Origin of the sequence: Mucilaginibacter sp. OAE612 (assembly GCF_041806395.1) — a bacterium.
Taxonomy (GTDB): Bacteria; Bacteroidota; Bacteroidia; order Sphingobacteriales; family Sphingobacteriaceae; genus Mucilaginibacter; species Mucilaginibacter rubeus.
This window is the reverse complement of sequence record NZ_JBGMUW010000001.1, coordinates 2,306,278-2,421,620: the sequence shown is the minus strand read 5'-3', so window position 1 is coordinate 2,421,620 and position 115,343 is coordinate 2,306,278. Positions and strand designations below refer to the sequence as shown.

At 41.2% G+C, this 115,343-nt stretch carries 92 protein-coding genes, 1 other RNA gene and 1 pseudogene (2 of these 94 only partly in view); 38 read left to right on the top strand and 56 right to left on the bottom strand.

Features of this window, described 5'->3' with window-relative positions; genetic code table 11:
• Window positions 1-111 carry the 3' portion of an acyl-CoA thioesterase gene (locus ABID99_RS10135; protein ID WP_373613618.1) on the top strand. Its footprint begins 336 nt before the window's first position, so 111 of the gene's 447 nt are visible here — the last part of the coding sequence; the start codon falls outside the window, past its left edge; it ends in the stop codon at window positions 109-111.
• Between the two features lie 150 nt (window positions 112-261).
• Here ABID99_RS10135 and ABID99_RS10130 read toward each other — a convergent pair whose 3' ends face one another.
• On the bottom strand, window positions 262-1,659 hold the full coding sequence (locus ABID99_RS10130) for an FAD-binding oxidoreductase (RefSeq protein ID WP_176627003.1): 1,398 nt from the start codon (window positions 1,657-1,659) through the stop codon (window positions 262-264).
• Between the two features lie 2 nt (window positions 1,660-1,661).
• Window positions 1,662-2,057: a dihydroneopterin aldolase gene (folB, locus tag ABID99_RS10125; protein WP_255485356.1), complete on the bottom strand. Its 396-nt coding sequence runs from the start codon at window positions 2,055-2,057 to the stop codon at window positions 1,662-1,664.
• Between the two features lie 201 nt (window positions 2,058-2,258).
• Here folB and ABID99_RS10120 point away from each other — a divergent pair, with 201 nt between their 5' ends.
• The 3 genes from ABID99_RS10120 to ABID99_RS10110 all read left to right on the top strand — a co-directional run bounded on the left by ABID99_RS10120 (window position 2,259) and on the right by ABID99_RS10110 (window position 7,866).
• Window positions 2,259-3,440 carry an acyl-CoA dehydrogenase family protein gene (locus ABID99_RS10120; RefSeq protein ID WP_373613617.1) on the top strand — a complete coding sequence of 394 codons (1,182 nt, stop codon included), beginning with the start codon at window positions 2,259-2,261 and terminating at the stop codon, window positions 3,438-3,440.
• A gap of 104 nt (window positions 3,441-3,544) precedes the next feature.
• Window positions 3,545-5,641, top strand: coding sequence for an ATP-binding protein (locus ABID99_RS10115; RefSeq protein ID WP_373613616.1), 2,097 nt, complete (start codon window positions 3,545-3,547; stop codon window positions 5,639-5,641).
• A 143-nt stretch (window positions 5,642-5,784) separates the two neighbouring features.
• Entirely contained in the window at window positions 5,785-7,866 is a 2,082-nt protein-coding gene (locus ABID99_RS10110) for an ATP-binding protein (RefSeq protein WP_373613615.1), read from the top strand.
• A gap of 4 nt (window positions 7,867-7,870) precedes the next feature.
• On the opposite strand, the gene ABID99_RS10105 is transcribed toward ABID99_RS10110, so the two are convergent.
• Entirely contained in the window at window positions 7,871-9,229 is a 1,359-nt protein-coding gene (locus ABID99_RS10105) for a GH1 family beta-glucosidase (protein WP_373613614.1), read from the bottom strand.
• A 299-nt stretch (window positions 9,230-9,528) separates the two neighbouring features.
• On the opposite strand from ABID99_RS10105, the gene ABID99_RS10100 reads away from it, so the two are divergent.
• From ABID99_RS10100 to ABID99_RS10065, 8 genes and pseudogenes are all read left to right on the top strand, one after another.
• Entirely contained in the window at window positions 9,529-9,996 is a 468-nt protein-coding gene (locus ABID99_RS10100) for a DinB family protein (protein ID WP_373613613.1), read from the top strand.
• 42 nt (window positions 9,997-10,038) lie between these two features.
• Complete coding sequence (locus ABID99_RS10095) at window positions 10,039-10,452, top strand: hypothetical protein (protein ID WP_090525977.1); 414 nt, start codon at window positions 10,039-10,041, stop codon at window positions 10,450-10,452.
• Entirely contained in the window at window positions 10,449-11,096 is a 648-nt protein-coding gene (locus ABID99_RS10090; protein WP_373613612.1) for an SCO family protein, read from the top strand. The genes ABID99_RS10095 and ABID99_RS10090 overlap by 4 nt, the downstream gene beginning before the upstream one ends.
• Complete coding sequence (locus ABID99_RS10085) at window positions 11,093-11,509, top strand: cytochrome c (protein WP_373613611.1); 417 nt, start codon at window positions 11,093-11,095, stop codon at window positions 11,507-11,509. The genes ABID99_RS10090 and ABID99_RS10085 overlap by 4 nt, the downstream gene beginning before the upstream one ends.
• 134 nt (window positions 11,510-11,643) lie before the next feature.
• Window positions 11,644-12,031, top strand: an RNA gene (gene rnpB / locus ABID99_RS10080) — RNase P RNA component class A.
• Between the two features lie 182 nt (window positions 12,032-12,213).
• Window positions 12,214-13,600 (top strand): annotated as a pseudogene (locus ABID99_RS10075) (sigma-54-dependent transcriptional regulator).
• Between the two features lie 97 nt (window positions 13,601-13,697).
• On the top strand, window positions 13,698-14,165 hold the full coding sequence (locus tag ABID99_RS10070) for a hypothetical protein (protein ID WP_354483347.1): 468 nt from the start codon (window positions 13,698-13,700) through the stop codon (window positions 14,163-14,165).
• A gap of 447 nt (window positions 14,166-14,612) precedes the next feature.
• Window positions 14,613-16,073, top strand: a complete 1,461-nt coding sequence (locus ABID99_RS10065; protein ID WP_188832333.1) for a hypothetical protein — start codon at window positions 14,613-14,615, stop codon at window positions 16,071-16,073.
• On the opposite strand, the gene ABID99_RS10060 is transcribed toward ABID99_RS10065, so the two are convergent.
• Complete coding sequence (locus ABID99_RS10060) at window positions 16,070-16,945, bottom strand: fructosamine kinase family protein (protein WP_373613610.1); 876 nt, start codon at window positions 16,943-16,945, stop codon at window positions 16,070-16,072. The genes ABID99_RS10065 and ABID99_RS10060 overlap by 4 nt on opposite strands.
• A 113-nt stretch (window positions 16,946-17,058) precedes the next feature.
• Between ABID99_RS10060 and ABID99_RS10055 the strand changes: the two genes are divergently transcribed.
• From ABID99_RS10055 to ABID99_RS10040, 4 genes are all read left to right on the top strand, one after another.
• A complete protein-coding gene (locus tag ABID99_RS10055; RefSeq protein WP_090525984.1) occupies window positions 17,059-17,601 on the top strand; it encodes a zinc ribbon domain-containing protein in 543 nt (180 codons plus the stop codon).
• 4 nt (window positions 17,602-17,605) lie between these two features.
• Complete coding sequence (locus tag ABID99_RS10050) at window positions 17,606-18,364, top strand: CPBP family intramembrane glutamic endopeptidase (RefSeq protein ID WP_188832335.1); 759 nt, start codon at window positions 17,606-17,608, stop codon at window positions 18,362-18,364.
• A 73-nt stretch (window positions 18,365-18,437) separates the two neighbouring features.
• Complete coding sequence (lepA, locus tag ABID99_RS10045; RefSeq protein ID WP_090526250.1) at window positions 18,438-20,225, top strand: translation elongation factor 4; 1,788 nt, start codon at window positions 18,438-18,440, stop codon at window positions 20,223-20,225.
• 386 nt (window positions 20,226-20,611) lie between these two features.
• Complete coding sequence (locus ABID99_RS10040) at window positions 20,612-21,493, top strand: tetrahydrofolate dehydrogenase/cyclohydrolase catalytic domain-containing protein (RefSeq protein WP_373613609.1); 882 nt, start codon at window positions 20,612-20,614, stop codon at window positions 21,491-21,493.
• 71 nt (window positions 21,494-21,564) lie between these two features.
• Here the strand turns inward: ABID99_RS10040 and ABID99_RS10035 are convergent, their stop codons facing one another.
• The 3 genes from ABID99_RS10035 to ABID99_RS10025 form a co-directional block, all read right to left on the bottom strand.
• Entirely contained in the window at window positions 21,565-21,903 is a 339-nt protein-coding gene (locus ABID99_RS10035; RefSeq protein ID WP_188832337.1) for a Rieske 2Fe-2S domain-containing protein, read from the bottom strand.
• Between the two features lie 169 nt (window positions 21,904-22,072).
• Window positions 22,073-22,636, bottom strand: coding sequence for a hypothetical protein (locus ABID99_RS10030; protein ID WP_373613607.1), 564 nt, complete (start codon window positions 22,634-22,636; stop codon window positions 22,073-22,075).
• A 78-nt stretch (window positions 22,637-22,714) separates the two neighbouring features.
• Window positions 22,715-23,479 (bottom strand): hypothetical protein, encoded by a 765-nt coding sequence (locus ABID99_RS10025; RefSeq protein ID WP_090525990.1) that lies wholly within the window; start codon window positions 23,477-23,479, stop codon window positions 22,715-22,717.
• A 321-nt stretch (window positions 23,480-23,800) separates the two neighbouring features.
• Between ABID99_RS10025 and ABID99_RS10020 the strand changes: the two genes are divergently transcribed.
• Window positions 23,801-24,424 (top strand): 7-carboxy-7-deazaguanine synthase QueE, encoded by a 624-nt coding sequence (locus ABID99_RS10020; RefSeq protein WP_090525991.1) that lies wholly within the window; start codon window positions 23,801-23,803, stop codon window positions 24,422-24,424.
• A gap of 38 nt (window positions 24,425-24,462) precedes the next feature.
• Window positions 24,463-26,367: an OmpA family protein gene (locus ABID99_RS10015; protein ID WP_188832340.1), complete on the top strand. Its 1,905-nt coding sequence runs from the start codon at window positions 24,463-24,465 to the stop codon at window positions 26,365-26,367.
• An 88-nt stretch (window positions 26,368-26,455) separates the two neighbouring features.
• Here ABID99_RS10015 and recQ read toward each other — a convergent pair whose 3' ends face one another.
• A complete protein-coding gene (gene recQ, locus ABID99_RS10010; protein ID WP_112659158.1) occupies window positions 26,456-28,648 on the bottom strand; it encodes a DNA helicase RecQ in 2,193 nt (730 codons plus the stop codon).
• A gap of 260 nt (window positions 28,649-28,908) precedes the next feature.
• Between recQ and ABID99_RS10005 the strand changes: the two genes are divergently transcribed.
• Window positions 28,909-29,994 (top strand): mannose-1-phosphate guanylyltransferase, encoded by a 1,086-nt coding sequence (locus ABID99_RS10005; protein WP_090525993.1) that lies wholly within the window; start codon window positions 28,909-28,911, stop codon window positions 29,992-29,994.
• A gap of 153 nt (window positions 29,995-30,147) precedes the next feature.
• Here ABID99_RS10005 and rlmB read toward each other — a convergent pair whose 3' ends face one another.
• The gene (rlmB, locus tag ABID99_RS10000; protein WP_373613606.1) at window positions 30,148-30,918 is read right to left on the bottom strand and encodes a 23S rRNA (guanosine(2251)-2'-O)-methyltransferase RlmB; all 771 of its coding nucleotides are present in this window, start codon (window positions 30,916-30,918) and stop codon (window positions 30,148-30,150) included.
• A gap of 305 nt (window positions 30,919-31,223) precedes the next feature.
• Between rlmB and dnaB the strand changes: the two genes are divergently transcribed.
• Window positions 31,224-32,789, top strand: coding sequence for a replicative DNA helicase (gene dnaB, locus ABID99_RS09995; RefSeq protein ID WP_373613605.1), 1,566 nt, complete (start codon window positions 31,224-31,226; stop codon window positions 32,787-32,789).
• A 254-nt stretch (window positions 32,790-33,043) separates the two neighbouring features.
• On the opposite strand, the gene ABID99_RS09990 is transcribed toward dnaB, so the two are convergent.
• Window positions 33,044-34,897, bottom strand: coding sequence for a right-handed parallel beta-helix repeat-containing protein (locus ABID99_RS09990; protein WP_373613604.1), 1,854 nt, complete (start codon window positions 34,895-34,897; stop codon window positions 33,044-33,046).
• Window positions 34,898-35,253: 356 nt separating this feature from the next.
• Here ABID99_RS09990 and ABID99_RS09985 point away from each other — a divergent pair, with 356 nt between their 5' ends.
• The gene (locus tag ABID99_RS09985) at window positions 35,254-36,945 is read left to right on the top strand and encodes a HAMP domain-containing sensor histidine kinase (protein ID WP_188832344.1); all 1,692 of its coding nucleotides are present in this window, start codon (window positions 35,254-35,256) and stop codon (window positions 36,943-36,945) included.
• A gap of 68 nt (window positions 36,946-37,013) precedes the next feature.
• On the opposite strand, the gene ABID99_RS09980 is transcribed toward ABID99_RS09985, so the two are convergent.
• The 3 genes from ABID99_RS09980 to ABID99_RS09970 all read right to left on the bottom strand — a co-directional run bounded on the left by ABID99_RS09980 (window position 37,014) and on the right by ABID99_RS09970 (window position 42,099).
• Window positions 37,014-39,209, bottom strand: coding sequence for a DUF5916 domain-containing protein (locus tag ABID99_RS09980; protein WP_373613602.1), 2,196 nt, complete (start codon window positions 39,207-39,209; stop codon window positions 37,014-37,016).
• A 353-nt stretch (window positions 39,210-39,562) separates the two neighbouring features.
• Entirely contained in the window at window positions 39,563-40,627 is a 1,065-nt protein-coding gene (locus tag ABID99_RS09975) for a M20 family metallo-hydrolase (protein WP_373613600.1), read from the bottom strand.
• A 161-nt stretch (window positions 40,628-40,788) separates the two neighbouring features.
• Window positions 40,789-42,099 carry an MFS transporter gene (locus ABID99_RS09970; protein WP_373613599.1) on the bottom strand — a complete coding sequence of 437 codons (1,311 nt, stop codon included), beginning with the start codon at window positions 42,097-42,099 and terminating at the stop codon, window positions 40,789-40,791.
• Between the two features lie 145 nt (window positions 42,100-42,244).
• Between ABID99_RS09970 and ABID99_RS09965 the strand changes: the two genes are divergently transcribed.
• Window positions 42,245-43,531, top strand: a complete 1,287-nt coding sequence (locus ABID99_RS09965; RefSeq protein ID WP_373613598.1) for a DUF2851 family protein — start codon at window positions 42,245-42,247, stop codon at window positions 43,529-43,531.
• Window positions 43,532-43,535: 4 nt separating this feature from the next.
• Window positions 43,536-43,757, top strand: a complete 222-nt coding sequence (locus ABID99_RS09960; protein WP_090526003.1) for a PspC domain-containing protein — start codon at window positions 43,536-43,538, stop codon at window positions 43,755-43,757.
• A 106-nt stretch (window positions 43,758-43,863) separates the two neighbouring features.
• On the opposite strand, the gene ABID99_RS09955 is transcribed toward ABID99_RS09960, so the two are convergent.
• Window positions 43,864-44,223 carry a DUF1493 family protein gene (locus ABID99_RS09955; protein WP_112656909.1) on the bottom strand — a complete coding sequence of 120 codons (360 nt, stop codon included), beginning with the start codon at window positions 44,221-44,223 and terminating at the stop codon, window positions 43,864-43,866.
• Window positions 44,224-44,428: 205 nt separating this feature from the next.
• On the opposite strand from ABID99_RS09955, the gene ABID99_RS09950 reads away from it, so the two are divergent.
• Complete coding sequence (locus tag ABID99_RS09950; protein ID WP_090526005.1) at window positions 44,429-45,118, top strand: HAD family hydrolase; 690 nt, start codon at window positions 44,429-44,431, stop codon at window positions 45,116-45,118.
• 62 nt (window positions 45,119-45,180) lie between these two features.
• On the opposite strand, the gene ABID99_RS09945 is transcribed toward ABID99_RS09950, so the two are convergent.
• Both ABID99_RS09945 and ABID99_RS09940 read right to left on the bottom strand, forming a co-directional pair.
• On the bottom strand, window positions 45,181-45,693 hold the full coding sequence (locus tag ABID99_RS09945) for a GNAT family N-acetyltransferase (RefSeq protein WP_188832349.1): 513 nt from the start codon (window positions 45,691-45,693) through the stop codon (window positions 45,181-45,183).
• 100 nt (window positions 45,694-45,793) lie between these two features.
• Window positions 45,794-46,390: a hypothetical protein gene (locus ABID99_RS09940; RefSeq protein WP_090526007.1), complete on the bottom strand. Its 597-nt coding sequence runs from the start codon at window positions 46,388-46,390 to the stop codon at window positions 45,794-45,796.
• Between the two features lie 143 nt (window positions 46,391-46,533).
• Here ABID99_RS09940 and ABID99_RS09935 point away from each other — a divergent pair, with 143 nt between their 5' ends.
• Together ABID99_RS09935 and ABID99_RS09930 are read left to right on the top strand one after the other, a co-directional pair.
• The gene (locus tag ABID99_RS09935) at window positions 46,534-47,457 is read left to right on the top strand and encodes a DnaJ C-terminal domain-containing protein (RefSeq protein ID WP_090526008.1); all 924 of its coding nucleotides are present in this window, start codon (window positions 46,534-46,536) and stop codon (window positions 47,455-47,457) included.
• A gap of 12 nt (window positions 47,458-47,469) precedes the next feature.
• Window positions 47,470-47,757 carry a chaperone modulator CbpM gene (locus tag ABID99_RS09930; RefSeq protein WP_188832350.1) on the top strand — a complete coding sequence of 96 codons (288 nt, stop codon included), beginning with the start codon at window positions 47,470-47,472 and terminating at the stop codon, window positions 47,755-47,757.
• 23 nt (window positions 47,758-47,780) lie between these two features.
• Here the strand turns inward: ABID99_RS09930 and ABID99_RS09925 are convergent, their stop codons facing one another.
• The gene (locus ABID99_RS09925; RefSeq protein WP_188832351.1) at window positions 47,781-49,466 is read right to left on the bottom strand and encodes a hypothetical protein; all 1,686 of its coding nucleotides are present in this window, start codon (window positions 49,464-49,466) and stop codon (window positions 47,781-47,783) included.
• A 92-nt stretch (window positions 49,467-49,558) separates the two neighbouring features.
• On the opposite strand from ABID99_RS09925, the gene ABID99_RS09920 reads away from it, so the two are divergent.
• On the top strand, window positions 49,559-49,840 hold the full coding sequence (locus ABID99_RS09920) for a hypothetical protein (protein WP_139159947.1): 282 nt from the start codon (window positions 49,559-49,561) through the stop codon (window positions 49,838-49,840).
• A gap of 171 nt (window positions 49,841-50,011) precedes the next feature.
• Here the strand turns inward: ABID99_RS09920 and ABID99_RS09915 are convergent, their stop codons facing one another.
• The 5 genes from ABID99_RS09915 to kaiC all read right to left on the bottom strand — a co-directional run bounded on the left by ABID99_RS09915 (window position 50,012) and on the right by kaiC (window position 54,910).
• Window positions 50,012-50,788, bottom strand: coding sequence for an enoyl-CoA hydratase/isomerase family protein (locus tag ABID99_RS09915; RefSeq protein WP_188832352.1), 777 nt, complete (start codon window positions 50,786-50,788; stop codon window positions 50,012-50,014).
• An 85-nt stretch (window positions 50,789-50,873) separates the two neighbouring features.
• Complete coding sequence (locus tag ABID99_RS09910) at window positions 50,874-52,541, bottom strand: ATP-binding protein (RefSeq protein ID WP_090526012.1); 1,668 nt, start codon at window positions 52,539-52,541, stop codon at window positions 50,874-50,876.
• 2 nt (window positions 52,542-52,543) lie between these two features.
• A complete protein-coding gene (locus ABID99_RS09905; protein ID WP_090526013.1) occupies window positions 52,544-52,861 on the bottom strand; it encodes a circadian clock KaiB family protein in 318 nt (105 codons plus the stop codon).
• 4 nt (window positions 52,862-52,865) lie between these two features.
• On the bottom strand, window positions 52,866-53,162 hold the full coding sequence (locus ABID99_RS09900; RefSeq protein ID WP_373613597.1) for a circadian clock KaiB family protein: 297 nt from the start codon (window positions 53,160-53,162) through the stop codon (window positions 52,866-52,868).
• Entirely contained in the window at window positions 53,162-54,910 is a 1,749-nt protein-coding gene (gene kaiC / locus ABID99_RS09895; RefSeq protein WP_090526015.1) for a circadian clock protein KaiC, read from the bottom strand. Before kaiC ends, ABID99_RS09900 begins: the two co-directional genes overlap by 1 nt.
• Before the next feature lie 402 nt (window positions 54,911-55,312).
• Between kaiC and ABID99_RS09890 the strand changes: the two genes are divergently transcribed.
• From ABID99_RS09890 to ABID99_RS09875, 4 genes are all read left to right on the top strand, one after another.
• Window positions 55,313-58,312: a PAS domain S-box protein gene (locus ABID99_RS09890; protein ID WP_373613596.1), complete on the top strand. Its 3,000-nt coding sequence runs from the start codon at window positions 55,313-55,315 to the stop codon at window positions 58,310-58,312.
• Window positions 58,296-58,763, top strand: coding sequence for a PleD family two-component system response regulator (locus ABID99_RS09885; protein WP_308421683.1), 468 nt, complete (start codon window positions 58,296-58,298; stop codon window positions 58,761-58,763). The genes ABID99_RS09890 and ABID99_RS09885 overlap by 17 nt, the downstream gene beginning before the upstream one ends.
• Before the next feature lie 283 nt (window positions 58,764-59,046).
• Entirely contained in the window at window positions 59,047-59,553 is a 507-nt protein-coding gene (locus tag ABID99_RS09880; RefSeq protein ID WP_090526017.1) for a PA2169 family four-helix-bundle protein, read from the top strand.
• Window positions 59,554-59,578: 25 nt separating this feature from the next.
• A complete protein-coding gene (locus ABID99_RS09875; RefSeq protein ID WP_139159948.1) occupies window positions 59,579-59,857 on the top strand; it encodes a hypothetical protein in 279 nt (92 codons plus the stop codon).
• A 25-nt stretch (window positions 59,858-59,882) separates the two neighbouring features.
• Here ABID99_RS09875 and ABID99_RS09870 read toward each other — a convergent pair whose 3' ends face one another.
• The 22 genes from ABID99_RS09870 to ABID99_RS09765 form a co-directional block, all read right to left on the bottom strand.
• Window positions 59,883-60,272, bottom strand: a complete 390-nt coding sequence (locus tag ABID99_RS09870; protein WP_090526019.1) for a hypothetical protein — start codon at window positions 60,270-60,272, stop codon at window positions 59,883-59,885.
• A gap of 75 nt (window positions 60,273-60,347) precedes the next feature.
• Window positions 60,348-61,142, bottom strand: a complete 795-nt coding sequence (locus tag ABID99_RS09865) for a DUF6438 domain-containing protein (protein WP_176627070.1) — start codon at window positions 61,140-61,142, stop codon at window positions 60,348-60,350.
• 11 nt (window positions 61,143-61,153) lie between these two features.
• Window positions 61,154-61,786 (bottom strand): HAD family hydrolase, encoded by a 633-nt coding sequence (locus tag ABID99_RS09860; protein WP_176627072.1) that lies wholly within the window; start codon window positions 61,784-61,786, stop codon window positions 61,154-61,156.
• 273 nt (window positions 61,787-62,059) lie between these two features.
• Window positions 62,060-62,719, bottom strand: coding sequence for an MBL fold metallo-hydrolase (locus ABID99_RS09855; protein ID WP_090526022.1), 660 nt, complete (start codon window positions 62,717-62,719; stop codon window positions 62,060-62,062).
• Window positions 62,720-62,889: 170 nt separating this feature from the next.
• A complete protein-coding gene (locus ABID99_RS09850) occupies window positions 62,890-64,230 on the bottom strand; it encodes a PhoH family protein (RefSeq protein WP_090526023.1) in 1,341 nt (446 codons plus the stop codon).
• 652 nt (window positions 64,231-64,882) lie between these two features.
• Window positions 64,883-65,641: a TIGR03915 family putative DNA repair protein gene (locus ABID99_RS09845; RefSeq protein ID WP_176627078.1), complete on the bottom strand. Its 759-nt coding sequence runs from the start codon at window positions 65,639-65,641 to the stop codon at window positions 64,883-64,885.
• Window position 65,642: 1 nt separating this feature from the next.
• On the bottom strand, window positions 65,643-66,899 hold the full coding sequence (locus ABID99_RS09840; protein ID WP_373613594.1) for a putative DNA modification/repair radical SAM protein: 1,257 nt from the start codon (window positions 66,897-66,899) through the stop codon (window positions 65,643-65,645).
• Window positions 66,900-66,934: 35 nt separating this feature from the next.
• Window positions 66,935-67,174, bottom strand: coding sequence for a hypothetical protein (locus ABID99_RS09835; RefSeq protein WP_373613593.1), 240 nt, complete (start codon window positions 67,172-67,174; stop codon window positions 66,935-66,937).
• Window positions 67,175-67,750: 576 nt separating this feature from the next.
• The gene (locus ABID99_RS09830; protein ID WP_188832355.1) at window positions 67,751-68,302 is read right to left on the bottom strand and encodes a hypothetical protein; all 552 of its coding nucleotides are present in this window, start codon (window positions 68,300-68,302) and stop codon (window positions 67,751-67,753) included.
• A 127-nt stretch (window positions 68,303-68,429) separates the two neighbouring features.
• Window positions 68,430-69,974, bottom strand: a complete 1,545-nt coding sequence (locus ABID99_RS09825) for an FG-GAP repeat domain-containing protein (RefSeq protein WP_373613592.1) — start codon at window positions 69,972-69,974, stop codon at window positions 68,430-68,432.
• A gap of 93 nt (window positions 69,975-70,067) precedes the next feature.
• On the bottom strand, window positions 70,068-71,849 hold the full coding sequence (locus tag ABID99_RS09820) for a RagB/SusD family nutrient uptake outer membrane protein (RefSeq protein WP_373613591.1): 1,782 nt from the start codon (window positions 71,847-71,849) through the stop codon (window positions 70,068-70,070).
• Window positions 71,850-71,863: 14 nt separating this feature from the next.
• Complete coding sequence (locus ABID99_RS09815) at window positions 71,864-75,124, bottom strand: TonB-dependent receptor (RefSeq protein WP_090526030.1); 3,261 nt, start codon at window positions 75,122-75,124, stop codon at window positions 71,864-71,866.
• A gap of 1,173 nt (window positions 75,125-76,297) precedes the next feature.
• Window positions 76,298-77,836 (bottom strand): trypsin-like peptidase domain-containing protein, encoded by a 1,539-nt coding sequence (locus ABID99_RS09810; protein WP_373615903.1) that lies wholly within the window; start codon window positions 77,834-77,836, stop codon window positions 76,298-76,300.
• A 366-nt stretch (window positions 77,837-78,202) separates the two neighbouring features.
• Window positions 78,203-78,760 (bottom strand): TlpA family protein disulfide reductase, encoded by a 558-nt coding sequence (locus ABID99_RS09805; RefSeq protein ID WP_373613590.1) that lies wholly within the window; start codon window positions 78,758-78,760, stop codon window positions 78,203-78,205.
• A 9-nt stretch (window positions 78,761-78,769) separates the two neighbouring features.
• The gene (locus ABID99_RS09800) at window positions 78,770-80,650 is read right to left on the bottom strand and encodes a protein-disulfide reductase DsbD domain-containing protein (RefSeq protein WP_373613589.1); all 1,881 of its coding nucleotides are present in this window, start codon (window positions 80,648-80,650) and stop codon (window positions 78,770-78,772) included.
• A gap of 6 nt (window positions 80,651-80,656) precedes the next feature.
• A complete protein-coding gene (locus ABID99_RS09795; protein ID WP_373613588.1) occupies window positions 80,657-81,781 on the bottom strand; it encodes a redoxin domain-containing protein in 1,125 nt (374 codons plus the stop codon).
• Between the two features lie 148 nt (window positions 81,782-81,929).
• Entirely contained in the window at window positions 81,930-83,366 is a 1,437-nt protein-coding gene (locus ABID99_RS09790; protein WP_373613587.1) for a PKD-like family lipoprotein, read from the bottom strand.
• Between the two features lie 11 nt (window positions 83,367-83,377).
• Complete coding sequence (locus ABID99_RS09785; protein WP_373613586.1) at window positions 83,378-84,232, bottom strand: DUF4843 domain-containing protein; 855 nt, start codon at window positions 84,230-84,232, stop codon at window positions 83,378-83,380.
• A 19-nt stretch (window positions 84,233-84,251) separates the two neighbouring features.
• Window positions 84,252-85,745 carry a RagB/SusD family nutrient uptake outer membrane protein gene (locus ABID99_RS09780; RefSeq protein ID WP_373613585.1) on the bottom strand — a complete coding sequence of 498 codons (1,494 nt, stop codon included), beginning with the start codon at window positions 85,743-85,745 and terminating at the stop codon, window positions 84,252-84,254.
• A 9-nt stretch (window positions 85,746-85,754) separates the two neighbouring features.
• Window positions 85,755-89,189 carry a SusC/RagA family TonB-linked outer membrane protein gene (locus ABID99_RS09775; protein WP_090526039.1) on the bottom strand — a complete coding sequence of 1,145 codons (3,435 nt, stop codon included), beginning with the start codon at window positions 89,187-89,189 and terminating at the stop codon, window positions 85,755-85,757.
• A 222-nt stretch (window positions 89,190-89,411) separates the two neighbouring features.
• Complete coding sequence (locus tag ABID99_RS09770) at window positions 89,412-90,578, bottom strand: FecR family protein (RefSeq protein WP_373613584.1); 1,167 nt, start codon at window positions 90,576-90,578, stop codon at window positions 89,412-89,414.
• A gap of 177 nt (window positions 90,579-90,755) precedes the next feature.
• Entirely contained in the window at window positions 90,756-91,334 is a 579-nt protein-coding gene (locus tag ABID99_RS09765) for an RNA polymerase sigma factor (protein WP_373613583.1), read from the bottom strand.
• Between the two features lie 456 nt (window positions 91,335-91,790).
• Between ABID99_RS09765 and ABID99_RS09760 the strand changes: the two genes are divergently transcribed.
• A complete protein-coding gene (locus ABID99_RS09760; RefSeq protein ID WP_373613582.1) occupies window positions 91,791-92,150 on the top strand; it encodes a DUF1304 domain-containing protein in 360 nt (119 codons plus the stop codon).
• A 232-nt stretch (window positions 92,151-92,382) separates the two neighbouring features.
• Here the strand turns inward: ABID99_RS09760 and glgP are convergent, their stop codons facing one another.
• A complete protein-coding gene (gene glgP / locus ABID99_RS09755; protein WP_373613581.1) occupies window positions 92,383-93,993 on the bottom strand; it encodes an alpha-glucan family phosphorylase in 1,611 nt (536 codons plus the stop codon).
• Between the two features lie 556 nt (window positions 93,994-94,549).
• Here glgP and ABID99_RS09750 point away from each other — a divergent pair.
• From ABID99_RS09750 to ABID99_RS09735, 4 genes are all read left to right on the top strand, one after another.
• Entirely contained in the window at window positions 94,550-94,933 is a 384-nt protein-coding gene (locus ABID99_RS09750; RefSeq protein WP_129570069.1) for a hypothetical protein, read from the top strand.
• Window positions 94,934-95,026: 93 nt separating this feature from the next.
• Window positions 95,027-99,379 carry a CusA/CzcA family heavy metal efflux RND transporter gene (locus tag ABID99_RS09745; protein WP_373613580.1) on the top strand — a complete coding sequence of 1,451 codons (4,353 nt, stop codon included), beginning with the start codon at window positions 95,027-95,029 and terminating at the stop codon, window positions 99,377-99,379.
• 10 nt (window positions 99,380-99,389) lie between these two features.
• On the top strand, window positions 99,390-100,523 hold the full coding sequence (locus ABID99_RS09740) for an efflux RND transporter periplasmic adaptor subunit (RefSeq protein ID WP_373613579.1): 1,134 nt from the start codon (window positions 99,390-99,392) through the stop codon (window positions 100,521-100,523).
• A 34-nt stretch (window positions 100,524-100,557) separates the two neighbouring features.
• A complete protein-coding gene (locus ABID99_RS09735; RefSeq protein ID WP_373613578.1) occupies window positions 100,558-100,941 on the top strand; it encodes a hypothetical protein in 384 nt (127 codons plus the stop codon).
• A 243-nt stretch (window positions 100,942-101,184) separates the two neighbouring features.
• Here the strand turns inward: ABID99_RS09735 and ABID99_RS09730 are convergent, their stop codons facing one another.
• The 3 genes from ABID99_RS09730 to ABID99_RS09720 all read right to left on the bottom strand — a co-directional run bounded on the left by ABID99_RS09730 (window position 101,185) and on the right by ABID99_RS09720 (window position 104,901).
• Window positions 101,185-103,572, bottom strand: coding sequence for a phosphoketolase (locus tag ABID99_RS09730; protein ID WP_373613577.1), 2,388 nt, complete (start codon window positions 103,570-103,572; stop codon window positions 101,185-101,187).
• A gap of 234 nt (window positions 103,573-103,806) precedes the next feature.
• Window positions 103,807-104,391 (bottom strand): HdeD family acid-resistance protein, encoded by a 585-nt coding sequence (locus ABID99_RS09725; RefSeq protein WP_373613576.1) that lies wholly within the window; start codon window positions 104,389-104,391, stop codon window positions 103,807-103,809.
• Window positions 104,392-104,469: 78 nt separating this feature from the next.
• Entirely contained in the window at window positions 104,470-104,901 is a 432-nt protein-coding gene (locus tag ABID99_RS09720) for an Hsp20/alpha crystallin family protein (RefSeq protein WP_373613575.1), read from the bottom strand.
• Between the two features lie 223 nt (window positions 104,902-105,124).
• Here ABID99_RS09720 and ABID99_RS09715 point away from each other — a divergent pair, with 223 nt between their 5' ends.
• Window positions 105,125-105,985: a universal stress protein gene (locus tag ABID99_RS09715; RefSeq protein WP_373613574.1), complete on the top strand. Its 861-nt coding sequence runs from the start codon at window positions 105,125-105,127 to the stop codon at window positions 105,983-105,985.
• 94 nt (window positions 105,986-106,079) lie between these two features.
• Here ABID99_RS09715 and ABID99_RS09710 read toward each other — a convergent pair whose 3' ends face one another.
• From ABID99_RS09710 to ABID99_RS09675, 8 genes are all read right to left on the bottom strand, one after another.
• The gene (locus ABID99_RS09710) at window positions 106,080-106,205 is read right to left on the bottom strand and encodes a PAS domain-containing protein (protein WP_373613573.1); all 126 of its coding nucleotides are present in this window, start codon (window positions 106,203-106,205) and stop codon (window positions 106,080-106,082) included.
• Window positions 106,206-106,266: 61 nt separating this feature from the next.
• Entirely contained in the window at window positions 106,267-106,998 is a 732-nt protein-coding gene (locus ABID99_RS09705) for a TIGR00730 family Rossman fold protein (RefSeq protein WP_373613572.1), read from the bottom strand.
• Window positions 106,999-107,004: 6 nt separating this feature from the next.
• Window positions 107,005-108,351, bottom strand: coding sequence for a hypothetical protein (locus ABID99_RS09700; protein ID WP_373613571.1), 1,347 nt, complete (start codon window positions 108,349-108,351; stop codon window positions 107,005-107,007).
• 109 nt (window positions 108,352-108,460) lie between these two features.
• Window positions 108,461-109,279 (bottom strand): hypothetical protein, encoded by an 819-nt coding sequence (locus ABID99_RS09695; RefSeq protein WP_373613570.1) that lies wholly within the window; start codon window positions 109,277-109,279, stop codon window positions 108,461-108,463.
• Between the two features lie 299 nt (window positions 109,280-109,578).
• On the bottom strand, window positions 109,579-112,113 hold the full coding sequence (gene mgtA, locus ABID99_RS09690; protein ID WP_373613569.1) for a magnesium-translocating P-type ATPase: 2,535 nt from the start codon (window positions 112,111-112,113) through the stop codon (window positions 109,579-109,581).
• A gap of 129 nt (window positions 112,114-112,242) precedes the next feature.
• Window positions 112,243-113,001, bottom strand: a complete 759-nt coding sequence (locus tag ABID99_RS09685; RefSeq protein WP_090526056.1) for a hypothetical protein — start codon at window positions 112,999-113,001, stop codon at window positions 112,243-112,245.
• A gap of 109 nt (window positions 113,002-113,110) precedes the next feature.
• A complete protein-coding gene (locus ABID99_RS09680; RefSeq protein WP_354483433.1) occupies window positions 113,111-114,361 on the bottom strand; it encodes a HAMP domain-containing sensor histidine kinase in 1,251 nt (416 codons plus the stop codon).
• Entirely contained in the window at window positions 114,361-115,035 is a 675-nt protein-coding gene (locus tag ABID99_RS09675) for a response regulator transcription factor (RefSeq protein ID WP_091164237.1), read from the bottom strand. Before ABID99_RS09675 ends, ABID99_RS09680 begins: the two co-directional genes overlap by 1 nt.
• Window positions 115,036-115,176: 141 nt before the next feature.
• On the opposite strand from ABID99_RS09675, the gene ABID99_RS09670 reads away from it, so the two are divergent.
• Window positions 115,177-115,343: the start of a cytochrome b/b6 domain-containing protein gene (locus ABID99_RS09670; RefSeq protein ID WP_373613568.1), read on the top strand. It continues 496 nt past the right edge of the window; the window shows 167 of its 663 coding nt (coding positions 1-167); the start codon lies at window positions 115,177-115,179; its stop codon lies beyond the right edge, outside the window.

The window sequence follows — 115,343 nt, the reverse complement described above, 5'->3', positions numbered from 1 at the left end:
GTTTGTATCAGCTACGATTACTCGGCCAATAAATCTGTTTCTATCCCATCACCTGAAAGGCACAGGATGATCAATTATGACGAACCGAGGTTAATTCTGAATACGAATTGATGTATTGATGTGCAAATTTCAAGTGTGCAGATGAAACGTGTATTGTACAAGATTTCAAATGTACAAATATGCATATGTAGCTTATCTACGCTTACATATCTAATTCAAGCATATGCACATTTGAAATCTGCATATTTACACATCTGAAATCTAAAATATCTTTCCCGGGTTCAAAATTCCTTTTGGATCAAACACGTGCTTTATTCCTTTCCACAACGCAAAATGCATTTCCGAATATTTTATCGGCATAAACTCTTTTTGCACCAGGCCAATTCCGTGCTCACCCGACAAGGTGCCGCCAAGCAATACGGTTAATTCAAATATCTCCTGGATACCGGATTTGAGCTTATTATTCCAATCTTCATCGCTCATGTTAGCTTTAATGATATTTACATGTAGGTTCCCATCGCCTGCATGGCCATAACAAACTGATTCAAAGCCGTATTTAGCACCCGTTTCTTTTATTCCTTTAATTAATTGTGGCAGTGCGGCACGCGGCACAACGGTATCTTCCTCTTTATAAACCGAGTTTGATTTCACCGATACGGCCATGGTACGCCTTAAACGCCAGAGTTCTTCTTTTTGAGCAGTCGAATCGGCAAACAACACGTCGCGGCAGTCAAACTCTTCAAGCACTGCATTTATTTTTTCACAATCGGTAAAAATCACGTCCTGGTTGGTACCATCTACTTCAATCAATAAAAACGCTTCAATACCATCCTGCAAATCAAAAGCAATATCATCATGCTCCTTAACCCACTCCACTCCTCTTCGTTCCATAAATTCCAGTGCAGACGGGATGATCCCTGCCCTGAATATAGCCGAAACAGCTGCGCAAGCCATTTCATTGGTTGGGAATGAGGCCAGCATCAAAGCATCTAAAGTTGGAGCAGGAATAAGCTTTACCACAATTTTGGTAACAATGCCAAGAGTGCCCTCCGAACCAATCATCAATTGGGTTAAATTATAACCCGATGCATATTTAAGGGTGTTTGCACCCGTCCATATGATCTCGCCCGATGTTAAAACAACCTGTAAGTTCAACACATACTCCCTGATGGTACCATATTTAACAACGCGCGGCCCGCCTGAACCATGGGATACGTTGCCTCCAATAAAGCAACTGCCTTTACTGGCCGGGTCAACAGGGTATAACAAGCCTTTTGCAGCCACTGCGTTCATGAACTCTTCGGTTATAACGCCGGGCTCGACAGTGGCCTGCAGGTTTTGTTCATCAATTTCAAGGATTTTATTAAAACGTTCCATGGCTATCAGCAAACCGCCATTAACCGGCAGGGCGCCACCGCTTAAACCAGTACCTGCTCCACGCGGTGTTACCGGAATCAGGTTTTCGTTACAGATTTTCAACAATGCAGCAACCTCTTCGGGACTTTGCGGGCGGGCTACTACTTCCGGATAATAAACAAGGTCTTCGGTTTCGTCATGGCTGTACTTTTCGAGGCTTTCATGGCCGGTTAAAACATTACCGGTGCCAACAATTGTGGTTATGGCCTCTAATAGTTGAGCCGATATCTTATTGAATTCCATGATCAGGATTTCTTGTAATTTATAATAACAGCCGAATGCGCTACCTTACCGCTTAAGGGCGGAGTAAGTTTTTTAATGGTAACCTCAATACTTTCAACAAACGGGTATTTCTTTTTTATACGATCGATAATTGCCTGTCCAACGGTTTCAATCAATTTACGTGGATGTTTCATCTCTTCGCATGTTATAATATACACACGTTCATAATCAACAGTTTTACTTAGATTATCTTCCAGCAAATCGCCTGGAGGCACAAAACCAACATTCACATCAACTAAAAAACGGCAACCTATTTTTTGTTCTTCGGGATAAAATCCATGGTACGCGAAAAACTCCGCGCCCTGCAAGGCTATATTGATCATGGCCAAAAATAAAAAAAAGCCCTCTCTAAATCTCATTCTCTATAGAAAGACTTTTCAAAATATTTTTATTTCAGCTGATTTCCAGCACCTCAAAAAATATTTTGCAATCAAAAACATGCTTTAAACCGTTTAAACCTGCTTTTTACCATAAAGTGGCTTCACACATCAAAAAACGGCCTTTTTGACTTGCTTTTACCGGCGATAAATGCTTTATATTTGCCCACCAACTATAATATTATGGCCAAAACAGATCTGTACGAAGCCCCCGATTATTATTTATTAGATGAGTTACTAACCGATGAGCATAAGTTGATCCGCTCATCAGTTCGTGATTGGGTAAAGAAGGAATTGAGCCCTATTATTGAAGAGTACGCTCAAAAAGCTGAATTCCCTTCACTGCTGTTAAAGGGCCTTGCCGAAATAGGCGCTTTTGGGCCTACCATACCGGTAGAATATGGCGGAGCGGGCTTAGATTATACTGCTTACGGCATTATCATGCAGGAATTAGAGCGGGGCGATTCGGGCATCCGTTCAACAGCATCGGTTCAGGGTTCGCTGGTGATGTATCCTATTTATGCCTACGGCAGTGAAGAACAGCGCAAAAAATATCTGCCTAAGCTGGCAAGCGGCGAATTAATGGGATGCTTTGGCCTTACAGAACCCGATCATGGCTCGAACCCTGGCGGTATGACCACCAACATTAAAGATGCTGGCGACCATTATATCCTTAATGGCGCTAAAATGTGGATCTCCAATTCGCCTTTTGCTGATATTGCAGTTGTTTGGGCTAAGGATGAAGCTGGTAAAATTCGCGGGCTGATAGTTGAGCGCGGCATGGAAGGTTTCACCACACCTACAACTCATAATAAATGGTCGTTAAGGGCATCGGCAACAGGTGAGCTTGTTTTTGATCATGTTAAAGTCCCCAAAGAGAACCTGCTGCCCAACGTAGCTGGTATAAAAGGCCCCTTGGGTTGTTTAAACCAGGCACGTTATGGCATTGCCTGGGGTGCATTAGGCGCCGCGATGGATTGTTACGACACAGCCCTCCGTTACACTAAAGAACGTGAGCAGTTTGGCCGGCCGATAGCCGGGTTTCAGCTTCAGCAAAAAAAACTGGCCGAAATGATAACTGAAATTACCAAAGGACAATTGTTAGTTTGGCGCCTTGGGGTACTTAAAAACGAAAACAGGGCTACTCCTGCCCAAATATCAATGGCTAAGCGAAACAGCGTTGAAACGGCCATTACTATAGCCCGTGAAGCCCGGCAAATGCTCGGCGGTATGGGCATTACCGGCGAGTATCCTATTATGCGGCACATGATGAACCTTGAATCGGTAATAACTTATGAAGGTACGCATGATATCCACCTCCTTATTACCGGTATGGATGTTACCGGACTCGATGCTTTTAAGTAATGGATAATCAATATACCTTGACTTTTAGCAGCGCCGGTGTTATTCATGCGCATAAATATTGCTCATTATAATTATGAGCGTTATATTTGTTGTGTAACCACTTAATGTTGTCAACCCCTGATAGCCCAGTTAGTTTAAACAAACTGCTGGTCAACCATTTAATTTGGCTGGCCCTGGCTTTTTTATTGGTATTTAATTCCTGCCAAAATAGCATCAATGATACGGGTGGTTACTCCAGGCAGTTTAAAACACTATTTGATACGGTAAACCTGTATAATGGCGAAAGGTCTCAACCACATAAGGGCATTCGGTACCTTGATTCAGCTTACCGTACTATAAAAAACCCGTTTGTAAGCGACAGGTTCCGTTTTTATGCCTTCCATTTTCTTTACAATTTAAAAGGGCTGCATGACCCTAAAAAAGCCATGCTTTATGCAGATACGATGCGGGCTGTGGCTACCGAAAGTGTTACCCCGGATCAGCATATTAAATTAACTGCCGAAGCTGATTTCGCTACCGGGGACGCCTATTCAGCCCTGGTAAGGTATGATCAGGCTTACAGGTATTTTTACAAGGGTTACTCTATCGGCAAAGACGCCATTGACGATGCCATCCTGGCCGAATACACCTACCGGATGGGGATGATCATGTTTAAACAGGGGCATTTTAGAGAAGCGGCCAATTATTTCAAGATCAGCCACAGGCAAAGCTATGCCTATGCTGATGATTTTCGTGCCTTTTATCAGCGGCAGGAGCTTTTGGATAATATTGGCGAGAGCTATAAAAACAGCGGCGATATTGACAGCTCAAGCTTTTATTTAAATAAAGCGCTTGTTTATATCAATGAAAATAGTTCGAGGTTTGCCGAAAGAGCAAACCTGCTTGAAGTTGCAAGAGGTGTGGTATACGGCAACCAGGGCGATCTGGCTTTATTAACCCATAATTATAACCAGGCACACGAATTACTGAAAAAAAGTATCGCCATTAATTTAAAACAAGGTTATGACAACCGCGATGCCGAATTAACCGAAATAAAACTTGCCCGGCTATATTTAATAACCAATAAACCAAACGACCTTTTTGAACTGCTGAAAAGACTCCGCGCCCAGCTCGATGCTATCAAAAATGATGACGCTGAAACCAACTGGAATGGGTTAATGAGTACTTATTACCTGCAAAAAAAAGATTACCAGAATAGCTTGTTGTATTTAAAAAACTATTCATCATTAAAAGATTCGGCAACAAAAAGGACTTCATCGTTAAAACGGACGGATATTAATCAACAACAGGCCAATTTTGATAAAGAAAATCAGATAGAAGACCTTAAAAGCCACAATAAGCTGCAATTGATATACATTTACCTTGCTGTGCTTTTTTCAGTGATGGCAGTGATCATTATCTTCCTTGTTTTTCGTAACCTTAAAAGGTCAAAAAGAGATATCGTAGCTATAAAAACACTAAATGACCAAATTAAGCTGCAAAAAACGGAATTAGAAAACACACTTGAAGAAGTAAACCGGGGGAGCCGGGAAAAAGACCGAATTCTACGGGCTGTAGCACATGACCTCCGCAATCCGCTCGGAGGAATAGCATCGTTATCGGCCTCAATGGTTGATGATGCACGTGATGAAGAACAAACAGACCTGATCAACCTTATAAAAGAAACTTCCTATAATTCCCTCGAACTCATTAATGAAATTTTAGAGGCGACAAATACTGCCAATATGACTTTTAATAAAGAATGGGTTGAAATTAACAGCCTCATTAATAAAAGTGTTGATCTGCTGCGGTTTAAGGCAGCCGAAAAAGACCAGGATATCATGCTTAGCTTATTGGATACACCTACTGAAATATTGATAAACAGGGAAAAAATATGGCGGGTTATCAGCAACCTTATCAGTAATGCCATAAAGTTTAGTCCCAAAGGTGCCGTTATTTATGTAATTGTAAACCAAAAACATCAAGGCGTTGAAATATGTGTTAAAGATTACGGTATAGGTATCCCTGATAAATTACAGCAACAGGTGTTTAATATGTTTACCGAAGCTAAACGGCCTGGCACCGACGGCGAAAAATCATTTGGCCTCGGGCTTTCCATCTGCCGTCAAATAGTTGAAAAACATAGCGGCAGGATCTGGCTAAAAAGTGAATCAAATAATGGTTCAAGTTTTTATGTCTATCTTCCGGCCCAGGCATCTTAATATATCAGTTATTCCAAACCAATTTACTTTGAACGGATGATAAATAGATAAAAAAATTGGTAAAACGGCCTGGTCATTTTTATTTTTTTTATAGATTACCCTTGTTTTACAACTAACTCTAAACCTCGCATAATTTAATATTGATGTTTATATACAAAAGCTTCAGGCAAATATGGCTAACCGGTAATATACAGGGTTGTTTGCTTTTTGTTTGCTTTTTGCTGATAACCACTTCATGCGGGCAACAGTCAAAGGGCTTTCTTTCGTCTTCAGCATATAATAAAGCCGTTGACACTGCAACTATAATGTATGATAATGGGCATCATAAAGCAGCAGTAAATTATCTTGATTCAGCTTTCCGTCATTCAAGCAACCTTAGCTTCAAACAAGTTTATAATTACTATTATTTTATCTACAATTATGCTTCGCATATAAAGGCCGATCGAAAAATGGCTTTGCTGTACGCCGACAGTATGCTCAATGTTTTCGATACGCCGGAGAAGAAGCTAAAATTTACCAGTGAATATGGACAGGCTCATCTTGCCAAAGGAGACGTGTTATTTGACGAACATCGTTACAACGAAGCTTACGGTTATTTTTACGAAGGGAAAGTAATTGCCAATAATAACCTTGATGAATGTACCATGGGTGATTATAGCTATCGCATGGGCATGATACTATATAAGCAGGAACATTACAGTCGGGCCGCAGAATATTTTAAGGAAAGCTTTGATGAAACCAGGTCATGCGAAGGGAACTTCAATTATTTTTATCGCAGACAGGAATTATTGAATAATATAGGTTTAAGCTACAGTAAAATGTTGATGAATGATAGTGCCATGTATTTTTACAACAAGGCCCTTGATTACATTAATGATAACACAGCAAGGTTTAAAGACAGGCCCCAAATGGGGGAAGTATCCAAGGGCGTTGTATATGGCAATATGGCTGATATAAGTATCAGGCAAAAAGATTATAACAAGGCTAAAAGCCTGCTTAGAAAAAGTATAGCTATCAATCTGCGCAAAGGAAACGATAATAATGACGCTCAACACTCCGAATTAAAACTTGCATCTATATACGATCGGCAAAACTTAAATGACTCTTTATTAAACCTCCTCAATATTATCAGCCTCCAGTTTGATAGTGTTCAAAGTCGGGAAACCAAACAAAACTGGCACTTATTGATGTCAAATTATTTCGAGAAGCAGAATAATCATCAGCAGGCAATGACGCACTATAAGCAATACGATGAGCTTAAGAACATCATAGTAAATGAAAACAAAAAACTAAAAGAAGCCGACGTTGCAGAACAGGTTAAAAGCCTTGAAAAAGATAACGAGTTTAATAACCTTAAAAAAAACAATGAATTGCAGCATATTTATCTGAGAGTAACTGTTGTTTTTGCCCTGATGCTCATTATTATCATTTCCCTGGTATTTTTAAACTGGCAAAAATCAAAAAAGAACATTAAAACACTTGGAAGCCTTAATAACCAGATAAACCATCAAAACCACCACCTTGAAAGCGCCCTCCGTGATTTAAAACTCAATAACCAGGAAAAGGACCGGATTTTACGCACTGTTGCACATGATCTGCGCAACCCTATAGGCGGAATAGCCTCGCTTACCAGCGTAATGACAGAGGAAAATTACAGCGACGAACAAAAAGAGCTGCTAAATATTATCCGGGAAACTTCATTTAACTCCATTGAACTAATCAATGAAATTCTGGAAGCCACTGAATCCGCTTCGGCTATATTACATAAAGAAGCGGTTGAAGTTAATTCCTTATTGAGCAATAGTGTTGAGTTGATGCGTTTTAAGGCCGCTGAAAAGCAGCAGATTATCAATACTTTCCTGTTAAATTCACCACTCGAAATTTACATTAGCCGTGAAAAAATATGGCGGGTAATCAGCAATCTGATCAGTAATGCTATTAAATTCAGTCCGGAAGGATCGGCTATTTTAGTTATGGCCATTGATTTGGAAAACGAAATCCAGATTTCAGTAAAAGATCACGGTATAGGGATTCCCGAAAAGCTAAAAAACCAGGTGTTTAACATGTTTACAGATGCCAAACGCCCCGGAACTGCGGGCGAAAAATCATTTGGTCTTGGTCTTTCCATCTGTAAGCAAATTATTGAAGATCATAACGGCCGAATCTGGTTTGAGAGCGATACCGAAAATGGCACGTCTTTTAATTTCACGCTTCCTAAAAACTAACAGCTTATTTCAAAAATTCAGCATACCACCTGCCGGATGCTTTAACCGTGCGCTGCTGGGTTGCATGATCAACATGGATCAGCCCAAAACGCGGATGATAACCTTCGGCCCATTCAAAATTGTCGGTGAGGGTCCACACAAAATAGCCATTAACCTTACAGCCTTCATTTTTTGCCTTTAACACCTGTGCTATGTAATCCTTTAAATACTTTAATCTTTTGGGGTCATTTACTTCACCATCAGTAACCTCGTCGGGAAAAGCTGATCCATTTTCCGTAACGATAATCTTTTTAACATTAGGATATGCATCATATTTTTTGATCATATGGTAAATAGAAGGCGGGTAAACCTCCCAGCGCATAGCTGTAAGATCAACGCCCCTCTTTTCGGCTTTGACCATACTTGCTTTGATATAGGGCGTAAAAAAAGAATATTTTACAATTTCGCGGGTGTAATTCTGTATGCCGATAAAATCAAAATCAAATCTCAGCTTATCCTCGTCGCCGGGGTAAAAATACTTTTTCAGGTCGTTAAGCGCAGGCAGGTCTTTTATTGGGTAACCCATGCCCAACAAAGGTTCAATATATAGCCGATTGATCAGCGCGTCGGCACGAACGGCGGCAGCTATATCCCTGGGTTTATCGGTATAAGGCTCTATTTGCGAACACGAAAATGTGGTACCTATTTGCGCCGTTGAAGGCAGCAATTTTCGCAGGATCCTGCCACCTTCGGCAATACTCATGGTTACGTGATGTATGGCGGGCACAAAGTTTTTCATACCACTGCGCCCTGGCGCATGGATGCCAAAAAAATAGCCGGCTCCCGTAAAAACTACAGGCTCGTTCATTACCATCCAATGTTTTACCCTATCGCCAAAGTTTTGAGCACAGATAGTGATAAACTCACTAAACCAGGTTATTGCTTCACGATTTGTCCAGCCGCCTTTAACTTCAAGCACATGCGGAAGGTCCCAGTGATAAACAGTTAACCAGGGTTCAACGCCTTGCTTAAGGCAGTAGTTAATTACCCGGTTATAATAATCAATGCCGGCCTGGTTAATTTTCCCGGTGCCTTCGGGCAAAATACGGGTCCAGGATATAGAAAAACGAAAATTGGGGATATTAAGTTCTTTTATGAGGTCGATATCACGCTCATACAAATTGTAAAAATCGCAAGCAGTTTGTGCATGGTCGCCATTCAGGATCTTTCCTTTTTTTGTGGTAAAAACATCCCACACAGATTGTCCTTTTCCATCGGCATCATGAGATCCTTCTACCTGAAAAGCAGCAGTTGAAACGCCCCATTCAAAGTCGGCACCAAAAAGATCTTTGCTTAAATGTATTTCCCGGTCAGTAAGTTCCATTAATTTGAGCTGCAAAAGCCCAAAAGTGCAATTATATTTATAAATGAAGAATTATAAGTGATAACTTAATGTATGAACGACGAACGCATACTTTTAAGCATCATCCACTGACGGAAATTGATCAGCAGTTTCGAAATATTGACAATGAATTTCATGCCCTTATGTTATTTAACTATAATAATAAAGGTAGCAAGCAGATGTTTGCTGAATGTGACAACTATGTTATTTAATTGTTAACCAGCATTTTCATAAATATACAAAATTGCTTTAATACATTAGCCATTTAATTTACAAACGCTATGAAAACACACTTTATAAAAATGTTTGGTTATAACCTGTTTGCCAATCAGCAGTTGATACAGACAATGGAAGCAAACGGTTCGCCGGAGGTAACGCTTAAACTGATGGGCCATCTGCTGGCCGCCGAACAGGTATGGCTCGAAAGATGCAAACTTATCCCTTCTTCTCTGCCTAACACATGGCCTGAAAATGTTACAATTGAGCAATGCAAAAAACAGGTACCGGAGCGTTATGAAGCATGGGTCACATTTTTACACGAAATTAATGAGGAAGATCTGAATAAGATAATTCCGTATCATAGCTTTACCGGCGACTATTTTGAAAACCAACTTGGTGATATTATTACGCAGGTACTTAACCATGGTACACATACCAGGGCCCAAATTGGGCAGCAGCTAAAGTTTGCGGGTACAAAAACTTTACCTGTTACAGACTATAGTTATTATTTAAGAGTGTTAAACAGCTAAACATTTAGCATATTTGCCAAGTTTTATCACGCATCAAAAACCATGAAAAAACATCTATTCGCAGCCGCGGGCGTTGCCCTGCTATTGGGTTGTACCGACACTAAAAAACAGGAAAAAGATCTTTTGAACCAGGTAATTGCCGTACATGATAAAGTAATGGCCAATGACGAGCAATTGATGAAAAATAAGATGCTGCTGGATAGCCTTGTAAAAAACAATGCCCCAAATATCAATAAAGACACAGCAAAAGTGTATTTAAAACTGGTGGATGATGCCGATAATGCCATGAGCGACTGGATGCATAAATTTGATGCGGAAAATAAAGGCAAATCGCACCAGGAAATTATGGACTATCTTGAAGCTCAAAAGAAGCTCATCAGCAAAATAGATACGCAAATAAATGTAGCTGTTACCGGCTCAACTAAATATATAACCCAAATACCGGCAAAAAAATGAGGAAATTGTGGATAGGCATTGTGATATTAATGCTTTTCAATGCCTGCAAATCAAATACTAAAACCGCCCTTCCCGTATTGGGTTATAAAACTCCGGTAACTAAAACGGTTAATGGCAAAACAGTAACAGATACTGAGTACGCCACTATCCCACCCTTCAAGTTTGTAAACCAGTATGCTGATACCATCACTCAGAAAAACCTGGATGGAAAAATTTATGTAGCCGACTTTTTTTTCACCACCTGCCCTTCTATTTGCCCGGTGATGCACCGAAATATGCTGAATGTATACAAGGAGTTTAAGAATGATGATAACTTCAGGATCATTTCGCATACCATCGATCCCAAATATGATACCGTGCCTGTATTAAAACGCTATGCGGATAAATTAGGGATTGCGGGCAATACCTGGTGGTTGCTGCATGGTGAAAAAGGCGATACTTATAAAATTGCCAAAAGCTACCTGCAAAGTGTATCCGAAAAAAATCCCAAAGGCGAATATATCCATGACGGCTTCTTTATTTTGATAGATAAACAGAAACGCCTTCGCGGTACTTACGAAGGAACAGACCCGGCAGAAGTAACCAAACTGATTGCCGATATCAAAACCCTGAAAGCCGAACCTGACCAAATTGCCGCCAAATGAAATTAAAGGTAATAGGCATTATAGCCATTTTGTTAGTTGTAGTTGGCGCATCATGCCAAAGCGATGATCAAATTGAGTTTAAACGCTATTACTCGGGCGGGAGCCTTGTTTACCAGCAGCATTGTCAAAATTGCCATGGCGATAAAGGACAAGGTTTATCGGCACTTATTCCTCCATTAACAGATTCAATTTATTTAAAAAAAAATAAGAGAAAACTTGCCTGCTTTATCAAAAATGGCCTTAAGGGAAAAATAACCGTAGCAGGCCGCTCTTTTGACGACCAAATGCAGCCTGATGATATAGCCCCTCTTGAAATTGCTAAAGTTCTTACTTACGTTATCAATTCCTTTGGTAATAAAATGAGAACTGTTACATTGCAACAGGTTCAGGATGATTTGAAAAATTGTCAATAGTTTTTGTTCATAGATGATAGGTCATGGTTCATAGTTTATGATAAATACCCTAAGCTATGAACCATGAACTACAAGCTTTTGCTATGATCTATGAACCATCAACCATGAACTAAACTAATTTCCCTATCTTTACAACCGCAAAACGTTCTATCGCTGCCAGCTTGTTTGGCGGAGGAAAGTCCGGGCAACACAGAGCATCCTGCTTCCTAACGGGAAGGCGCCGGCAGCCGGCGACAGCAAAGTGCCACAGAGAAAATACCGCCCGCTTAGGTGGGTAAGGGTGAAAACGTGAGGTAAGAGCTCACGGCGTAACCGGGCGACCGGATATGACGGTAAACCTCAGGAGTTGAAAAACCAAATAGGTCCTGAAAGCGGAGTTGCTCGCTCCCGTATTAGCCCAAGGGCTAATCGTTAGGATGGGTAGGTTGTTTAAACCTGTTAGTGATAACAGGGCCAGATAAATGATAGAAGTTGCCCTTTAACAAGGCAAAACAGAACCCGGCTTATAGGTTTGCTGCTGTATAACCCCTTGCTGTAAAGCGAGGGGTTTCTTTATTTACACCAATTTATTTTTAATAAATTTTTACAACCCTGCAAACATTTATCCGCCTTAAACCTTTATAGCACATTAAAAGTGTTTGTTTTTCTATACAAACCCATATATTAGCAAACAACAATTACATATCGGTACATAATTACAAAACATGGCTAAAATTTTAATAATTGATGATGAACGGTCTATTCGTAACACGCTTCGCGAGATTTTAGAGTATGAAGATTACGAGGTTGAAGATGTAGATAACGGGGTTGACGGCCTTCAGTTAATTGAAAAAAAAGACTATGACCTGGTACTGTGCGACATTAAAATGAACCGCATGGATGGTATGGAGGTACTTACCGAAGGACTCGCCATTAAGCCCGATCTACCTTTTATTATGATATCAGGCCACGGCACGGTTGAAACCGCTGTTGAGGCCAGCAAAAAAGGCGCGTTTGACTTTATTTCAAAACCACCTGACCTTAACCGCCTGCTTATTACCGTTCGTAACGCGCTTGATAGGGGAAGCCTTGTTGTTGAAGCTAAGGTACTTAAACGTAAAGTATCAAAAGTACGCCCCATTTTAGGCGAATCGCAGGCTATCCTCAAAATAAAAGAAACTATTGACCGGGTGGCACCAACCGATGCCCGTGTATTGGTTACAGGCGCCAATGGAAGTGGCAAGGAATTGGTTGCACGCTGGCTCCACGAAAAATCAAATCGCTCGGCTGCATCCATTATCGAGGTAAACTGTGCTGCAATCCCTTCAGAATTAATTGAGAGTGAGCTATTTGGCCACGAGAAAGGCTCATTTACATCCGCCATCAAACAACGTATTGGCAAGTTTGAATCGGCAAATGGAGGAACGTTATTTTTGGATGAGATAGGTGATATGAGCCAGTCGGCCCAGGCTAAAGTTTTGCGTGCCTTACAGGAAAATAAGATTACGCGCGTAGGCGGCGAAAAGGAAATTGACGTTGATGTACGTGTAGTAGCGGCAACCAACAAGGACCTGCTAAAAGAAATTGAAGCCGCGTAATTTCCGTATGGACTTGTATCACCGCCTAAGTGTAATACTAATCCACGTACCACCGCTTATTGAACGCAAAGACGACATCCCGCTGTTAACTCAAAGCTTTTTGGATGAGATTTGCAATGAATATGGCATGCCGGTTAAAAAGATCTCTGATGCTGCACTTGAGGCCCTTAAAGCCCTGCCATGGACCGGTAATATCCGTGAACTCCGCAACATGGTTGAGCGCTTGATCATCCTAAGTGATAAAGTTATTACAGATAACGATGTTAGAGCGTTTGCAAACCCATCTGCACCGGCAGCAGTCGGCACTGGCAGCACAGCCGCTCCTGCCCCGCAAACAGATTTTGATCAGTTCAATAACTTCCAGGAATATAAGGACTTCGCCGAGCGTGAATACATCAAATTCAAGCTGGAGAAAAACAACTGGAATGTGTCAAAAACTGCTGATGATATCGATATTCAACGCAGTCACCTATACAGTAAAATTGAAAAATTTGGCCTTAAGCGCGGCGAATAACATAAACTTTTGAAATTATTTTAAAAAGCATCGGCAAATATGATAGCCGGTGCTTTTTTTATGTTATTATTGTATCTCAATAACCTTTATTAACACCATGAAAACCTATTACTTAGCATCTTTTTTACTGCTCGCCCTATGCTCATGCGGTAACCAGCCAAAGGCAACTACAGAAACAACCGAACCGGCCGGTAAGCTTGACGGGACCTGGCACCTGATATCGAGCAAAAGTATTATGAAGGGCGATACTACAGTAACCACCCCTCCTAAAGACCAGGAAATGTTTAAGATGTTTAACGCCACTAACTTCGCCTTCTTCACGCATGACCTGGTACACGGCAAAACAGCCAAACCGGTTTATTCGTCGGGCGCGGGCACTTATACCCTATCCGGCGATGATTATACCGAGCACCTGGCTTATTGCGATGCCCGCGATTGGGAAAACAGGGATTTCAAATTTAAGCTCACTATGAAAAATGACACCTTGACTCAAAAAGGAATTGAGAAGATAGACAGCCTCAAGGTTGATCATGAGATCATTGAAACTTATGTAAGAGTGAAATAAACCTTAAAACTTATATTTAAAGCCCGGCGTGTTCCGGGCTTTTTATTTGCACAGTCCCGTCCTAAACGAACCGAACAGCATTTCACCTCTACAATAACAATAAATCGTAACCTGCGCGGTAACCCATTCGTTAAAACCTAAATTATCCCTGTTTATAATAAGTTAAACTTTATTGGAAAGCCTTCACAAAAAGTTGGCCGTTTGTTGTTTGTAAACGATGGAATTTATTGAAGAAGTCTTTTTATCGGCCCGGATTTAATTGTAGTTTACCCGCTAAAAACCAGTCAGAGAATGAAGCTGTTAATTAACCATAAGATGCTGTTAGTGTTATCGTTATTTACTTCTTCATTTAATCGCTGCCGGCTGCAAAAAAGCTCAGAAAGCATTACAACTACCAGATCTATTCACACAATTTCAGCTACGAGTTCAAATATTCCGCTTAAAAACATGTTTGGCATAAACGCGTATGAATGGAATTTTTTGCAGGATCCCGCCAATCCGGAGCAAAAAGGAGCCATTTACGAAACCAACATGAACCTTATCAAGTCATTCAGTGCAGTAAGGCATTATTTAGGCTGGGCCCGGATGGAAAGCACTAAAGGCAGCTATACCTTCAACCCCACTCATAAAGACAACTGGAACTATGATCTCATTTATAGCCGTTGCAAGCAGGAAGGTATATTGGTTTTAGCAGATATAAAAAATTGTCCGCCCTGGTTGGTTAATACTTATCCTAACAATATGCGGGATCTTGAAAATGCGCCGCTTATTTATGGCTTAAGTAAGGCTGATCCGGCAAGCTATATTGACCAGGCGCACATGGCCTTTCAATTTGCCGCCAGGTATGGTTATAATACTAATATTAACAGGGCATTGATAAAAGTTGACACCAGCATGCGATGGGCAGATGACTCGCCTAACCAGGTAAAAGTGGGCATGGGCCTTATAACTTACGTAGAGTGTGATAATGAGCGCGATAAATGGTGGAAAGGATCAGCAACACAACAAACCGCTGAAGAGTATGCAGCTAACATGTCGGCCTTTTATGATGGCAACAAGGGGAAGTTAGGAAAAAATGCCGGTGTAAAAAATGCTGATCCTAATATGAAAGTGGTAATGGGTGGATTAGCTACAGCCGACATAAATTTTGTAAAGAAAATGGTAGAGTGGTGCCGCATCAACCGTGGTTACAGAGCCAACGGCAGTATCAATCTGTGTTTTGATATTATTAACTACCACTATTACAACAATAACGGTAATATTTTAACACATCAGCCTGCCACGTTTGGCCTGCCGCCGGAATTGTCGATGGCGGGGCAAATTGCTGATTCGTTTGTTCAGTATGCAAATTCTTTTGTTAAACCAATCCCTGTTTGGGTAACCGAGTCTGGCTACGATATAAACAAGGGAAGCTATCAGAGAGCTTTAGATGTAGGGCAAAAGACATCGAAAAACACCCAGGCAGATTGGATTTTAAGAACTTCGCTTCTTTACATCAGGCATGGTATACAACGTGTATTTTATTACCAGCTTTTTGACGATGCTCCTAATGTTGCTGTTCAATATGCTACATCTGGTTTAGCCGAAAATGGCAAACGCAGACCTGCTGCCGATTTTATATTGCAAACATCAAAATTAATGGGTAACTACACCTACACAAGTACCATTAATGCCGATCCACTGGTTGATAAATATCTATCGGGATCACAAAGCATGTACATATTAACCATCCCTGATTATCAGGCACGTACAGGTACATATACACTTAATCTTGGTACAGCTAAAGCAAATGTTTATACACTAAAAACAGGTGCCGGTAATGTTGTTAAAACAACCCTAAAAACAGTTAATGGGAAACTTATTGTTAAAGTAACCGAAACACCAGTCTTTGTACAGGGCACAAACTAAATAAATGTCGAAAGATTATCCCTTACCTCGTTGGCGTACATACCGCCAAACAGGTTTACGTGAACCAACAGCGGATAAAGGTTCCAAAGTTTAAGACGCTGTTGCCAGCCAGGCAGTAACGGAAATTCCTGGTTATAAGCCTCATAAAAAGCGCGGTCAAAACCACCGAAAAGCGTGGTCATCGCAATATCAAACTCACGATTGCCATAACTAACCGCCGGATCGATCAGGTAAGATTTGCCACTGGTATCAATCAAGTAATTACCTCCCCAAAGGTCTCCGTGCAGCAATGCGGGTGGTTCTTCTGTAAATAAACCTGGGAGCTTTTTATAAAGCTGATCAAACTGGTGAATATCGGTCCGGGAGAGTTCCTTTTTGTCTACCGCCATTTCAACCATCGGCTGCAACCGCTGTTCAATAAAAAAATCGCTCCACGTAGCATACCAATTATTAGTTTGAATTAGCGAACCCATATAATTGTCAACATAAAAACCAAATCTGGTATTGGTTTTTTTATGCATTTGAGCAAGCTGCATTCCCAACTTAGAAGAAGCAGGCGCATTAGCAGAACCAACATTTATCCACTCTAAAACAAGGTAACTATCATTACCTAACTCTCCCTGCAAAACAAACTCAGGAACTGCAATTGCATTAGTTTGGCGAATTGCCTTCAACCCCTGCTGCTCTTTTACAAACATATTGGGGAATTTATACCTGTCATTTACTTTCAATAAATAACTGTGATCGTCGCATTGCAAATGGTAGACATCGTTTATATCACCACCGCTCACTGCATTAACATTAATGATTTTGATATTGAGTTTACTTTGAATATAACTTAATAAAATATCGGGGATGAAGTTTTTAAACATAGGCGATAATAAAATCATCAAATCTTACCAGGCTAAATTATTTGTTTTAGCACACAATTAAATTGCAATAATTATATTCGTGTAATATTTTTAAGTCCTTATCACAAAATTAAATGGAGAATCAAATTCCTGCAGCTGTTCAATTAACAGAAAACTGCGCACACTGCAACACGCAAGCAAAGCCCGAAGACACCTTTTGCACCCAATGTGGCTATCCGCTAAAGGGGACTGAAGCCGAACAAAACATATTTATTTCAGAACGGCAGGTTGAAGAAATAGACATGTTTACCTATAATAAAACGCTTAAACAGGCGGGTACAACATTATATTACCTGGCAGGAGTTTTTATTTTGAGCGGCCTGGTTTATTTTTTCATGCATAAAGATGAAGAAGATGTAGTAGCTGTAGTCATAACCGATTTAATAATGGCGGCTATGTTCTTGGTTTTGGGCGCTTACAGCAAAAAGAAACCCTTAGCCTGTCTCATATCAGGCTTGTCGCTGTATGTGATTGTCCAGTTGTTAAACGCCATAGTTGATCCTATATCTATTGCCAGGGGTATCATCATAAAAATAGTGATTATTGGCTATATGATCAAAGGCATTAAATCGGCAATGGAAATAGAAAAAATCAGGAAAGAAAAACATATAGCTTAGTCTTTTGCTGTCCGAACAACACCAAGCAACAGAAGCAGTACATTGCATACAATGTGGTGCATCAAACGCCGTCAACGTAAAGTTTTGCAGCAACTGCGGCTACCGGCAAGAGGATCCGGCAATCGATGAGACCGCCCATAACTGGCAATTGCTTAAGCAAGCTGCTTTGTTTTACGGGGTTTACATCGTGGTATGTGCATTGTCGTCGTTTGTTGACTACTTTAAAACAGTTGGCTGGTTCCTGGTAGTTGAAATTATCGGTGCAGGAACCGCGGTATTGTTTTTTACCTATAACTGGAATGATTATAAAAAACAGCTCCGCTGGCCTTCATTTTCATGGCAAAAGTTAGCTGCTTATGGATCGATTGCAATGGCCAGCAACCTGCTGATCCATTACATTTCAAGTTGGATCAATATTATCATCTTCTCGCGAGACTATTACTATTACTCCATTTTTGCCGGCATGCCTGGCGCTGCCTATTTGATTATATTTTTCACTGCGATAACTCCGGCTTTGTTTGAAGAACTTGGCTTTCGGGGATATCTGCTGCAATCGTTGTTAAATATTGCCGATACCGGGCAGGCTGTTTTCATTTCAGCTTTCTTGTTTGGTATTATTCACCTCAACTTCGTTTCCTTGTTCTGGTTAATCCCATTCGCTTTATTTCTCGGCTATGTTAGGGTAAAGGAAAACACTATCTGGTATGGCGTATTCTTTCATTTTTGCTTTAATTTAACCGCTTGTTTATTTGAGTTACTATAGTGTTAAAGAAATAAAAAGCCAATTAAAAACTCAATACCAAATTATCATCCTAAAAAGCTATTTTTGCGGTTCAATGGAGCACATTCGTAATTTTTGTATCATAGCACACATCGACCACGGTAAGAGCACACTTGCCGATAGGTTATTAGAATATACCAACACTATTACCCAGCGCGAATCGCAGGCACAATTGCTTGACGATATGGATTTAGAACGCGAACGCGGTATCACCATTAAAAGCCATGCCATACAAATGGATTATGAGCTCGATGGACAAAAATATGTGCTCAACCTGATCGATACGCCCGGGCACGTGGATTTTTCATATGAAGTATCACGTTCAATTGCTGCCTGTGAAGGTGCATTATTGATAGTTGATGCAGCACAGGGCATTCAGGCACAAACCATCTCAAACCTGTACCTGGCTTTAGAGAACGACCTGGAAATCATCCCTATCCTGAATAAAATGGACCTCCCCGGCGCTATGCCCGAGGAAGTAAAAGACCAGATAGTCGATCTTATAGGTTGCAAACGTGAGGAGATCCTTGCCGCATCGGGCAAAACCGGCATGGGTGTTCATGATATTCTTCGCGCTATTGTTGAGCGTGTGCCCGCTCCGGTAGGTGATCCTAAAGCTCCGCTGCAGGCCCTGATCTTTGATTCGGTTTTTAACTCGTTCCGCGGTATTATAGCTTATTTTAAAGTTGTAAACGGTGAGATCCGAAAAGGCGATAAAGTAAAATTCGTAGCCACCGAGAAGCAATATCTTGCTGATGAGGTTGGCACGCTTAAATTGCGCCCGTTAGCTAAAGACGTAATCAAAACCGGCGACGTAGGTTATATCATATCAGGTATAAAAGAAGCAAAAGAGGTTAAGGTTGGTGACACCATTACCCATGTTGACCGCCCTTGCGAAGAAGGTATACAAGGTTTTGAAGAGGTAAAACCAATGGTATTCGCAGGTATTTATCCTGTTGATACCGAAGATTATGAAGAACTTCGTGAGTCAATGGCTAAATTACAGCTCAATGATGCATCGTTGGTTTTTGAACCGGAGTCATCAGCGGCTTTAGGCTTTGGTTTCCGTTGCGGTTTCCTGGGCATGCTGCATATGGAAATCATCCAGGAGCGTTTGGAGCGTGAGTTTAACATGACGGTGATCACTACCGTTCCCAACGTGTCATACCTGGCCCATACTACAAAAGGCGACTCGTTCACTGTAAATAACCCTTCAGATCTGCCGGATCCATCAAAAATTGATTTTGTGGAAGAGCCTTACATCAAGGCTACTATCATCACCAAATCGGAATTTGTTGGCCCGGTAATGTCGCTTTGTATTCAGAAACGCGGCACCATCACTAATCAATCATATCTTACATCGGAGCGTGTTGAGCTGATCTTCGAGATGCCTATGGGCGAGATCGTATTTGATTTTTATGACAAGCTGAAAACCATTTCAAAAGGTTATGCTTCGTTCGATTATCACCAGATAGGTTATCGTCAGTCAGATTTGGTTAAACTCGATATCCGCTTAAACAGCGAACCTGTTGACGCACTTTCATCCCTGATCTTCCGCGGTAATTCATATGATTTTGGTAAAAAGATCTGCGAAAAATTAAAGGAACTTTTACCCCGCCAGCAGTTTGAGATCATTATCCAGGCTTCTATCGGCGCTAAGATCATAGCCCGCGAAACAGTGAAGGCCTTACGTAAAGACGTAACCGCCAAATGTTATGGTGGTGATATTTCCCGTAAGCGTAAACTGTTGGAAAAACAGAAACAAGGTAAAAAACGCATGCGTCAGGTAGGTAACGTAGAGATACCGCAGTCGGCATTTATGGCAGTTTTAAAGTTGGATTAATCTCTTAATTCCTTTGAAGGGGAGCGAGAGTGAATAAATTAATATATTCTGTACAGGTTAGTTACATATCTTACAGCAACCGGATTTGTTAAACATATTCATTTAGGAGACTTTGTTTATGGCAAATGGATTGTGTACGATTCCAACGAACCGAAATATTACATTGATGCTTTCAATAAAGACGCAGATTCAAATAAAATTATATTTGAAATGCTCTTGAACAATAAAACAGAAACTATTGAAAGTATCATTAACAAGATCAATCAAAATCACACATTAAAACTATCCCTGGATAACAGGCCTTTTATAAGAATACGAGTAAAATCAGAGCCGGTAAATTTAAGTTTGCCTCCGTTGCCTGATCACTTGGTTAAACACATTTAATAATGCAGCTTTTAGACGGAAAATACGTTTCAGAAAAACTTAAGGTTGAAATAGCTGAAGAAGCAGCTAAAATATTAGAAAAAACCGGCCGGAAGCCTCACCTGGTGGCAGTATTGGTTGGTCACGATGGTGGCAGTGAAACTTATGTAGCCAGCAAAATGAAGAACTGCGAAAAAGTTGGCTTCAAATCATCGCTGGTGCGTTATGAAGACGATGTTACTGAAGAAGAGTTGCTGAAAAAAGTTGAAGAGCTTAATGCTGATTCTGATATCGACGGCATTATCGTACAACTTCCGCTACCAAAACATATCGATCCTGAAAAAGTAACCGAGCGTATCGACCACCGTAAAGATGTTGATGGTTTTCACCCGGTTAACCTGGGCCGTATGCAGCGCAATTTACCATCGTTTATACCGGCAACGCCTTACGGCATTACTTTAATGCTTAAAGAATACGGTATTGAAACTGCCGGTAAACATTGCGTGGTTGTTGGCCGCAGCAATATCGTGGGTTCGCCAATGAGTATCCTCATGGCACGCAACACTACGCCGGGCAACTGTACGGTAACCATTTGCCACAGCCGTACACCCGATATCAAAAAATTCACCCTCGATGCAGACATACTGATCGTAGCTATCGGTAAAAAGAATTTCATTACGGCCGATATGGTTAAAGATGGTGTAGTAGTTGTTGATGTGGGTATGAACCGCGAAACCTCAACTACAACAAAATCGGGCTTTAAACTTTACGGCGATGTTGATTTTGAAAACGTAGCACCAAAATCATCATGGATTACCCCTGTACCGGGCGGCGTAGGCTTGATGACCATTGTCGGTTTGCTTAAAAACACATTAGCTTCGGCTAATAAAGAGGTTTATAAATAGTAAGTAGTTTATTGGGTTGATTAGGTGAATAGTTTTAGTTTATAGAATTAATTATTCACTTAATCAACCATTTACTTAAACCCAGACTTCAGCTTGTCCCAAAGCGTGTTTACACCTACGTACACACCATCGTCCCTTACTTCCACAGGATAAGTTTCAATAAAATCATTTTGCCCTTCGCCACCTTTTCCTGTTTCAAGATTATAAGTATGGCGATGATATGGACAAACTATCAGCTTCCTCACGCACAGGCCTTCGCTTAAATCAGCTCCGGCATGAGGACATTTAGCCGATACTGCATAAAGCTTACTTTCAAAATTTACGAGGCAAATATTCTTGCTGCCTGCCTTAGCCTTTTTTATAAATGGGTTGCTGATATCCGAACTTAGTTCAATTTTATGCCACTTCATTTGACCAGCTTATGAAATATATTCGAGCGAAGCTTGGAGATACTCGCTTCCTTGTAATAAACCAAAAACCTCATATGCGATACGCGATAATAATATTTTCACTGCCGTAGCATCCTTAAAATCATTCATATCAAAAAAATAAACGATCCACTCTGACTCGCCCACTTTTTCAAATCCCAATCTTTTTTAAGATAAAAAGCTCCCGTTCGTTGTCTTCGTCATCATAATTCTCTTTATCATATCCATACATTTCCATTATCTCTTGCGAACTCATGAAAATATTTAGCATGTTTCCAGCACTCAATTCAAAATACATATATAGATCGCTTGGCTTATTTAGACAGAGCTTGAATTTCTTAAACTTCCCTTCGTATAAATTAAATAAAGCATCGTCAAGTACTTGAGTATCATTAAAATAATACCTTTTCGACTCACTTATTTTCATCTCACCTTCCTTTTCAGTTATTCTACGTCCGAAGCTGAACCTTACACGGTCATCCTCAGGAAATTTGTTAAACATGTCCCTCAATCTTTCAAGTTCTTGCTTTTTTAAATATAATGGATCCTTTAAATAATGCAAATGAGATAATTGCCTGTCAATTCGCCATAACTCCTCTTGTTGATAGTGAGCATACAGGTAATCTTTTTCTAAAAGATAATTATTGATTGAAGATGTAAGAGCAATTTTTTCACCTTCAAAATATTCGATAATTTGGTCAAGGTCAGATTTCATGAGTACAAGTTATGCACTGCAAGTTTCAAAATCTAATATTTACGCCAACATTTCTGAATCTTATTGAGCCAACCAATTTTAAAAATCAATTTTCAGATTCATCACATTTGGATTCTTAATTACCTCGTCCATGCTGGTAACAAGCGTGACTTCCCTCCTGTCGGCCGAGAGCATTGCCTTTGAATTATTGATCTTCTTTACCGGGTGAGCAAACCTCAGGATCACCTTATAAGGCATATCGATCAGCATCGCCTTTGCCATCATAAAAGTAGCCTGGGTTTTCTTTAAAAAAGCGTTAAACTTAGCTTTATCAATGATGCGGTAAAATTTATGAGGAGTTATATCATACGAGTAGTAGTCCTGCCCTCCTACCATTTGCCGTGCATCAAATGGCTTATTCGTTTTATCGGTGGTAGTAATAGCGCTTATCTGGGTATTAAGTGCAATCTTTGATACATTTTGTAAATAATATTGCAGATCTGCTGCATTTTTGGCGGTATGATTAAGTGTTACTTTCATAACACTCTTTTTAAGGTTCATATTCACCGTTAGCTCACTGCTTTTGGCCATTTCAACTTCTTCAGTTTTTAGTTTCTGCTGCGCACTGTCGGGTATAGCACTATAAAAGTTAAGCGTAGTGTCCTTAACCAAACTAAATTGAGGCGTTTCCTTAACCGAATCAGACATCAAATTAACCAATACCGATACTGCCCTACTCATATCAAAGGCGTAGGCAACTTTACAGGTTCCGTCGCTTTTAAAATCGTAATGCTCTTCAATATCTACACATGAACTAAAACAAAGCACTGCCATTAAAAATAAAGGAAGGTAAAGCTTTTTCATCTCCGGATATAAATTAAGCGTTAACGATACAGTTATTGCATTTTACGAAAAGGGATTTAATTGGTTATCTTAAAATTAAAGTAATTATAACAATTATAAATGAAAATAAAAAAAGGCAAAAGGATAAAGGTGAAAGGCAAAAGGTATTTTAACGTGTACTTTTATTTTTTTTATAATGTACTTTGATGATAAAGCCAAGACCTTTCACCTTTGGCCTTTTACCTTTCGCCTTATTAAGGTACTTCCATATTAGTGTAACCTTTTGGCTTTCACCTTTTAGCTTTCGCCTATATTTCAGTACCTTTGCACCCTCAAATAACTATGGCACACCAAATACCAGACGACGGCACGCTGCTTCCTTTAATGGAAGAGTTTTATACGATACAGGGGGAAGGGTACAATACGGGCAAAGCCGCATATTTTATTCGCCTTGGCGGCTGTGATGTAGGTTGCCATTGGTGTGATGTTAAAGAAAGTTGGGATGCCGAGTTGCATCCCCTTACCGCGGCTGATACAATTGTGAGCAACGCCGCCCTTCATCCTGCAAAAGCTGTTGTAGTTACCGGTGGCGAGCCGCTTATTTACAACCTTGATTATTTGACCCACAACCTGCACGAAAAGGGAATAAAAACATTTATTGAAACTTCAGGTGCGTATCCGCTTTCGGGCGATTGGGACTGGATTTGCCTTTCACCCAAAAAATTCAAAGCGCCTACGCCAAACGTGGCCGAATGTGCCCACGAGTTAAAAGTGATCGTTTTCAATAAATCCGATTTTGAATGGGCCGAATATCACGCCAAAATGGTATCGCCCGACTGTAAGCTTTACCTGCAGCCCGAATGGTCAAAATCCAAAGAAATGACCCCGCTGATTGTGGATTATGTAAAAGAAAACCCGCAGTGGGAAATTTCACTACAAACACATAAGTATCTGAATATTCCATAATCTTTGTAACTTACGGTATTAATTATCCTAAGTTACAAATGAAAATTGCAGTATTATTGGTGCTTGCATTGTGTTTACCTGCTTTGCTTGGCGCCCAGCAGCAAACCCGGTATTCGTCATCCAATAAAGAAGCTGTAAAATATTTTGCTACCGCTTATCAAAACCTTGATGAACATCTTTATGATGAGGCGATTCAAAACTCGCTTAAAGCTATTAGCGAAGATTCAAAGTTTATAGAAGCGCGGTTATTACTCGCCGACCTGTACCGAATGAAGCGCATGTACAAGCCAGCTGTTGAGCAATACGCTAAAGTAATTTCACTTAGTCCGGAATTTAACAGGGGGGTGTACCTCAAAGCCGCTGAAATGGAAATCCACGATGCAAGCTACGCACAGGCTCAGCAACATCTCGAAAAATACCTTACTTACCCTGATATCAGCCCTCAAAACAATACCTACGCAAAAAAACTGCTTGCCGATGCCAAATTCAGCATCCAGGCGATGACACATCCTGTGCCATTTAAACCTATAAATATCGGCCCTGAAATAAACACTGCCAATGACGAGTACCTCCCGGTTGCTACAGCCGACGAAGGCACGTTGATATTTACCCGAAAGATCAATAACAACGAAGATTTTTATAAAAGCGAAATGATAAATGGCAAGTGGAATACTGCCACTTATTTAAGCAACCAAATTAATACTGAAAAATATAACGAAGGTGCGCAATCCATATCGCAGGATGGTAAATACCTGTTTTTCACGGGATGCAATCGCCCCGACGGTTTAGGCCGTTGTGATATTTATATCGCTCAAAAACGGGGAAATGACTGGGGGAAACCTGTTGACCTGAACCCACCGGTAAATACGTCGGGCTGGGAATCTCAACCCTCGATAAATGCCGATGGCCGCACGCTTTATTTTGTAAGCAACCGTAAAGGCGGTTATGGCGGATATGACATTTGGAAAAGCACGCTGGGTGAAAAAGGCTGGGGCGAACCTGAAAACCTGGGCCCCAATATTAATACCCCCTACAATGAATTATCACCGTTTATTCACCCTGATGACAGTACACTTTATTTTAGCAGCGATGGCTGGCCGGGTTTAGGCAGCAAGGACCTGTTTGTTAGCCGCATGGATAAAGACGGTAAATGGCAAAAACCCGAAAACCTTGGATATCCTATCAATACCAGTGGTGATGAGGGCGGCTTATCATTAACTGCCGCCGGAGATTATGCTTTCTTTTCATCGGATAATTTAAAGGGGTTGGGCGGTTATGATATTTATAAGTTCGAGCTGCCTGTAAAGTTGCGGCCCCATTTGGTAACGTATGTTAAAGGCTTTGTAAAAGACGTAAAGACGAAAGCCCCCCTTGAAGCTGCAATTGAGATTATTGACCTGGAAAGTAATTTGCCGGTTTACCAGGATTACAGTGACGATGAACAGGGGGACTTTTTAGCCACATTAACGTCGGGCAAAAACTATGCGCTTAATATTTCAAAAAGCGGATATCTGTTTTATTCCGAAAACTTTTCGCTTAAAAATTATAAGATTAAAAGCCCGTTTAACATTGTGGCACTGTTATCACCCATTGAAATTGGCAATAAGGTAATCCTTAAAAATATTTTCTTCGATACCAATAAGTTTGACCTTGAAAAGGAATCAAAAGCCGAACTTGCCAAGCTCATTGAATTTTTAGGGATAAACTCAACTACCCGTATTGAGATCTCAGGTCATACAGATAATACAGGTAATCACCAGGGTAACCAAACCTTATCTGAAAACAGGGCAAAGTCTGTTTATCAATATCTCGTGTCGAAAGGAATTGCCCCTACCCGCCTTGTTTACAAAGGATACGGTGAAACGCAACCGATAGCATCCAATACAACAGAGGAAGACAGGGCAAAGAACAGGCGTACGGAATTTATGATCATAACTAAATAAAATTAAAGCCAACAGCAGTAATCAGGGGAAAAGCAAAAAGCCTTTAGAATTGAATCTAAAGGCTTTCTTTATCAGAACTTTTACACCCCTAATTCCCCAACTCCGACATGAATTTGATACGCATTAACTGCACCTCTTCACGGGTGTAATCATCACTGCCCAGTTCAGCTAAGGCTTCATCAATAGAGTCGGCTTCTGCAGTGCGGAAATAATCAAATACTTCTTCCTGCTTATCTTCGTCAATCACCTCATCAATATAGTAGTTCAGATTGAGTTTGGTTCCTGAGTTAACGATAGTTTCAACTTCTTTCAGGATCTCCTCATAAGTAAGACCTTTTGAAGCAGCAATATCATCAAGGTTTAAATGCCTGTCGATATTTTGGATAATGAACACTTTAAGCGCCGATTTATTGGCAGCACTCTTGATCACCATATCAATTGGCCGGTCAATATCATTATCCTCTACATATTTCTGGATCAAATCCGTAAAAGGTTTACCAAATTTTAGCGCCTTGCCTGCACCAACACCCGAAATTTGTTTAAGCTCTTCGGTGTTGATCGGATAATGGGTGCACATCTCTTCTAACGAAGGATCCTGGAATATTACAAACGGTGGCAATCCTTTTTGTTTGGCCAGCTTTTTACGCAGCTCTTTAAGCATTTGCAGCAACTGGGTATCAAGTGCACCGCCACTTTGTTTTGGTCCGTCGTCATCGTTGTCATCGTCAGCAGCCTCCATTACCTTATTCAAAACAAAACGGATACTGTGCGGATTCTCAATAAAGCCAATGCCACTTTTGGTGAGCCTTAAAAGCCCGTATTGATCAATGTCTTTTGAAATGTAATTGTTGAGTAACGCCTGCCTTAAAAGCGAGTTCCAAAGATTTTTACCTTGTTCTTTGCCCGAGCCGTAATAGTCAAGCTGATCATGCTCATAATTTTTGATCTGAGCATTTTCCTCACCCATTAATATGCTGAGGATATGGTGGTCGTCAAACTTTTCGCCAATATGCTTAATCAAACTTAATGCCCTGTGCAGGTGCTCCTCCCCATCAAAATGTTCTTTATGGGTACAGCAATTATCGCACATGTTATTACAGCCTGCTTCATTAAAGTTTTCGCCAAAATAATGCAATAATTGTTTACGGCGACAAACCGACGACTCGCAATAATCGATAACTTCCTTAAGTATCTGAGTACCTATTTCACGTTCTGAAACAGGCTTGTCTTTCATAAATTTCTGAAGTTTATCAATGTCCTTCTCCGAATAAAAAGCCACGCAAACACCTTCTCCTCCGTCACGCCCGGCCCTTCCTGTTTCCTGGTAGTAACCTTCCATACTTTTAGGCACATCATGGTGTATAACGTAGCGAACATCGGGTTTATCAATACCCATACCGAATGCGATCGTAGCAACAATAACATCAACATCTTCCATCAGGAATTTGTCCTGCGTTTCTGCACGCACTTTAGGATCAAGCCCTGCATGATAGGGCAATGCCCTTACCCCGTTAAGGTTCAACGCCTCGGCTACTTCCTCAACCTTTTTGCGGCTAAGGCAATACACAATTCCCGATTTGCCCTGGTTTTGTTTTACAAATTTTACAATCTCTTTGATAACATTACGCTTGGCCCTAACTTCGTAAAACAGGTTACCCCGGTTAAATGACGATTTAAACACGGTTGCGTTATTCATTTGCAGGTTTTTTTGAATATCCTGCTGAACTTTTGGGGTAGCTGTAGCTGTTAGAGCAATTATGGGGATATTTTCGCCTATGTTACTGATCACCTGGCGTATTTTACGGTATTCGGGCCTGAAATCATGCCCCCACTCCGAAATGCAATGCGCTTCATCTACCGCCACGAATGAAACGTGGTTAAGGCGTAAGAAATCAATATTTTCCTGCTTGGTTAACGATTCGGGGGCCACGTATAATAACTTGGTTTTTCCCGCAAGTACATCTTCCTTAACCTTGCCTATCTCTGATTTTGTAAGTGATGAATTTAAAAAATGGGCTATACTATCTGATCCTCCAAACGCCCTGAGCTGATCTACCTGATTTTTCATCAGGGCTATCAATGGTGAAATTACGATTGCCGTGCCATCGCTCATCAAAGCTGGTAACTGATAACACATCGATTTGCCGCCACCGGTAGGCATAATAACGAATGTATCATTACCGGCCAGGATGTTGGTTATTATCGCTTCCTGTTCTCCCTTAAAATTATCAAACCCGAAAAAATTCTGGAGATTGTCAAATAGCGATTTCTTTGTTTCTATCATTATTTTAACAAATTCTTAAATTGTATTTAAAAGTTTAAAGTAACAAAATTTTCTAAATAAACGATGGATTTACTTTTAAATTTTGTGCAAAAATGATGATTAGATGAAAAACAATTTCATTGCTTGTTCATTTAAAGAACCAGACAAATTTGTGGTTATGCCCACCGTTAAATTATTTAGCTACACTTAATGGATAATTAACAAATTATTACACATTTTTACGGTTGATATACCAAATTAAAATTCTTTACTTGCTCATGAATAAAAACTATTATGCGATAATTATGGCTGGAGGGATTGGAAGCCGCTTTTGGCCGATAAGCCGTACATCGCACCCCAAACAGTTTATAGATATACTTGGTACCGGTAAAACCTTAATACAAAATACCTACGAACGTTTCCTGAAAGTTTGCCCCAAAGAAAATATTTACGTTGTTACTAACGAAAACTACACCAAACTTGTAAAACAACAATTGCCCGATATGGAGGATCAGCAGATCCTTACCGAACCGGTAATGCGTAATACAGCACCTTGTGTTGCCTATGGCTGTTTTAAAATTGAAAGCCTTAACCCCGATGCCGCTATTGTTGTAGCCCCTTCCGATCAGCAGATCCTGGATGAAGATGCTTTTGTTGCCGCTATCGAAAAATCATTGCAGACCGCCGCTTCAAATGATTACCTGATAACCCTGGGCATTAAACCATCAAGGCCCGATACCGGTTACGGATATATCCAATACACTGATAACGTTATCAATGATGAGTTTCATAAGGTAAAAACCTTTACCGAAAAACCAACTCTTGAAATAGCTAAAACCTTTATTCAAAGCGGCGACTTTTTATGGAATGCCGGCATCTTTGTTTGGTCGGCCAAAACTATTGTTAAGGCCTTTAATCAGTATCTGCCCGAAATGCATGAGATCTTTGCTGATGCAAAACCGGTTTATAACTCGGACGATGAAAAGTCTTATATACACAAGGCTTACCAGCAATGCGTTAATATCTCGATAGATTACGGCATTATGGAAAAAGCAGATAATGTGTATGTATTACCTTCGGATTTTGGGTGGAGCGATCTGGGTACCTGGGCATCAATATATGACCTTGCCGAAAAGGATTATGTAGGCAATGCCGTTATCCCCGCCGAAAAAGTGATCATGTATGATTCTTCAAACTGCATGGTAAACGTGCCGGGCGAAAAACTGGTAATATTGCAGGGCCTGCATGATTATATCGTGGTAGAATCAAACAACTCCCTGCTCATTTGCCCCCGCGACCAGGAACAAAACATCAAGCAGGTTGTGGCTGATGTAAAAAGTAAATTTGGAGCGAAGTATATTTAGCCCCCTCCGCCCCCTAAAGGGGGTACCTACTTACAATCACTCTTTAGCTGTAATGCTAAACAAGAAAAGCTTTGCCACGGCAAAGCTTTTCTTGTTTAAATACTTTTAAGTTTAATACGACAAATAAAAACCAGCCGTAAGTAAGCACCCCCTTTAGGGGGCGGGGGGGGTTCTCTGCCTCACTGCCTCATACAAAATCACCCCGGTTGATACCGATACATTCAACGATTCAATTTCGCCGAACATAGGAATCTTGGCCAGGTGGTCGGAGATCCGGATGATCTCGTTACGGATTCCGTCTTCTTCCGATCCCATAACGATGGCCGTAGGTACGGTATAATCCGGAGTGTAAATATTGTCCTGTGTTTTTTCGGTGCAACAAACCAGTTGCAAGCCCGATTCCTGGAGGAAGCGTACAGTTTGCATAAAATTATCATGCCGGCAAACAGGGATTTTGTATAATGCGCCGGCCGATGTTTTAATGGCATCAGGATTTATCTGCGCCGAACCTTTGGCTGGGATCACGATGGCATGCACACCGGCACATTCGGCAGTACGGGCAATGGCACCCATGTTTCTTACATCAGTAATGCTGTCTAAAACTAAAATTAATGGAGTTTCCCCCCTCTCAAATATTTCCGGAATAATGTTCTCTATCTTTTGATAAACAATAGGCGAAATCACAGCTATAACTCCCTGGTGATTTTTCTGGGTAATGCGGTTTAGTTTTTCAACCGGGACCTGCTGTGCAGTTATCTGATATTCGTTCATCAGTTCTTTAAGCTCCTGTATCAGGCCGCCGCCTATGCCTCGCTGTATAAATAACGCCTCAATCTCTTTACCCGAACGGATCGCTTCTACTACCGCCCTGATACCAAAAACCATTTGATTGCTTTCGCGTTGAGGCCTTGAATTAAATGCCATTTTATAATTTAAATTTTGGCAAAAGTAGCTATATTAATTGATTAAGCCGTTATTGAACTGATAACCCTTTTGGGTTTACCGAGGTTTGAGTGCAGATGCTATCAACACTTCAAAACTTTATTAACATTGGCTCAATTAGCTGAAAATCAACCAGCCCAAATTTCGTTAAAAAGTTATCAACATTGAGGTGTTTATTAAAAACCTTAAAATTATCACCCTGTGTATGATTATTTTAAAATGCCGATACACTATGTTAGGTGTTTCCTTTGCCTGTCGAAGCATTTTTTGTATATTTTTGTACCCTTATGAGTTTTGAGAATAACAACCAGTATAACAAGCCGAATACTTTTGAACGCCGCAGCCGGATCCCAAATCCTACGCCATTCATTGCAGGCGGAAAATTGCAGCCGCAGGCTACTGATTTGGAGGAAGCCGTTTTAGGTGCCCTTATGCTGGAGAAAGACGCCCTTTCATCTGTTATAGATGTTTTAAAACCCGAAGTTTTTTATCAAACCAATCATCAAAAGATTTTTTCTGCAATAAAAATCTTGTTTGAAAAAACACAGCCTGTAGATATCCTTACCGTGACTGCCGAATTGCGCAGGCTGGGCGAGCTTGAAATGGTTGGCGGTGCTTACTATATCACTGAACTTACAAGCCGCGTTGCATCGGCCGCCAATATCGAATTCCATTCGCGCATTATCATTCAAAAATTTATCCAGCGCGAACTGATCCGCATTTCTACAGAGGTGATCAACAATGCCTATGAGGATACCGCCGATGTATTCGACCTGCTGGATATGGCCGAAAAAAATCTGTTTGAAATAGCTCAGAGCAATTTACGCCGAGATGCCCGTAATATGGACGATCTTGTTCATGAGGCCCTGCGCGATATTGAAGCCCTGAAGGATAAAAAGGATGGCTTAACAGGTGTTGCCTCTGGCTTTACCAACCTTGACCGGATGACGTCAGGTTGGCAAAAATCAGACCTGGTGATCATTGCGGCACGTCCGGCGATGGGTAAAACTGCTTTTGTATTAAGCTGTGCACGTAATGCAGCCGTTGATTTTGACAAGCCAGTTGTGGTATTTTCGCTGGAGATGTCGTCTGTACAGTTAGTTAACCGTTTGATAGCCGGCGAAGCAGAAATTGAGCAGGAAAAAATCCGTAAAGGCACGCTTGAAGAATGGGAATGGCAGCAGGTACACTCTAAAATTGGCAGGCTTGAAAAAGCAACGTTCATCATTGATGATACACCTGCCCTAAACATCTTTGAGTTCAGGGCAAAATGTCGTCGTTTAAAATCGCAATATGATATCCAGCTTATCATTATCGACTACCTGCAGCTGATGCATGGCAAAGCTGAAGGCAAAGGTGGCGGGGGTAACCGTGAGCAAGAGATCAGCAGTATTTCACGTGCTTTAAAGTCGGTTGCCAAGGAGCTCAACGTACCGGTTATCGCACTTTCGCAGTTAAGCCGTGCGGTTGAAAGCCGGCCGGGCAACTCAAAAAGGCCAATGCTTTCAGACTTACGTGAATCGGGCGCTATTGAGCAGGACGCCGACATGGTATTGTTCCTTTATCGTCCCGAATATTACGGCCTGACCGAAGATGAGGACGGTAACCCTACCCAGGGCGTAGGCGAGGTAATCATAGCCAAGCACCGTAATGGTGAAACAGGTACTGTTCGACTTAAATTTGTGGGCAAATATGTTAAGTTCACAAATCTTGAAGAAGGTATGGATGGCTTCCCTCCTCCGGCAGGTAACGCTTTCGCAGGCCTTGCCCCTTCACAGGATTTTGAAAAGCAGAGTAACTTCATTATACGTCCTTCAAGAATGGACGACATAGATGATGAGCCTCCGTTTTAGCCCCTGGCTCCCCTAAAAGGGGAGTGTCAAAAGATATACAAACAAGAAAAGCTTTGCAATTGCAAAGCTTTCTTGTTTGTAATAGTGAAAACAAACCCGCATATATATCATTTCAAAAGTTAGAGGTCGAGTTTATCCACTTAGGTTATAAAGTCACAAAACTGGCACAAGCTCCATCAAAGTTTGGAGGAGTAATCTACCCGGTATTCGCTGTCAAGTAACTACCATTCTGTTGGCACCTGTTCATCTTTCAATTACTCTTTTTGCGTTGTTAGCTGATTGTTATAAACCCTGGTGTCCTGACAGTCTTTTAAACTTATCAACTGATCAATATTTTTAATACTGCCAGTTGTGGTTATTTTATTCCCTGTAACTTTAATTCCGGATGTACTTGAAGCCTCAAAAAACTGATCGTCCGTTAAAGTTATTTTATTACAGATTACCTGGATTCCGGAATGAACCCGAGCTGTTGATTTCACCTTGTTTTCCGGTGACAGGGCTATAACCGGCCCTCCACATTTATAAAACGTATTGTTTTTAATAGTAACATCTTTTACCGCTCCTGATTCATACCAGCTTGACGCATCGTCATTGATCATGATTGCGCTATTGTGGGTCCGGTTAATGATATTGTTTTCAATTATTACTTTCCTGGGAGTGGTAACCAGGATACCCCTTGTCGGGATCTTTTCAATGGTATTGTGATGGATCCATACCTGTGGCGTGGCAGTAATGTTCTCCACCACATCTCCTGTTTGCATATCATCGGGCATCGGGTTGCTAAAATTTAGCAAAAATTCCCTGTTATTCAGCTTCTCAACTTTCGATACCTTATTATTTTGATAAGTAAGCAGGGTCGCCGGGTGAACAAGACCAATACTGTCATTAGCAGCAAAAGCATCAAATCCGTAAGTTTGATCATGCATGAACCTTACTTTGACCTGAGTTAAGGAAAGTTTTTCTGTTATTTTAAGAAAAGTGCCATGCACATTAATTGCATCGTCATTTGCTGCCGACAGGTATGAGCCTGCAATTTCAATTTTGCCACTACAACCCGAAAAATGCAGAATATCTGCCCAGGCAGCACACGTGCGACCATCTTTAGCCTTTACTACAACATGATTGAAACTTAGATTCTTGCTAAACTGGCTTACTATTCCCATGCCATGCATAAAGTAAATACGGATGTTGTTTAAATTGATATTGCTGCTTTTTTGTATGAAAAAACCGGCACAATCACGGGTGACATCACGATTTTGATAGGTTAAGCCTTTTTTAAAGCCCGGATTGTTCTTGAAAAATATTCTCAGGCTATGCTCTCCTGTGGCTTCATAGCGAAGCCCCTCCTGAGGGATTTCCATTCTCGATAATTCATTGGTGGCATGGTCATACACCTGCCAGTATGACCCGGGCTGATAACTCCAGCCTTCTCCAAGCCATGTTAATGTACTGTCTTTAATACTGAATTTGTATTCGGTGTTAACCGCAGCATCGGCATATTTTGATGTCGTTGTTACCACGCTGAACTCGGAAACCGTTGGACGCTGGTAATCAAAACTCAAATCGTTCAATTTAATATGATGACTGTTATTGATATACGTTTCGATCATTTTTCCGCGAAGGCCTACTGTGGCGCCGGCACCATCAATATCCACAAACCTGCTACTATCAAGCATTAATGCAATTGCTTTTAATCCGTAAGGAACATCGTTGGTATTGGAAATCTGCAATTGGGCTTTGTAAGCGCCGTCCGGAAAAAAGTCATACCACCCGGGGGCAAACCAGATCTTTACCGGCCTGTCTTTCGTTCCGTGGGCCATAATTGACAACGTTTCGAAAAACCCTCCCGGCGATAGTATTTCCACAACATCACCCGGCGATAAAATAAGCCGGTTGATACCTTTAAATGTTTTCCATGGCTTTAAACTGGTTAACCCGGTGTTGCCATCATTGCCCTTAACAGGATCGATATAATAGGTTCGATTGCCCGGAGAAACACTTCTTCCGGATGGAGCTAAATATTCAACAAGTTTATTTTGAGCTTTTAATACGTTGCATATCAGAAACGGACTTAAAAGTAACAGGCATTTTATTGTAAAATATCTCATGGTAAATATCAGGTTACTAATATATGGCGTATATGGTATAACATTTACGCTTAACATCTATAATTTTGGCCATCCACAACCAGCATTTAAAAATTACCTTGTCTTTACTCCATAACTTATGGTTAAAACAGCGATCCCTCTTTTATATAATATCCCATACATTTAACATAAGCGAAAATCATTCATTAAAATATAGGTTAAATATTTACCCCTGCACCAAAAGGCACTGACAGTCAAACGTGATGTCCATCGGTGATTATATTATTTTTATCATTATCATTGTTCTTCAAAACCATTAGCAACGACGGTATCAATTTCAGATTGACACCAGCCGGAACACTGATGAAAATAACTATATGAACGTTTTATCAAGAAAGATACTGCTTGCTTTTTTAGCCTTTACCATAATTTTAGTTATCGCTGCCCTTTTTGTAAGAGACAAGATCACAGAAAGATTAGCCCATACGGCACAGATCTCGCACCTTATGGACCTTAATAATTCCAGGCCCCAGCAGGCGCTGCTTTTACTTCACCAGGCCGAGGATTTATTTCAATCCTCACTCGTAGATGCCGACGCTACTAAGGCTCAGGCTTATCAGGCCAAACTTTCACTGGCTTTTGCTGAAATTGATACCCTGTTAAACATGCAGCATGACACTACCAAACTAAATGCCGAACAGCGTTCTCAACTTCATACATGGCACAACCAAAAGGTAAAACTATCTGCCGATCTTCTTTCTGCCCGGCACGACTTTGATTCCCTGCTCACAACCTATTCAGATTACAGCACAGCGACCGTTCAAAATAAACTTGCCGTTAAAAGTAGCCGTACGGTACAAAACAGCAGCGACACCTTAACCCAACCCGGCCAGGTAAAACGAAAAGGTTTTTTTGCAAGAATTAAAGAAGCCATAAAGAACAAAAACGCCTATGCAACCAATTCGGGAGGTGTTGTTATCAACCACCGGACCCGAATTTATGTCGACTCGGTTACGCAAAAACTCCGCAATAAAGATCAATCCAACTATCTCAATAAAATCAGGCAATTACAACAAAGCAACCACAAATTACAGGAAGCGCAAAGACAGCTCATCGCCCTTAATATGCGCATTACCCATAAAATGGAGCAGTTAATTAGTACCATTAAGGATATAAATTACAGCATGACCGATGCCTTTAAGGGTTTAGCCTTTAACAGTTACCTGGAAACAACACGTTTGCTAAACAGGCTTTACCTTGTTGCACTTTTGTTGCTTCTGGCTTTTGCAGTGTTGTTGATTGTGTTTGTTATTAAGCTGGGGCGATCTGAAGAGCTTTTGCTGAAGGAGAACGAACGGGCCGTAATGATAGCGCGTCAAAAAATGGACCTGCTGCTGCACATGAGCCATGAAATCCGTAATCCGCTCACATCTATAAATGGTTTTTTATACATTTTCAGCAGAACGACGCTCACTCCAAAACAATCAGAAATGTTGGGAACAGTGCGGGCATCATCCGATTTGCTACTGCAAACGCTCAATGATACCCTTGATGCCGCAAAAATGGAAAGCAGCGAACTCAAGATCCATCATGATCCTTTTTGCCCGGATAAAACGTTAAAAGAAGTAATTGAAAGCATGGCATTTAGTGCTGATAAAAAACAATTGGAATTAAATTATCATTTTGAAGGCGATCCGGAAGCTGAAGTTTTGGGTGATAGTTTCAGGTTAAAGCAGATTATCGTAAACCTTGTTAGCAATGCTATCAAATATACCGATACAGGAAACGTAAAGATCAAAGCAGCGCTAAAATTATCCGACAGCAAAGGCGGACTAACAGTTGATATTAGCGATACAGGAGCCGGTATAAGCCAGGAACAACAGATTAACCTGTTTTCAAAATATTACCAAACCAATTCGGCAAAAGGAAATACCGGTACAGGTCTTGGTTTATACATTTGCAAACAATTGATTGAATTGCAAAAAGGTAATATCACCGTAAAAAGCGATGCGGGCAAAGGAAGTACTTTTAGTTTTGAAATCCCTTACGAAAAGTATAAAATAGATTAACTGCCGGCGTTTTACTTAAAATTGACGTATATACCCAGAATCTTAAAAACTCTTTATTCTCCAGCTAATTATAAGTTACACCAGTACGTCCATTTTAACGTTAACTGTCTGTTTTTTACTGTATACGGTGATGGCGTGGTATTATCGCCGTAAACAATAAACAGGTCGGACGCAGGCTTATAGCGCCATTGCAGGCGGGTATTAATGTTGATATTATCCACCTGCTCATTATATTGTATATAGGTGGTAAAATACAAGCTATTGGTGAAGGTAACATCAATTTTTGGCCCTACCAGCCAGAACGTATTATGGCCAAATGGCTGCGGCAACCTTAAATCATTGAAGGAGGTATTGATAGCAATATTTACATAAGGTTGAAAACGATAGCCTATTAAACTTGTAACGCTATTGCGTACGCCCTTATCATAATACCCACCGTGCGATGCTTCCAGCAAATAGGTAAACACATTTTGCGGCTTCGATACAAACTGCACATCAATAGTGTTCCAGTTATGCTCAGAGCCGGTAGGTAATAAACCTTTACCGATATTAGTTGGATCATAAGGCCTCAGAAGGCGCACATAATCATTTATACCGGACACCGACAGTGTTGCCCGGTTACGGAATGTGATCAAATATGACAGGATACTTTCATTATCAGTACGGTGAAACGACTCATCGAAGAAATAATTAGAGGTAAGCTGGATGCCATGGCTTAGAATATTACCTTGCTTAGGAAAAAAATTACGGAGTAACAGCGGGCTTAACTTCACATAACCAACACGGGGAACATAGCCTACTTCGGCATTGTAATTTTTACCTACGTACTCCTCCTGCATATAAAGCGTCCAGTATTTGCTCAGGTATTGGAAATGATCGGATACCACGTAATCATGCCCGCTCACGCCGGGCGTAAATGATTTAAGGGCCAGTACTTTGCCTGTCCAGATATTACTGCGCGAGGCAAGGTTAAACTCTGCGCCTATATTACGGTTATAGGCAGTTGAACCGGTATTGGTGCCGGGAATATTGGCAGTAGCGTCCTTATTTACAAACAGGAAAGCGATGTTTGAGCGATCAAGGATCCGTCTTTGCAGGGTAATGATGCCATAATTTTCAGAAGCCTGCTGGGCGCTGCCCGAGCCGCCTGTTTGAATATCCATAGCGCCAATACGCCAGTCCTTATCTAATTTGCCGGTCAATCTTGCTCCAAAATCAATCGGTACGTTGAGGCCTATCCGCCTTGAAAAAAAAGGGCGAATATCAGAGTAACCAAAGTTGGCAAACAGGTCACCGTTTTCTAAAAAGAATTGCCGTTTTTCGGGGAAGAAAAGTTCGTATCTGTTGAGGTTGATCACCTGTTGATCAACATCAACCTGCGAAAAATCGGGATTGACTGTTAAATCGAGGTTAAGGGCTGGTGTAACGGAGATCTTGGCGTCCCCTCCTATTTCATGTTTATATTCGGTTTTGGTATTATGCTGATAATCTTTAGATAAACCCGTAAGCGCGTATGGGATTATAGATACGTTGCTGCTGGCTGTTGGGGGCGCTTCGTCCCAAACAAGTGTGCCGGTATAAGCCAATGAAGCTGTAGGGAATTGCCGTGGGATGGGTGTCCAGCTTGATTTTTCGGCAGTCTTGAGATCATTACGGCTAAAGTTGATCCCCCATTCCTTTATGCCTTTTTTATAACGGATACTCTTAAATGGGATGGATGCTTCCCAAACCCATTTATCAGGATAATTTTTTACTGCCGAATACCAGCGGTTATCCCAGCTCAGGTCAACCTTGCCGCCTTCATACATGCTGCCGTCCCACTGCCCTCCCGCCGCGTTGGCACCAAAACTAAAGCCATCGGTGCGGGCATCAAATGGATCCATGAAAATCAGGAAGTTATCATTTTTTACAAAACTGAAATCACGTTTTAACGATTCAACCATGTAAGGCCCCGGTACCGAATTATAATTGATAGCTATGATGTACAGGTTTTTATCATCGTAGGTCATCCGCACCTCGGTTTTAACAGTAGCCTTGCTGGTATCCATCGGCAGCACCATGAAAAAATCTCCCGCCGAATCAGCCTGCATCCAGGCTTGCTCATTCATCACTCCGTCTATATTAATAGCCGAAGCAGCCCTGCGGATATGGTACTTATACCCCGCGTTCTTTTTTTGAGCCGATGCATAAAAGGAGGTTATACAGCATAAGATGATGAGCAAGAATGTTTTTGCCGAAAGCCAGCAGTAGCGTTTTAAGGGCATTAAGATAAGGGTATATAAACTTATTGGTTCACGAATTTTAAAACTACATTTTTTTAGTAAAAATCAACGCCTTGTATCATATAATTTACGGCCTGGGTTCTATACAAACAATTACATATCTGACAATCAGTACATTACACACAATTCGTATAAAGTAGAGTTAATCTTATAACCAACAGCCCGCTTAACCGATTGGTTAAGCGGGCTGTTGGTTACCCGTTATCATAGGTTTGAAATCCTGCGGACTTTGAAAGGCAATAACAAAGCCGAAGAATCCAGACTTACGAAGTTTGAAAAGTTCTTAAGTCTGGATTCTGCAACAGAATTATGGGTAACTTTTTATTTTTAAAATGTTAATTAATACTTTCCAACATCTTAATATACAACTCAATGCCTTCCCTGATCTCATCTACATAAACAAACTCATCGGCAGTATGTGAACGTGCGGAATCGCCGGGGCCAACTTTAATGGACGGGATATCCAGCAATGATTGATCGGATGTTGTCGGTGAGCCATAGGTGATACGGCCAAGAGCTACGCCAGCCTGAACTATGGGATGTTCCTTAGGGATAGATGATGGTTTTAACCTGATAGAACGCGGTTTTACATCGCTGGCAACATGCTCACGGATAATCTCCAGCACTTCCTCATTACGGTAAGCATCAGTTACACGCACGTCAACGGTATAGACGCAGCTGGCAGGCACAACGTTGTGTTGTGAGCCGGCATTAATAATAGTCACCGACATTTTTATCGGCCCAAAAACTTCTGATTCTTTCGGAAATTTAAAAGTACGGAACCATTCAATATCTGTTAACGCTTTGTAGATAGCGTTCTCTCCTTCTTCGCGGGCGGCATGGCCCGCACGGCCATGAGCGGTGCAATCCAACACCATTAAACCCCGTTCAGCAATTGCCAATTGCATCAGGGTTGGCTCACCTACTATGCCAAAAGATAGTTGCCCTAAATCGGGAATGATCAGTTCCAGACCGTTTACGCCTGAAATTTCTTCTTCGGCGGTAGTCGCCAGGCAGAAATTATATTTCAGGTTCTCCTTATCATGAAAATAAAGAAATACGGCTATCAGTGAAACAAGACAGCCTCCGGCATCATTACTGCCAAGGCCATATAATTTACCATCTTCAATTTTGGCATCGTAAGGATCGCGTGTATAGCCCGAATTGGGCTTTACAGTATCATGATGTGAGTTAAGGAGGATAGTTTCTTTAGCCGGGTCGAAGTGTTTATTCCAGGCCCAGATATTGTTAAGCTTACGATGAGTGGTTACTCCATGCGACTGCAGGAATTCGTTGATCAGATCGGCGGTGCGGTCTTCCTCTTTACTAAACGATGGAATGGATATTAGTTGTTGCAGTAATGTTACCGCCAGTTGAAATAAATTGCTTGTGTCAGTCATAAATTTAAGGGTTATCCCTTGTAATGAACGGGCAAAATTAACACTTTTTATTTATGTGGATGAAATACATTTCCTGAACATTAAGTCACTTTAATAGATTTACAAGTAACTTAATATTCACCTAACGCAAACATTACATATCATTTGTAATCTGCACATTTTCAAATCTGCTCATCTTCCATTTTTGAATGTTTGCGGGTATCATTCATGGTGATATATAAAACCAACGATAGCCCGATACAAACAGTTACATACCAATAAAACCATTGCGCATGATGTTCATTTTTGAACCACAGGGCAATATATTCGGCAGTGCCGCCAAACAGGGATACGGCTATTGCATAAGGAAAACCTACGCCCAGGGCGCGCACATTGGCCGGAAAAAGTTCGGCCTTAACAACAGCATTGATTGAGGTATAGCCGCTTACAATGACCAGCGCGCAAAGGATCAGCGCGAATGCAACCCATACATCTTTAGTATGGCTTAGCAATGTCATGATAGGAATTGTACAAAGCGTACCCAATATGCCGAAACCAATTAGTAATGGCTTCCGGCCAACTTTATCCGACAGTAAGCCAAATAAAGGTTGTATCACCATAAATACAGCTAATGTTAAGGTTGAGATGAGCGTAGCGGCGCTCTTACTGAAGCCGGACGTATTAACCAAAAACTTTTGCATATAGGTGGTAAAGGTGTAAAACGCCAGTGTGCCGCCAATGGTTAATCCAATTACCGTAAAAACAGCTTTAGGATGCTTTGTTAAAGCTTTTATAGTGCCATTCAAGGCATCAGCTTTTTTACTTTCTTTATCAAACGATGCTGATTCCTGTAAGCTTCGCCTTAAATACATAGTGGTGACAGCCAGTATTGCCCCGATTCCAAATGGAATGCGCCAACCCCAGTCATGCAATTGTTTTTCAGATAAAAACGCTCTTTGCAGCAAGACCAAAACACCCAATGCCAGTAATTGCCCCATAATGAGCGTTACATATTGAAAGCTTGAGTAAAAACCACGGTGCTTTTTTGTAGCCATTTCACTCAGGTAAGTGGCGCTGGTTCCATACTCCCCTCCTACGCTCAGGCCCTGGATAATGCGGGCCAACACCAGCAGTATAGGCGCAGCAACACCGATGGTTTTGTAGCCAGGTGTTATAGTAATAATCAATGAACCAACGCTCATAAGCAATACAGAAAATGTAAGCGCTGTTTTACGGCCGCGCTTATCCGCAAAGGTCCCCATTACCCAACCGCCTATAGGGCGCATTAAAAAGCCGATGGCAAAAATACCGGCTGTGTTTAAAAGCTGTACGGTTTGATTATCTGAAGGAAAAAAAGCATCTGAAAAATAAAGGGAAAAGGCAGTGTAAGCATACCAGTCATACCATTCAACCAAATTTCCCAGCGATCCGCCTATGATGGACTTGATGCGTCCGCCCGTGGTTTGGGGTATTGGTGATTTTATTTCATTCATAGGTTTGGCAGATATTGTTGGTTTCCGTAATATTAGGAATTTTAAAATAGAGGCGCAATACCAATATAATAACCGGCATATTTGCTTTAATAAAAACTTATTCAACCTAATCTAATACGCTCAACCATTCATCCAAACCACAACCATGCTTTTCACCGAAGATTTTTTGCATTACATCTGGAAATTCAGGCTTTTTGAGCGCGAAAACCTTCAAACTGTAGATGGTGAGAAACTGGAAATCTTTTCGGCAGGGCTGCACAATTCAGATTCAGGTCCCGATTTTCATAATGCGAGGATCCGTATTGGCGAAACTGTTTGGGCAGGTAATGTAGAAGTGCATCTTTCCGCGTCCGACTGGCAAAAGCATGGCCATACTAATGATGGCGCTTATGATAATGTGATATTACATGTGGTTTATCGTAACGATATACAGTTGTTTTTACCAAACGGGCGCAAAGTTCCAACACTTGAACTGCAAAACCGTATTAGTGAAGAGCTTTATAACAAATATCATAAGCTGGTTTTCGGTAACCAGAGTTTTATACCCTGCGAAAACGGCATCGCTACAGTGGATGCCCTCACCATGCAAAACTGGCTTACCCGCGTGCTGGTTGAGCGGATGGAAAAACGATCGGCAAATGTGGCAGCGGCTCTGGCACTTAATAAAGGCGATTGGGAGGAAACTTTTTACCAGTTTTTAGCGGCAAACTTTGGTTTTAAAGTAAACGCCCTACCGTTTGAGCTGATGGCTAAATCGCTGCCTCAGCTTATCCTTGCCAAAAACAAAAACAGCCCGATGCAAATTGAAGCCTTGATATTTGGGCAGGCAGGCTTTTTAGAGGGTGAATTTAAAGATGATTATCCCCTCAAACTTCAAAAGGAGTATGAATATCTGCGTAAAAAATACAACCTTAAACCTATAGAAAGCCACCTGTGGAAGTTTATGCGGCTAAGGCCCCAAAACTTTCCAACCATCAGGCTGGCGCAATTTGCCGCGCTTATCGTACAGTCAAACCACCTGTTATCTAAAATATTAGAAATTAAAGAGGTAAAAGCGCTGCGTAGTTTATTTACAGAGATCAAAGTAAACGATTACTGGGAGGACCATTACCGGTTTGATGTACAATCCAAGCCGTCATCGAAAAATATGGGCGATGGTTCTGTTGATATTTTGCTGCTCAATGCAGTGGCCTTGTTCCTGTTTAGTTACGGCAAGCAGCATCAGCAGCAACATTATATTAGCCGTAGTCTTAAATTGTTAGAAAATTTACCGGCCGAAAAAAACAATATTATTGCTGATTTTGTTAACTTAGGAGTGAAAATTGAAACTGCGTTTGAATCACAGGCATTGCTTGAGTTAAAAAATAATTACTGCAATTATAAGAAATGCCTGCAATGCGGCGTTGGTAATAAGATACTAAAACTGGCCTGACACCATGCTACAGCGGATACTTACTTTTTTTGAACGGTACTCTTTTGGTGTATGCACCTACCTTGGCGAACGCTTTAATATCTCGATCTCCAAGATCAGGCTTTTCTTTATCTACTCCTCATTCCTGGCGGTAGGCTTCCCGCTTATATTTTATTTTTTTGCGGGTGTTGTATTGGATATCCGGAACTTCATTAAACGCAAGCATACCGGGGTTACTGATCTTTAACCGCTGATCATTTCTGATTACGTTGATTTCGCTTATTTTTATTGGGAGATTTCACCGATTATTCCCTGCTTTCACCGATTTTGATTAGTGAAAGCACATCTTCTCATTAAACCAATTTGCCAGTTTTTACAGCATCTTGTAAGTTGCGCACCTTAAATTTGGGAGTATAGCAATATTGGGCCAGTTGTTTAACCCATGTAGTATTGTAGCCAAACATCAGTTTAATAACTTTTACCCGGGTTGAGCCTTTGGGATAGCCATATTTATACCAACTGAATTTAGATGGATCTATATTGAACTGTTCGGCAAAATCAGCAAGAAAAAGGTCTATCTCAATGTCAAAAATATCCAGATCAAGATCGATACTGGTATCGAGGTTCAGGCTACGCGGATCAACCTTATGGATCTTATACCTGTTGCAATAATCAACTATAAATTCTTTTAAGGGTGGCAGTATCTCTTCCATTTAAACGAATGTTAATTTGACCATTTAAGTTATGAGACGTAGCTTTTTAAATAAGGTTGCATACAAATTTACTTTATTTTTAAATCGTTTAAATTGAACCTGATAGTTAATAAATGTTAAATATTTATTGCTGTACAATGGAGCTTTATGCTACTAAAATCAACCTGATGTATTATTATTGCACCAGGTAAACCAGATACTTCAAATGAACCTAAAAGTAATTGCCTTTGATGCCGACGACACCCTTTGGGTAAATGAACCTTACTTTCAAGCCACCGAAGAAAGGTTTTGCAGTCTGCTCGAAAATTTTTCGCCACAACACACCATTTCCAAAGAGCTTTTTAAAGTTGAGGTTGATAACCTCCCACTTTATGGCTACGGGATAAAAGGCTATATCCTCAGCATGATAGAGGCTGCGTTAAGCATTTCTGAAAAAAATATCAGTGTTGATGTAGTGGAAACCATATTACAATATGGTAAGGACATGCTCAACCAACCGATAGAGTTACTGAACGAGGTAGAACATGTTTTATCCTCATTAAAAGATCATTACAGGCTGGTGGTAGCCACCAAAGGCGATCTGCTTGACCAGGAGCGGAAGCTCAAAAAATCAGGGCTGGCACATTACTTTCACCATATCGAAATTATGAGTGATAAAAAGGAGGATGATTATATCAAGCTGATCAAACACCTTGACATCAATCCCGATGAGTTTATGATGATCGGCAATTCCTTAAAATCAGATGTAATGCCCGTGATCAACATTGGCGGGCATGCTGTTCACGTACCCTATCATACAACCTGGGCGCACGAACACGTAGAAACCGTTTTAACACACGAAAACTTCAAACATGTGCATAAGATCAGTGAAGTATTGGAATTTGTGAAGTTCTAAGTCTTGAGTCCTAAGTCGATTATACCAATTTAACTTTTGACTCAAGACTTAGAACTTAGGACTTAAACGCTCTTCTCCATTACAATTAGCTCAATATGCTGTTTGGCGTCACCAAAACGGCCATGCGCATGAAAAGGCTGGATTTCGCCGGTTGGTTTGTAGCCGCGGCGCTCATACCAGCTTATCAGTTCGGAACGGATGCTGATTACTGTCATAGCTAAAGTATTGCAGTTATGCTTACGCGCGTAAACTTCTGCTTCTTCTATCAGTGCGCGGCCCACACCTTTATTCTGCAATAGTGGCGATACACTAAACATGCCAACATACAACTTTGGAGTTCTGACTTCAAGATAAACAGTACCCGTAATATTGCCATCCTCATCAGTATGCTTTAAAATGATAATATTTTCATTATTCATATACCCTGCAAGAGTTTGTTCATCAATGCGGGCACCACCAATTAAGTCGGCCTCAGTTGTCCAACCCCGTTTGGAGCTTTCACCACGGTAAGCGCTGTTTACTAAAACATTAAGTTCGGGTACGTCGGTAAGTGTAGCTTGGGTTATTACAGGCATATGATTAATTTAAGGATGCCAAAGGTAATGGTTGTACGTTCTAAATAAAAGGCCTCAAATTACCATTTTGAAGTTTGTACCTTAATTAATTCTGCTTAATTCATAAATCAGCAACCTTTCGGCGCTTCACAAAGCCTATCCCGATAATCGTTAAAGGCAATAACAATAATACATCGGCCACATGGGCTAACAATAAGATCCTTAAAATCCGGCTTACCGGGAAAGCTACAGCTGCAAGGCCTACCAGCAAACCAAGCCAAACAGGTACTGCTTTTTTACGGACAAGGTTTATAGCTAACACCAATAGACTTAACGGGAACAACGGGCCTGCCCAAAAAAGCAACAAACCCGAACTGACGGGATATTGCTGTAAAACACCGAGATAATTATGATGAGAAATTTTAAATATAGTTGATAAATATCCCAACATGCCAAACCCTATCCCACCCATACAGCATCCATAAATCGCTATCAACAAACCTATCGCTGAATAAAACGGCATGTTGTGCTTTAACAAGCCAAATAACCCATACAAAGCCGGGATCCAAAATACTGTTGACAGGCAGATCAGCGTTGCGGCCGTTACCCCGTATTGTCCATCTACCCAAAAAAATGTTGATATGCAAAACAGCAATGGTGCTGTAATAAGGCACAAGCCAGGCAATATTTGTTGCTGGAAATCAATTTCGGCTTTCATAATTTAAAAGATTTACCAGCTATGACCGTAACATGCTATCGTAGGTTACACTTATATCAAATGACATTAAAAAAGCCATAAGTTTTAAAACCAAGCTGTATATTTAGTAGTTAATAACACATCTGTTTATATTAAACCCCGCCATGGCTTTTATAGATTATTACAAAGTATTAGAGCTCGACAAAAATGCATCCGAAAAGGATATTAAAAATGCTTACCGTAAACTGGCCCGCAAATATCACCCCGATCTTAACCCTAATGACGAAGATGCCCACAAAAAATTCCAGCAGCTAAACGAAGCAAATGAAGTATTAAGTGACCCGGAAAAGCGAAAGAAGTACGACAAATATGGCGAAAACTGGCAGCATGGCGAAGCATACGAACAACAGGCGCGCCAACAGGCCGGTGCACAAGGAGGTTTTGGTGGCTATGGGGGCTTTAACGGAGCCGAAGGATTTGGTAGCGCCGAAGGGTTTGGAAGTGACGATTTTTCAGATTTCTTTCAATCGATGTTCGGCGGTGCAGGAGGCGCGCGTAGCGGCAGGCAGGCAAAATACCGCGGGCAGGACTATAACGCCTCGTTAAGTTTAAACCTTCGAGACGTTCTTGAAACACATAAGCAAACGTTGACTGTCAATGGCAAAAACATCCGGATAACTATACCCGCAGGTATTGAAAACGGGCAAACTATCAAAATAGCCGGGCATGGCGCCCCGGGTGTAAACGGCGGCCCCGCCGGAGATCTGTATATTCAGTTTAATGTTGCACCTGATGCAAATTTTAAGCGTGATGGTAATAATTTGTACACCACGTTGAAACTTGACCTGTACACTGCAGTTTTAGGTGGAGAAATAACTGCCGATACATTAAACGGCAAAGTTAAAGTGAAAGTAAAACCTGAAACTCAAAACGGCACTAAAGTAAAACTCAAAGGCAAAGGTATGCCCGTTTATAAAAAAGAGAATGAATTTGGCGATCTGTACCTGACCTATGATATCCAAACCCCTACCAACCTTACCGAAAAGCAGAAACAATTATTTGAAGAACTGGCAAAATCCTCAGCCTAAATTAAAAACATTATGAAAACAGCAGAATTAATAGCAGCAAACGATTTTTGTGTATATCATAATGTTGAATACACGTTCATCACATCTTTACATGAAGCAGGCCTGGTTGAGGTAACCACCATTAATGAAATCGTCTTCATTCCTCAAACTGAACTTCAAAAGCTGGAAAAACTGGTGAGCTTGTACGAATTGGATATTAACGTAGCCGGCATTGAAGCTATCTCCCATTTGCTTGACCGGGTTGAAAAATTACAGGAAGATATGCGGTATTTAAAAAACAGGTTGAGCTTATATGAATAAGAAAGCTTTTTTTTCAGGAATGCTTAAACCAAATATTTATTCATCATCCGCTCGCTTACAATATTTGCTTCATCGATAACAGGTTCTGGATATCCCATGGATTTGAGTATGGCGATTCCGTTAGTGTTTTTAAGCAGGCCCTGCTTCAGGATATAGTCAAATACCAGCATGCGCCCGTCTTTTGATTCTGAAAAGGAATATACAACAAAATCTTCGTCGAGCAGTTCGGCCAGTTCAAGGTCATGGGTTGATACAAAAACAAAATTTTGGTTAGCGGTAATGTACGAAAGCACAGACTTAGCCGCCGCTATACGTTCGATGGTATTGGTACCCCTGAAAATCTCATCGATGATCACAAGGCTTTTTATATCCTCTTTCTGAGAACTGTTATCAATGATATCTAAAATAGCTAAGGCCTGTGCCTGAAAATAACTCTTGTGTTCATCAATGTTATCGCTGGTTTTGATGCTGGTTTGTATTTTGAGAAAAGGAGCCTTATAGGCCTTTGCACAACTTGTAAATATAGTTTGCGATAGCAGCGTATTTAATGCCAGCGCTTTAATAAATGTAGTTTTGCCAGACATGTTTGACCCTGTGATCAATGCGCCCCTGTCTGCATCAGTTGTATAAAGGGAGTTGGTTACACAGTTAGCTACTAATGGGTGAAATAGTTCGGTAATCTCTATTTTGCCATCAACACCCGTAAACGCGGGTTTTGAATAAAAAGGAATACCGTCACGTATTGATTGTATGGCTATCAGCGTATCGGCCCGGCCAATAAATTTATACACTTCTTTAATGTCCTCACGGTATTTACTTACTTGTTTTAATGATGATGTATAAGTATTGGGCTCAATCACAAAAAGCAGTTTAAATAAATGGAAGGCTGCGTAAGCAATATCACTTTTACCATTCACGAAGCCGCTTTCTATATTTACAAACTTAAGTGCTCGTTTTAAACCTCGTAGGCTGGTAAGGGAACGCTTTACCTCGGGTACCTGACCAAATTTCCCACTTTTAACTAACGCCACTGCAACTTTATACATTACCAGCAATTGCGGTAACGATTTGGTATACCCTGAAATAGCCTTGCGGTTGCTGAAGTAAATAACAATGTTGTACGCAAACAACAATAGCAAAAAGATAAAGCTAAAAATGTTAGGAATAACAATCAGCGATAATAACGCAGCCAGGATCAGAAAAGGTGAAACCTTTATATAAAAATTAATTACCGATGCAAATACCGGTTCATGTGCCCTGAGAAAAAGATCGGCTATAAAATAAGCATCGGGGTGGTTAAGTTTTGACAATTCCACTTCAAGCAATTCGCGGCCGGGTATATCCATGTTAAGATCCTCAATATCATTGTCGAGGTCATGCAAAACATCAAGCTCGGTTGTAGAGCAATGTAATAAATTAAACAAGTATTGTTTACCAGGCTTACTGTTTGTTCTGTCGATATAATTGAAAACACTTATCAGGTCAAGGTCGTCGGCTGTTTGAGCCGAAAGCTTGTTTTTACTATCTTCCGAATCCAGGTAAATCTTTATTAAATCAAAGTTTCGGCGGGCGTTAACCGGTTTGCCCCACTTCTCCTGAATTTTTATCAGCTGCTTTTTTGCCCAGCGTAATTTATCATAATACGACTTAATATAAAGCACTCCAATTACGATAAAGACAACTATCGCAGAAAAAACAAAGTAATACATATCTAAAAATATAAAAATTTAATTAAACCAACTTATCTATCGCCAGTCATAATTATGTATTACAATTCAGGTATTAACTAAAATTTACGACCATGAAATTTATCCGATTTTCAATAATAGCTTTTGTGATGATGTTTTCATTTCAATTTGCAAAAGCTCAAAGCATAAGTATCAGCGCGCATTTTGGCCGTCCTTATCATAGGGTAGTTTACACAAGTGGATATTACGAAGCACCTGTTTACTATGGCAGGGACGTTTATTATGACCGTCCTGTTTATTATGGTCGTCCGCGCTATTACGCAGCAAGATATTATGATGCGCCGGTATACTATCAAAGACACTATCGTGTTCATCGTTATTGCAGGCACTGGTAAAAAAATAAAGCCTCCGGGTTGCCGGAGGCTTTATTATAATATGTAACTATGCCAGTATAAAACGATCATATACATTAACCAATGCCATTTAGATGTACACAAAATTAGCCCCCGTTAAAAATGAGAGGTTTTAAGGGTTGTGTAAAAATACAGGCAGTTATTACTCAAATATTACTTGGTTCTATCCTTAAAAAAAGAATGTAATGCCCGTTGCGTAAATTCTGATAAAACCAGCTCACCACTTATAGCCGCACGTTGTTTAAGCAATTCATCCCAATCAGCAGTGCCTTCCCAAAGTACCTGTTTTAAGCCAGTAAGTGCTGCCGGGTTATATGAAGCTAATTTTTGAGTAAGCTCATATACAGCCGCATCAAGACTAGGAGTATCTTCATAAACCTCATTATACAAGCCGTTTTGCTTTGCCCATTGGGCAGTTTGAAAATCTGACGCGCTGATAGTGAGCTGTGAAAATGCTGATAACCCTATTTTACGGATCACAGCGGGGGCTATCACAAAGGGGCCAATACCTATAGTAAGCTCACTTAACTTTATTGATGCTGCCTCGCTGGCCAGGCTATAATCGGCAGCGGCGGCAAGGCCAACCCCACCTCCAACTGTTTTACCCTGTACCCTCGCAATTATTATTTTAGGGCATTTGCGGCAGGCACTAATCACGTTAGAAAACCCTTCAAAAAATAACGCGCCGGTCTCCCTATCCTTAATTTGCAACAGCTCGTCAAAGCTTGCCCCCGCGCAAAAAGTACGATCGCCCGTGCTTTTTAAAACAATGACTTTTGTTTCCGGATCATTACCGGCGCTGAATACCGCATCGGCAAGTTGTTTTAATAGCGCCGAGGGCAGGGAGTTTTGTGCCGGATGATAAAAACAAATGGTAGTTACACCATCAGGCTCATTTACAATGGATACATTTCCGTTTTCGGCAGGCATATTTTATTTTTTATATCAGATGGTTTTCCAACCAATATCAGAAGTATTTATGTCAACTGCAATTTTGAGCCTAAAAAACAGTCATTTACTTTTCAAGCAAGGGCAGCTCAAAATAAAAAGTAGCGCCTGCACCAAGCTCACTTTCTACCCCTATATCGCCGTTATGATTATTAATGATCTCAGCCGAGATATAAAGCCCCATACCAAGGCCGCTCGTCATAAATTTTTTATCTTCGACACGATAAAACCGCTCAAAAATATGCTCGATTTGCGCGGCAGACAATCCGATGCCAAAGTCTGTTACTGATACACGCACCTTACCGTTTATATTCCGGGTTTCAATAATGATATTTTTATTCCCGGTTGAATATTTTACAGAGTTGTTAATGAAATTTACCAGTACCTGCTCCAGCCGGCCAGCATTTCCATCTATAAAAAAATCATTTTCCGATTTATTGATAAAATTAAATTCGGGATAAAGGTGGATAGCATTTTCTAAAGTTGACGCTACCAGTTCACGAAGGTTTACTTTCGCCATGGCATATTCAAGGCCTCCCGCATGAATTTTGCTTACATCAAGCAAATCGTTAACCAAACGCTGAAGCTTATTTAAAGCAGTGCCGGCCTTTTCAATATATTGTTTTACTATTGATGGTACTTCCTCCTTTTTATAGGCCAAAATAAGCTGTAAATAACCTTTCAGGCTGGTTAAAGGTGTTTTAAGTTCATGGCTGGCCACACCAATAAACTCATCCTTCAAATCAAGCTGCTTTTTCTGTTCCTCAATGTCGGTCGCGGTACCTACCCAAAAAAGGATTTCCCCGTTATCATCTCTTAACGGCACTGCGCGGTTAAGGTGCCAGCGATAAGTATTATCCCAGCGGAGGTACCTGTTTTCCAATTCATAAACACTCCCGCTTTGCAAAGATTCGAGGTAAGCACTCATTGTTTTTTGCAGATCATCTGGGTGTACGATCTGTTGCCAGCCCCAGCCTGCTGTTTCACCATATCGCCTGCCCGTATAATCAAACCAGCGCTGATTATAAAAATCAACTTCGCCACCGGGCAAATTCGTCCAGGTCATTTGAGTAATGTTATTAGCCAGCAACTTAAAATGTTCCCTGCTGATAAGCAAATCATTGGTACGCTCCCTCACAGTATCTTCCAGATCATTATTCAGCCTCTCGGCAATATTCTGGGCTTCTTCAAGCTGATCATTTTTAATTTTCAGCTCCCATTCGGTTTCCTTTTGAGCAGTCAAATCGGTCAGGATCAAACTCAATGCCGTTCCTTCATCAAGGTCAAGCGTGGTAGATGATAATAAACAGGGAGTCAGTTTACCATCCCGATTTGATAATAAAACCTCGCCCTTGCAATCGGCATTCCAGCCATCCCTGATTATCTGCTTATACTTCTCCACCGAAACTTCGGCAACAAAAGTGTTCAAATCCAGCCCGATCACTTTTTCCAAGGGTTCATTAACCATAGCCGCAAAGCTCGAATTGCTATATAATATCGTACCATCGCTATTCAACGTAACAGCTCCCTCGTTCATTTTTTCAATGAAAACGCGGTAGGTTTGATCGGCCGTTTTCAACGTATAAAGCTGGTGGCCTTCATCATCTTTAACTATAAAAGCATCAACCTGACCATTACGAATAGCAGAAATGACGTCGGTAGCTTCTTCTAATTGATATCGAAGCTTATTGTTTTCCGCAAGCAACTGCTCATATGTAAGTTTGTCCGGCTCCATAATTAGCTTTCTGTAAGTATTCCCAGCCCTTTTAAAACTTTGTCGGTGTTTGACATATCTCCGATAAGCTTACGTTCGACGCCGGGAGATTTTTTAATAAGTAAAGGCAATGCTATGATCTGTTCTTCCTTGGCAATGAGCGGTTGCTGATAGACATCAATTATCTCGAGCTCGTAATTAGGCTTAAGGTACTGCTCACAAATAATTTTCAAGTTGGCTATTGCCCTGACAGAATTGGGCGATGCTCCAATTACAAATAAACGCAATCGGAAAAATTGACTTTCTCCCTGATCTAAAGGCAACTGGTTTTGCTCGGTCATCTAACTATTTACTTACTGGTATTATATTCAATCCAACCAAAACTTTTTCCTCGTTGCTCAAGTCGCCTATTATTTTGCGAATCGGTTCAGGTACTTTTCTTACCAGCGTGGGGATTGCAAATATTTGATCCCCTTCGGCCAGTTGAGGCTGCTGCAGCAAGTCAATTACTTCAATAACATACTGACCTTTCAAATGTTCTTCACAATATTTTTTTAGGTTGGTGAACGCGGTAACTGATTTAGCAGTTTTGCCCGCTACATACAGCCTTAACTCATATTTTATAACTTCATCCAGTTCCATTATTTTTTACTTTTTGATTTACTTTTAAGCGTATCCGCATTTCCGCGGCGGATATCGGTTATCTCCTGGCGGTTTCTTTCTATAATATTCTGTTTTAATTCTTCTTCCAGGTATATTTTATTTAATTCCTCCTCTGTCGATTCAAATTCGGCCTGCAAGCTTGCAATTTTTGATTCAAGCATCATACGCCGGCGCAATATCTCTTTATCTTTACGGGATATTGCGAATTCCCTCAATGCGACGCCTGTTTTTTCTCTTAATTTTTGTGCTTCCCTGGCCGATCCTGTAAGCACTCCATCAGGGCCAAGATAAACATCAACCAGGCTTAACCCTTTATCGGTAATGGTAAACTCGCGTACCTGGTTTGAGTGGCTCATCCCACGCGATTTCATAATATATAACCCCCTGTTGCGTTCACCGTTCGATTCGATATCCCTTACAAGCAGCCAGGTATCAACTAATGATGAGACGCCTTCGTCGGTTTGTTCACTTACCACCGTATTTAAACTGAGGGCAGTAAACATAACCGTGATCTGTTCGTCCTGTAAAAAATCTATCAGCCTAATCAGCATCGATTTTACTTCACTTACCGAACCCACCGTAATGAGGTTTGTAATCGGGTCGAGGATCACCGCTGCGGGTTTAAATCTTTTAATAATCTTATAAATAGCAACGAGGTGCATTTCAAGACCGTAAAGCGTAGGACGCGAGGCATGAAATTCAAGTAAGCCATTGTCAATGTGTTTTTGCAGGTCGAGATTGATTGATTTCATATTGCGAAGGATCTGCTTAGGCGATTCCTCGAACGCAAAATAAAGGCACTTCTTTTTGTTATTGCAAACCTCATTGGCAAAGCAGGCCGCAATACTTGTTTTGCCGGTGCCGGCCGTGCCCGAAACCAGGATACTGCTGCCCTGAAAAAAACCCTTGCCTCCAAACATGCTGTCAAGGGAAGGTATCCCCGATGAAATTCGTTTTGATGATACTTCTTTTTCGAGAACTAAAGATGTTACCGGAAGCACGGAAATGCCATCTTCATCAATTAAAAATGGATATTCGTTGGTACCATGCTGTGTACCACGATATTTTACCACGCGCAAACGACGGGTCGAGATCTGATTTACAACCCTGTGATCAAGCAGGATCACACAATCTGAAACATATTCTTCAAGCCCCTGCCGTGTCAATGACGAGCCGTCACCTTTTTCGCCGGTTATAATAGCAGTTACACCTTTTTCCTTTAAAAAAGTAAAAAGCCTTCTAAGCTCGGCCCTCAATATAATTTGGTTTGATAAACCCGAAAAAAGATTTTCCAGGGTATCCAGTACTACTCTTTTTGCCCCGATGCTGTCAATAGCAAAGCCCAAGCGGATAAACAAACCTTCCAGATCATATTCGCCTGTCTCCTCAATCTCGCTTCGGTCTATATGCACATGATCAAGTCTTAATTTTTTATCATCCTGGAGTTTAATTAAATCAAACCCAAGCGATGCTACGTTCGAAGCCAGTTCATCTGCCTTTTCTTCAAAAGCCATAAAAACACCGGGCTCATTAAACTCGGTAGCTCCCCTTACAATAAACTCAAGCGACATAAGAGTTTTACCGCAACCCGCTTCACCACATATCAGTGTTGGTCTTCCATTAGGTAAACCACCGCCCGTTATTTCATCTAAACCGGTAATACCGGTAGGAGTTTTGGGCAATTGCTCAAACGTTATAAGCTGCTGTTTTTTATGCAATTTGGTCATAATAAATCCAATCTGTTTAAACTACCCGTATACCACAACCATCAAGTATACAGGATTTTGTTTTATTGGTATGGTAATAGTGATACTTATAAAATTGTTTTGGCATAATTGATTTTGTGAAGTAAAAAAATCAAAAAACTTGGTGAAATTACTGTCCCAGATAAATCTCCCCATTATACAAACCTTTGAAACCTCATATCACCAAATTCTCTAAAAACAGAAGTAAACATTTATACAGGTATACCGTTTAAAAAACAAGGCATACGCTTCTGTAACCCGTTTTTATCAATAATTGCAGTTATATTAATATAACTGCATACTCATTAATTGAAAATTATGATGTATGAATTGAGATTTTGATCTTAATTATTATAGCCTATATTTATAAATATTATTTATATAATGAATAACGACGCCGGCCTTCATCAACAATTAAGCGAAGATATTTTCCGTATGCTGATAAGGGAGTCTCCTACCCCGGTAGCATTATATATTGGCGAAACAATGGAGATCAGGATTGCCAATAAAGCCATGATAGATATATGGGGGAAGGGCGATGATGTTATTGGGCATAAATATTTTGACCTACTGCCCGAATTCGAAGAGCCGGGCTTTCATGCAATATTATCAAATGTATACGATAACGGTACGGCTTATGAATGGAAAGAGCAAAGGGTTGATGTTATGGTTGACGATAAACTTGAAGAATTTTACTTCAACTTTATTTTTAAACCATTACGGAACAATGATGGTGAAGTTTGGGGTGTGCTGAATACAGCTACAGATGTTACCGAACTGGTTAACACCCGCAAAAAGCTGGCTGAAACTGAACAGCGTGCTCAATTTGCCCTGCGAGCTGCCGAACTGGGTACCTGGGATTTAAACCCCAGATTAGAAACCGCAACATGGGATGACCGCTGTAAAGAGCTTTGCGGTTTTCGAAAAGATGATGAGATAAAGTATCATGATCTGTTGAAATTTGTCCACCCGGAAGATGAGCAACGCTTGCGAACAGCAGTAATGCAGGCTTATGATCCTGTAGGCAATGGTAATTATGATATAATCGTCCGCACTGTTGATGACACAGGACACTTGAAATACTGGATTCACCTGAAAGGTAAAGCGTATTTTAACGATAATCATGAGCCCATCCGCTTTGCAGGTACCGTACAGGATATAACCCGCGAAATATTAGATAAACAGGAACAACAAAAACTGATTGCGCTGATTGATAAAACAGCCGACGTGGTTGCAGTAGGCAGCATGGACGGTTCTGTAACCTATATCAATAAAACGGCATACACTATATTAGGTATCGGGAGTACAAAGGAGGCTTTAAAACCCGGCGTTGAATATTTTGCAGATCATGAAGCAGACAAAGTAATTAATGAGATAAACCCCGCTGTACAGCAGTACGGTAAGTGGGAAGGTGAAATGCACTACCGGCATTTTAAAACAGGAGAGAATATTCCGGTTTACGTTAACTGTTTCAGAATCGATGATCCGTTAAATGGCTTGCCTATTGGTATGGCATCCGTGGCCCGCGATCTGCGCCCCGAAAAAGCGGCAAGAAATGAGCAGTATAAATTATTGTCGCTTATTAACCATAGCTCAGATTTTGTAAGCCTATCCAACCTTGATGGTAATGTAACCTATGTAAATACCGCCGGGCGAAAAATGTTAGGTATAAAAGGTGCCAACGGGCACAGGAGGCACAACAGTGAATATTTAATGCCTGATGAGCTTGATAAGCTGAGGGACAAAGTAAATCCAATTTTAATGAAGCATGGTAAATGGAGCGGTGAAGTACTTTACCGTCATTTCCAAACCGGCGAAGCCATACCTGTGTACGGTACCACCATGCTGGTTTATGACGCTGTAACCGGCTTGCCACAAGGCCGGGCTTCAATTGCAAGGGATCTGCGAAGGGAAATTGCCGATAAAAAAGCCCTTACTGATAGTGAACGATTGCTTAAAAACATCACTAATGCATCGCCAACAGTACTTTGGATGGCCGATGCTGAAGGTAATATCACTTACGTAAATCAAACCTGGGTTGATTGGACCGGCATTAAATATGAGGATAATATGGGCGCAGGATGGATCAACGCGCTTTTAGAAGAAGACAGAACCAGGGCTGCTGAAAAGTTCTTAACCGATTTAAATGCCCGCCGGTTCTATGAAGTTGATTTTAGGATCACACGCAGGGATGGTGAAATAAGATGGTGTATAGCCACCGGCAATCCGCAATACAATGAACAGGGGGAATTTACCGGGTACATAGGTGCTTGTACTGATGTCACCGATAAAACACTTGCCGAAAGCGAAGTGAAATTACGTAACAGGGAATTGAATAACCAGATCAGGCAGTTTGAGTTTGTTACTGGTTTTATGCCAGTGCAACTTTGGACGGCCCGCACGGATGGTCAGGTCGACTACTTCAATCAACGTGCTGTAGATTACTTTGGCGCCCAGGCAAATGAAATAGCAGCATCCTGGCTCAATGCTATTCATCCCGATGATAGGGATGCTTGTGTTGAGGCTTGGAACTATGCAGTGAACACGGGTAATGTTTACCAATGTGAATTTAGATTAAAAGATAAAGATCAAAACTACAAGTGGCATTTGTCCAGGGCTTTACCCTTTATCATTGACGGTAAGATCATTAAATGGTTTGGCACTAATACAGATATTGATGAGCAGAAACAACTACAACGGCAAAAAGATGATTTTTTAGGTATTGCAAGTCATGAATTGAAAACCCCGGTTACCAGCATAAAAGCATATGCCCAGGTATTGGGTGCTATGCTTAGCAAAGAAGGCGAGCAAAAAAAAGCCGAAATGGTACTTAGGATGGATGCCCAGATTAACCGTCTTACCAACCTCATAGGCGATCTCCTTGATGTTACCAAGATTAACTCGGGGAGGCTACAGTTTAATAAAACATGGTTCGATTTTAATGAAACACTACAGGAAACTGTTGAAGACCTGCAGCACACTACCCAAAAACATAAACTTATCCAAAACTTTACCCCAACAGGCCGTATCTATTCAGACAAAGATCGTGTAAGCCAGGTTATTACCAACCTTATTACAAATGCTATCAAATATTCTCCGCATACCGATACCATCATCATCAGCACCCGCCGCGAAAACAATGAGGTGATTGTTTGTGTGCAGGATTTTGGCATCGGCATACCCGAAGACAAGAAGGACCGGGTGTTTGAGCAATTTTACCGGGTAAGCGGGAATAAGCAGCATACTTTCCCCGGTTTGGGGTTAGGATTATACATCTCTTCAGAAATTATTAAGCGAGAAGGCGGCAGAATGTGGGTAAACAGCATTGAAGGCAAAGGGTCTACTTTTTGCTTTGCATTACCTGTAGATGATATCAACAGTTAATGATCTGTTGGATAGTTTACAATCAGGTAAATTTATCACAGCTAATTTCAGAGGGTTTAACCAAGCCCTTACGCCTAAAATGGATACAAAGAACAAGAAAATCATGATTGCGGATGATGACCCCGGCATTGTAGATGCTGTGGAAATGCTGCTTGAATTTGAAGGCTATGAGGTAACGTCAACCGTAGATGGTACAACAGTACTTGATATGAAAGACGAACTCCCCGACTTGCTACTGTTAGATATCTGGATGAGCGGCGAAGACGGTCGCGATATCTGCAGGAAGCTAAAACAAGACGAGCTAACCAAAGATATACCTGTTATCATGATATCGGCAAGTCGCGATATACGTGATTCTGCAATGATGGCCGGTGCAGACGACTTTTTAGCCAAGCCTTTTGACATGGATGATTTACTAAAAAAAGTGGCCTATTTTGTTCAAAAACCTTAATAATAGACAACAAGCATCAATCAACTAAATAAACATTACCCCTCTTCGGAAAGAACCTTATGGCGGCCGTCTCACCCGGCCGCCGGTTTTTCCCGTTGCTTAAGTATCCCTTTAAAATTAATATAAAACTGACATGCTAAAATGCTATTACGCCTCTCCGGGATAAGTCCTCGCGATGGCCGTTTTATCCGGTCGCCGATTCATCCAGTTGTATTTTATGGCATGTAGTTAAACTGGTCATTTCACTGGTCAACCTAACTAAAATATAAAAACATTAACCCATATGATACGTTATTTATTAAAACAAAACAATAACGCCATGGGAGTTTTACAGCACGTACAACATCAGATCTCGGCACTGAACGATCTGATCAAGATAAATAACGACCGGATAGCCGGATATCACAAGGCTACCGAAGCAACAGATGAAACCGGATTGAATTTACTTTTTAATGAATATATTGATCAAAGCAAAAATTACGTTAGTGAAATACGCGATTACATTCATGTATTAGGAGGAGATCCAGCAGACGGTACTACCCTCGCGGGGAAATTTTATCACGCCTGGATGGATGTAAAATCGGTTTTTGTTAGTAAAGACAGCCGCTCGATACTTTCGGATTGCGAATATGGCGAAGATATAGCAAAAAAAGCTTATCGCGCCGCGCTTGACGATAAAGAGTTGATATGGGAAGATGAGCAGGTTGTAACCCTGCTTAATAACCATTTAGAAGGTTTAAAAAAAGCGCATGATACCATTAAATCGTTAAGAGATACGGTTAATGCCTGATCATAATTTTTGTTATATTGAGCAAATGAACAATTCAAATCAATCATTTTTTTCGGCATGCCGCATACCTGGTCAATACGCTAAGGTTGCCTGCACACAGGATAAGGTAATTTATACGCTTTCGCAATTAAAGCAGGCCACAGTTGCTGATATAGCGTTGAAGTTAAGGGAGTATGAACCAACGGTAAATACTTTCACACATGAGAAAAACACAATTGAAGTGCTTGACTATTTGTTTGCCCGCGGTTTGGTAAAGATCACCAAACAAAACGGCGAGTTAAACTACAACCTGGTTAAGGCTTAAGCAGGCTGTAGTTTAATGCATTTTATTACATACCTGGCGCAAGTGGTTTGGCCGAAACTACGCTGTCAACTACAAAAACGCTCACCCCTCTCCATGGCAGCGTGTGCAGGTATTCTTTATAGTGAAGTTCTAAAAATGAGCCAGCGTTGCTGCTCAGTTCTTTTGCTACTTTTTCGTCGGTTACCGAAAATATAAATTCATTTGAGCCAATTGTGCCCCCTGTAACCTGTGTGCGGAGCCCGCTTTGAATTAACCTGCCTTCATAAGTTTTAAATACGTAACCTTTCTTTACAAAATAGTTCATAGTACCGGCTTTGGTTCCCTCGCCAAAAACAAAATAATATCGATAGTAAAAAAAGCCTACTATAATCAGTAGTAATATAAGGGTGATAATAACCTTAGTTTTTGTTTTCATCGGAGATTTTATTTGCTAACTAAGCTACAAAAACTTAGCAGGTAAGCAAACATTTATATCATGACAATGGCCTGTTTAGTTTGCCGGCTTCTCTCCTTCTTTGATTTTCGTGAGGGTCACTTTTTTAAAAGACTCCACTAAGAAGGTAACCAAACCGCTTAGGCTAAAAGGTGGATCATTGGTAGTTAGCGTAAGTTTGTCCTTATTGTTTTCAAAATCGATATCCAGGTAATAATTAGGTGCATCTGTAACCTGGCTACCCTGTTTCCAATCGTACATCTTTTTTAGTTCGCTCCGTTTTAGCCAATAGTTGAGGCTATCAAGTTGCTGGTTAGTAAGCTTCCCGGCATAATCTCCCTTATAGGGATCTGCAAACTCGCCGCCTTTTAATCGATAAGTGCCATCTGCCCAAATATTGATCAGTAATTGAGGGCAATTGCCATAACAGGTTGAGGAGAGGAAACGAAGTTTTGAAAATTTGATCCCGTTATCGAAACTAGCCTTATAATTTTTAAACTGTAAGGGAGGGCGACCAGCTAATTTTATAGCATTATCATTAACAGCTTTGATAGTCAATTTTTTGCCATCAAAATAGTTGATGATAAACTTAGAAACATCAATATGCTGTTGTTTAAAATTATCTGCACTGGTAGTATATGTATCAATTATTTTAAGCGTATCATGCTCTATTTTGTATTTGTTTTCGTGTTTCTTATATCCATCCAAATTAAAATAAACCTTGCCGCTATTAAAATAAAGATAACCGAGGTCTTCGGTAATCCATTGTTCCGACTCAACAGTTGCATGCTGGCCCGATACTGTGCCACATAGGATAGTTAGCAATAAAACAAGCAGGGATACGCTTTTCATTTAAATTTAACTTACAAACTCAAATAATATTGGGTAAGGGATTCAAAATCGTCAAACTTATGATCATAGTCATCCGTATTACCAAAGCCGTAACTAACAAACACAAATGGTATACCGGCAAGGCGCGTTTGTTCAGCATCGCCATTAGTATCGCCTATGTAAACCGGGTTCTGCAAATTGTGTTTATTCATGAGCAGATGCATATTGTGGTTTTTAGGCATCTGGTTGGTGCCATAAGCCATACTATCTGTAATAACTTCATTAATGCCTGCCCATGTTAAAAACAACGGAATAATACCAACAGCACAGTTACTTAATACAAATAATTTGTATTTGCCTGCCAATTGTTCCAGGCCTTTAGTAACTCCTTTATACATAATACCACCGCTGGTTGGTAATATTTCGCGCCTTACCTGGTTTACCGCATTGTAGATCTCCATCCCCTTTTCCTCATCAAATTCGGGCAGCATTACCCGTGTAAGCTTTTTACCATCCATACCTATCACGTGCAGCAGTTCATCTCGTTTAATAGTCCTTTGAATATCAAGCTTTTGAAATATCAGGTTCCATGATTCGGCGTAGGTATCAACGGCATCCCAAAGGGTTCCGTCCATATCAAAAATGAGGCTATCGGGTTTCTGCATTAGCTAAAAGTATGTTTTTCGCTAAGATGAAAAATTAACGGCAATTAATGTTCATGTTTTCTTCATTATTAATCCTCACCTTAGCATTGTGATAAGGTTAACGCGGGTCGGCTTAGCAGGAGGCTGAGCCCGCAAAGAACCCCCGCCTCTCGGCGGGGGTTTCTTTTTATACAGGTGGCTTTAAAGTCGTAAGTCCTAAGTTCAAAGTCTTAAGTCGTCACGATAATGGTTTATAATCCTCCAAGTTAAGACCTGGGGCCTCAAGACTTCTGACTAAATACTTATCCCGTCCCCTACTTTATAAATTTCATGAAACTTGATTCCTTGCTTGTCAAAATGTTTTTTGTACGCGGCGTAACGCTGAAGTATGAAAAAATCTTTAGCAAACCCGTCGTGCACAGGCAAAATTTGCTTAGGATGCAGCTCATCGGCAAAGGCCGAAATTGTTGGTTCATTGGCAAATGGAGCCATCGAAACCATGATCAGCAACTCGATACCTTTAAAATTCAAAAGCTTCTCTTCCATCGAATCAACGGGGTGCAATACTTTGTTATTGATTAGGAAGCCCGTCATTTGAGGTAGCGGATTATCCATGATAAGTTCGTGCCTCACCGGGAAAGCCTGGAGTTTAAATGGCCCGGCTTTATGAGTTCCCTCTTCAAGCAATGTATATTTAAAATTGATTTTCTCCAGCTCCTTTCCTACCTGCGAATTAGTGACAACCGCTGCGCCGCTTAACTCTACAATACTTTTTAAGATATCTATATCGAAATGATCGGGGTGGATATGGGTGATCACAATAGTTTTTACATCAACAAACAATTGTGGTGTAACCAAACCTTCGGCAAATGAAAACTTTCCGGGGTCAAACAAGAGCTGATAGCCGTCTAATTCAAAAAGCAGGCATGAATGAAGGTATTTTGATATTTTCATAAGCGCGTAGGTTTATTTCCTAAAGATACACAGGAAAGACTTATGAAGTTTTAAAAAGTTGATCCCGATTGAAAAGCGGATATCACGCTCGGTGTTTGGACTCCAGGAATTTAGGGAGCGAATTATAAAAGCGCAAAGCCTTACTAAGTTAAAACGTTGCAAGTCTGGCTTTACAACAACTCCGTTGCCAAATTGGCCAGTTCGCTCCTCTCCCCTTTTTGCAGGGTGATGTGAGCATAAAGCGGATGCCCTTTCGCTTTATCTATTAAATACGACAGTCCGTTACTTTCAGCATCGAGATATGGGGTATCTATCTGATAAATATCACCAGTAAATACAAATTTGCTGTTTTCACCGGCCCTGGATATGATAGTTTTCACTTCGTGCGGGGTTAGATTCTGCGCTTCGTCAACAATAAAGAAAATTTTACTAAGCGTGCGCCCGCGAATAAAAGCCAGTGGAGCTATCGAGATTTTATCATTATTGACTAACTCATCAATTTTGGCCTGCATTTTTTCGTCGTCACCGAACTGATCCTTTATAAATTTTAGGTTATCCCATATTGGGGCCATATAAGGATCAATCTTTGATTTAATATCGCCAGGCAAAAAGCCTATGTCTTTATTGCTTAAAGGAACAATAGGGCGGGTAACAAAGATTTGACGATAATATTTGCGTTGCTCAAGTGCGCTGGCCAAAGCTAATAGCGTTTTACCCGTGCCGGCGTTTCCTTGTATAGTTACTAATTTTATATCCGGGTGCAATAACGCATGAATAGCAAAAGACTGCTCGATATTACGAGGGTGAATATTTAAAACAGGTTGCTCGGTAACTTTTTCAAGCTGCTTAGTTTGTGAATTGTAAAAACCTACAGTATCGCCTTTTTTTCCTTTTAATACATAAAAGTGATTGTTGGTGTACGAACCTATCTTTAAATTTTCGGCCGGTAAATTTTCATTTTTATTCAGGGTGGTGATCAGTTTTTCCGTCACCTTATCTACATCGGTTTTACCTGTATAAAGCTCCTCCAGGTTTTTGATCTTGCCCGTTTCATAATCTTCGGCATGCAGGTTAAGGGCTTTGGCTTTGAGGCGAAGGCAAATATCTTTTGATACCAACACTACCTTTTTGCCAGGATTTTCTTCCTGTAAGCCAAGGGCCGCGTTGAGGATACGGTGATCCGTTTTATCTGAACCAAAAATCTGCTCGGCATCCTGGCCGGTAGTTTTAGTATCCATTGCAACTTTAAAGCTGCCTTTAGTTTTACCGTTAAGCGGGATCCATTCGTTGATCAGTCCATTGTGCGACAGGTCATCCATCAACCGGATAAAGCTTCGGGCCTCAAAATTACGGGTATCATTACCGTTCTTTTTATTATCGAGCTCCTCCAATACCTGGATGGGTATGGCAACATCGTGCTCCTGAAAGTTTTGAAATGCGTTGTGATCATACAGGATCACAGAAGTATCTAAAACAAATATTTTCTTCTGGTTACGCTGACCGTCCTTCATATCCGCCTAAAATAACGATTTTAAGGCTTGAAGAAAAATTTCTCCTCAAACAAAAAACCTGCAAAAGCGAAAACGGGAGTCATCTCTTGCGATTTGAACTCCCGTTTCCAAACTGTTGTTTAACCGTAGTTGCCCAACAGCATCAAGTTTTGTGTATCTCTTACCGACATGATCTTCGTCCGTTGCTCTCACGAGCGGTCGACTATTTTCAATGTCACCGGTTTCTGTTGTTTCCCTCCGTAGAGTTCTTCTTCTTAATTCCGGTACCTCCTTTAATTGCTTTCTTTTTTCAAAAGACTTTCGCCTTCTTCATTTTTTCTTGCAACTCAGGGACTTCCCTTGATCTTTAGTTCCCCCGAAGGTTCACCCGATTCAATTTCTGTTTTCCTGAAAGGCTGTCAAAGTACGTCGTTCTTGATGATTTCAATATCGGGACATTACCGTGATTTGGCAAATATTTTTGATTGTTTTTATTAACAGGTTATTAACAATAAACCAACACTTATCAACATTAAATTCCAATCCTTCTCAAGTATAAATCAAGGTAATTAACTGAAATACAGGCTACATTATTAACATTGCCCTTTATTAACAAAATGCATGAAAAACCATTTGTATCGAAAAAGGAAAAACGCGTAAAATCATAAAAACGTTAAATTTTCTCTGTTAAATGCCGCCAATATCGCCTCGGAATATGACGCACATGAAGCCTGGTATTTTTGCGTGAAGCGATGTTTATGCTATTAAAATAATTCTTCCAAAGGTCTTGATAGACACCTTCATCCTCGCTATAAGCCGCAATTACATTAACCGGTTTACTTAACTCATCAAAATTCATTTCGATGAATTGCGTGTCATGAAGATCGTAGTACAGCCCATAATTTCTTTTAATATCATAGATCATCCATTTTTGATCGGTATAGCGGCTTTTAAAATGCTTAATCAACAATGGCAATACATTAAAATCAGGTTCGATGGCAGCATAAAAAGTACCATCATTTAGTTTTTGAAACCTAACAAAAGCTTCCATCCTGTGTTTTTCGCGCCGCACCATCTTTAAAATCTCCGATAGTCGCATCACATATCTATTCCCGTAATCTTCTTCAATATTTTGGTCGCTGTCAAAAACATGGCGGATAAAACCCAGCACATTGCAGTCTTCGCCGGCAATTTCGGCCATGTGACTAATGTAAAGGCGCTGCACCCCGGCAGCTGAAAGTTTTTTCCGCAATCCCTTTAATACCCGGCCGGCGCGCGCCTCGTCAGTAACAATAGGAATTACCTCTTCAAACAACGCACCGCTGCGCCACTCCCCTTTCAATAACTTTACAGGATAGAGTTTACGTTCGTAAATCTCGAACACGGCTGTAAGCAAGCCTTCAAACGATCCGTCATAAACCAGCGTGTTCATATTAAAACAGGTTAAGTTGGGTTTGTGTATTTTTAATGTACTTGCTTTGCGATTGGGCCATAATAAACTGTTTGATATTTTGGCCTGTTAAATCGCGCCGTTCAAATTCATTGCTTTTGCAGGTAATAAAGTACCGCGCGCGGTTAATGGCCACTCCTATTTTTTTTAGCTGTTCCCAGCCCAGCCCGGCAAATTTACGTGCAGCCACAATTTTTTGTGCCGATAACAAACCGATACCTGGCACCCGGAGGATCAGCTGCAAATCAGCCTTATTGATATCAATAGGAAAAGCCTGCATATTGCGGATTGCCCAGCTGAGTTTGGGATCAATATCCAGATCAAGTAACGGGTTTTGATTATTGACGATCTCGTTTACATGGAAACCATAAAAACGCATGAGCCAGTCGGCCTGATAAAGACGATTTTCGCGCACCAGTGGCACCGCAGTATTCAAAGCAGGCAGGCGTTGGTCGGCCAATACAGGTACATAACCCGAATAATACACCCGTTTTAAGTTAAAATTTCTATAGAAATAATTAGCCGATTGCAGCACCTGCTGATCGCTCTCAGGCGTGGCGCCAACAATTACCTGGGTACTTTGCCCTGCAGGTGCAAACATGGGGGCGTTTTTGAAAAGCTTTTTCTCTTCTGTGTTCCGGATGATCTCCCGGCTCAAAAAATGCATCGGGTCAATCATGTCCTGCCGGTTTTTATCAGGTGCAAGCAGTTTTAATCCAGCTTCTGTAGGCATTTCTAAATTCACACTGAGCCTGTCGGCATATAACCCGGCCTCCTGCATCAGCTCCGCACTTACACCGGGAATGGATTTTAAGTGAATGTATCCGTTAAAGTTATGCTCAGTTCGGAGTTTTTTAGCTACGTGCACTAATCGCTCCATGGTATAATCAGCATTTTTAAAAATACCAGAGCTTAAAAACAAGCCTTCAATGTAATTGCGGCGATAAAAGTTAATGGTAAGGTCAACTACTTCCTGTACCGTGAACGCGGCCCGTTTGATATCATTATTCTTCCGCGACACGCAATAAGCGCAATCAAAAATACAATGATTAGTAAGCAGAATCTTCAATAACGAAACACAACGCCCATCTTCCGTATAACTATGGCAAATTCCGTTACTGGCATTTCCCAAACCCTTGTCCTTATTTTTCCTGTTACTTCCGCTCGACGCACATGATACATCATATTTAGCCGCGTCGGCCAAAATATTAAGCTTTTCCGTTATCCTCCCTACATTCATATTAGCCAAAAATACTAATATTTTTAGTAATCAATTCAAATTGCGGGATAAATAAATGGGAAGGCTATTTTTTTGCTGTATGCCTCAACAACTTTTTCCTTCACGGCATTGATACCGCTTTTAGCACTATTGTTCATATTTAGTTCCAACACTGCGTGAGCATCTATAGCGAAAACTGGAACCGCCTGTACATTGTTGCGCAATTCAATATTTTTTTTTAAAAAAGCTCCGCAGCGACACAAATAAGCCAGATCAAGCGTTTTGGAGGCAATCAACGCAACAAACTTTAATGTATTTGCAACAAGCGCGAAGCGCTTTCAATGAACTCATAGTGTGCAATGTTCGAACCAATTAGTACATTGACCGGATTCACTAAAAATTATTTTCAATTCAAATCAACAAAATAAACACTATAGAAATTCATGACCGATGTTTATACAGAGAGAGTCAATAATATCTATCGTTAATACAAAAAAAGCGCTCCGTATCTCACCCCGGAGCGCTATTCAATGTTCCTACAAACACTGTTCAACTAAACTCAGATCTCTACAATCTAAGATTCATACTGTTCAATAACGTATGCTATAAAAGCAAGTGTACAGAAAACAGGGGCAATAATCGCCCATATATCATAATATTTACAATTCAACAGAAAAATAAATTTGAAATTCAAACAAAAATCAACTCCGACTTATTTTTTCACAACAAATACTACTATTTCTTATATGAAACATGACAATATCAATCAACAGAATGGTATTTAATATAACATCATAAGCATAGTTTCGATGTAAGCTCATACGGAAACAAGCAGTTGCAGGCAACTCGAAAAAAGAAAACTAGGGAGTTATTTAGCAGTTAGCCTTGGGCGGCTGTTTGGGTGTTTTTATAGAGCGGGTGGTTTCAAACTCAAAACTGTACGCATCAGCTGATGTAAGCTTTGTTTCAAAAACCCTGAAATCAATGGATTGAAATGACTGGGCAATCAATACATCTGCAAAGGAGATGCCTACATAAGGTACATGTTCTTTTTGAGGTACGGGTATACCTTTTACCGGCGCTGCATGCAATACATTATCCGCATTAAAACGCGTTTCCGCATAAGTAGGGATACATTTTAAGTATAATTTCTTACTTGTAACCCGCATTTGTATGTAATTATATGCCTGCTCTCCAAACTGGATCTGCCCCCTTATATTCTCATAATGCTTCCAGTCATGAATGCCCGGAAGGTTTACAGGGATAGCTATTTCTTTCAGATCGTGAATATCATACAAGCCTTTTGATGCCTGCTCATTATAAAAATTCTCCGTCCGCCATGACAGATATTGATGCATAATCAGCGATCCGCCCGAACCATAGGTGTGCACGATCAACAACAATATGGCAACAAGTTTCTTCAAAGGCAGTATAGTTTGATATCTGTAAATATAGAAAACCTGCAACATTTATGCAACAATTCACAAAACTATTTATTAAATTATTACAGGTATTTTTAAACAAAAACACTCTTTTGTCTATTATTAAAATTTATATCTTCAGCTTTCCCGTATTGGTTAGCAAAATAAATGGCGCAACCGGATTCCATCCCGGCTTAACCCCCTGCTGATTAATAAAACCCGTAGAATAATTACCGAGCAGGATATCCGGTTTACCATCTTTATTAAAATCGCCCACATCCATGCAGATCCATCGCCCTTCATGCTCAATCGGTAAATTATGCGGCATAAAATGCAGCGGACTGTCTTGCTCAAAATACGTAAAGCCTTCTGCAGGGTTATTTTTCAAATCTGAAAAAAAGGCGATCACCGCAATATCCTGCAAGCCATCTCCATTGAAATCAGTCGCTACTGCTTTTGTAGCACCGTTAACCGGGAAGAAATAAGCCTTTTTGTATTTAAAATCACCCTGATTCAGGAAAATGTAAACACCGTGAAACGGTTTCAACACACGGGAATAATCGCTGTTATCGCCACTTGTATACAGGATATCCAGCTTTCCGTCTCTATTGAAATCAACCAGCTGAAAACTGCTCGACCCGTAAAATGGCGGGAACCGCAACAAATTGCGTGTTGTAAAACCACCTTTGTGATCATTCAGAAACAACCAGATCCCTTCGTCGGCCTGGGAAAACAAGCAGGCTACATCCGGCCATCCGTCATGATCAAAATCGCCTGTTACTGCCTGCTCAGCTCCTGGTATTGAGCTAACAACATGCTTTTCAAATTTTTTATCGGGCAGCTGCGTGTATAAATACAAGCCTCCTGTGTTATGGCCAAACCCGCATACTACAAAATCATCCAATCCATCTTTGTCAAAATCGGCGGTTAATGATTGAACAGGTCGAGGCAAACCGTTTGTTATTTCTTCATCCTGCCAGGTCCCATTATCATTGAATGTAATATCAGTCAAAAAGCCGTTGAACACATCAACTGCATCCATCGATCCGATAAAAGTAAACAAGCCATGTTCTTTGCCCGTTGCATCTTTTTCAAAACGGGCATCAACAGCAGGCGAGCTATACCGGTGCGCCGAAAGCTGAACCAGTTTATCAGACCATTGGTAGATACTGCTGCTGTTACGGTCGCTGGTATAAACCTTACGCTCAATAGTATCAAAGACAATCATTGTGGTTGTGGCATCGAGGGGTTTGTAACCGCTGGGCTTTTCCAAACTAAAAACACCCCAATCTTTAACCGGCTTAACAGGTTGCTGTGCCGGCTTAAGTGCCTTCGGTGCCGATTTGCTATAATAATCTACTATTTTCAGCCACTCATCATATGACAAAGCCGATTTTGCTGATGGATTGTTCACATACTGATCATCATCATAAACCTGTATCCCAAGCCGGGGCGCCATTGCAGGCAATACATGTTTAACCCATGTTTCTTTATCAAGAAATTGCGCTTCCGGGTACTCATGACAACTTTTGCAGTATTTTAATGATAGCGACTTACCATCGTTTTTTGCCAGGTCGCCCTCGGTTGCCGGCTCTCCGCAGTTAAACTGCATAAAGCATACTACAGCACCAATCAAAAATACACAAAACGATAACCGGCGTTTTCTCAGATCCATTTAAGCTTGCTTATACCTTACCACAATATTAAAATACAAGAAAGAGGCAGCAACAAGCACACCTCTTTCTCGCTAAAAACAGAATGATTGAAATTAATATTTAGGATTTTGCTTTAAAATAGAAGTTCCGCCTATTTTTTCAAGATCTATCTGAGCTTGCGGTATCGGATAAACCTCGTTTTTTCCAGTTGTAAAATGAGCACCTGTAACATCGGTAATCACTTTACCATCAAAAGCAAAGTATACTCCCAAAGCTGCTTGTGCTATCCCCCAGCGCGAAAGGTCAAAGAAACGATGTCCTTCCATGGCCAGTTCCAGCTTACGCTCAAAATAGATTGCTTTTAAAGCGACATCCTTACCTGTAAAAAAGCCCGCAGGATATTGACTTACTACATAGTTAGCCGCCGGGGTGGTGGTATAACCGCCCATAGGATTCGCCGCATCTTTATAAGTGTATACAAAACTGGCTGGGTTAGCCGCACGTGCACGCACCTTGTTTACATAACTTAAACCCAAATCACCTGTTCCTAATTGTGCTTTTGCTTCGGCAGCCATCAGCAGCACATCTGCAAAACGGATTACATTAACCTGGTTTGCATTACCCGGGGCCCATGAATGACTGTCGGCATACGTGCCCTTGGTAGCCTGGTAATAAACGTTCTTTTTAGGCGAATACGGACCTGCCGAACTTTGTTCACGGATCCAGTTCATACCCGGATGGTTACCCCAATCAAGATAAGGGATACCACGACGACCAACAGTCCAATCCAAACGCGGATCAAGGTTACCGGCATCCAGTGTAAATGATTTATCTGATGCAATGTTCATATCATTTGCAACCGGATGTGAATTATAATCGTCAAGATATGGCAAACCGGCGGCGTTAGTCCTGAATGAGTTAGCAAGATCTAAAGTAGGCTGAAAAAATCCGCAGCAACCGAACGGGCTGTTGTACGGATAATTCAACATATCACCATTGTTGGCCTCACCAATGGTATTGGTACCATCATTTGCCGCTTGCTGGATAGCAAACACCGTTTCCTTGTTGTTTTTGGTAGCAGCGTTGAAGTTATCAAAATAATTATCAGTTAATCCGTACGCTACGCCCTGCGAGTTAGTCCCCCCGTTGATCACCTCGGTAAATATCTTATCGGCATTGGTATAATCTTTTTGATACAGATACGTTTTCGCCAGGTACGCACCTGCTGCCCATTTATTTACACGTCCCTTTTGTGCTTGCGTGCCGGGTAAATTAGCATAAGCATATTTAAAATCATCAACTATTTTAGGCCAGATATCTTTGTCGTTAGGTTGTACATAGTTGGTTGTCGTTTCGTCAATATAGGGCACATTGGCAAACATCTTTTTCAAATCAAAATAGTAATGCGCGCGCAAAAAACGAGCCTGGGCTATAATATTGGTTTTATCGGCATCAGCAATCCCGCTTGCTCCCGCAGCTGCCTTTAACACGTTGTTGGCGCGGCTTATACCCTCGTAATCGGCCTTCCATTTACTGTTTAAAAATCCATTACTGGCATCAACAGTAAATGTAGCAATAGAGTTAATAGCCGGCTGATCGATACCAGAACTGCCTTTATGCGCATCGCCTCCGGCAACGCTGCCGTAAATCCAGTTATCCGGCGATACCTCCCAGGCACTACCACCACCTAAACCGGCATTATTTCCGTTACCTCCCTGCCCGTCAAGTGCAGAATAAGCTCCTATAAGCAACCCGTCAACGCCGGCTTTTGTAGTAATTTGCGCTGAGCTAAGCGCACCTATAGCCGGCTGATCAAGATATGCCTTTTTACATGAACCCTGTAAAATACCAGCAGCAATTAATGCTAATACTGATACACGTTGTATATTTTTCATAATGATTTCTCTATTTAAAATTTAGCCTGAACACCTAATAAATATGTACGATTTGGAGAATAGTTACCACGGTCAACACCAAAGTTTGTGCTGCTGTTGGTGTTACTGGTGGTACCTCCGCCAACAATCTCCGGATCAACTCCTGAGTATTTAGTTATGGTAATTAGATTTGCGCCTGATAAGTATACACGCAAGCTGCTCAAACCAATTGATTTGATGATTTTAGGAGCAAACTTGTAGCCTATTTGCATGTTTTTCAGTCTCAGGTATGAGCCGTTCTCAACATAAAAAGAGTTAGGAACCGTGTTGGTACTAAATGAGCCATCAATTTCCTGGATAGGAGCCTTGGCATTGGTGTTTGACGGTGTCCAAGAATCATATAAAGCATTTTTGCTTTTTGCGCCGGCAAAGTTGGCGTAAAAATCTGTCCACCACCTCACGTCATTCCAGATCTTGTTGCCGTATGATCCGTACCAGAACATATTAAGATCGAAGTTTTTATAGCTAAAATCAAGGTTTAAGCCACCTGTGAATTTAGGGTTAGGATTACCCAATAAGGTACGATCGTCGGCAGTAATTTTTCCGTCGCCGTTTATATCTGCGTATTTGAAACGGCCAACTGCGGCATCGTTCTGATAAGTTCCGCCAGCAGCCGTATTTGCGGCGTCAATTTCAGCTTTCGAATCCCAGAAACCGTCAGTTTTATAACCAAAGAAACCGCCAACCGGACCACCTACGCTGTTTCTAATAATTGAGCTGCCATTAAATCGGCCAGAGTTTTGCTCAAAGTAGGTTTGTCCGAGAGTTACTTGCTTAATAACGTTGTGATAAGTTGTAAACGTTAAGGCGGCATTCATTTTCAGATCGTGGGTTATATTGGTGTGGGTACCAATTGTAATATCCAAACCGGTATTATTCATTGCACCTACGTTGCTGTACGGTGCAGTTGCCGAACCGGCAGTACCAGGAAGTGCAGGATTAAATAACAGATCAGTGATGATCTTTTTATAATAATCAGCAGAGATGTCCAACTTTTGACCAAAGAATGAACCATCAAAACCAACGTTGAAGTTTTTATCTTTTTCCCACTTGGCGTCAGGGTTACCTATACGGTTTTGAGCGAAACCGGCAACCGTACTTGTAGAGGTACCGTTAATATCGTAGTAGGAGTTTGTTTTGTTACTACCAAATGTAGTAAAAGCGTTTGCAGGGTCAACGTTGATCTGGTTACCCATAATACCATAACCACCCCTTATTTTCAAATCGTTAATCCACGATACACCTTTCAGAAAATCCTCCTGCGATATACGCCAGCCCGCGCTAACGGCCGGGAACCATCCATATTGGAAAGACTTGAACCTTGACGAACCGTCACGACGGATGGTAGCATTCAACAGATATTTGTCGGCAAAAGTGTAATCCAAACGGGCAAGCAGTGAAAATATCTTATCGCGTGTTAGTGTGCTGTAAGCAGTTGGTGTACCGGTACCTGTAGATATGGTGGTATAATCCTTATCAAATGTAAAGTAACCGGTATTGGTTGCGCCTAAGGTTTCGTACCTGTTTTTATAAGCTTCGGTACCTGCCAATACTTTGATATCATGTTTCCCAATTGTTTGGTGATAAGTTAAAGTATTTGTCCAGGTATAGTTATATCCGTTAAATGAGTTTTCCGAATATGAATTGGTCGAGTTGTTTTCAGAGTTCTCATATTCCGGGAAGGTAAAGCTATGATTATAGTCTGAATAATACTCACCACCAAACTGCGTACGTAAAGTGAAGTACCTCAGGAAATCCACCTCGGCAAATGCATTACCAAACAACCTGTTAAATGCACCGTAGTTATTTTTAGTACGATCCATAATGGCTACCGGGTTACGTGCATTACCTAAGTTGGCAGTATTTGAACCTGCGTAGTTGCCTTTAATGTCATAAACCGGAATAATAGGCTGCTCGCGGAATGACATGCCGATAGCCGACCCCTCATCATTTTCGTTGATCAGCGGGTTTTCAGTTAATGAATATGACAAGTTCTCACCTATCCTGATATGTTTGGTTACATTGTAGCTTGTATTAGCCCTTACGGTGTAACGCTTATCATAGGTATTTTTCAAGGTACCCCTTTGGTTAAAGTAATTCAATGAAAACAAATAAGTAGCGGCATCAGTGCTTCCGCTCATAGCCAGGTTATGGCTTTGAATCGGCGCCGATTTAAATATCTTGTGGTACCAATCAGTACCGCCCTTGTTTGCTCGTGTAATACGATAAAAACCCGACGCATCGCCTGACGTATAAAACGGGTTCACATTGTATTTAGCAGGATCAACAGCAGGATCACCATCATGTACTCCAGCTGGGCCTACGCCACCTGCACTGATATAATCAGGCAAAACATCACCATTAGCGCCGTAAAGGTTGCTGCTAAGGTCAACAGGAATATTTTTAAGTGCTGCGGTATTTTTTATAGCGAGGGCTCTTAATTGCATCATCTCGGTTGGATTGAGCAAATGGAACACATTACCGCCTTTCGGCACCTGTGTACCATAGTAGGCATCGTAGGAAACGTTGGTTTTTCCGTTACCTTTTTTGGTAGTGATTACGATTACACCGTTTGACGCCCTTGCACCGTAAATAGATGCCGAGCTCGCATCCTTAAGTACCTGCATGCTTGCCACGTCATTGGGGTTAATATCGCTTACGTTGGTTGTTGGTACACCGTCAACCACGTAAAGCGGCTGGTTATTGCCAAACGTGTTAGCACCACGGATTTTTACAGAAGGATTTTCACCCGGTTGCCCTGAAGCGATAACGGTAACACCGGCCGCCTGACCTTGCAGCTGGCTTTCAACCGATGAAACCGGCTGACGGGTCAGTGCAGCAACGTCGACAACGGCTACAGCACCCACCAGGTCTTTTTTACGTTGTGAGCCGTAACCTGTAACCACCACTTCATTAAGTGCATTGCTGCCCGCAGTAAGCGTTATCCTTAAATTAGGATCGGTCCCTACGGTAACTTCTGTTGTTTGATATCCAATATAAGATATCACTAATACATTGCCTGGTTTTAAGCTGAGTGTAAACTCGCCGTTAACATCGGTCACCGCACCTGTCGTTGATCCTTTGAGCCTGATAGAAGCACCAACAACCGGCTGCTTGTCATCGCTGCCGATAACCTTTCCTTTGTACTTTGTTTGGGCCATAACTACCACCGAGGATATCAGACAGCACAACAGTACAGCCAGAAACCTCCCTCTGAGAAGTAAATTTTTAAGCATGATTTTAATTTAATTTAGTTAATATATTTGATTAAGAACATAGCCCAAAAAGCTGAAATACAGCAACTTGGTGTCGGCAGTGGTAGAGGCAGCGCCTGGGATTTTTTTAGCTTTTGGCTTAAAGCAATGGTAGAGACATTGCTGCGAAATAAATACTTACTCCGGCAAATACAACGTTACAGGCTATCGTGTAGGACAAAGCCATATAACAACCAAAAAACAAATGTGATACTGATTATTGTGTAGGCAATAACAGTTTTAAATTTTAATCAAATGGAAATCATTGCTCCGCGACTGAATGTGAGATAAGCCTTGCGGCAGTAGCACGAAAAATGAAATTCATTCATCTAACACGTAAGGAAAAAATGCCTTCTATCATATGGTTGCCTCCGGATTGAATGTGAGATAAGCCTTGCGGCCGTAATCCAAAAACTAACAATGATCAAAACATTTACTATCCTTTCAAAGTACTAAAAACTTAATTTTTACTGGTGATAAAATAGTATTAAATAAGGTTATTTATAGTGTTGGTTTATTTCTGTTTGATTAAATCTAAAATAGGCATAGTGTACAATTTGCACAAATCACTTTTTAGTTTTACGAATTAAATATTAAACAAAGCATAATATTATCAATAATGAAAGCAAACTATTGTTTTAAAAAAACATTTCGGCAAAACTGCCACTTTTATTAAAAATCGATTTTTACCTGTATTTTTTACATTAATCATATATCGGGATAATATGCGATAAAAAAAGAGTGTTTTTTATAAACCCAGCTGTTTGTTAAAAATAAAAACATAACATCAGCTGAATTTAATGTTAAAATAGCATTACATAGACCTGCAGATAAATTTCAAATTTTTCTGTCAGATATAAGATATGGCACTTTGCGCCCAGTCAGGGATTAAAAAAATAAAATGATATAAAAGAGTCTCCTATTTTGCTAAAAGATGACATGGCATTGTTTGTATTATTTACTCAAATCGGTAAAAACATAGGAGGACACGATCCCTTCAATGGACGATGCCACTTTCAAACCGGGCCATGACCGCTCAAACTGGCCATTTGGTTTCCTCGTGGAAGAATGATGTTAAATTTGATATAACAACTGCACAGTTTATTTTACAGACCCTACAATTTCAAAATCCTGTCTTTTATCGTCCAAATCAATTTAATTACCATCTTTGCTGTCGTAAATGGCAGTTACTATAAATTGATTTACTGCGACGGCTGGTATCGTAATTGTGCTTGTTCTGCTCAATCTTGCTATATTAATGCCCAAAAACTTTCCGGTGATATCAAATACGGCCCCTCCGCACTCCCGCGGTTTTATTCTTGCATCATGAACAAATACATTCCCAAACCCATCTTTTCGAATGCTTTTCCCCCCTATGAAGTGGTCGGCCGGATGATTGGTAATTTTTTGGGGTGGATATTTTAGGGCGACTTTTTTTATTAACTTTTCTCCCTTATGATTGATTGTCATTAAAGTAGTATCGCCGGCGCGGAATTTTAGAAGGGCTTTAAACATATCCAGTTCGTCATTTACAGTTTTGTCATCAATTGCTAAAAGCTCATCGCCGGTTGTTAGTCCGGCAGCCTCAGCCGCGCTGTTGGGCTGAATAAAAGTAAATAATAACGCCTGTCCCTTTTGCCGGGCAACAGCTCCCAAATAGCCGTAGCTGGTTTTTTTTGGCAAGCTTACGCCAACGCTTCCCAAAACACTACTACAATACGGAGAATCAGCGCGAAGAGAAATCAAAAAACTACCCAAATCGTTATCACTAAGTGTATCTGCCAATAACATTCCAAGCCTGATACCTTCCTTCCCTAACTTTGAAATGGGCAATAATATCGCAAGGTCATTAATTCTGTCCCGTTTGATAATATTTGCCTTAACAGTCTTGCCGCCCGATAATGTGATAAAAGGACCCTCGCCAATCATTGAGCTTTTAGTCAAAACGATATCTGAATTTTTGAAGGCAGCTTTTACATTGATATTATCTAAAGAAAAAATGGTCCCCCCTATAGTCTGTTCCTTACCATCAATAACACTCTTAATATTTACACAAGTTGTTTTAAAACGCTTGTCCACACTTTTAAAATACTTATCTGGATTTTCAGCTACCGGAAAATTATTGGCCGGCCGATTTTTTGAAACTACATTTGTATCCAAAGGCAGGGAAGTATAATTCTCTAAACGGGTTAGTGCTGTATAATATTTACGATAGGTATCTACGGGGATTTCATAATTAATATCCTCCGACTGTTCGATGCCGCTATGGATTCCGATCAAACGGCCAGACAGATCAAACAGGGGGCCGCCTGAATCTCCTGGCTCCATCACGCAAGTTGATTCCATAAAACCATACCTGTTATTTAAATTGGTGATATGTCCAAACCTTACATCAGGTTTGCGTTGTTCCATGCTTTCCGGGTAAGCTATGCTAATACATGGCTGGTTGATTTTGACATCTGAATACCAGGCCATTTCGACAAACGGCCAATCCCCTTTTTGGATTATTTTGAGCATGGCAGCATCCGGCAGCATAAATGTTGGGGGAATAGTAATACGGCCCAAACCACGGGCCAGGCACATTTTTCCATCGGGAAATATTACCTGATAGGTTTTGCCGGGCATTACCACATGTGCTGCGCTTAAGATCTCTCCTGCTTTGGAGACGACAACACCACTAAACTGCGCACTCATCCGGCTATACTGCAAAGTATCATATTCCCACATCAATACACTGGCAGCATAACCTTTTTTTATCGCAGTTTTTATATTGTCCTGTAGTTGCGTAGCTCCGGGCTTTTGTATCCGCTTATCAACATTTTGCGCGTTAGTAACCTGCAGGTTCCATAAGCACTGCAGGAAAAAAAATAATAAAAACCGTTTTGTCATTATACATTATAATTGAACCGTAGCGTTGTCCAAACGCTGCTGTTTAGAGTACCTGCCGATGTAAAAAGAGCCGATATTAAAACCGGCTCTCCGGAAACTAAACTAAAACTGATGGAAAACGTCCTACCGGGACTGTCTTTACGATAGCCAGTGCTATCATTTTATAATTTCTTAACTGTTAAAGATCTTTTTGAGCTGTATATCGATATCAGAGGAAGTGGGATTTATTAAAATCACATTCCCCTCAGCATCAAGCACAATTGCAAAGGGTACCGACTGGATACCCAAAGCATTCATCATAATCGATGCATCTTTGCCATCCTCATATTTATCTATTCCCTGTTGCCAGGGCATTGCTTCTTTAAGCATGGCGTTTTTCCAGGCTTTATTGTTTTGATCAATTGAAATACTAACTATCTCGAATCCTTTAGCTTGGTATTGTTTATATAACTCCTTAAGGTGCGGAATAGCCGCCCTGCAGGGTATACACCATGAAGCCCAGAAGTCAACCAATACAACTTTACCTTTGACCGATGACAATTTGATGGATTTACCACCGGCAGTTTGTAACTCAAAAGCCGGCAATGGTTTTCCAACTAATAAATTTTGACTTGCTGTAACAGTATCCCGCTTCTCTAATGATGAAGCTTTTACATCCGCCTTCCATCCGATGCTTAGGGCAAGCATTACCGGTGTTATCAACAGCAACTTTTTAAAGTTTATTTTCATTTAGCCTGACTATAAAACCTGTAATTCAATTACCTTTCTTTTAGGCGGAAAACATTTGTTGTTATCACAAACCTGGTAATAAAGCCCGCATTTGACTACCATGCCAGTCTTTAATGAAGCCGCACTTATCTCGGTTTTAAATGTTGCTATGCCCTCCCAAACAAACATGCCTTCGCCGCCGATAAATGGCACACCTGCCGATGCCTGCCACTCGCCGCTTGTTACACCTTTGGGTAACTCAATAATAGGTTGTGTGGTAATAAAAGGGCTGTCCTTAGGTACATAGGCGTAAATATGCCAGCCTTGCAAGATCTCAGCCTTAACAACTACCTGTTTTTTCCCGTTTGCTTCATCAATCAACATGGCGCTCACTGTCACCGGATCGGTACGGGTTGGTACTGTTACAGCATTTGCGGTTTTAACGTCACCAGTTGATGCGGGCGCAATTGCCGCTGTTTCTGTTTTGTGGGTATTCACCATAAATTTAAACCCTCCGGCTTCGGTATAATAAAGGTTGGGCTTGTTTTTGGTTAACCAAATGCGCCATTCTTTGGCAGATGTGAATTTTTCAGTGGTATATCTTTCCAATACCCTTTGGGCCAGGGCAGGCTCCTCTCCTTTCTCAAGCATATTGATACATTTTTCAAGCAGCTCAATTTTGCGGTTGGAGATCCCCAGCTTTTTTGCATCCTCATCCACCTGTAACGAGTAAGCATCAACCGGATAAAAATACTCGAGGTTATCCCGATAGTACTTATGATAGGCCTCTACGTTAGTACCAAAAGCATCATACATGCCGCTGCCAGTCCAGCTTTTAAGGTATTCATCAAAACTTTGTACATCATCGGATACCGGCATCTTTAAAAACGCCTCGTTACCTTTACCAATATCCTCGCCTTTGGCTTTACGGTCTTTAAGTTCCTGCTGCATTTTTAGCAGGCGTGCATTACCTTCTTTCCGGGCTATCAGCGTTTTTTGATATAACGCTTTATCGCTACGGTAAATCATTTCATTTACCCACTCACGGTTTTCAATTTGTACTTTTTTCATGATGGGCGCCTGGTGATCAAACTTTTTGATGTAGCAAACTGTGTTCACAAATACATCTTTAGCTTCATCGGTCATATGATTTGGCGAAGCAGAAAAGCCCCACATAAAATAATTGCCCTGACGGCCTAACGCTACTGCTTCAGCATTTTTTAAGCAAACACCGCCACTTATAGCTTCGGCATCCGGCGAATCGTTAAATCCCTCACCATGTGCCACCATGCCGATAATGTATTTATCCTTAGCTGCAGGATCTTCTTTGATCACCTTCCACATAGGCAGTTCCTTCGGGGTAGTTGCTCCCTGAAAGCCGTTAAAAAAAGAACCCGGCGTAGGCCTGTTAACTAAAGTTAGCTTCACTTTTACAGGTGTATTAAATATGGCATGACTGGTTTTGATGTTCAGCGCATCGTCTTCCAAACACTGACAATACCAATCAAACTTAAGTCCTATCGGCATGCCCACATCGGGAGCCAGCTGATGCATCAAAATAATAGGCCTGTCAAAATTGGCAGGTAATTTTATCGGCCCCGCATCGGCAATTGTTACGTCGACATTGGCAGACATCGAAGCATCGTAATCCCTCACATCCACAACTTCAACTTTGTCAAAGCGCGTTTCTAAAAAAGCCTTAAAATCGGCCATACGGGTTTTCCAGGCCTCATCTACCGCGCCCGCAGCTGTGCTGTAGTAAGTAATATGTTCGGGCTTAGGTTTTGCCGGATCATATCCTACATATAAAACATGGAGTGCTATTTTGCCCGCTCCGTGTTTTATGACGTTGCCCAAAGAGGCTACGCTAAACATAAAACAAAGCAGAAAAGCCAAAATGATCTTTTTCATACCTGCTTAATTAAAAAGTTCGGCAAGTTTATGATTGAGGTCTTCCCCGCGCAGATTTGTGCTAATAAGTTTGCCGTCGCGGTCTACCAGGAATGTAGCAGGTATAGCCGAAACGCCATAAAGACGGGCAACGCTGTTGTTGTTGCCATTCAAGTCGCTAACCTGCGGCCATGTCATACCCTCCTGTTGCAGAGCTTTCAGCCATTTGTCACGGCTGCTGTCAAGCGATACCGAAAGGATTTCGAACCCTTTATCCTTGTACATTTTATACTGACTTAACAGATTTGGGATTTCCTGACGACAAGGTGAACACCAACTTGCCCAAAAATCGACCAAAACGATTTTGCCTTTATAATCGGCTAACGATAAGCGTTTGCCGGCAGGGTTGACCTGAGTAAAAACCGGCGCCGGGCCACCTATTTTTAAACGGTAATGTGCATCAATAAATTCTTTGATAGTTTTACCATTATCAGTTGCCTGGATTGCCGGACTGAAAGTTTTGAACACCTGTTCGGCTACTGTAACCGTTTTTTCGTTAGATGCAGTGCCGAACAGAGCTACCGGTGCAAAGAACGAATCGGGGTGCGTTTTGGCAAAATCGAGATTTTTGCGCTGAAAATCGGCAATCATTTTATAGTGATGGCGGGCAACCGAATTGGTAAATGCGGTATCATTCACCAACTCGGGCGCTGCCGCAATTTCAGCATTAGAAATATGATCGATGTCCCATGGCATCGGTCCTACAGCTTTCACATAAGCCGAATATTCATCATATGTTTTGGATCCGCTCATCTGGGCGTTTGCCAGGGAATCTTTAGAAATTATATTAAGCGTTTCATTAGAAAAATTAAAGTAGAGAATATCGCCGCCATGGGTGGCAATTTCCCGGCCGGCGCCTTTATGATCAAGTGCAAGGCGTACAGAACTGTATGGGTTCATCCTACCTGTGAAATGAAAAGCGCCGTTAACTAATGTGGTCGAATCTTCATGCCCCTTGCCGTCCGTCATAAAGCTTAAATAAACTTTTTGACCGTTGAGATTGCCAATCTGCCCATTAATAGCGAACTGGTTAGTTTGGCCGGCGGCGTTCAACGCAGCCATGCTCAAAATTAAGTTTAGTAGTTTTTTCATTTCTTTATATGTTATACATCGAGTCGACAGGTTACGTTATACTTTTCAAGGATGAAACGCTCTTGTTAATGTCATGACTGCGGCCAACAACACAAAAATCATTCATGCTGTTGGTTAATCTTTTATATGGTTTTGATTAGTTAGTTTTTTATCTGCTCACAATGTCAACCGGTTCGCCCGGTATGCCGGTTATTGTTTTGATGATATTACCGGTTTTAGAAACACTTACGTCAAGTGTATAAACTGCCCCATCTGCGCCAACAGTAAGGGTGTTGTCATCCAAACTGATCTTCATCATGGATACCTTTTTACCGCCAAAGTCTGCGTCGAGCTGTCTTATATCTTCATTAATTGGGTTATAGCGGTAAATTTTCCCTTTTGATGAAAAATAAAACACATTTAAGCTATTCACCACCCATTTGGTATTATCATCAATTAAGGCGCTGCCTTTGAATGTGCGTTTGCCCAGCCCTTTAAATGTCCGGTCGTCGCCCATAGGGTAGCTAAAACTTAGTTCGGTTATGGTACCTGTCGCTGTTTTAAAGAAAGCGTATGAAGGGCCGCCTTCTGTAGGTTTCATGAACAACAAATTATCGTATCCTACATTTTTAGGGTCAAAGCCAGTGCTTGCGGTATCAATCTGGTAATTGGTGCCAGAGTAAGTACCATCGGCCCCGAAGGTGATAAAGGCTTTTCCTTTAAGATTGTAACCGATAAAAAACGAGCTTCCATGTGTAAAATATTTCGACATGGTATAATCACCGCCCTGTTCGTTGGCAAATTTGCCGTAATCATCAGCAAATGGCGCAGTTGACGATACACCCACATATAGCTTACCATTGATAACCCCCGTTGGCACTGTTCCCATTTGTACGGGGCCTAAAAATGGCTCCAGGTAACCTGTATTGATAACAGCCGGCGGAGAGAAGAACTGCGCTGCAAAATCCGTCCGTTTTAGCAACGTACTGGCGTCGAGCACCACTCCGCTTTTATTAGGATCGCTGCTTAATACCCAATATTCCTCTTTGGTGTTGGGTTGATAAGGCAGAGGTTTTGAATAGTACAATTGAACCGGATTGATAGGCAAATCGTCTTTATTAAGTGATTTATAGATGTCGCCCAACACCGTTTTATCGGGTTTTACAAATGATAGTTTGGTAATGCCATTATCATTACTCAACACCAAAATACCTGCCGAAAACTGCGTCGTACCTGTAATTTTGAAAGGGAACGTATAAAATAACCCATTCCGTTTGTCGGTAATTGTAAGTTTACAAGCGCGGTCGCCGGGGCCTAAATTGTAGACCATTTTCAGAGGGTAGCCTTTGTAAACAGCTTCCCGCAGTTCTTCTTGTACGGTGATATGCCATTCAAAATCAAGATCCTTTAAGGGATCGGCACCGGCAAGAGTAACCTTGGGGTTTATGGTGAGCGTATCGCCCAGCAGGGCTGCAAATGTTGCATTATTAACGCCGGTAACTACCGGCTCTGAAGGTGGCGAGTATACATAATTGCCGAGGTCTTTTTTACATGAAGTATAAAATACCGTTATGAGCGCCAATAGAGCTATCGATTTAAATTTCATGACCTAAGTGTTTAATTGATAATAACCTGCTGACCATTTTCATCAACAAAAAAGTACTTGCCTGCCTGCGCATAATACTTGAGGTAAAACTTCTTACCGGGCGAAGAAGAATTATAAAAATCATAATCATTACTTCCGTCGGCCCTTTTGGTAAGTATGTAGCCTTTTTCGGGATATCGCGCTACCCAGGCAAAAGGGTCATTAATAAAGGTCCTCACGTTATCTATATAATACAGCGTGCGCGGAATCTGCAGATAAGCGTTCGGTTTTGACATATCAACCAAATCGGTAGTACCCGAAGAGATCAGGAACAACTGGTGTTTTATCCTGCTGTAAGGGCCCAGATTACCCATCCAGTAAATCCACCAGGCCGGTTGTTCCAAACGCGACGAATAAAGGATAGATCGCATCCTCAACGCCACAGGCAATGACGAATTAAAATCCTGACCACCCGAAACAAGAATGGTAAGCACAACCGATTTATTTGCAAGTTCTGGGTCGGTATTTTTGATGATGACAGGTACCTTTACTGTGCCCGAATCAGCAGGCATAGTGTACGAGGGCTTAAGCGCTTCATAGTGCAAACCGGCTTTGGCCGTGGTAGCGGTGTCAACTACGGATATCGCAAACCTTCTTTCGGTTTTTGACCTTTGCCCCGAAATGATCACCGGTACCCAAATGGTATCCTGCGCCAGGGTTGGATTATAGGCAAAGGAATAGGTTAATACCGACGTATCCTGGTTGCCGTCTTTATCCTTATAATTCAGATAAATATTATCCCTGGAGCCGTATGTAAGTAACTGGTCTTTTTTGCAACCGAAAAGAGCTGCAAAGACCACTAAAACAAAAAATATATTTCTTTTCATTGTTATAAATGGTATGAGATCAATTATTGTAAGCTGTTTCGTCGTCGGGGATCGGGAACACGTATATGCTGTTTGATGCCGGATAGATCTGGCCGCTGGCCGCCACTATATCAAGGTTTAAGCGTTTATACATGTAAAATATCTGGCTCTCGCCGTAAAACTCTTTACGGGCTTCTTTAACCAGCTCATTCATAAAAGCTGATTTGCCCAAAGTATTCGGCAATAAATCGATAATGCCCCTATGGGTACGTACTGTATTTAAATACTCAATGGCTTTTGTTGGGTTACTATCATAGCTTGCTTCAGCTGCTATATAGTAGGCCTCAGCCAAGCGAAAAGACGGTGCCATTAACGGGTGCAGGTTTACCTGCGGCGAACTGTTAACCAAATATTTAACCAGGTAACTACGGTTTGGCGTTACATCTGTAGCTGTAAAAAACCATTCTCTGTAGCGCCAGTCCTCGGCACCAACAGTGCTTTTTTCATAGATATTATCTAAGTGCAACGGTGTTGGCTGATATTGAGCAGTATTTGTGGCACTGAATAACGTAACAAGCGCGTTGTTATCGTTGGCATGTGGTGCATACCAGCCAAATACCAGCTCGTTGTAAAAAATCCTGTCTTTTTGTTCAACGTTGTTGTTAAAGGCATCATCTTTTTGAGTCCAGGGGAATTTATTAGCAGTTATTACATCATTGGCGTTGGAGAGTGCATTCTGGTAGTCATTTTCATACAGGTAAATCCTTGCAAGTTCGCCGCATACGGCATAATAATTAAGCCTGTGCCTGCGGTTTTGCAAAAACAGGGTATTACTTGTGGTTTCTGTTTGCTTGCGACCTGTATAACCGCCGGGATAGGTTTTGTTGGGATATCCAACTATGTAGCCTGGAGAAAGAATGGGATCAGTTGTACTTAGCAACGCACGTGCATTACGCAGATCAGCTATAGCGTTGTTAATTACCTCAGCTACCGATGAAAACGATGTACTTTTAATACTAACATTGGTTACATATGGGATGCCTTTGGCGTTCGGATTGGATTTATACGAAGCCGCGAACATGCGCAAAAGATCAAAATGCAGGTATGCGCGAAGGGCGAGCGCTTCGCCTTTAATGATGGCATAGTTGTTACCCGAAAACACAGCCTTTTGTTTATCTATCACCTGTAATATTTCATTACAATTACCGATGGCGTTATAAACCGCCGACCAGATCTGGCTGTTTTTATCCTTTAAAATGCTTTGGCTGTACTGAAAAGAAGCGATCTTTTGAAAATCAGTATTCGAAAACGAATAGTTCTGCGCCATGATATCCAGGTTGCTAAACGTGAGGTTGCCACCGTACATATCTGCTTTGGTACACCTGGTGTAAACACCATTCAACGCCTCCTCAAAACCATCTTCAGTGGTAAACAGTTGCTCTTTGGTTACATCAGATTCCGGCTGTACATCCAAAAACTTTTTGCATGAGGTAAATACCAGCAACGGGATTATAAAAATTAAATATCTCTTCATGGTTATGTGTTAAAATGAACCCAATAATGAAAATGTTAAGCTGCGGGCAAAGGGATAATAGATCCCACGCTCTGCCTGGATAGTTGAAGTCCTGAAAACATCGTTTGCTGTGGCTGCCAGCCTCAAATTTTGAAGCCCCAAACGACGAATAGCGTTTGGCTTAAAATCATATGACAAGTAAAGCGACTGCAGCTCTATCAGGTTATCTTTTTGTACAAATCGCGATGACACATAAGTATCGGTTAGGTCAGTAATATTTTTGAAAAACGTGCGATCGCCGGGCTGTTTCCACCTCTGCTCCAGCACGCGGCTATCAACATTAAAACGGGGATCAGCATTTTCAACCCTGTCGATAAGCGTTTGGTTAAAGGCTTGCCCGCCAAAACGGTAATGGAAGCTAAAGCTCAGCATAAACCTTTTGTATGATACCGTACTACCAAAAAAGCCCTCGGCCTTTGGCGTGGTATTGCCCACGTCCTGTACATCCTTAACATCCCACACATAGGTTAGGGTACCATCTTTTTTTACCAGGATCTCTTTACCGTTTTCAGGATCAATACCCAATGACTTCACTGCGTAAATGGTATTCAGTGATTTACCTTCAACATACCGGGTTAGCGGGGTTGAAAAAGCGTTGTTATCCTTATTGGTCTGGAAGTTATCTATGTTATTGTTGAAGGCTTTAAGCGCATCAGATATGCTCACTATTTTGTTAACGTTATGAGCAAGGTTACCTGTCAGGTTAATGTTCCAGTTGGATGTATGGAAAACCTGGGCTACGAGGTAAAGCTCATAGCCTTTGTTTGACATGTCACCAAGGTTATCTTTATAAGTTGTAAAACCTGTTGACGGCGCAAGATTGATATCAGTAATTAACCCTTTGGTAAGTTTGTAATAGTATCTTGGCGATATAACTATCCTATCTTTAAACAACCCAATGTCCATACCAACATCAGAGGTACGGGTTTTTTGCCATTCCAGGTTGCTATTGCCGTAGCCCAGAATGGTAGCGCCGATACCGGTTGAATACCAGTTTTGCGTATCATATGAATAAATTGAGCGCGACTGGTATGCCGGGAAGCTGATAGAACCAAGCGTTGCGATACTGCCTTTAAGGCGCAGCTGGCTTATTACTTTTGAGCCCTGAAAAAAGCCTTCCTTATGAATATTCCAGCCAATCCCAAGGGATCCGAAAGGAGCATAACGCCTGTCGGCCCCGAAAGCCGATGAACCATCAACCCTTACCGATGCATCTAACAGATATTTGTTTTGGAACGCATAGTTGCCCGAAAAGAAAGCACCTGCCGTTCTTGACTTGGTAACATCTCCGTAAGGGCCTGAATTTTCTTTGTAAATACGTGCAAAGCCAATATTGGTAAACCTGTCGTTTGAAAAACCCTGGGCCGAAAATGATTTAACATCGGCCTTTGAAGCCAAAATATTAGCACCTAACACAAGGTTGAAATAATGATCGCCCAACTGCTTGTTATAACTGATAGTTACGTTTCCGTCAAGGTTAAGACTGGCATTTGTTCCGTAATCATAAGTCCCCCTGTTGTTCAGCCTATCAGACGCGTAGTTGTAAAAAACACTACTTAAGGGCGATACATAATTATCAGATGTTGAATTGGTTTTGTTTACGCTCATTAACGCCCTTAACCTCAGGCTTTTTGTCATCTTATAATCAGCAGAGAACGACTCCAGTATTTCTGTATATGCCGCTTTATTAAAACTGCTCAGGCTGGCTTCATATAAAGGGTTAAACACATTTTCGGTAACATATTGATCAGTTCCTGAACGGCCGGTGTTTACACGCCAGTTGGCCAGTTCCTGTACCAATCTGCCTGTACTGTCCCTTATCGGGAAATATGGGTTGGCATTTACATAGGTCGAAAAATCGCCGTAAGGAGAATTGGCCTGGTTAACCTGTGTAATGGTCAGATCATTCCTGATAATAAGCTTTGAGCTTGGATTATAGGTAAAATCAACCCCGCCGCTATAACGCGTATTGTCAGAACCCTTCATAACCCCCGGTTGTGTCTGGTATCGCAAGTCGATACCATACCTGAACGATTGATCGCCTCCCTGCGCGTAAACCGAATGCTTCTGCTGATAGGCGTTTCTTAAAGGCTGCGACAACCAATAAGTATTAACACCGCTCGCCACATTTTTTAAGCGCGTGAACAACTGGGCGTCAAGCTCGTCCTGTTTAGTATCACCGCTGGTAGATGTCTGTGTGTCATATAAACCCACAAGCTGCTCATAGGCCACTTTTTGTTTAGCATTAAGCACGTGATAGTCGGACAGATCCGGGCCGTTGAAGGTAAGCTCGTAATTGTATGATAACTGCAGTTTCCCGGCAACAGGCGCTTTGGTAGTGATCACCATTACACCGTTGGCTGCCCTTGAACCGTAAACCGCAGTAGCCGCACCATCTTTCAATAAGGTAACCGATTCTATCCGGTTAATATCCAGGTCAACTACTTTTTGAAGCGATACTTCAAAGCCATCAAGGATAAAGGCCGGCAGGTTATAATTACTTGAAAGGTTGTTGCGGTCCAGTATATTGTCGCTGATGGAAGGGATAGCTGTGGCGCCCCTTACGTTTATCTTTGGCAGCTTGTTTGGATCCGAACCGATAAAGTTATTATCAAGTACTTTAAACGACGGATCAAACGAAGCTATACTTTTGATCACGTTTTGCGGGTTATTACGCTTCAAATCTGCACCGCTTACCGTGATAGCATTACCGGTATAATTATCCTTTTTGATAACCTGGTAACCGGTTACCACTATGTCTTTAATGTTATTAATATCAGGCAAAAGCCTCACTACAATCGATTGCCCTGCTACCACCTTAACTTCTGCGGATTTGTAGCCCATAAACGAGAATATTAATGTTTGCCCTGCATCCGCCTGTACATTAAACTCCCCTTTATCATTGGTTTGGCCTATTACTCCCCTGCCGCCTTTAATGGCAATGTTTACACCGGGCAAAGTGGTTTTACTCACCGAATCCAATACACGGCCACTCACCGGAATTTTGCTCATCGGCGCAGCCAGTTCCGGCCGCGGTTCGGGTATTTTATTTTGGATTACGATGGTTTTAGACACAATGGTAAAACTCAGATCAAAATCTTTAAGACACGTGTTAAGCACATCAACAAGCGGCGCGTCATGAAAATTGGCATCAACTGTTTTGCCTTTTATATTTACTTTTTCGCTGTAAAAAAACAAATAGCCTGTTTGTTGTTTTATATCCTTAAAAACCGATTCGAGGCTCTTGTTTTTACCGGATATGGTTACCGTTTGAGAATAACTTGCAGCCGATAAGTGCAACACGCCAACAAGCAACAGTATAGTGGTGAGTTTCAATACTAATAAGAATTTGCACTTTACCCCCCGCATTGCGCATACGGCGTTGTAAAGAAAAGTTAATTTCATATTTTTGAATAAGATTGGGTTAATAAAATGCAGCCCAGGGCTTCGACATCTTGTGCTGCCTGACCTATTTTAAACCGGAAGCGGTGAGAGGCTTCCGGTTAATTTTTGGTCTGTTGATATGAGATTGGTCTGAGATTTATCGTACTTGTTTATCCATTAAGTTTTGTTTTAGTGATTAGCATTTAGTTTTGTTAGTTGTTAGTATAAAGTTTAAGTTAAATATCATTTACCGTAGGACACCTTCACTGTTTTGCCCTCCACCGAAAATTTCATGTTGTTAAGCTCCAGGATCCTGAAAACGTCGGTCAGTTTACTGCTCCTTGAAATTTCACCAAAAAATTTCTCCGTTGGCATATCGCCTTCATAAACCACATCAATATCATACCAGCGGCTTACCTGGCGCATAACCTCGCGGATATCCTCATCTGCAAATGAGAATACCCCGTTTTTCCAGGCTACTTCTTTGTCGAGGTTCACTTGTTGTTTACTGATGGTACCGTTACCTGCACGGCTTATTACAGCCTGCTCACCGGGAACAATAAGTATTGAGTTTGTTGCCGATGTTACCTTTACCGAACCCTCCAACAGGGTGGTTTTAAGCAAAGCTTCATCGCCGTAAGCATTGACATTAAAATGCGTACCGAGCACCTCAATAGTTTGCAATGCCGATTTAACTCTGAATGGCATTGCTTTATTTTTTGTTACCTCAAAGTAGCCTTCGCCATTGAGCATTACCTCACGTTCCGCTCCCTTAAACACGGTTGGATAAGTTATTGACGATGCTGCGTTAAGCCACACATTAGTGCCGTCGGGCAGGATGATCTTGTACTGCCCGCCGTTAGGTGTGGTAACCGTATTTTGAACGGCTTGATTCTGCCCGGTCGCTTCGGCCTGGTAAACGATCTGCCCATCGGCCGTTTTGGTGATTTTAACCCCGGCTTGTTTAGCTATTTGTCCGTTGGCAGCATCATCAAGCGATATGGTTGTGCCGTTGGCCAAAGTGAGCGTAGCCTTGTTGGTACCAGGTACTATGCCTTTGTAAGAGTTTGCGGCCAAATTATCGGCCTTATACCGGTTACGAACAAAAAAGTAAGCACCAACCGAAATAAACAACAGAATTGAGGCGGCCACGGCATATCTGGTCCAACCCGATCTTAAAGGCATGGTAACTGGCTTTTTTTCGCATTGCGCTATCCTTTCATCAACCTTTGCTTTAATGGCATCTTTCAGATACAGGTAGTCGACCTCATTTTCATCGGTAATGAGGTCATCGTTCAAATCAAACAGATTATAGTACGATTCCAGGAATTTAATTTCTTCCTGAGTAGCCTCGCCACGTTTGTATTTTGTTAGTATTTGTATAAAATATTGCTTGTTCGCCTCGTCCATTTACATCCTTTATATATACATGAGTCGGCAAAATGAAAATAGCCCATGTTAATTGAAAATATTTTTAATGTTTTATTTAAAAATAATACAGGTTTAAAATCAAAATGATAAAATATTATCAACCAATCATCATAATTGATAAAAATAAGGCATCTTCATTAAAGAAAAAACGTTTTATCAACCTTGTTGATAAAAATAAAGCAATACATGAAGTAAGAAAAGTGATTTACGAAGTGTTGCAAGGGCCTTCCCCATTTGGTTACGAACGGTTTTGGGGGAGATTTCCAGTTGGTCGGCAATTTGCTGGCTTGAGAGGCCTTCATAAAAGCGCAAATTGAATATGATACGCTGTTGAGTTGGCAAGGTATCAATAAGCTCATTAAAAGCTTTCAAAAATTCATCATGAAGCACATTAGCATCGGCGCGGCCAAGATGGCTTTCAATTTCATGGACTGTATCGGGTAAGGCCGCATAGCGCGATTCCTTTTCCATATATTTAAAAACGCCGTTGCGAGCGGCAACCAATAAATAAGCCGGCAGATTTTCAATCGGCGACTTTGACGCACGCACCCATAACTGCACAAATACGTCCTGAGCAATATCCTGAGCGCGTTCAATATCGTTAACCCGTTTGTATGCTGCGTTATAAACCTGTTTCCAATATTTGGTATATAATACATCGAAGGCAGGTTTGCTACCTTCACTAATGAGTTTCAGAAGTTTGGCATCGTCGGCTGACAAGTCAAGAGGGGCCATGCGTTATTTTAATTTCCTATATTGATCAGGTTAATTACACAAACATCATGGTGTTTTAATGCTCATTGTATATGTGTCAAATCCAAATATAGAAATTATCTGGCAAAATAAAATCTTATAAACGGGTTTAAACGCGATGGCAGAGAATTATCAGCTTAGCATGGCAAGAAAACTCCGATTTCCGTTAGTATGATGGTCTCTTCCCTATTATTGTAATTTTCCATGAGCCAAACCATTACAATCAGGAAAGGGCAACCCAGCATCCTACTGGCCCTGCTTTTGCTCTCCTCATTTTTCACAGTTGCAAAACGGCAAAATGAACCGTATTGGTTACATCGCTATCCATTTGCACTTGAGTGCCCTTACAGAATAAGTTTAAGGCTTAATGCGTAACAGAATCTCAGTACAATATATCCTATAACATTTACTACATTTATACTTAATTCATCAAAATCTATGGATCTTATCATCAAAGTACTCATCGGCCTGGTAGCCTTTATTCATTGCTATATATTATGGTTGGAAATGTTTGCCTGGACAACCCGCGGTCCCAAAGCTTTCAACAAATCATTGCAGGAACTGGAAAACAGCAAAGTTTTAGCGGCTAACCAGGGTTTATACAACGGATTTTTAGCAGCGGGTCTGATTTGGACATTCTTTATCAGCGACGCACAATGGCATAACTATGTGGCCCTGTTTTTCCTGAGTTGTGTGGCTGTAGCTGGCATTTACGGTGCTTTTACGGTAACCAAAAAGATCTTCTATATACAGGCCGTACCTGCATTACTGGTCATTTTATTGATCCTGATGAGGTAGGCGCATTTATCAACCCACGCGATCTTTTATGTGGGTCGAAATGGAAAAAACTATAAAGGGATTGGTCATGCTATAGCCGGTTACAACAAACAATTCACGGTTTCGATTGCTGCCTGGATAAAAACCAACAACGTGTCGAAATTACGACCAAGCGTGGCATCAACCCCGAGGTTTGTGAACCTGCTGCTCAAAAGGTTATGGGAAGCAGCGAAGAAGCCCATATTAACAAATATTAGTAACCGTTGATAGTATAAAGCTGTTTATAATACTCATTTGCCATCCGGTTACTGTCAAAGAGAGGGAATATATCCTGCATGCTGCGCCTAATTATTTCAATCCATTTATCCGGATGATCGTAATACAGGGGAATGACTGTTTTTTGCAGCAAATTATACAAGTTATGCGCATCGGTTTCATCCTGTTGAAATTTATGTTCACTAATTTCAGTATTGGGTATAACAAAACCGTTCACTCCATCCACAACAAATTCAGGAAACCAGCCATCAGGAATCGAAACATTAATACATCCGTTCATTGCAGCCGACATCCCGCTCGTACCTGAAGCTTCGTGGGTCAGCCGCGGCGTGTTGAGCCAGACGTCTGCCCCTTGTTTAAGTAATCGTGATAAACGCAATTCATAACCGACTAAAATCGCGCAGTTTGGGTAATCCTTACATAAGTTTACGATCTTATTAAAACTGGCTATCGCATCATAATCCATTGGATAAGGCTTTCCTGCCCATATCATTTGGATCGGCATTTTATTGTTAGTTAGCAGTTGGTGAAAAAAGTCCATATCATGCAATAGCAATTCCGGCCTTTTGTACCCGGCGAACCTTTTCGCAAAAACAATGGTGAGCACTTCAGGATCGAGTAGAACACCGCATTGGTCCGCTACCTCGTCAAAAAGTGCACGCTTACCTGCCATTTTCTTTTCCACCAGCTTTTGCATCTGATTAGTTTCCAATGCCGCATACATTTCCTTGTCTGCCCAATAAGAATAGCTTTGGGCATTGGTTATAGAAGTAAGTTCACAAATGCCATTATTTCCATTCCATATTCCTTGTAGCGTGTTTAAATGCATTTTCGACACAGCATTGGCTTTGCCAGAGAACCTAAACGCAGTTAAGGTATGATCCATAACGTCACCCTGACAACCCGCTATTTCCTTTATCTCATCTATTGGAATATCCCCCCAAAACCCCATTTTATTAAGCAGAAACAAATCGGACCGTTGGTTGCCGCCAGGCTCGGGTGTATGGTTAGTGAAAACCAGTCTTCTTTTTACTTCCTCAACGGACTTATATTTTTTATATAAATAAAATGCGATGGGTAAGGCATGCGATTCGTTCAGATGATAAATATCCGGTTGGAAATTGATTGCTTCTAATAAGCGTGCCCCGCCTTCACCCAACAATATCGCAGCAGCAGTCCCCGTTTCAGGATTACTGTCATAAAGCTTATGTGAAATGGTTTTAGCCAAATAATCATTCTCCGGCAGATCTGTTGTCAGGAAAAACAGAGGAGCCGTTTTAAAAATTTCAGGCTTCAGGTAAAACGCGGTAACCCAAACATCGTGGCCGGATACCTTAATAGTAAATTTAATGCCGGTATCAATGAGGAAGTGATATATTTTTTCCTGGAAGAGTACCTCCATGGTTTCATCACCCTTTCTTCCCTGGTTATAATAACCATATTTCCACAAGATTCCGATACCTATAACGTTCTGCCTGAGTTCATAGGCGCTCCTCATAAAAGAGCCTGCAAGATAGCCGAGGCCACCTGAGTAGGTTTTAAGGGGCTGATGGACGGCATATTCCATGCAAAGATAAGCGACCGGCATTTTGTATTCCGGGTTTATTGGGTAAGGATGCTGAAAGGAGAAGCTCATATGATTTAAAAAAAAGACCCGTAGCTATTTTAAAGCTGACGGGTATATTAGTATTATAGACTATTTTAATTTCTGTTTTCACAAGTCGTGATGAATGTTTTTTCAAATGTTGGTGTTTATCTGCTAACCGGGAATGACACGGATCAGGATATTATATGACAGTACGCACAAGCCACTAAAATTCAAACGATGGATTAAGAGCTAAATTTGAAACCGGCCCGCAATTGACTTTAATAAGTAACCTCACTCCTACATCCTTTAAAACTGAAAGCCGCTTTTAATATTTCAGTTTACAACAATTCTTTCATAATGATGCCCTTTCCACGTAAGTACTTTCGTCATTCCCGTGTTTTCCAGTCTGAATATGAAAAAAGGACGAAATGCGGCTGCGAAGACCTTCGGGACCTCATTTTGAGCCTATCGCGCATATTAATAAATGATTAAAACTTAATAATCATATGATCTGCGTCAAAAACGATTGTTTATTAATTGTTACTTTTGTATAGTTTTGAAAAAGTTCACGGCCATATTGCTTTTAACAACCTTCCTGTTTTCAACAACTGAACTCCACCAGTTGCTGAAATTGCCTGTGGTTTTTGAACACTTTGCCGAACACCGGAAGGAAAACAAGAGCATTTCATTCCTGCAATTTCTGGATATGCATTACATGCATGGCAGCCCGAGGGATAAAGACTACAGGGAGGATATGAAGCTGCCCTTCAAAACAGCAGATAATTGCACAGCGACGATATCACCCGTGCTGGTTCCTCAATTATTCCAGCCACTCGTCCCTCCCCTGGTATTCTCAACGAAAACGAAGTTACATGCCTTCGATCAGTCGTTTAACCACTCAACTTATTTATCCAGCATCTGGCAGCCGCCAAAATCCTAATTAGCAGTCATTTCTATGTTATTTACAGCGCTTAGCCTGGCTATTCCTGCTATGCGCTGCTTTTTGAATTGCTAATTTTCAAGATCTTATTTTATGTTAAATCATATTATCGCTTTTTCCGTGCGGAATAAGCTGATCATAGGGCTTTTTATTATCGCCCTTATTGGCTATGGCAGCTATCAGTTTACCAGGCTGCCCATTGATGCCGTACCCGATATTACCAACAACCAGGTACAGGTTATTACCATCGCCCCATCATTCGGAGCTACAGATATCGAACGTTTGGTTACCTACCCTATAGAGCAGGCGAACAGCAATATCTCGGGCTTAAAAGAGATCCGAAGTTTTTCCAGGTTTGGCCTGTCGCTGGTTACCATTGTTTTTGACGACGCTACAGATGTTTACTGGGCGAGACAGCAGGTTGCCGAGCGTTTGCAAAAAGTGCAAAGCCAGATACCCGCCGGTATCGGCACACCCGAGTTGGGCCCGGTAAGCACCGGGCTGGGCGAAATTTACCAATACGTAGTGCGCCCCAAAAAGGGCTATGCCGGTAGGTATAACGAAACCGAGCTCCGTACGATACAGGACTGGATAGTTCGCCGCCAGTTACTCGGCGTCAAAGGTGTAGCCGAAGTGAGCAGCTTTGGCGGGAAGCTTAAACAGTATTCTATTGAAGTTGATCCTAATAAACTGCTTTCCCATAATATTACCATAACCGATGTTTTTAAGGCCCTGGAAAGTAACAACCAGAACACCGGCGGCGCTTATATTGAAAAAGGCCCGACGGTGGTATATATCCGTAGCCAGGGGCTGATCGGCAATATGGAAGATATCAATAATACGGTAATTAAAAATACTGCCGATGGCTCGCCGCTTTTTATTAAAGACGTGGCTGACGTTAAAATAGGCTATGCTACCCGTTATGGTGCGATGTGCTATAACGACGAAGGCGAAGTTGCGGGAGCGGTTGTCATGATGCTGAAAGGTGCCAACAGCAGCGAGGTGATTAAAAACGTAAAGGAACGTATAGCACAAATCCAGAAAACTATGCCAGAAGGCGTGGAGATTGAACCTTTCCTGGACCGTACCAAAATGGTGAACAACGCCATCGGTACTGTGGAGCGCAATCTGCTGGAGGGGGCGCTCATTGTGGTATTTGTACTGGTATTATTCCTTGGCAATTTTAGGGCAGGTTTGCTCGTTGCCTCTGTGATCCCGTTGTCAATGCTGTTTGCCATTATTATGATGAACCTTTTTGGTGTAAGCGGTAACCTAATGAGCCTTGGTGCGCTTGATTTCGGTTTAATTGTAGATGGCGCCGTAATTATTGTAGAAGCCGTAATGCATACCCTTAGCCATAGCAAACATTTTACATTAACTGACAAGATTGGGCAGAAAGAAATGGATCAGGAAGTGAACAGTTCTGCCAGCAAAATGATGAACAGCGCCGTTTTTGGCCAGATCATTATATTAGTAGTATACCTGCCGATCTTCACTTTGCAGGGAATCGAGGGTAAAATGTTTAAGCCTATGGCGCAAACCGTGGCGTTTGCGCTGTTGGGCGCTTTTATTTTATCACTCACTTACATCCCTATGATGAGCGCCGTCTTCCTGAGTAAGAAGATCAAGCACAAGCCCAATTTTTCGGATAGGTTAATGGCGAAGGTTGAAAGAATATATCAAAAAACATTAAGCGGGGTAATTGCAGTTCCCAAAGCTGCATTATTAACTATTATCGGTCTGTTTATATTTTCAGCCTATATTTTAACCACACTGGGCGGTGAGTTTATACCTGCACTGGAAGAAGGTGATTTTGCGGTTGATACGCGGGTGCTAACCGGCAGTAGCCTGAATACTACTATTACCAATACCCAAAAGGCCGCCCACATCTTAAAAAGCCAATTCCCCGAAGTTGAAAAGGTGGTGACCAAAATAGGCAGCGGCGAAGTTCCGACCGATCCTATGCCGATGGATGCAAGCGATATGATGGTGATCCTAAAACCCAAGAACGAGTGGACATCGGCTAAAACCTTTAATGAATTGTCTGAAAAAATGGGTAAGGCCTTACAAGCGGTTCCGGGTGTTACCGCAGGCTTTCAGTACCCGGTTCAGATGCGTTTTAACGAACTGATGACCGGTGCGCGCCAGGACGTGGTTTGTAAAATATTCGGCGAAGACCTGGATACCCTCGCTGCTTATGCGAATAAACTGGGTAAGATCATCAATACGGTTGACGGCGCTAAAAACCTGTTTGTGGAAGCAGTTGCCGGCATGCCGCAGATCATCATTAATTATAACCGCAATGCCATAGCGCAATACAACCTCAATATCGCCGATATTAACAAGGTGGTTAACACAGCACTTGCCGGGCAAAGCACCGGAACCCTGTTTGAAGGTGAAAAGCGCTTTGAAATAGTGGTTAGGATAAGCAGCGAGCAAAAAAAAGACTTGAAGGATATTCAAAACTTGCTCATCCCGACACCGAGGGGTACACAGATCCCTTTATATCAATTGGCCGATGTACAAATAAAAGACGGCCCCAACCAGATACAGCGCGAGGATGCCAAACGCCGTATCGTAGTTGGCTTCAATGTGCGCGGCCGGGACGTACAAACAATCGTAAATGAGCTGCAGGCCAAGGTAGATAAACAAGTTAAACTCCCGGCCGGCTATTATGTAACCTATGGTGGTGCTTTTGAAAACCTGAATGCTGCCAAACAGCGCCTGATGATAGCCGTGCCGGTTTCGTTGCTGCTTATTTTCTTACTACTCTATTTTGCTTTCAACTCCATTAAGCAGGGATTATTGATTTACTCCGCCATTCCGTTGTCAGCTATCGGGGGCATCCTGTTCCTTGCTTTGCGCGGCATGCCTTTCAGCATCAGCGCCGGGGTGGGTTTTATCGCTCTGTTTGGCGTGGCCGTGCTAAACGGCATTGTATTGATATCGGAATTTAACCAGTTAAAAAAAGAAGGTATGACCAATTTGAAACATATTGTGTTATCAGGCACCAAGGTAAGGTTAAGACCGGTACTCATGACCGCATTTGTGGCTTCCCTGGGTTTCTTTCCCATGGCCATCAGTAACGGTGCCGGTGCCGAAGTACAAAGGCCCTTAGCTACGGTAGTAATAGGTGGCTTGCTGATCGCCACTTTCCTCACCTTGTTTGTATTGCCCGTTTTATATATCATGTTTGAAAAAGGCTTTAAAACAGTGCTATCGAAGAAAACGGCCACTGTGCTTTCCATCATTTTGCTGACTGTAATAAGCCAAACCTCGGGGGCGCAAACGCCCATCACCCTTAAAGCCGCTATAGATACTGCTTTAAAAAACAACTTACAAGTTAAACATGAACAGTTAAAGTCGAAGTATCAGCAGATACTGATCGGCACATCAGCCAATATTTCGCAGGCTACGCTGTTTGGAGAGGTTGGGCAAATCAACAGCAGCTACAACGATACGAAATTCGGTATTTCCCAGTCTTTCAACTTTCCGACTGTCTATAGCAGGCAGAAAGAACTTTTGCAAGAAGACTGGAAAAACAGCATACTGAATATCGCGGTAAATGAGGTGCTGTTAAAAAAGCAGGTTAGCCAGGTTTTTAACACCCTGGTATATCTGGAAAACAAGCGAATGTTACTACAGCATGCCGATAGCCTGTATTTGAGCTTTTATAAAAAAGCCGAGTTGCGGCTGGCCAAAGGCGAAGCCAATATACTGGAGAAAACAAGTGCTGAAACATTATTGGGACAGGTGCAGATGCAGCTAAGCCAGTTAAAGGAAGATGTGGCCATCATACAACTGCAATTCCAGTTGTTGCTTAATTCTACAGAGCCCTTAACACCAGATAAATCCGACTATAAATTAGCCGTTATATTGGCCTCAGACACCTTGACCTTGAAAAACCACCCGGTAATAAAACTAATAGCTCAGCAGCAGCAAATTGCAGACGCTGCTATCCGCATGGAAAAGAGCAAACTTTTGCCTGATCTGGCCATAGGATATAACAATACCAGCATCAAGGGTATTGGTGCCGATAATAAGCTTTATAATGGCTCAAACCGGTTTAACTCAGTGCAATTGGGTATCGGCATACCTATTTTTGCCGGGGCGCAAAAGGCGCGGATCAACAGCGCGAGAGTAAACAAACAGATAGCCGAAAGTAGTTATGCTATGGAACTTCAAAGCATGACAACAGCTTATCAATCTGCCGTTTTTCAATACCACAAGTACCTGCAAACGGTTCAGTATTTTGAAAGCAAGCCGTTAAAAAATGCCGCTTTAATAACCGTTACCGCCAACCAGCAAATTGCCGCCGGAAACATCAACTACCTGGAATGGACACAGCTGATTAACCAGGCCACTACCATTAAAAATGATTACCTGGATGCTGTTCGCAACCTTAACGAGGCCATCATTCAACTCAACTATTTTTCAAACAACTAAAAATATGATCATGAAATCCATTATATATCTATCAGTCATTATTATCCTGCTATCTGCCTGCGGCGAAAAAAAACCGGCAACAGATAATACAGATAAAGCAGAGAATACTAACATCGTAACCCTGACGGATGCGCAGCTAAAAAATGCATCGATACTTACAGGCAAGCTTGAGCAAAGGGAAATATCATCTGTGTTAAAACTCAATGGAAAAATCGATGTTCCGCCGCAAAATATGGTTTCCATTAGTGTCCCTCTTGGTGGGTATTTAAAATCAACCAAGCTGTTGCCGGGCATGCATGTGAATAAAGGTGAAGCCATAGCGATGATAGAGGACCAGCAATATATCCAGTTACAACAGGATTATCTTACAGCAAAGGCCCGGATAGGGTATCTTGAAAATGAATATAACCGCCAAAAAGACCTTAACCAAAGCAAAGCGAGCAGTGACAAGGTTTTTCAGCAGGCCGAGGCCGAATACCGCAGCCAGCAAGTGTTAATTAGCTCATTAGCTGAGAAATTACAACTCATTCGTATCAACGTACGAACTATCAGCGCTTCAAAAATATCAAGGAGCGTAAATATATACTCTCCTATCACCGGCTTTGTATCTAAAGTAAATGTCAATATCGGCAAATACGTGTCCCCGACGGAGGTGCTGTTCGAGTTGGTCAACCCAACAGATATCCACCTGGCGCTGAAAGTATATGAGAAAGATCTGGATAAATTATATATCGGTCAAAAACTGGTGGCCTATACCAACAACCAACCGGCAAAAAAACACGAAGCCGAGATATTACTGATTGGCCGTGATCTTTCTGCCGACAGGAACGCAGATGTGCATTGCCATTTTGAAACTTACGATAAAACACTTGTTCCGGGTACTTATATGAATGCAGAAGTACAAGTAAAAAATACTAAGGCATATGCCATAGCTAATGAAGCCATTGTTCAGTTTGAAGGTAAACAATATATCTATAAAGTTATCGGGAACCGACAGTTTGAGATGACCGAGGTTAATACAGGCGAAAGTGAAAACGGCTTTACAGAAATACTGTTGCCTACAAAGACTATGACCGCGAACGCTGTTTTTGTAACCAAAGGTGCGTATTCATTATTAATGATGATGAAGAATAAGGCGGAATAAAATTAAATAGCGTTTAAACTAAGGCCTGTCAAATATGAAAACTAATATCACGATGAAATTAGTCATCTCAGTAGTTGCCATTACTATATTATCATCATGCGAAAAAGCTATTGTATATAATGGGAATGTTAATATTATGGTACAATACAACCAACAACCTGTGCCGGATATTCCTGTTTATTACTATGCCGGGATACCTGAAAAAGACAACTCAGGCAACATTAGATATCAAGGAATGCAGCTTTCCGCTATTAATGGAAGCGCAACTTTTAGCCAATTACCCCCCGGGCAATATCACTTTACTGCATCTGTTTTTTTGAAGCCTGCCCATAAAACGGTAGCAGCAGACACTGATGTCACAGTAAGAAAGCGTTACCGGGACGAAAGTAATTATCAGATACTACTCCCCCTTCGTTAAATTAAGTCCGGAAACAGAAAATGCCTCTTGGCATTTTCTGTTTCACCCGGCCCCGTTGTCGTAATAGGATAAATTGCTAAGTACTGCAGGTCGTTTTTTGCAGTGTGGCTTTTTGGGTACAGGGAATTACATTATGTCCCGATCTGCATATTTATTTGAATCAGGATCCGCAATAATTACCTGGTTATCATAGTGATTAGATTAAGCATACGTGCAACTTCTGGCCTTCGAAAATTTCACCTTTCAAGCTTTCCACCGCCAATTTCTGATTTCGGGCATATCCTCACCATTGATGTTGATGTATTGTTTGTGCTCAACCAATTTGTCCATTAGGTTTTGTTTGAGATATAAGCCTTTGCTACCCAGATGCGGCAATCGATCGATTACATCCATGACGAGATGAAACCTATCCATTTCGTTAAGCACGGTCATGTCAAACGATGTCGTTATTGTGCCTTCTTCTTTGTAACCTCTTACATGAATATTGTTATTATTGGTCCTATTATAAGTAAGCCTGTGAATAAGCCATGGATAGCCATGAAAAGCGAAGATCACGGGTTTATCGACAGTAAAAAGTGCATCAAAATCATGGTCGTTCAAGCCATGTGGATGGCTGGATTGCCTTTCCAGCTTTAGCAAGTCGACAACGTTTACAACCCTTATCTTTAAATCAGGAAAATGTTCACGTAATATGGATACAGCAGCCAGCGTTTCTAATGTAGGCACATCACCGCAGCAGGCCATCACAATATCCGGCTCACAGTCCTGGTCATTACTTGCCCAGTCCCATACCCCAATGCCTCTTGAACAATGAACCACAGCCTCATCCATACTTAACCATTGAGGAGAAGGATGCTTCCCTGCTACCATAACATTTACATAATGTTTACTGCCCAGGCAATGAGCCATAACCGACAAAAGGCAGTTAGAATCCGGCGGCAAGTAAACCCTCACAATTTCTGATTTTTTATTAATGACGTGATCAATGAATCCCGGGTCCTGATGGGTAAAACCGTTATGGTCCTGGCGCCAAACGGTTGAAGTAAGCAGGATATTCAGGGATGCTATCTTTCTCCGCCATGGTATCTCCCGCGTCATTTTCAACCATTTGGCGTGTTGATTAAACATCGAATCGACGATATGTATAAATGCCTCATAACAATTGAATAGCCCGTGCCTGCCGGTTAGCAAATACCCTTCGAGCCAACCTTCGCACTGATGTTCGCTGAGCATCTCCATTACTCTCCCCTTTGGGGCAAGGTATTCATCATTTACATTAATATCAGCGTTCCACTGACGGCTGGTAGTTTCAAAAATTGCCTCTAACTTATTTGAGACAGTCTCATCGGGACCGAAAACTCTGAAATTTTGAGGATTAAGAGATATTACATCCCGTAAGAAACGACCGGTGACGTGCACATCACCTTCGCCTGTGATACCCGGATGATCAACATTAACTGCATATTTCTGAAAATCAGGAAGCACCAACTCTCTAAGCAAAAGCCCCCCATTTGTGTGCGCATTTGCTCCCATCCTTCGATTGCCTTTTGGTGCTATTTCCGCAATTTCCTTCTTTAAGCAACCGTTAGTATCGAATAACTCTCCGGGCCGGTAACTCTTCATCCAGCTTTCGAGCATTTGCAAATGACTCTCCGGGCTTGACTCAGAAACGGTAAGCGGTATTTGATGAGAGCGAAATGTGCCCTCTATCTGCTTTCCATCAACAACCTTTGGCCCGGTCCACCCTTTTGGTGAATTTAATATGATCATTGGCCATTTTGGTCGCTCCTGCCCTGGATGCTCTATGGCATTGTATTTTATTTGCTTTAGAAAGTGTACTGCTTGCTCTAAGGCCGCAGCCATAGCCTGGTGCATAATTGCAGGGTTCGAACCTTCGACAAATAAAGGAAAGTACCCATAACCATGAAATAGCTGTTCGAGCTCGATGTGGGGAATGCGGGCCAAAACCGTTGGATTTGAAATCTTATAGCCGTTCAAATGCAAAATTGGTAATACAGCGCCATCGGTAATCGGGTTCAGGAACTTATTAGAATGCCAGGCAGTTGCCAGCGGACCGGTTTCGGCTTCTCCATCGCCTACAACACAAGCAGCAATGAGGTCGGGATTATCCAGCACAGCGCCAAATGCATGGCTTAACGAATATCCAAGTTCACCTCCTTCATGCATTGATCCCGGCGTTTGGGGTGAGGCATGACTGGATACACCACCTGGAAATGAGAACCGTTTAAACAAATTTCTCATCCCCGCACGGTCCTGGCTAACTTCCGGATAAACTTCGCTGTAGGTTCCTTCCAGGTATGTACCTGCTGCTACGGCAGGTCCGCCGTGCCCGGGTCCTGAAATATAAAGCATATTTAAATCATATCTGTTAATGATCCGGTTAAGGTGAGTATAAATAAAATTCTGCCCCGGGGTGGTACCCCAGTGGCCTAACTGCATTTTCTTGAGATGTTCTATTTTTAAAGGCTCTTCCAAAAGCGGATTATCGCAAAGATAAAGCTGGCCAACAGACAAATAATTAGCTGCGCGCCAATAAGCATCTAATTTTTCCAAACACTCACCGGTTAACGGCGCGTTATCGATTGATGTGATATCAGTTATCATTGTCATTTTAATTGCTTTAAATAGTTTCAAATGTGGATTATTTCATTCACGATCTGCGCCATCATCAGTTCCTCATCAGTTGGTATTATATAGACGTTAACCCCTGAATCATTTGCAGATATATTCTTATTTTGATCAGAATTCATTATTCACTGATTTAACATTATCAACAAATATCGAATGGCTGGGATCCTCAAAACATGACCGCCATCACTAATTCCGATGAGTAACAGCATTTAGTTAACTTTGGGATTTACCCGAAGAAAGACTGATGATATGCCTAACCTTAAAAGAAATAACCACTCTGAAAATACCTGCTCCCAAAAACGCCGTTCCTGTCCATACGATCAGGTTAGCGATACCAAAAGCAGGATAAGCAAGAATGCCAGCTGAAAAGAAAATGATAACCAAACTATTAAACATGATCCAGCCCCAACTCGTGATACCATAAGCACGCATATCAAGCGCGCTTCCTATACCCATTATGCCTCTTACAAGCAGCCAAAATCCAACAATAATCGGAAGCAGCATCATAGTTATTGTTGGGTAGGTAAACAAATAACTACCTATAGCTAAATCAATCAGTCCACTTGCCAGCAGCCATCCCCAGCGTTCAATATGCCGGATACTTATCATTGCAAAAACAGTTTCAAAAAGGCCGGTCATCATCATTCCTGCGGCAAACGTAATACTAAGTGACAGATACGACTGCAGCGGCGATAGAATCACCCAAAACCCAAGGACACAAAGCAGGATACCAGATAACAGCATCAATATCCAATATCTGGACGGGACAATTACCCTGTTATAAACTACAGCTTCCATAGTTTGATATTTTTTGCGGCGTTTGATCAAAGAAGAAGTTGCACCTGCACAATCAAAGTACAGGCGCAACGCGGTTGATCAGTCAATGTTAATTTTCTTTTTCTCTGCAACAGCAGGGGTTGTTTTACGAATATCAATAGTCAGCAACCCGTTCTTGTAATTTGCTTTAATGTGGTCATTATCCACATCTTCGGGTAAATTGAAGCTTCGGGTAAAGGAACTGCTTGAAAATTCTTTGCGGGTGTAATTCTCTTTTTCCTCATTATGTTCCTCGCTGGTTTCGGCGCTGATAGTCAGCAAACCATTTTCAATACCGATATTGAAATCATCTTTCTTGAAACCCGGGGCGGCAACTTCAAGTTCATAATTCTCTTTCTTATCACGGATGTTTACCGCCGGCAATAGCTCCCGATTGAAGAAAGGATGATTAAAGAAATTGTCGTTGTTCCAGAAATCCTCCATCATTGAACGCAATGAGGGGATGTTGTTTGATTTTACTAATGTTGACATAGCGTTGTATATTTAAGTTTATGGTTCAAAATTCGGAATGGATTATTCAAACTCACATGACCGTGCTCACAATGAGTTATGATTGTGGGCATTAAATGCAAGCTGTATTTAACCATTCATGTTTAAAGTCAAGTTCAGTCATGACCATGGTCATTTATAATGAGGACTGAGATGTGAATATTTGTGTAATCAAATCAGTTACTTAAAAATTCAATCCATTATCATGAAAACTATCCTCGCACTCACCGATTTTTCCGATAATTCATCAAACGCTGCAAATTCTGCTGTACTACTGGCAGGTAAATTGCATGCCAACGTACTTTTGTATCATAACTATGAAACCATACCGGTAGCGTCCACTTTTTCAGGAGGTCCCTACGTAGAAGAAGAGTTTTTTTTAGCCACTACCGAAATAAAGAAAAAACTTGATCATCAATTAAATACACTGCAATACATTGCAGATGGGATTGATAAAACCGAACGAAAGCCAACACTTAAAGGCCTAAGCGGTGACGGTAACCTGAAAGATAACCTCAAACAAATACTTGATGAAAACCAAATTATGTTTATAACGATGGGGGCCCCATCAGGTACCTCTATCGAACATTTGTTTTTCGGCAGCGAAACCAATAAAATAATTCAACATACACAACGCCCGGTGTTGGTTGTACCAGCCAGTACCAGTATTACCGATATTAAAAAGGTAGTGTTCGCGACGACCTTCGATGAAGCGGATATTGCGCCACTCCATTTCTTAATTGGCCTGGGAAAGATCTTTAAGTTCAGTATTGAAGTAGTACATGTAAACCAGCCGGTAAAAGATAAGAAACAGCAAATTGAAAAGGAAGAAGCTTTCCAAAAACATATTGCCAAATTCGGGTACGACCGTATTTCGTTTAAGGACCTCGGAGGCCGCGAAGTTGCGGACCGGCTACACCGTCATTGCGCTGAAGAAAAACCTGATCTCCTCGCGGTAGTTCATCACCAGCATTCTTTTTTCAGGCGCTATTTTGAACATAGCACTACCAAAGAAGCTCTTAGCGACCTAAAATTGCCGCTGTTCATTTTCCCGACTATTATTTAAACCCGGTTCAATTTATTAAAAGCGGTCCATTCAAAAATGGGTACAACCCATACTTTGAATGGACCATTAATATCAGTTACATGAAGCGGTTTATTCAACCAGAAATTTCGTTTCGAAAAAGACGCCATCTCTGAGGCTTGTATCTAAACAATTCATCAGCTGCTGGATTGGTATAAATGACCTCTCCGGTTTTATTAATGATAACAATACCATCTATCACATGCTGTATAACGGGGGAAATTCAGATCATTCATATTGATAGCAATATCGATAATAAACTATTAAATTCGTTCCAAAAGCCACTTTATAGGAGTGATCGGCTTTGCCGGCTTTAGCCCAAACGTTTTGATGCACTTTTCGGAAATTAAACTAACGGCTTCTTCTATATCATCAGTTATCAAATACAACTTCATATCACCAGGCCCTATTGTTCCATTAGCCTTCATGAGATCGATATGTTCAACAAGTTTGCTATAGTATTCTTTACCGAAAATAATCACCGGGAAGTCTTTTATCTTGTGTGTTTGGATCAGGGTTAGCGCTTCAAAATATTCGTCCATTGTACCGTATCCCCCGGGCATAACAATAAAGGCAAAAGAGTATTTGACCAATAACACCTTCCTTACAAAAAAATGTTTCATGTAAACCCATTTATCGAGGTATTGGTTAGGCTTTTGCTCTACAGGAAGCTGGATATTACAGGCAACAGACCGGCCGCCAACATCCTTAGCTCCCCTATTAGCCGCTTCCATAAGTCCAGGCCCTCCCCCTGTCATAATTGTAAAACCGAGCTTCGCAAATTCGGCAGCAGCTTTCCGGGTCAGTTCATAATAAGGATGGTCTTCCTTAAATCTGGCCGAACCAAATACCGTAATACAGGGGCCAATAAAATGTAATGCACGGAATCCTTTTATAAATTCCCACATTGTTTCGACCGTAAAACATAACTCTTTAAATCGCGAATGGGGCCCTTCCAGGAATGCGATCTCAGATTTATTGCTCTCTTTAGACATCACTAATTATAATTGGCCGTAAAGCTGATTTTCGACCTTGCTGTCAAGGTTATATATATCTTCATATTTTACAATCTGGCCATCCACAATAGCAGTGGTGATATAAGTGATCCTGATTGGGACAGGCTTTTTAAGTTGAAAAACTTTAATTTCGCGATCCATCAGGGCTCGGTGCATGGATTTTATGTCTGTTTTATTTCCGGCTGTTGCTAATAACAATTTTGCAAGTTCTTCTCCCCGCTCAATTCTTATCGCCCCGTTACTCGTCGCTCTTTTTTGCTTCCTGAATAAATTCTTATCAGATAAACCCAACAACTCTATACCTACCTTATTGCCGGGCATGAAATAGATATAATTACCATTTTTTTGATTGCCTGTTTTTTGTTTAGGAAACAGATTATACGGAATCAGTTTGTCTCTCTGATTAGTTTTGGGATTTACAGCGCCTGTTCCGGTAGCAAAATCTGTAAGCGTACTTACCATTAAGGGTGTTGGTGTAGCAGCAGCCCCTACCACTATTTTGAAATTAAACGTAGTATCCGGCAGGACTAATTTTAATGTATAAGTTGGAATATTAATCTGGATATAAGTACTATCGTTTATTTCGGCCCACCGTAACCGCTCCATATTCACAGCAATTTTTCTCACATCGGCTTCCGGCGTTTCATAGCAGTCTCCCTCATAAAGCCCTTTAATCAAATGTAACTGATGTTGAAATATTGCGTACTCTTTGTTTAAAGGTTGCACTTTTACTACTGCATCCATAAAAGCAGGTAATTTGAGCGCATTAGTTAATATTTCTTCGCTGTTAAAGCCGTTAATCGTTGCCCTATCAATTTTCGCTGGCGGATAATATGGGTTCAGTTTGCCGAAATGCAGGTTATTCATAAAAGCGAGCATAGCGTCGGTGAGGAATATCTCAAACCGGGCCTTTTGCTTGTTGCTTACTTTACCGGGTTGTTCGAGTATGGTGTGCAAGGTGGTATACTGCAGCTCTTTAGGATGATAATCTTCGTGCCTTAAACCAAATTGCAACACACAATCAATCAGGAGCATGGCAGCCCATGTTTTATTTTGATCTTTTTGTTCCACTGTCCATACCGGAGCAAAAGCCCGTTTTTCGTAAAACCGCTTAGCTGAAACAGGAAAATACAAGCCATTATTCAATGCCTTATCATTTAATTGCCCGGCGATCTGTGCTGTGATCGAAGTATCAGTTGTATTGCGAATAATGTTTTTTCCTGGTGCATAGCTTTTTGATATGGCTTCTACCGGCATAAAAAAAATGCACAAAACAAACAGCCAAATAAGGGTTTGTTTACTGGCGGCAAAGCTTATTTCAACTATTTTCATAATATCGTTTTTATGACGTAAAATTGCAATGCCTGGTAGGTTAAATTAGTGACGACGGTCATTTATCCAATTGATCCTGAACACTCAAAACAGTTTCAACTTTGTAAACTCAATATGGAAAGACAAGCACCGGGATGCCTACTTGCACAGGAACGGAAATATCGCTCCCCTCGGTTCTCAACTGCTCACAATGAAATCGGTGATGTACAACCGCCAGCAGATCGGCATGCATATTATGTATCATAACATCAACAGCCCGTGACATATCACGTTCTTTTGTATTACTAAAAAACAGCCTCTCATAGCCGATTTTTTTACTTATCTCGTCGCTAAAGAGTGTTAGCGCGTAATTTTGTTCCAAATGGGGCAAACCCTTTGCCGAAATATGGGCGAGTAACAGATCTGCCTGAAAGGCCTGGGCCAAAGAAGCAAGATGTTTCAAAACATTTAACCGGCAATATCGTAAATCAGCTGTGTAAACCAAGCGCTCAAAACCACCATCAAATTTCACAGGAACAAGCATCACCGGGCAAGATATCCGGTTTAAAACCGCCTGCACCTTAACGTCCCGATTAAATGGTGCCGATTCCGGCAACCCTTTTATAACCATCCAAACGCAATTTTTATTGATGTAAGCAATCAATTGCGCTTCCGTATCACTTGACACTTCAAGTTCTTCAATTAGCGGCATATGTTCACCTTCTTTTAAGGACAAATTGGCCGGTTGGCCCCGTAACGGACCGAGTCTGTAACCATCTGCGGCAACATGCCCCGCCAATTGCAATGCTTTAGAAAACGATGGTTGTTTTACCGGATATATCCGGGCCAAAACTAAATTAGCTCCAATGTGCTTTGCTATGTTGAAGGCAAGATGCGTGGCATTTGTAGCAGACGCAGAACCATCGTCAATTATCAGGATCGTTTTCATAGGCTGTGTTTTCAGGTTAATAATTGAAGTACGATAGCAAAATTAGGCATAGGCTCATTTTATCCACTTGATGTAAATCAACGATTTACGTGATTTTCCTCATACATTTTGCAGGCCTTATAAAACGACTTTTTCATGGTAGCCCTTGAAATGGCAAAAAACATTCATATTCCGTTGCTGATATTAAATGCGAAATAGAATTTAACATGCACATAACTGTATACGGGTATAATATCATCTTAAGCTATGATAGCGATTTGCAGACAGCTATTACTATGTACGTCGGACAAAGAGGTTATTTAATTTTTTTTATAAAACCATCTCTTGGCAAGTTCAGCCGATAGAATATATGCAGTAACAGTTGCAAGCATCAACATATAGTATTTCCAGGATAGTGGTACGAAACCAAATATTGACGCCAATGGCGAATATGGAATCATTAACACCAATAGCAATATTGCGATGGTAGTTATCGATAGATATCTGCCGGGAAGGCTTTTAAAGAATGACAGTCGGGTACGTACAACTAAAACAATTAAAACTGCAGAAACCACCGACTCGGTGAACCACCCTGTTTGAAAAACTCTTTGATTAGCATGCAAAATAAAAATGAGCACGGCAAATGTTAAATAATCAAAAACGGAACTCAATAAACCGAAAACGATCATAAATCGTTTAATAAAACCGAGGTTCCACCGTTGCGGCGTTTTAAGATTAATATCATCAACCTTGTCTGAAGATATGGTCATTTCAGGAAAATCGGTCAACAGGTTGGTAAGCAATATCTGCTTTGGCAACAAAGGCAAAAAGGGCAAAAATAACGATGCACCGGCCATACTAAACATATTACCAAAATTTGCACTGGTAGCCATAAAAATATACTTCATGGTATTTGTAAATGTTTTACGGCCTTCTATAATCCCGTCACATAATACATTTAGGTCCTGATCTAACAAAACGATATCAGCCGCCTCTTTTGCAACGTCAACCGCCGAATTTACTGATATACCCACATCGGCCGTGTGCAGTGCCGGCGCGTCATTAATACCATCTCCCATAAAACCAACAACGTTCCCTGCTTTTTTCAAAACACTTATGATACGTTCTTTCTGGCTGGGCTCAACCTCCGCAAAAATATGAGTCAGGGGCGCCTTATGACGCAATGCTGCACTACTCATATTACGTATTTCCTGACCTGTAAGGACCTGTGCGGATGAAAGCCCAAGCTGTTTAGCCAGGTTTCTGGCTACCGGTGCGTTATCCCCTGTAATAATCTTAAGTCTGACGCCGAGATGTTGCAGTTTTTTAATGGTTTCAGACATGCCGGCACGCGGAGGGTCAAATAATGTTATAAACCCAAGGAAAACCATATCATGCTCATTTTCCCTGGTGAAAATTTGATCAGGAGCAACTTCCTTATATGACACTCCAAGCGTGCGCAATCCCGAATCACTTAAAAGCTGATACTGAACTAAAATCGCTTCTTTATGGTCGCCTATATCCGCAAGAATACCTGCCGATGTTTCAACCCGATTACAAATATCAAGAACCTGACGCAAAGCACCTTTCGTGATGGCTATATTGGCTGCCGGGATTTTCACCTGTACTGTAAGCCGTTTACGCACAAAATCATATGGCACTTCTGTAATCGCCGAAAAATCCTTCGCTTCATTTCCCTCATAATGGGCAGAACAGATGGCTTTATCGATCGGGTTGACAAATCCTTGCTGGCAGCTGGCATTAAGCCAGGCATATTTAAAAACTCTATCGCTGGGTGCGCCTTTAAAATCAAGTGTCTCTTTTAAAGTTACTTTACCTTCTGTAATTGTCCCTGTCTTATCAGAACACAAGATATTCATGCTGCCAAAGTTTTCAATAGCGCTCAGCCGTTTTACAATCACCTTTTGGCTGGCCATCCTGCGGGCACCAACCGAAAGATTAACGCTAATGATGGCGGGCAACAATTGAGGTGTAAGCCCTACGGCCAACGCGAGTGAAAACAAAAACGAATCAAGCGCCGGCTTATGCAGCAACACATTAACGGCAAAGATCACCAACACTAACAAAAGCGTGATCTCCATTAACATATATCCAAATTTTCTTATCCCTTTTTCGAAATCAGTTTCAGGAATTCTTAATGACAGCTTATCTGATATTTTCCCAAATTCGGTTTGCTGGCCTGTTGTCACGATGAGTGCCTTTCCAATACCGCTTACCACGCTCGAACCCATAAACAGGCAATTGTTGCGCCTGGCTAAGGGGGCGTCAACACTTTCAACTCCTGGATTTTTTTCTACCGGGTAAGATTCGCCGGTAAATGCCGCTTCATCAACAAACAAGGCCTCAGATTCTAAAACAAGGCCATCGGCAGGGATAATATCTCCCGCTGAAAGGCAAATCACATCTCCGGGTACAACAGCAGTTACCTCAAGCTCTGTTTTCCTGTTATCCCGTAGCACGGTGCAGTGTAGCTGAACCATCTTTAACAGTTCACTTACCGCACTTGCTGCACCTCTTTCCTGCCAGAAACCAAGAAGGCTGCTGATCAGGACAATGATCATAATGATTAATGTGTCGGCGGTATCTCCCAGGGCTGCGGAAAGCAAAGCAGCAGCTATAAGCAACAATGTTACCGGGCTTTTAAACTGAGAAAATAATATGATCAGGTTATTAAATCTATTAGCTTTTTTTAACGTATTGGCACCATATTGCTTAAGCCTTTTAGTAGCTTCGGCAGTGCCAATACCTGTTGCCTGAGTTTCAAGGAGTTTAAATGCATCATTAATAGAAAGTTGCCAAAAATTACTCAGTTGATCATTAGTTTTGCTTTCCATCAGTTTGGGCTAAAAGAGGTTTAGAAAATTCTAAACAAATTGAGCTATTGCGAATTAAAAACTGAATGCTTCTGATCAGTCCGAAAAATGATTCAGGTCACTATTAATTATCAGAACATTTTAATAAACCTAAAATCTTCTGCCAATAATTATTTTAACAATGGCACGGTCCGAATTCGATGTAAATCCATAGCCAATTCCTCCGTTAAACTCCCATTTAGGGTCTACGTTGAGGTCCGTGGCTACAAACAACTGGTGATCTTGTTGTTTAATTGGGTCGTAGTGAAAAAATGGGCCGGTACTACCATAATATTCGAGGCCCAGGGCGACAGCTTTTGTTACATCGTAACTCCCTTTAACATTTGGTGAAAAGGTAAATCCACGGTTTTGATCGGGCCCCTTGAAACTCTTCTCGAGGGTAGGATTTAAGGATATATATAACTTGTTCCATTTTTTATCTACGATTGGCCTGATTTCCAGCGTGGAGGTATTTGCCGAGAACGCACTTTTCTGGAAGCCAAACTCTGTAGATATACTTACCCCCACGGGCCAGTTCCAGCTTGAAGGAGCGGCAACCCTGGGCCTGATGTGAGAGCCGACGTAAGCCGTCCGGCCCGCATCCCCAATAGAGTTAAAGATATAAAAACCTGTTTCAAACCAGGTTGTCCAACCATGGGTGATCTCTATCGTTTCATGTACAACATGGTTGGTAGGAAGTTCTCCGCTGGTTACAGTTTTACTGCCATTTAATGTATAATTGCTATGCAATTCAAACATTGTTTTACCCTTTTCAACGGTTTCAGAACCGTAAACCTGAATCTCATAATTATCTTGCGCCTTAAGTTCCAGGGCGTAAAACACTAAGATCAGTAAACATAAATATTTCATCAATAGTCGGTTTTAACTTGTATACAAATAGTATAGCGCTAAAACTATCGGGACAATCTGAAGTAAAATTGGAGTTAAAGCTTATGTATAAGAAACGTGACAAACGAAATTAAAAGGTTATGACAAACGTATGCTTTCCCGCGTCATATTGGTATTGGATGCCATACCCGTAGTGCTGGCAAATATTTTTAACCAGTGTTAATCCCAGTCCGGCACCTTGTGAATCTTTGCTTTTGTGAAAACGTTCAAAAATTTGTTGGCCGTTTAACGCGTTTGCAACACCGGTATTTTTTATCGAAAGTTTGTCTGGGTCAAGACCAATAAAAATTTCACCACCCGGCACATTATGGCGGATTGCATTACCAAACAAATTATTTAGTAAAATATCAATCAGGTATTTACTGGCCGATATCTGCTTCGGGTGCAGCTTATACCGGACAGTAAGGTTCTTATTTTGCATAAGTTCCTGAAATTGCAGCATTTTCCTTTCAAGTATTACATCGAGTTCAATCGATTCCTCTTCAACGATCAGCTTATTTTCCAGTTTAGCCAGCAGTAATAATGAGTGATTAAGTCGACTGGACTTGTTTACTGAGCTGTAAATATCTGCGATCTGCGTCAATTGCGCTGCAGTCAATGTTTCGTCCTGTATTAGTGTATCCAATTTGGTGGTTACAACAGCCAGGGGTGTCATCATTTCATGTGATGCATTCTCTGTAAATTGTTTCAGGCTAAGATAATCCTGAGTTACCCTTAAAGACATTTCCCGTATGGCTTCATTAAGTTCTATAAACTCGTCCACCTTACTTGGCTTACCTGTAAATTGATCAACGTCGGCGATATTGAACTGTTTGATCTCTTTAAGGGTGAGCTGAAAAGGCTTCCAAAGGCCATTTAGCAGATATTTATTGGTTATAAAGAGTACCGTCAATAAACCGGCAAGTAATGCAAGTGTGATAATAGAAATGAGTTCGATAAGGTTTTTTTGCCCAACCCTCGAAACAGTAATTGTAACCTTATAGTTGCTATTCTTTAACTTTACGAGGTCTTCTACGGCTCTGCCTGCTTCCCGTCGCTGCTCTGCCGGGTTTAAATAAATAGTGTCAAAAAAACGCTTCTGTAACAGTTGCCTGTAAGTTTTAACAAATACAGCGTGATCGCGGTCAAGGTCATATTGCTGCGGATTGCCATTGTTGCTCCTGATATACTCTTCAGCCTCTGTTAACTGTTGTTGAAGCGCCCGATCAAGTTGCTGTGTGCCAATGTAATTTATAGCGAAGTAGTAAATCACTGCTCCTATCACTAACACAGCCAGGGTAATATAAAAACTCGTCCTGGTATAATGCTCTGACAGCCTCATCAATCAGTGAATTTATAGCCGAGTCCGTATATAGATGTCAAATAATCTCTTCCTCCCGCATCCAGAATTTTCCGCCGGAGGTTTTTAATATGGGTATAAATAAAATCGAAACTATCATACATGTCCATCTCGTCGCCCCAAAGATGTTCTGCAATTGCATTTTTTGAAATTACTTTGCCTTTATTGGCAATAAAGTACAGTAACATTTCATATTCTTTTCTGGTTAATATTATCGTATTTTTATTAACCTCGACAGTGCGCCCCTGTATATCAATTGAAATTTCATTAAAAACCAGCTTGCTGCTGGTATTTAGCGCTTTCCTGCGATAAACAGCCATCAGCCTGGCTTTAAGCTCGGCTAAATGGAAAGGCTTGGTCAGGTAATCGTCTGCGCCTATGTTGAGCCCCTTCAATTTATCATCGAGCGAGTTGCGGGCAGAAATGATCAGAACAGCTTCGCTTTTTTGTTGTGTGCTTAAGTATTCAAGTACGCCAAACCCTTCGCCATCGGGTAAGCCAATGTCAAGCAAAACACAGTCATAATCATAATCAGATAGTTTTTGCAGTGCGGGAGTCAATGCATTACAACTTTCACAAATGTTACCATCTACATTCAAATAACTCGTGATGTTTTCGCGTAAACCTTGCTCGTCTTCTATTACCAATATTTTCAAAGCTTTTTAATCAAATTTAAAAATTGAAACTGAAGAGAAGCTGAAGTATTACCAACACTACAGACTTACTTCAAAATCACCAGATAATTTACAAACATTTTAAATGAGGACGCAAGTAACCCGATTCCGGTTAAAACAACTATGGCAATAATCCAACCTGATAGTCGGCCCATCACGCGCCGGATATACTCAGCTCCCTTGCGTTTTTGGCATTGGGCAAACACAATAGTTATGAGTGGTTCATTAATTACTGTTTTGATCAATTCTACTATTACCGACAGAAGAACTTTAACAAACATAATTAAAAC

Excerpts from the sequence above, each read along its gene's own strand:
- ABID99_RS10130 (WP_176627003.1), bottom strand. The coding sequence starts at position 1,659 with ATGGAATTCAATAAGATATCGGCTCAACTATTAGAGGCCATAACCACA.
- folB (WP_255485356.1), bottom strand. The coding sequence starts at position 2,057 with ATGAGATTTAGAGAGGGCTTTTTTTTATTTTTGGCCATGATCAATATA.
- ABID99_RS10120 (WP_373613617.1), top strand. The coding sequence starts at position 2,259 with ATGGCCAAAACAGATCTGTACGAAGCCCCCGATTATTATTTATTAGAT.
- ABID99_RS10115 (WP_373613616.1), top strand. The coding sequence starts at position 3,545 with ATGTTGTCAACCCCTGATAGCCCAGTTAGTTTAAACAAACTGCTGGTC.
- ABID99_RS10110 (WP_373613615.1), top strand. The coding sequence starts at position 5,785 with ATGTTTATATACAAAAGCTTCAGGCAAATATGGCTAACCGGTAATATA.
- ABID99_RS10105 (WP_373613614.1), bottom strand. The coding sequence starts at position 9,229 with ATGGAACTTACTGACCGGGAAATACATTTAAGCAAAGATCTTTTTGGT.
- ABID99_RS10100 (WP_373613613.1), top strand. The coding sequence starts at position 9,529 with ATGAAAACACACTTTATAAAAATGTTTGGTTATAACCTGTTTGCCAAT.
- ABID99_RS10095 (WP_090525977.1), top strand. The coding sequence starts at position 10,039 with ATGAAAAAACATCTATTCGCAGCCGCGGGCGTTGCCCTGCTATTGGGT.
- ABID99_RS10090 (WP_373613612.1), top strand. The coding sequence starts at position 10,449 with ATGAGGAAATTGTGGATAGGCATTGTGATATTAATGCTTTTCAATGCC.
- ABID99_RS10085 (WP_373613611.1), top strand. The coding sequence starts at position 11,093 with ATGAAATTAAAGGTAATAGGCATTATAGCCATTTTGTTAGTTGTAGTT.
- ABID99_RS10070 (WP_354483347.1), top strand. The coding sequence starts at position 13,698 with ATGAAAACCTATTACTTAGCATCTTTTTTACTGCTCGCCCTATGCTCA.
- ABID99_RS10065 (WP_188832333.1), top strand. The coding sequence starts at position 14,613 with ATGTTTGGCATAAACGCGTATGAATGGAATTTTTTGCAGGATCCCGCC.
- ABID99_RS10060 (WP_373613610.1), bottom strand. The coding sequence starts at position 16,945 with ATGTTTAAAAACTTCATCCCCGATATTTTATTAAGTTATATTCAAAGT.
- ABID99_RS10055 (WP_090525984.1), top strand. The coding sequence starts at position 17,059 with ATGGAGAATCAAATTCCTGCAGCTGTTCAATTAACAGAAAACTGCGCA.
- lepA (WP_090526250.1), top strand. The coding sequence starts at position 18,438 with ATGGAGCACATTCGTAATTTTTGTATCATAGCACACATCGACCACGGT.
- ABID99_RS10040 (WP_373613609.1), top strand. The coding sequence starts at position 20,612 with ATGCAGCTTTTAGACGGAAAATACGTTTCAGAAAAACTTAAGGTTGAA.
- ABID99_RS10035 (WP_188832337.1), bottom strand. The coding sequence starts at position 21,903 with ATGAAGTGGCATAAAATTGAACTAAGTTCGGATATCAGCAACCCATTT.
- ABID99_RS10030 (WP_373613607.1), bottom strand. The coding sequence starts at position 22,636 with ATGAAATCTGACCTTGACCAAATTATCGAATATTTTGAAGGTGAAAAA.
- ABID99_RS10025 (WP_090525990.1), bottom strand. The coding sequence starts at position 23,479 with ATGAAAAAGCTTTACCTTCCTTTATTTTTAATGGCAGTGCTTTGTTTT.
- ABID99_RS10020 (WP_090525991.1), top strand. The coding sequence starts at position 23,801 with ATGGCACACCAAATACCAGACGACGGCACGCTGCTTCCTTTAATGGAA.
- ABID99_RS10015 (WP_188832340.1), top strand. The coding sequence starts at position 24,463 with ATGAAAATTGCAGTATTATTGGTGCTTGCATTGTGTTTACCTGCTTTG.
- ABID99_RS10005 (WP_090525993.1), top strand. The coding sequence starts at position 28,909 with ATGAATAAAAACTATTATGCGATAATTATGGCTGGAGGGATTGGAAGC.
- rlmB (WP_373613606.1), bottom strand. The coding sequence starts at position 30,918 with ATGGCATTTAATTCAAGGCCTCAACGCGAAAGCAATCAAATGGTTTTT.
- dnaB (WP_373613605.1), top strand. The coding sequence starts at position 31,224 with ATGAGTTTTGAGAATAACAACCAGTATAACAAGCCGAATACTTTTGAA.
- ABID99_RS09990 (WP_373613604.1), bottom strand. The coding sequence starts at position 34,897 with ATGAGATATTTTACAATAAAATGCCTGTTACTTTTAAGTCCGTTTCTG.
- ABID99_RS09985 (WP_188832344.1), top strand. The coding sequence starts at position 35,254 with ATGAACGTTTTATCAAGAAAGATACTGCTTGCTTTTTTAGCCTTTACC.
- ABID99_RS09980 (WP_373613602.1), bottom strand. The coding sequence starts at position 39,209 with ATGCCCTTAAAACGCTACTGCTGGCTTTCGGCAAAAACATTCTTGCTC.
- ABID99_RS09975 (WP_373613600.1), bottom strand. The coding sequence starts at position 40,627 with ATGACTGACACAAGCAATTTATTTCAACTGGCGGTAACATTACTGCAA.
- ABID99_RS09970 (WP_373613599.1), bottom strand. The coding sequence starts at position 42,099 with ATGAATGAAATAAAATCACCAATACCCCAAACCACGGGCGGACGCATC.
- ABID99_RS09965 (WP_373613598.1), top strand. The coding sequence starts at position 42,245 with ATGCTTTTCACCGAAGATTTTTTGCATTACATCTGGAAATTCAGGCTT.
- ABID99_RS09960 (WP_090526003.1), top strand. The coding sequence starts at position 43,536 with ATGCTACAGCGGATACTTACTTTTTTTGAACGGTACTCTTTTGGTGTA.
- ABID99_RS09955 (WP_112656909.1), bottom strand. The coding sequence starts at position 44,223 with ATGGAAGAGATACTGCCACCCTTAAAAGAATTTATAGTTGATTATTGC.
- ABID99_RS09950 (WP_090526005.1), top strand. The coding sequence starts at position 44,429 with ATGAACCTAAAAGTAATTGCCTTTGATGCCGACGACACCCTTTGGGTA.
- ABID99_RS09945 (WP_188832349.1), bottom strand. The coding sequence starts at position 45,693 with ATGCCTGTAATAACCCAAGCTACACTTACCGACGTACCCGAACTTAAT.
- ABID99_RS09940 (WP_090526007.1), bottom strand. The coding sequence starts at position 46,390 with ATGAAAGCCGAAATTGATTTCCAGCAACAAATATTGCCTGGCTTGTGC.
- ABID99_RS09935 (WP_090526008.1), top strand. The coding sequence starts at position 46,534 with ATGGCTTTTATAGATTATTACAAAGTATTAGAGCTCGACAAAAATGCA.
- ABID99_RS09930 (WP_188832350.1), top strand. The coding sequence starts at position 47,470 with ATGAAAACAGCAGAATTAATAGCAGCAAACGATTTTTGTGTATATCAT.
- ABID99_RS09925 (WP_188832351.1), bottom strand. The coding sequence starts at position 49,466 with ATGTATTACTTTGTTTTTTCTGCGATAGTTGTCTTTATCGTAATTGGA.
- ABID99_RS09920 (WP_139159947.1), top strand. The coding sequence starts at position 49,559 with ATGAAATTTATCCGATTTTCAATAATAGCTTTTGTGATGATGTTTTCA.
- ABID99_RS09915 (WP_188832352.1), bottom strand. The coding sequence starts at position 50,788 with ATGCCTGCCGAAAACGGAAATGTATCCATTGTAAATGAGCCTGATGGT.
- ABID99_RS09910 (WP_090526012.1), bottom strand. The coding sequence starts at position 52,541 with ATGGAGCCGGACAAACTTACATATGAGCAGTTGCTTGCGGAAAACAAT.
- ABID99_RS09905 (WP_090526013.1), bottom strand. The coding sequence starts at position 52,861 with ATGACCGAGCAAAACCAGTTGCCTTTAGATCAGGGAGAAAGTCAATTT.
- ABID99_RS09900 (WP_373613597.1), bottom strand. The coding sequence starts at position 53,162 with ATGGAACTGGATGAAGTTATAAAATATGAGTTAAGGCTGTATGTAGCG.
- kaiC (WP_090526015.1), bottom strand. The coding sequence starts at position 54,910 with ATGACCAAATTGCATAAAAAACAGCAGCTTATAACGTTTGAGCAATTG.
- ABID99_RS09890 (WP_373613596.1), top strand. The coding sequence starts at position 55,313 with ATGAATAACGACGCCGGCCTTCATCAACAATTAAGCGAAGATATTTTC.
- ABID99_RS09885 (WP_308421683.1), top strand. The coding sequence starts at position 58,296 with ATGATATCAACAGTTAATGATCTGTTGGATAGTTTACAATCAGGTAAA.
- ABID99_RS09880 (WP_090526017.1), top strand. The coding sequence starts at position 59,047 with ATGATACGTTATTTATTAAAACAAAACAATAACGCCATGGGAGTTTTA.
- ABID99_RS09875 (WP_139159948.1), top strand. The coding sequence starts at position 59,579 with ATGAACAATTCAAATCAATCATTTTTTTCGGCATGCCGCATACCTGGT.
- ABID99_RS09870 (WP_090526019.1), bottom strand. The coding sequence starts at position 60,272 with ATGAAAACAAAAACTAAGGTTATTATCACCCTTATATTACTACTGATT.
- ABID99_RS09865 (WP_176627070.1), bottom strand. The coding sequence starts at position 61,142 with ATGAAAAGCGTATCCCTGCTTGTTTTATTGCTAACTATCCTATGTGGC.
- ABID99_RS09860 (WP_176627072.1), bottom strand. The coding sequence starts at position 61,786 with ATGCAGAAACCCGATAGCCTCATTTTTGATATGGACGGAACCCTTTGG.
- ABID99_RS09855 (WP_090526022.1), bottom strand. The coding sequence starts at position 62,719 with ATGAAAATATCAAAATACCTTCATTCATGCCTGCTTTTTGAATTAGAC.
- ABID99_RS09850 (WP_090526023.1), bottom strand. The coding sequence starts at position 64,230 with ATGAAGGACGGTCAGCGTAACCAGAAGAAAATATTTGTTTTAGATACT.
- ABID99_RS09845 (WP_176627078.1), bottom strand. The coding sequence starts at position 65,641 with ATGAACACGCTGGTTTATGACGGATCGTTTGAAGGCTTGCTTACAGCC.
- ABID99_RS09840 (WP_373613594.1), bottom strand. The coding sequence starts at position 66,899 with ATGAATGTAGGGAGGATAACGGAAAAGCTTAATATTTTGGCCGACGCG.
- ABID99_RS09825 (WP_373613592.1), bottom strand. The coding sequence starts at position 69,974 with ATGGATCTGAGAAAACGCCGGTTATCGTTTTGTGTATTTTTGATTGGT.
- ABID99_RS09820 (WP_373613591.1), bottom strand. The coding sequence starts at position 71,849 with ATGAAAAATATACAACGTGTATCAGTATTAGCATTAATTGCTGCTGGT.
- ABID99_RS09815 (WP_090526030.1), bottom strand. The coding sequence starts at position 75,124 with ATGCTTAAAAATTTACTTCTCAGAGGGAGGTTTCTGGCTGTACTGTTG.
- ABID99_RS09810 (WP_373615903.1), bottom strand. The coding sequence starts at position 77,836 with ATGAGTGCGCAGTTTAGTGGTGTTGTCGTCTCCAAAGCAGGAGAGATC.
- ABID99_RS09805 (WP_373613590.1), bottom strand. The coding sequence starts at position 78,760 with ATGAAAATAAACTTTAAAAAGTTGCTGTTGATAACACCGGTAATGCTT.
- ABID99_RS09800 (WP_373613589.1), bottom strand. The coding sequence starts at position 80,650 with ATGAAAAAGATCATTTTGGCTTTTCTGCTTTGTTTTATGTTTAGCGTA.
- ABID99_RS09795 (WP_373613588.1), bottom strand. The coding sequence starts at position 81,781 with ATGAAAAAACTACTAAACTTAATTTTGAGCATGGCTGCGTTGAACGCC.
- ABID99_RS09790 (WP_373613587.1), bottom strand. The coding sequence starts at position 83,366 with ATGAAATTTAAATCGATAGCTCTATTGGCGCTCATAACGGTATTTTAT.
- ABID99_RS09785 (WP_373613586.1), bottom strand. The coding sequence starts at position 84,232 with ATGAAAAGAAATATATTTTTTGTTTTAGTGGTCTTTGCAGCTCTTTTC.
- ABID99_RS09780 (WP_373613585.1), bottom strand. The coding sequence starts at position 85,745 with ATGAAGAGATATTTAATTTTTATAATCCCGTTGCTGGTATTTACCTCA.
- ABID99_RS09775 (WP_090526039.1), bottom strand. The coding sequence starts at position 89,189 with ATGAAATTAACTTTTCTTTACAACGCCGTATGCGCAATGCGGGGGGTA.
- ABID99_RS09770 (WP_373613584.1), bottom strand. The coding sequence starts at position 90,578 with ATGGACGAGGCGAACAAGCAATATTTTATACAAATACTAACAAAATAC.
- ABID99_RS09765 (WP_373613583.1), bottom strand. The coding sequence starts at position 91,334 with ATGGCCCCTCTTGACTTGTCAGCCGACGATGCCAAACTTCTGAAACTC.
- ABID99_RS09760 (WP_373613582.1), top strand. The coding sequence starts at position 91,791 with ATGGATCTTATCATCAAAGTACTCATCGGCCTGGTAGCCTTTATTCAT.
- glgP (WP_373613581.1), bottom strand. The coding sequence starts at position 93,993 with ATGCCGGTCGCTTATCTTTGCATGGAATATGCCGTCCATCAGCCCCTT.
- ABID99_RS09745 (WP_373613580.1), top strand. The coding sequence starts at position 95,027 with ATGTTAAATCATATTATCGCTTTTTCCGTGCGGAATAAGCTGATCATA.
- ABID99_RS09740 (WP_373613579.1), top strand. The coding sequence starts at position 99,390 with ATGAAATCCATTATATATCTATCAGTCATTATTATCCTGCTATCTGCC.
- ABID99_RS09735 (WP_373613578.1), top strand. The coding sequence starts at position 100,558 with ATGAAAACTAATATCACGATGAAATTAGTCATCTCAGTAGTTGCCATT.
- ABID99_RS09730 (WP_373613577.1), bottom strand. The coding sequence starts at position 103,572 with ATGACAATGATAACTGATATCACATCAATCGATAACGCGCCGTTAACC.
- ABID99_RS09725 (WP_373613576.1), bottom strand. The coding sequence starts at position 104,391 with ATGGAAGCTGTAGTTTATAACAGGGTAATTGTCCCGTCCAGATATTGG.
- ABID99_RS09720 (WP_373613575.1), bottom strand. The coding sequence starts at position 104,901 with ATGTCAACATTAGTAAAATCAAACAACATCCCCTCATTGCGTTCAATG.
- ABID99_RS09715 (WP_373613574.1), top strand. The coding sequence starts at position 105,125 with ATGAAAACTATCCTCGCACTCACCGATTTTTCCGATAATTCATCAAAC.
- ABID99_RS09705 (WP_373613572.1), bottom strand. The coding sequence starts at position 106,998 with ATGTCTAAAGAGAGCAATAAATCTGAGATCGCATTCCTGGAAGGGCCC.
- ABID99_RS09700 (WP_373613571.1), bottom strand. The coding sequence starts at position 108,351 with ATGAAAATAGTTGAAATAAGCTTTGCCGCCAGTAAACAAACCCTTATT.
- ABID99_RS09695 (WP_373613570.1), bottom strand. The coding sequence starts at position 109,279 with ATGAAAACGATCCTGATAATTGACGATGGTTCTGCGTCTGCTACAAAT.
- mgtA (WP_373613569.1), bottom strand. The coding sequence starts at position 112,113 with ATGGAAAGCAAAACTAATGATCAACTGAGTAATTTTTGGCAACTTTCT.
- ABID99_RS09685 (WP_090526056.1), bottom strand. The coding sequence starts at position 113,001 with ATGAAATATTTATGTTTACTGATCTTAGTGTTTTACGCCCTGGAACTT.
- ABID99_RS09680 (WP_354483433.1), bottom strand. The coding sequence starts at position 114,361 with ATGAGGCTGTCAGAGCATTATACCAGGACGAGTTTTTATATTACCCTG.